At 66.9% G+C, this 112982-nt stretch carries 105 protein-coding genes, 2 pseudogenes and 2 riboswitches (2 of these 109 running past the window's edge); of the genes and pseudogenes, 55 read left to right on the top strand and 52 right to left on the bottom strand.

Features of this window, described 5'->3' with window-relative positions; all coding sequences use genetic code 11:
• The 4 genes from GVY41_RS01285 to GVY41_RS01270 all read right to left on the bottom strand — a co-directional run.
• Positions 1-6231, bottom strand: partial view of a DUF6603 domain-containing protein gene (locus tag GVY41_RS01285; RefSeq protein WP_161342597.1) — the 5' portion only. 3549 nt of this gene lie to the left of the window's left edge; only the first 6231 of its 9780 coding nucleotides appear in the window; it begins with the start codon at positions 6229-6231; the stop codon falls past the left edge of the window.
• Positions 6228-7118, bottom strand: coding sequence for a hypothetical protein (locus GVY41_RS01280; protein WP_161342596.1), 891 nt, complete (start codon positions 7116-7118; stop codon positions 6228-6230). The genes GVY41_RS01285 and GVY41_RS01280 overlap by 4 nt, the downstream gene beginning before the upstream one ends.
• An 88-nt stretch (positions 7119-7206) precedes the next feature.
• Positions 7207-7401, bottom strand: coding sequence for a hypothetical protein (locus GVY41_RS01275; RefSeq protein WP_161342594.1), 195 nt, complete (start codon positions 7399-7401; stop codon positions 7207-7209).
• 190 nt (positions 7402-7591) lie between these two features.
• Positions 7592-8323: a FadR/GntR family transcriptional regulator gene (locus GVY41_RS01270; protein ID WP_161342592.1), complete on the bottom strand. Its 732-nt coding sequence runs from the start codon at positions 8321-8323 to the stop codon at positions 7592-7594.
• 190 nt (positions 8324-8513) lie between these two features.
• Here GVY41_RS01270 and GVY41_RS01265 point away from each other — a divergent pair, with 190 nt between their 5' ends.
• The 7 genes from GVY41_RS01265 to GVY41_RS01235 all read left to right on the top strand — a co-directional run bounded on the left by GVY41_RS01265 (position 8514) and on the right by GVY41_RS01235 (position 16242).
• Entirely contained in the window at positions 8514-9713 is a 1200-nt protein-coding gene (locus GVY41_RS01265) for a mandelate racemase/muconate lactonizing enzyme family protein (RefSeq protein WP_161342590.1), read from the top strand.
• Positions 9710-10477, top strand: a complete 768-nt coding sequence (locus tag GVY41_RS01260) for an SDR family oxidoreductase (RefSeq protein WP_161342589.1) — start codon at positions 9710-9712, stop codon at positions 10475-10477. Before GVY41_RS01265 ends, GVY41_RS01260 begins: the two co-directional genes overlap by 4 nt.
• A gap of 23 nt (positions 10478-10500) precedes the next feature.
• Positions 10501-11538 (top strand): L-idonate 5-dehydrogenase, encoded by a 1038-nt coding sequence (locus tag GVY41_RS01255; protein ID WP_161342587.1) that lies wholly within the window; start codon positions 10501-10503, stop codon positions 11536-11538.
• Between the two features lie 59 nt (positions 11539-11597).
• Positions 11598-12608, top strand: a complete 1011-nt coding sequence (locus GVY41_RS01250) for a TRAP transporter substrate-binding protein (protein ID WP_161342585.1) — start codon at positions 11598-11600, stop codon at positions 12606-12608.
• Between the two features lie 60 nt (positions 12609-12668).
• A complete protein-coding gene (locus GVY41_RS01245) occupies positions 12669-13256 on the top strand; it encodes a TRAP transporter small permease subunit (RefSeq protein WP_161342583.1) in 588 nt (195 codons plus the stop codon).
• 46 nt (positions 13257-13302) lie between these two features.
• Positions 13303-14565: a TRAP transporter large permease gene (locus GVY41_RS01240; RefSeq protein ID WP_170301088.1), complete on the top strand. Its 1263-nt coding sequence runs from the start codon at positions 13303-13305 to the stop codon at positions 14563-14565.
• A gap of 246 nt (positions 14566-14811) precedes the next feature.
• Positions 14812-16242, top strand: coding sequence for an aminotransferase class V-fold PLP-dependent enzyme (locus GVY41_RS01235; RefSeq protein ID WP_161342579.1), 1431 nt, complete (start codon positions 14812-14814; stop codon positions 16240-16242).
• Positions 16243-16251: 9 nt separating this feature from the next.
• Here GVY41_RS01235 and GVY41_RS01230 read toward each other — a convergent pair whose 3' ends face one another.
• The 9 genes from GVY41_RS01230 to GVY41_RS01190 all read right to left on the bottom strand — a co-directional run bounded on the left by GVY41_RS01230 (position 16252) and on the right by GVY41_RS01190 (position 22848).
• Complete coding sequence (locus tag GVY41_RS01230; RefSeq protein WP_161342577.1) at positions 16252-16713, bottom strand: Lrp/AsnC family transcriptional regulator; 462 nt, start codon at positions 16711-16713, stop codon at positions 16252-16254.
• Between the two features lie 256 nt (positions 16714-16969).
• Positions 16970-17131, bottom strand: coding sequence for a LysR family transcriptional regulator (locus GVY41_RS20670; protein WP_414458117.1), 162 nt, complete (start codon positions 17129-17131; stop codon positions 16970-16972).
• 70 nt (positions 17132-17201) lie between these two features.
• On the bottom strand, positions 17202-17414 hold the full coding sequence (locus GVY41_RS01220) for an NnrT protein (protein WP_161342573.1): 213 nt from the start codon (positions 17412-17414) through the stop codon (positions 17202-17204).
• A complete protein-coding gene (locus GVY41_RS01215) occupies positions 17411-17599 on the bottom strand; it encodes a hypothetical protein (protein WP_161342571.1) in 189 nt (62 codons plus the stop codon). The genes GVY41_RS01220 and GVY41_RS01215 overlap by 4 nt, the downstream gene beginning before the upstream one ends.
• 1 nt (position 17600) lies before the next feature.
• Complete coding sequence (locus GVY41_RS01210; protein ID WP_161342569.1) at positions 17601-19478, bottom strand: nitric oxide reductase activation protein NorD; 1878 nt, start codon at positions 19476-19478, stop codon at positions 17601-17603.
• A 4-nt stretch (positions 19479-19482) separates the two neighbouring features.
• Complete coding sequence (locus GVY41_RS01205) at positions 19483-20289, bottom strand: CbbQ/NirQ/NorQ/GpvN family protein (protein ID WP_161342567.1); 807 nt, start codon at positions 20287-20289, stop codon at positions 19483-19485.
• Entirely contained in the window at positions 20286-21638 is a 1353-nt protein-coding gene (locus GVY41_RS01200) for a cbb3-type cytochrome c oxidase subunit I (RefSeq protein WP_161342565.1), read from the bottom strand. Before GVY41_RS01200 ends, GVY41_RS01205 begins: the two co-directional genes overlap by 4 nt.
• 10 nt (positions 21639-21648) lie before the next feature.
• A complete protein-coding gene (locus GVY41_RS01195) occupies positions 21649-22101 on the bottom strand; it encodes a c-type cytochrome (protein ID WP_161342563.1) in 453 nt (150 codons plus the stop codon).
• 432 nt (positions 22102-22533) lie between these two features.
• Entirely contained in the window at positions 22534-22848 is a 315-nt protein-coding gene (locus GVY41_RS01190; protein ID WP_161342561.1) for a DUF2218 domain-containing protein, read from the bottom strand.
• A gap of 123 nt (positions 22849-22971) precedes the next feature.
• On the opposite strand from GVY41_RS01190, the gene GVY41_RS01185 reads away from it, so the two are divergent.
• The 5 genes from GVY41_RS01185 to GVY41_RS01165 all read left to right on the top strand — a co-directional run bounded on the left by GVY41_RS01185 (position 22972) and on the right by GVY41_RS01165 (position 27057).
• Complete coding sequence (locus GVY41_RS01185; RefSeq protein ID WP_161342559.1) at positions 22972-23868, top strand: siderophore ABC transporter substrate-binding protein; 897 nt, start codon at positions 22972-22974, stop codon at positions 23866-23868.
• Positions 23869-23877: 9 nt separating this feature from the next.
• Positions 23878-24831, top strand: a complete 954-nt coding sequence (locus GVY41_RS01180) for an ABC transporter permease (RefSeq protein ID WP_373283223.1) — start codon at positions 23878-23880, stop codon at positions 24829-24831.
• Positions 24824-25765, top strand: a complete 942-nt coding sequence (locus tag GVY41_RS01175; RefSeq protein WP_161342557.1) for an iron chelate uptake ABC transporter family permease subunit — start codon at positions 24824-24826, stop codon at positions 25763-25765. Before GVY41_RS01180 ends, GVY41_RS01175 begins: the two co-directional genes overlap by 8 nt.
• Positions 25762-26517 carry an iron ABC transporter ATP-binding protein gene (locus GVY41_RS01170; protein WP_161342555.1) on the top strand — a complete coding sequence of 252 codons (756 nt, stop codon included), beginning with the start codon at positions 25762-25764 and terminating at the stop codon, positions 26515-26517. The genes GVY41_RS01175 and GVY41_RS01170 overlap by 4 nt, the downstream gene beginning before the upstream one ends.
• A 63-nt stretch (positions 26518-26580) precedes the next feature.
• Positions 26581-27057: a MarR family winged helix-turn-helix transcriptional regulator gene (locus GVY41_RS01165; RefSeq protein ID WP_229725894.1), complete on the top strand. Its 477-nt coding sequence runs from the start codon at positions 26581-26583 to the stop codon at positions 27055-27057.
• A 51-nt stretch (positions 27058-27108) separates the two neighbouring features.
• On the opposite strand, the gene GVY41_RS01160 is transcribed toward GVY41_RS01165, so the two are convergent.
• Together GVY41_RS01160 and GVY41_RS01155 are read right to left on the bottom strand one after the other, a co-directional pair.
• The gene (locus GVY41_RS01160; protein WP_161342552.1) at positions 27109-29013 is read right to left on the bottom strand and encodes a TonB-dependent receptor plug domain-containing protein; all 1905 of its coding nucleotides are present in this window, start codon (positions 29011-29013) and stop codon (positions 27109-27111) included.
• Positions 29014-29194: 181 nt separating this feature from the next.
• A complete protein-coding gene (locus GVY41_RS01155) occupies positions 29195-30145 on the bottom strand; it encodes a LysR substrate-binding domain-containing protein (protein ID WP_161342551.1) in 951 nt (316 codons plus the stop codon).
• Positions 30146-30240: 95 nt separating this feature from the next.
• On the opposite strand from GVY41_RS01155, the gene GVY41_RS01150 reads away from it, so the two are divergent.
• On the top strand, positions 30241-30561 hold the full coding sequence (locus GVY41_RS01150; protein WP_161342549.1) for a nuclear transport factor 2 family protein: 321 nt from the start codon (positions 30241-30243) through the stop codon (positions 30559-30561).
• Positions 30561-31340 (top strand): SDR family oxidoreductase, encoded by a 780-nt coding sequence (locus GVY41_RS01145; RefSeq protein ID WP_161342547.1) that lies wholly within the window; start codon positions 30561-30563, stop codon positions 31338-31340. The genes GVY41_RS01150 and GVY41_RS01145 overlap by 1 nt, the downstream gene beginning before the upstream one ends.
• Before the next feature lie 99 nt (positions 31341-31439).
• Here GVY41_RS01145 and GVY41_RS01140 read toward each other — a convergent pair whose 3' ends face one another.
• Genes GVY41_RS01140 through xylF form a run of 3 tightly spaced genes read right to left on the bottom strand, consistent with a single transcriptional unit; the run spans position 31440 to position 34491 of the window.
• Complete coding sequence (locus GVY41_RS01140; RefSeq protein WP_161342545.1) at positions 31440-32174, bottom strand: ATP-binding cassette domain-containing protein; 735 nt, start codon at positions 32172-32174, stop codon at positions 31440-31442.
• Positions 32171-33463 carry a sugar ABC transporter permease gene (locus GVY41_RS01135; protein WP_161342543.1) on the bottom strand — a complete coding sequence of 431 codons (1293 nt, stop codon included), beginning with the start codon at positions 33461-33463 and terminating at the stop codon, positions 32171-32173. Before GVY41_RS01135 ends, GVY41_RS01140 begins: the two co-directional genes overlap by 4 nt.
• An 11-nt stretch (positions 33464-33474) precedes the next feature.
• Positions 33475-34491: a D-xylose ABC transporter substrate-binding protein gene (gene xylF, locus GVY41_RS01130; RefSeq protein WP_161342541.1), complete on the bottom strand. Its 1017-nt coding sequence runs from the start codon at positions 34489-34491 to the stop codon at positions 33475-33477.
• Between the two features lie 185 nt (positions 34492-34676).
• Here xylF and GVY41_RS01125 point away from each other — a divergent pair, with 185 nt between their 5' ends.
• Entirely contained in the window at positions 34677-35927 is a 1251-nt protein-coding gene (locus tag GVY41_RS01125) for an ROK family transcriptional regulator (protein ID WP_373283225.1), read from the top strand.
• Between the two features lie 24 nt (positions 35928-35951).
• Here the strand turns inward: GVY41_RS01125 and GVY41_RS01120 are convergent, their stop codons facing one another.
• The 4 genes from GVY41_RS01120 to GVY41_RS01105 all read right to left on the bottom strand — a co-directional run bounded on the left by GVY41_RS01120 (position 35952) and on the right by GVY41_RS01105 (position 40852).
• Complete coding sequence (locus GVY41_RS01120; RefSeq protein WP_161342537.1) at positions 35952-36704, bottom strand: IclR family transcriptional regulator; 753 nt, start codon at positions 36702-36704, stop codon at positions 35952-35954.
• Between the two features lie 102 nt (positions 36705-36806).
• Positions 36807-37892 carry an extracellular solute-binding protein gene (locus tag GVY41_RS01115; RefSeq protein WP_161342535.1) on the bottom strand — a complete coding sequence of 362 codons (1086 nt, stop codon included), beginning with the start codon at positions 37890-37892 and terminating at the stop codon, positions 36807-36809.
• A gap of 33 nt (positions 37893-37925) precedes the next feature.
• Complete coding sequence (locus GVY41_RS01110) at positions 37926-39713, bottom strand: ABC transporter permease subunit (protein WP_161342533.1); 1788 nt, start codon at positions 39711-39713, stop codon at positions 37926-37928.
• A complete protein-coding gene (locus tag GVY41_RS01105) occupies positions 39710-40852 on the bottom strand; it encodes an ABC transporter ATP-binding protein (protein WP_161342531.1) in 1143 nt (380 codons plus the stop codon). The genes GVY41_RS01110 and GVY41_RS01105 overlap by 4 nt, the downstream gene beginning before the upstream one ends.
• Positions 40853-41093: 241 nt before the next feature.
• On the opposite strand from GVY41_RS01105, the gene GVY41_RS01100 reads away from it, so the two are divergent.
• From GVY41_RS01100 to GVY41_RS01050, 11 genes are read left to right on the top strand one after another with little or no spacing between them, the layout of a single operon-like run.
• The gene (locus GVY41_RS01100) at positions 41094-41894 is read left to right on the top strand and encodes a CoA transferase subunit A (protein WP_161342529.1); all 801 of its coding nucleotides are present in this window, start codon (positions 41094-41096) and stop codon (positions 41892-41894) included.
• Positions 41891-42643: a CoA-transferase gene (locus GVY41_RS01095; protein ID WP_161342527.1), complete on the top strand. Its 753-nt coding sequence runs from the start codon at positions 41891-41893 to the stop codon at positions 42641-42643. The genes GVY41_RS01100 and GVY41_RS01095 overlap by 4 nt, the downstream gene beginning before the upstream one ends.
• A gap of 14 nt (positions 42644-42657) precedes the next feature.
• A complete protein-coding gene (locus GVY41_RS01090) occupies positions 42658-43854 on the top strand; it encodes a CaiB/BaiF CoA transferase family protein (protein ID WP_161342525.1) in 1197 nt (398 codons plus the stop codon).
• A gap of 9 nt (positions 43855-43863) precedes the next feature.
• Positions 43864-44913 (top strand): 2-hydroxyacid dehydrogenase, encoded by a 1050-nt coding sequence (locus GVY41_RS01085; protein ID WP_161342523.1) that lies wholly within the window; start codon positions 43864-43866, stop codon positions 44911-44913.
• Between the two features lie 8 nt (positions 44914-44921).
• On the top strand, positions 44922-45599 hold the full coding sequence (locus tag GVY41_RS01080; protein WP_161342521.1) for a class II aldolase/adducin family protein: 678 nt from the start codon (positions 44922-44924) through the stop codon (positions 45597-45599).
• The gene (locus tag GVY41_RS01075) at positions 45599-47092 is read left to right on the top strand and encodes an FGGY family carbohydrate kinase (protein ID WP_161342519.1); all 1494 of its coding nucleotides are present in this window, start codon (positions 45599-45601) and stop codon (positions 47090-47092) included. Before GVY41_RS01080 ends, GVY41_RS01075 begins: the two co-directional genes overlap by 1 nt.
• Positions 47089-48633 (top strand): acetolactate synthase large subunit, encoded by a 1545-nt coding sequence (locus GVY41_RS01070; protein ID WP_161342517.1) that lies wholly within the window; start codon positions 47089-47091, stop codon positions 48631-48633. The genes GVY41_RS01075 and GVY41_RS01070 overlap by 4 nt, the downstream gene beginning before the upstream one ends.
• 13 nt (positions 48634-48646) lie before the next feature.
• Complete coding sequence (locus GVY41_RS01065) at positions 48647-50968, top strand: molybdopterin guanine dinucleotide-containing S/N-oxide reductase (RefSeq protein ID WP_161342515.1); 2322 nt, start codon at positions 48647-48649, stop codon at positions 50966-50968.
• The gene (locus GVY41_RS01060; protein ID WP_161342513.1) at positions 50965-51534 is read left to right on the top strand and encodes a peroxidase-related enzyme; all 570 of its coding nucleotides are present in this window, start codon (positions 50965-50967) and stop codon (positions 51532-51534) included. The genes GVY41_RS01065 and GVY41_RS01060 overlap by 4 nt, the downstream gene beginning before the upstream one ends.
• Before the next feature lie 2 nt (positions 51535-51536).
• Positions 51537-51932, top strand: a complete 396-nt coding sequence (locus tag GVY41_RS01055; protein WP_161342511.1) for a rhodanese-like domain-containing protein — start codon at positions 51537-51539, stop codon at positions 51930-51932.
• A 27-nt stretch (positions 51933-51959) separates the two neighbouring features.
• Positions 51960-53609, top strand: coding sequence for an acyl-CoA synthetase (locus GVY41_RS01050; protein ID WP_161342509.1), 1650 nt, complete (start codon positions 51960-51962; stop codon positions 53607-53609).
• Positions 53610-53644: 35 nt separating this feature from the next.
• Here GVY41_RS01050 and GVY41_RS01045 read toward each other — a convergent pair whose 3' ends face one another.
• Together GVY41_RS01045 and GVY41_RS01040 are read right to left on the bottom strand one after the other, a co-directional pair.
• Entirely contained in the window at positions 53645-54640 is a 996-nt protein-coding gene (locus GVY41_RS01045; protein WP_161342507.1) for an MDR family oxidoreductase, read from the bottom strand.
• Positions 54637-55407: a FadR/GntR family transcriptional regulator gene (locus GVY41_RS01040; RefSeq protein ID WP_161342505.1), complete on the bottom strand. Its 771-nt coding sequence runs from the start codon at positions 55405-55407 to the stop codon at positions 54637-54639. Before GVY41_RS01040 ends, GVY41_RS01045 begins: the two co-directional genes overlap by 4 nt.
• A 120-nt stretch (positions 55408-55527) precedes the next feature.
• On the opposite strand from GVY41_RS01040, the gene GVY41_RS01035 reads away from it, so the two are divergent.
• Complete coding sequence (locus GVY41_RS01035; protein ID WP_161342503.1) at positions 55528-56940, top strand: FAD-binding oxidoreductase; 1413 nt, start codon at positions 55528-55530, stop codon at positions 56938-56940.
• A 716-nt stretch (positions 56941-57656) separates the two neighbouring features.
• Here the strand turns inward: GVY41_RS01035 and GVY41_RS20465 are convergent.
• The 5 genes from GVY41_RS20465 to GVY41_RS01010 all read right to left on the bottom strand — a co-directional run bounded on the left by GVY41_RS20465 (position 57657) and on the right by GVY41_RS01010 (position 63962).
• Complete coding sequence (locus GVY41_RS20465; protein ID WP_161342501.1) at positions 57657-59759, bottom strand: methyl-accepting chemotaxis protein; 2103 nt, start codon at positions 59757-59759, stop codon at positions 57657-57659.
• Between the two features lie 181 nt (positions 59760-59940).
• Positions 59941-60510 (bottom strand): protein-tyrosine phosphatase family protein, encoded by a 570-nt coding sequence (locus tag GVY41_RS01025; RefSeq protein ID WP_161342499.1) that lies wholly within the window; start codon positions 60508-60510, stop codon positions 59941-59943.
• A gap of 58 nt (positions 60511-60568) precedes the next feature.
• A complete protein-coding gene (locus tag GVY41_RS01020) occupies positions 60569-61624 on the bottom strand; it encodes a type 2 periplasmic-binding domain-containing protein (protein ID WP_161342497.1) in 1056 nt (351 codons plus the stop codon).
• Between the two features lie 92 nt (positions 61625-61716).
• A complete protein-coding gene (locus tag GVY41_RS01015) occupies positions 61717-62802 on the bottom strand; it encodes an amino acid ABC transporter permease (RefSeq protein ID WP_161342495.1) in 1086 nt (361 codons plus the stop codon).
• The gene (locus GVY41_RS01010; RefSeq protein WP_161342493.1) at positions 62799-63962 is read right to left on the bottom strand and encodes an amino acid ABC transporter permease; all 1164 of its coding nucleotides are present in this window, start codon (positions 63960-63962) and stop codon (positions 62799-62801) included. The genes GVY41_RS01015 and GVY41_RS01010 overlap by 4 nt, the downstream gene beginning before the upstream one ends.
• A 92-nt stretch (positions 63963-64054) precedes the next feature.
• Here GVY41_RS01010 and GVY41_RS01005 point away from each other — a divergent pair, with 92 nt between their 5' ends.
• The 3 genes and pseudogenes from GVY41_RS01005 to GVY41_RS01000 all read left to right on the top strand — a co-directional run bounded on the left by GVY41_RS01005 (position 64055) and on the right by GVY41_RS01000 (position 66423).
• On the top strand, positions 64055-64678 hold the full coding sequence (locus GVY41_RS01005; RefSeq protein ID WP_161342491.1) for a GntR family transcriptional regulator: 624 nt from the start codon (positions 64055-64057) through the stop codon (positions 64676-64678).
• A 131-nt stretch (positions 64679-64809) separates the two neighbouring features.
• Positions 64810-65037, top strand: a pseudogene (locus tag GVY41_RS20665) (hypothetical protein); the annotation flags it as partial.
• A 291-nt stretch (positions 65038-65328) separates the two neighbouring features.
• Positions 65329-66423, top strand: coding sequence for a transglutaminase-like domain-containing protein (locus tag GVY41_RS01000; RefSeq protein ID WP_229725895.1), 1095 nt, complete (start codon positions 65329-65331; stop codon positions 66421-66423).
• A 161-nt stretch (positions 66424-66584) separates the two neighbouring features.
• On the opposite strand, the gene GVY41_RS00995 is transcribed toward GVY41_RS01000, so the two are convergent.
• Entirely contained in the window at positions 66585-68000 is a 1416-nt protein-coding gene (locus tag GVY41_RS00995) for a short-chain fatty acyl-CoA regulator family protein (RefSeq protein ID WP_161342487.1), read from the bottom strand.
• A 138-nt stretch (positions 68001-68138) separates the two neighbouring features.
• On the opposite strand from GVY41_RS00995, the gene GVY41_RS00990 reads away from it, so the two are divergent.
• Genes GVY41_RS00990 through prpB form a run of 4 tightly spaced genes read left to right on the top strand, consistent with a single transcriptional unit; the run spans position 68139 to position 72146 of the window.
• A complete protein-coding gene (locus GVY41_RS00990; RefSeq protein ID WP_161342485.1) occupies positions 68139-68537 on the top strand; it encodes an acyl-CoA thioesterase in 399 nt (132 codons plus the stop codon).
• A gap of 13 nt (positions 68538-68550) precedes the next feature.
• A complete protein-coding gene (locus tag GVY41_RS00985) occupies positions 68551-70062 on the top strand; it encodes an MmgE/PrpD family protein (protein WP_161342483.1) in 1512 nt (503 codons plus the stop codon).
• A gap of 10 nt (positions 70063-70072) precedes the next feature.
• On the top strand, positions 70073-71242 hold the full coding sequence (gene prpC, locus GVY41_RS00980; RefSeq protein WP_170301075.1) for a bifunctional 2-methylcitrate synthase/citrate synthase: 1170 nt from the start codon (positions 70073-70075) through the stop codon (positions 71240-71242).
• 1 nt (position 71243) lies between these two features.
• Complete coding sequence (gene prpB, locus GVY41_RS00975; RefSeq protein WP_161342481.1) at positions 71244-72146, top strand: methylisocitrate lyase; 903 nt, start codon at positions 71244-71246, stop codon at positions 72144-72146.
• Between the two features lie 71 nt (positions 72147-72217).
• Here prpB and GVY41_RS00970 read toward each other — a convergent pair whose 3' ends face one another.
• The 3 genes from GVY41_RS00970 to GVY41_RS00960 all read right to left on the bottom strand — a co-directional run bounded on the left by GVY41_RS00970 (position 72218) and on the right by GVY41_RS00960 (position 75850).
• Positions 72218-73246 carry a methionine synthase gene (locus GVY41_RS00970; protein WP_161342479.1) on the bottom strand — a complete coding sequence of 343 codons (1029 nt, stop codon included), beginning with the start codon at positions 73244-73246 and terminating at the stop codon, positions 72218-72220.
• Positions 73247-73274: 28 nt separating this feature from the next.
• On the bottom strand, positions 73275-74252 hold the full coding sequence (locus GVY41_RS00965) for a DUF1852 domain-containing protein (protein ID WP_161342477.1): 978 nt from the start codon (positions 74250-74252) through the stop codon (positions 73275-73277).
• A 126-nt stretch (positions 74253-74378) separates the two neighbouring features.
• A riboswitch (cobalamin riboswitch) is annotated at positions 74379-74577 on the bottom strand.
• A gap of 370 nt (positions 74578-74947) precedes the next feature.
• Positions 74948-75850: a LysR family transcriptional regulator gene (locus GVY41_RS00960; protein WP_163535470.1), complete on the bottom strand. Its 903-nt coding sequence runs from the start codon at positions 75848-75850 to the stop codon at positions 74948-74950.
• A gap of 113 nt (positions 75851-75963) precedes the next feature.
• Here GVY41_RS00960 and GVY41_RS00955 point away from each other — a divergent pair, with 113 nt between their 5' ends.
• From GVY41_RS00955 to GVY41_RS00945, 3 genes are read left to right on the top strand one after another with little or no spacing between them, the layout of a single operon-like run.
• Positions 75964-77043: a 4-oxalomesaconate tautomerase gene (locus GVY41_RS00955; protein WP_161342473.1), complete on the top strand. Its 1080-nt coding sequence runs from the start codon at positions 75964-75966 to the stop codon at positions 77041-77043.
• A gap of 37 nt (positions 77044-77080) precedes the next feature.
• Positions 77081-78166, top strand: a complete 1086-nt coding sequence (locus tag GVY41_RS00950) for a Bug family tripartite tricarboxylate transporter substrate binding protein (RefSeq protein ID WP_161342471.1) — start codon at positions 77081-77083, stop codon at positions 78164-78166.
• 55 nt (positions 78167-78221) lie between these two features.
• Positions 78222-80168 (top strand): tripartite tricarboxylate transporter permease, encoded by a 1947-nt coding sequence (locus GVY41_RS00945; RefSeq protein WP_161342469.1) that lies wholly within the window; start codon positions 78222-78224, stop codon positions 80166-80168.
• Positions 80169-80351: 183 nt separating this feature from the next.
• On the opposite strand, the pseudogene GVY41_RS20240 reads toward GVY41_RS00945, so the two are convergent.
• From GVY41_RS20240 to GVY41_RS00870, 15 genes and pseudogenes are all read right to left on the bottom strand, one after another.
• Positions 80352-80573: pseudogene (locus GVY41_RS20240) on the bottom strand (hypothetical protein); the annotation flags it as partial.
• A 24-nt stretch (positions 80574-80597) separates the two neighbouring features.
• On the bottom strand, positions 80598-81266 hold the full coding sequence (locus GVY41_RS00935) for a nitroreductase (protein WP_161342467.1): 669 nt from the start codon (positions 81264-81266) through the stop codon (positions 80598-80600).
• Positions 81267-82835 (bottom strand): class I adenylate-forming enzyme family protein, encoded by a 1569-nt coding sequence (locus GVY41_RS00930; RefSeq protein ID WP_161342465.1) that lies wholly within the window; start codon positions 82833-82835, stop codon positions 81267-81269. It abuts the gene before it with no gap.
• A 4-nt stretch (positions 82836-82839) separates the two neighbouring features.
• Positions 82840-84012 carry an acetyl-CoA acetyltransferase gene (locus GVY41_RS00925; RefSeq protein WP_161342463.1) on the bottom strand — a complete coding sequence of 391 codons (1173 nt, stop codon included), beginning with the start codon at positions 84010-84012 and terminating at the stop codon, positions 82840-82842.
• A 5-nt stretch (positions 84013-84017) separates the two neighbouring features.
• Positions 84018-84485: a MaoC family dehydratase gene (locus tag GVY41_RS00920; RefSeq protein ID WP_161342461.1), complete on the bottom strand. Its 468-nt coding sequence runs from the start codon at positions 84483-84485 to the stop codon at positions 84018-84020.
• Positions 84482-85765, bottom strand: a complete 1284-nt coding sequence (locus tag GVY41_RS00915) for an MFS transporter (protein ID WP_161342459.1) — start codon at positions 85763-85765, stop codon at positions 84482-84484. The genes GVY41_RS00920 and GVY41_RS00915 overlap by 4 nt, the downstream gene beginning before the upstream one ends.
• Positions 85766-85882: 117 nt before the next feature.
• The gene (locus GVY41_RS00910) at positions 85883-86926 is read right to left on the bottom strand and encodes a TRAP transporter substrate-binding protein (RefSeq protein WP_161342457.1); all 1044 of its coding nucleotides are present in this window, start codon (positions 86924-86926) and stop codon (positions 85883-85885) included.
• A 39-nt stretch (positions 86927-86965) separates the two neighbouring features.
• The gene (locus tag GVY41_RS00905) at positions 86966-88249 is read right to left on the bottom strand and encodes a TRAP transporter large permease (RefSeq protein ID WP_161342455.1); all 1284 of its coding nucleotides are present in this window, start codon (positions 88247-88249) and stop codon (positions 86966-86968) included.
• The gene (locus tag GVY41_RS00900) at positions 88246-88830 is read right to left on the bottom strand and encodes a TRAP transporter small permease (protein WP_161342453.1); all 585 of its coding nucleotides are present in this window, start codon (positions 88828-88830) and stop codon (positions 88246-88248) included. Before GVY41_RS00900 ends, GVY41_RS00905 begins: the two co-directional genes overlap by 4 nt.
• A gap of 49 nt (positions 88831-88879) precedes the next feature.
• Positions 88880-89737 (bottom strand): HpcH/HpaI aldolase/citrate lyase family protein, encoded by an 858-nt coding sequence (locus GVY41_RS00895; RefSeq protein WP_161343090.1) that lies wholly within the window; start codon positions 89735-89737, stop codon positions 88880-88882.
• On the bottom strand, positions 89737-90192 hold the full coding sequence (locus tag GVY41_RS00890; protein ID WP_161342451.1) for a MaoC family dehydratase: 456 nt from the start codon (positions 90190-90192) through the stop codon (positions 89737-89739). Before GVY41_RS00890 ends, GVY41_RS00895 begins: the two co-directional genes overlap by 1 nt.
• A 5-nt stretch (positions 90193-90197) precedes the next feature.
• The gene (locus GVY41_RS00885) at positions 90198-91370 is read right to left on the bottom strand and encodes a CaiB/BaiF CoA transferase family protein (protein WP_161342449.1); all 1173 of its coding nucleotides are present in this window, start codon (positions 91368-91370) and stop codon (positions 90198-90200) included.
• On the bottom strand, positions 91363-92634 hold the full coding sequence (locus GVY41_RS00880; protein ID WP_161342447.1) for an acetyl-CoA hydrolase/transferase family protein: 1272 nt from the start codon (positions 92632-92634) through the stop codon (positions 91363-91365). The genes GVY41_RS00885 and GVY41_RS00880 overlap by 8 nt, the downstream gene beginning before the upstream one ends.
• Positions 92635-92666: 32 nt before the next feature.
• Entirely contained in the window at positions 92667-93833 is a 1167-nt protein-coding gene (locus GVY41_RS00875) for an acyl-CoA dehydrogenase family protein (protein WP_161342445.1), read from the bottom strand.
• Between the two features lie 10 nt (positions 93834-93843).
• Positions 93844-95064: a CaiB/BaiF CoA transferase family protein gene (locus tag GVY41_RS00870; protein ID WP_161342443.1), complete on the bottom strand. Its 1221-nt coding sequence runs from the start codon at positions 95062-95064 to the stop codon at positions 93844-93846.
• Positions 95065-95259: 195 nt separating this feature from the next.
• Here GVY41_RS00870 and GVY41_RS00865 point away from each other — a divergent pair, with 195 nt between their 5' ends.
• The 8 genes from GVY41_RS00865 (at position 95260) to GVY41_RS00830 (ending at position 102594) form a co-directional block, all read left to right on the top strand.
• The gene (locus GVY41_RS00865) at positions 95260-96036 is read left to right on the top strand and encodes an IclR family transcriptional regulator (protein ID WP_161342441.1); all 777 of its coding nucleotides are present in this window, start codon (positions 95260-95262) and stop codon (positions 96034-96036) included.
• A gap of 415 nt (positions 96037-96451) precedes the next feature.
• Positions 96452-99322, top strand: coding sequence for a monovalent cation/H+ antiporter subunit A (locus tag GVY41_RS00860; RefSeq protein ID WP_161342439.1), 2871 nt, complete (start codon positions 96452-96454; stop codon positions 99320-99322).
• Between the two features lies 1 nt (position 99323).
• Entirely contained in the window at positions 99324-99686 is a 363-nt protein-coding gene (locus GVY41_RS00855) for a Na+/H+ antiporter subunit C (RefSeq protein WP_161342437.1), read from the top strand.
• A complete protein-coding gene (locus GVY41_RS00850) occupies positions 99683-101230 on the top strand; it encodes a monovalent cation/H+ antiporter subunit D (protein ID WP_161342435.1) in 1548 nt (515 codons plus the stop codon). The genes GVY41_RS00855 and GVY41_RS00850 overlap by 4 nt, the downstream gene beginning before the upstream one ends.
• Positions 101227-101718 carry a Na+/H+ antiporter subunit E gene (locus GVY41_RS00845; RefSeq protein WP_161342433.1) on the top strand — a complete coding sequence of 164 codons (492 nt, stop codon included), beginning with the start codon at positions 101227-101229 and terminating at the stop codon, positions 101716-101718. The genes GVY41_RS00850 and GVY41_RS00845 overlap by 4 nt, the downstream gene beginning before the upstream one ends.
• Entirely contained in the window at positions 101715-101984 is a 270-nt protein-coding gene (locus GVY41_RS00840; RefSeq protein WP_161342431.1) for a K+/H+ antiporter subunit F, read from the top strand. Before GVY41_RS00845 ends, GVY41_RS00840 begins: the two co-directional genes overlap by 4 nt.
• A gap of 8 nt (positions 101985-101992) precedes the next feature.
• Positions 101993-102373, top strand: a complete 381-nt coding sequence (locus tag GVY41_RS00835; RefSeq protein WP_161342429.1) for a Na+/H+ antiporter subunit G — start codon at positions 101993-101995, stop codon at positions 102371-102373.
• A 59-nt stretch (positions 102374-102432) separates the two neighbouring features.
• The gene (locus GVY41_RS00830) at positions 102433-102594 is read left to right on the top strand and encodes a hypothetical protein (protein WP_161342427.1); all 162 of its coding nucleotides are present in this window, start codon (positions 102433-102435) and stop codon (positions 102592-102594) included.
• Positions 102595-102618: 24 nt separating this feature from the next.
• Here GVY41_RS00830 and GVY41_RS00825 read toward each other — a convergent pair whose 3' ends face one another.
• The gene (locus tag GVY41_RS00825) at positions 102619-102948 is read right to left on the bottom strand and encodes an FCD domain-containing protein (protein ID WP_161342425.1); all 330 of its coding nucleotides are present in this window, start codon (positions 102946-102948) and stop codon (positions 102619-102621) included.
• A 38-nt stretch (positions 102949-102986) separates the two neighbouring features.
• Positions 102987-103184 carry a hypothetical protein gene (locus GVY41_RS00820; protein ID WP_161342424.1) on the bottom strand — a complete coding sequence of 66 codons (198 nt, stop codon included), beginning with the start codon at positions 103182-103184 and terminating at the stop codon, positions 102987-102989.
• A gap of 491 nt (positions 103185-103675) precedes the next feature.
• Positions 103676-103780: riboswitch (TPP riboswitch) on the top strand.
• 58 nt (positions 103781-103838) lie between these two features.
• On the opposite strand from GVY41_RS00820, the gene thiD reads away from it, so the two are divergent.
• The 10 genes from thiD to GVY41_RS00770 are packed head-to-tail and all read left to right on the top strand — an operon-like array spanning position 103839 to position 111207.
• Positions 103839-104642 (top strand): bifunctional hydroxymethylpyrimidine kinase/phosphomethylpyrimidine kinase, encoded by an 804-nt coding sequence (thiD, locus tag GVY41_RS00815; RefSeq protein ID WP_161342422.1) that lies wholly within the window; start codon positions 103839-103841, stop codon positions 104640-104642.
• The gene (locus GVY41_RS00810) at positions 104639-105619 is read left to right on the top strand and encodes an FAD-dependent oxidoreductase (protein ID WP_161342420.1); all 981 of its coding nucleotides are present in this window, start codon (positions 104639-104641) and stop codon (positions 105617-105619) included. Before thiD ends, GVY41_RS00810 begins: the two co-directional genes overlap by 4 nt.
• Positions 105616-105810, top strand: coding sequence for a sulfur carrier protein ThiS (gene thiS / locus GVY41_RS00805; RefSeq protein ID WP_161342418.1), 195 nt, complete (start codon positions 105616-105618; stop codon positions 105808-105810). Before GVY41_RS00810 ends, thiS begins: the two co-directional genes overlap by 4 nt.
• Positions 105811-105813: 3 nt before the next feature.
• Positions 105814-106578 carry a thiazole synthase gene (locus GVY41_RS00800; RefSeq protein WP_161342416.1) on the top strand — a complete coding sequence of 255 codons (765 nt, stop codon included), beginning with the start codon at positions 105814-105816 and terminating at the stop codon, positions 106576-106578.
• Positions 106575-107171 (top strand): thiamine phosphate synthase, encoded by a 597-nt coding sequence (locus GVY41_RS00795; RefSeq protein WP_161342414.1) that lies wholly within the window; start codon positions 106575-106577, stop codon positions 107169-107171. The genes GVY41_RS00800 and GVY41_RS00795 overlap by 4 nt, the downstream gene beginning before the upstream one ends.
• Complete coding sequence (locus tag GVY41_RS00790; protein ID WP_161342412.1) at positions 107168-108151, top strand: HesA/MoeB/ThiF family protein; 984 nt, start codon at positions 107168-107170, stop codon at positions 108149-108151. Before GVY41_RS00795 ends, GVY41_RS00790 begins: the two co-directional genes overlap by 4 nt.
• Positions 108148-109092: an ABC transporter substrate-binding protein gene (locus GVY41_RS00785; RefSeq protein WP_161342410.1), complete on the top strand. Its 945-nt coding sequence runs from the start codon at positions 108148-108150 to the stop codon at positions 109090-109092. The genes GVY41_RS00790 and GVY41_RS00785 overlap by 4 nt, the downstream gene beginning before the upstream one ends.
• Positions 109089-109763: a TenA family protein gene (locus tag GVY41_RS00780; protein ID WP_161342408.1), complete on the top strand. Its 675-nt coding sequence runs from the start codon at positions 109089-109091 to the stop codon at positions 109761-109763. Before GVY41_RS00785 ends, GVY41_RS00780 begins: the two co-directional genes overlap by 4 nt.
• Positions 109760-110467 (top strand): ABC transporter ATP-binding protein, encoded by a 708-nt coding sequence (locus GVY41_RS00775; protein WP_161342406.1) that lies wholly within the window; start codon positions 109760-109762, stop codon positions 110465-110467. Before GVY41_RS00780 ends, GVY41_RS00775 begins: the two co-directional genes overlap by 4 nt.
• Before the next feature lie 14 nt (positions 110468-110481).
• A complete protein-coding gene (locus GVY41_RS00770; RefSeq protein ID WP_161343088.1) occupies positions 110482-111207 on the top strand; it encodes an ABC transporter permease in 726 nt (241 codons plus the stop codon).
• A 484-nt stretch (positions 111208-111691) separates the two neighbouring features.
• On the opposite strand, the gene GVY41_RS00765 is transcribed toward GVY41_RS00770, so the two are convergent.
• Both GVY41_RS00765 and GVY41_RS00760 read right to left on the bottom strand, forming a co-directional pair.
• The gene (locus tag GVY41_RS00765) at positions 111692-112345 is read right to left on the bottom strand and encodes a D-lyxose/D-mannose family sugar isomerase (protein WP_161342404.1); all 654 of its coding nucleotides are present in this window, start codon (positions 112343-112345) and stop codon (positions 111692-111694) included.
• Between the two features lie 12 nt (positions 112346-112357).
• Positions 112358-112982, bottom strand: partial view of a ribulokinase gene (locus GVY41_RS00760; RefSeq protein WP_202456059.1) — the 3' end only. It continues 974 nt past the right edge of the window; only the last 625 of its 1599 coding nucleotides appear in the window; the start codon falls outside the window, past its right edge; its stop codon occupies positions 112358-112360.

Raw genomic sequence — 112982 nt, 5'->3', positions numbered from 1 at the left:
ACCGATCTCGGCCAGCTGGACCTGCGCGCCGCCCAGCATCTCGCCCGCCCCGATCCGCGCGAAGATGTGCAGCGCGATGGACCCAAGCGACAGCGGCGTTGCCAGCAGCGGTGCATTGCTGCGCCCCACCCGGATGCCGAGGCCGTTCACCGACAGCGACGGCTCGAACCCGATGGTCGCGCCCTGCACCCGCAACAGCCCGATGGCGATGCCCGCGGGCGGGCCGCCGATGATCCAGCGGCTGTCATTCTCCAGCCAGACGGCGATGTCGCCGCCGACAATCTCCAGCCGTTGCGCAAGCGTCAGGGCGAGGCCGATGGAATTGCCCGACTTCGCCAGCGAAATATTCAGCTCGCCGCCGATCGACACGCTCGGGGCCGCGGCCGCGATGTTGTCCAGCAGCTTCAGCGCGCGTTGCAGCTTGGTGTCGAAGAATTGCTGCGGTGTTTCGCCCGGGTTCGGCAGCACCCGGAAGAACTCGGGGTCGAGCCCGGCGCCCGGCACCAGAACCACGCCCTCCAACACCGCGCGCACGTCGCTGGACCCGACATCGAGGTCGAGGATCTCGACCACCGGGCCGAGGTCCATGACGAAGGAGCCGATCAGGTCGATGGCAAAGCGCATGATCCCGGCGGCGATTTCTTCGGGCGAGTTGCCGCCGAAGCCCAGATCGAAGCTCTCGGTGTCGAAGTCATAGCGCAGGGCCAGCGCGTTCGTATTGGCGGCATCGGTCGCAAGGCCGACGGAAATGAACGGATCGGCCGCCGCGCTGCCTATGTCCAGCCGGACCACGGGGCGCAGCACGATGGCATCCACAAGCGGGATCTCGGCGGGGCCGACGGTGGCCTGCAGAAGGGTCAGGCCTGTGGCGTCGAAGCGCAGCGTCGCGGCGACGCTGCGCACGAAGGGAATGGCGGCGATGGTGGCCGACACCTCCACCGCGACCGGGTTGGCAAGGAAGCCGATGGCGATGACCGAGCCGGGGGTGCCGGCATTGTTCACCTGCAGCCGCACCCCGCCCGCCGGCGTGGTGACGGCAACCCCCGCCGGCAGCGCCGGGCCAAGCCGCGCCAGCCCGCCGGCCAGCAGTTGCGGCCAGCGCGCTTGCAAGGTGCTCGCCGGGTCCGTCGCCCAGGCGGTCAACTGCGCCGCGTCGAAAGCGCCGCCCTGCCGCAGTTGCAGCGCGTCACCAATGTCGCCCAGCAAGTTGCCCGCGTCCGTCCCCGTCGCCACGATCGCATCCAGCGCCTCGGGCAGCGCCGCGACCACCCCCGCCGCCGCAAGCTGGGTCAGCCCGCCGACCTCTGGGTAGATGCCGATATCGCCGCCGGCCGCAGGGCGCAGGACCAGCGCAACGTCGCTGCCCGCCACGGTCAGATGCACGGCGCGCGTTCCCGCTGCCCCGCCCTTCAGGCCCACGAACAGGTCCAGCGCGGGCTGGACGCTGCCATCGGTGCCAAAGCGCAGGCCGAAGGCGCCGCCAAGGGCGACGTCCGCGGCGGGCAGGAACAGCGCGGGGTCGAGCGTGATCTCCAGCACCGTGCCTGCCTGCGAGCGGGCGCGCAGCGAAATCCCGGGGGCGAGGTCCCACACGCCGGGCGCGCCGGGCAGGTTGACCAAGGGCCTCAGCCCATCCAGCGCGGCGATGACTCGGGCCGACGTCACGGCGGTCGAGGAGCCAAGCGCCGTCTTGATCCACGCTCCGGGGTCGATGAACACCTGCGGCGGAACTGCCGTCACCTGACTGCCCGCGACAGTCTTCAAGAGGCCAAAGGCAGTCAGCGCGGCGTCGATCACCGGCTGCACGGCCGGGTCGGAGCCGCGAAGGCCCTCGATGATCCTCGACAGCGCGAAGGCGGCGAGGGCTGGCAGCACCGGCCGCGCCAGAAGCTCGAAGTTCGGCGCGGGCCAGATCGGCAGCGCCTCGGGCAGGTCAAGGCCCTGCGCCAGACCCGCCGGCAGGCGCAGCGTCAGCGCGAATGGGGCCAGCGTCGCTGCAAGCTGCAAACCGCCTGCTGCGCCAAGCCGCAGGGACCCGCCCGAAGCGCCCGCCGGGCGCAGCGTCGCCGCAAGCGCCCAGTCGCCGAACACCGGCTCGCCCGTTGAACCGGACAAGGCCACGGTCAGTGACCTTGAGCCCGCATCGAAGCTCAGCCCGGCATGATCCGCCGCAAATCCCGCGATCAGGTCCAGCAGCCGCTGGCGCAGGGCGGCATCGGCCAGCGCCTCTTGCAGCCGCGCCGCCGGATCGTCGAGCCAGTTCGACAGCGACAGCCCGTCAAAGCCACCGGCCGCATCCAGCACGCCCACCGCCTTCAGCGCCTCGCGGATGCGGCCAAGCGTGACATCGGCGCTCGCCTCCAGGTCCTGCATCACCACCGAGATCAGCTGGCGGATTTCCGGCGTCGTCGGCGCCGCCAGACCGTCGATGCCCAGGCCCGCATCCGGCAGGCCCGGCGACAGCACCAGCCGCGGGAAGGCGCGCCCGTGGATGCGCACGCCGTGCAGCGTCACTTCGCAGCGGTCCAGCCCCGGCTCCGTGCCGCCAAGCGACAGCCGCACCGCCACGTCGATGGAGCGCAGTTCCAGCGGCAGCGCCCGAACCGCAGCGCCCGGCCCGCCGATGAGCCAGCCGCCCTGCCGCCGGATCTCGAAGCCAGCCGCAATGCGCCGGGCAGCCCGCGCCCGGGGCAGCGGGAACCGGCCGGTGCTGTCGATGTCGCAGCCCAGCAGCTCGGCCAGCGCCTGACCTTCCACCGCAAGGCCGCCCGGTGCCGGAGCATTCCTGAGCGGCAGGTACAGCCCGAGCGACGCCGAGGTGATCTGCCGGGACGGCCGCTTGCGGGCACGCACCTGCGCATGCAGGCTCAGCCCCGCCGCGACGGTCGCCGTCAGCGCCCGGTTGACGGTGTCGCGGTCGATCACGCCGTGAACCAGATGCACTTCGAGGTCGGCGCGTCTGGCGCCCGTCCACCCCGAGGGCAGCGCAAGGCCGGCCAGATCGAAGGCCGAAGCGCCCAGACGCATCGACAACAGCCGCCGGGCGGTGGCCAGATCGGCATCGTCCGGCTCGGCCGGGTCGGGACCCGGCAGGAACTCGCCAAGGCGGCGCAGCATCTCGGCCGTCGCGGCGGCGGGCGGCGGCAGCGCGCTCAGCGGCAGGCCAACGGTCACCAGCCGGTTGTTGCCGCTACCCATTTCATGCAGCGCCAGCCAGGCCGCGTGGCCCGCGGCGGCATCGGCGATGACGGTGGCGCCCGCCAGATCCTGCAGCACGGTCTTCAGCCGCGCGACCTGTCCGCGCGTGCCATCGGGATCGCCGCTGGCCAGTTTTGCATCGGCGCGCGGCGCGAGGAGCACATGCCAGGTGCCGGGCCCCGCCAGCGGGGTAAACGCCCCCGGGTCGCGCCCGGCCTCGCGCATGTCAAGCATGCGGGCAGGGTCGATGGCGGCATCGACGGCAGCGCCCGCCGCCAGCACCGTCACCTGCACCACCATTGCCGGGGCGGCGCCAAGGAGCACTGCAAGGTCCAGCCCCGCGATCAGCCCGGCGGCAGAGCGGTTCTGGACAAGGTGCAGTACCGTGCCCGCCGGCGCGGCGGCGGGCGGCGGAACCAGCCCGTCAGTGCCTTGCCACAGCGCGGCAACGGCCATCAGCCCCTGATGCAGCGCCTCGGCCGTCAGCCCGGCACCAAAAGGTCCGCCGACATCGGGCATCTCGCTGAGGATCGCTTGTGCCAGCTCTCCGGGGCCCAGCCCTGTGGCGCCCGGCCGCCAGCCTCTCAGGCCCATCGAATGCAGCGTCTGCGGCACTGGCAGCGGGGCATCCGGCTCGCGCCAGGCGGCCAGCGCGGGCAGGCCGGACCCCGGCAAGAGGTCGATGCGCCAAGGCTCGGTGATCGTGCCGCGCCCCTCCACCACGAACGAGGCGTTCGGCCGCCCCGACAGGAACCGTGCCAGCGGTTGCAGCCGCCGCGCCACCTCTGCCTCGGGGTCGCCGATCAGATCGGCCAGCCATTCGCGGATGGCCATGCCCGCATCGTCCACCAGCGCCGACAGCGCAAGGCGGTGCCGCCTCGGCCCGCCCAACATCGGCGCCGCGGGCCGCCAGCCAAGCGCCTCGACCAGATCATCGAGCCAACGCGATTGCAGCTTGGTGGCGACGATGGCGGCCAACCGCTCCAGCGCCTCCCACTCGCGATTGCCAAGGCTGGCCAGTATCTCGTCAAAGGGCAGTGACAGGTCGGGGACCGGCAGGGGCAGGGGCACATTGTCGAACACCACCGCCGGGTTCGGGGCGGACAGCCGGATGCCGAACCCGCCATCCGGCGTCCAGAGGGCGGTGATGCCCAGATGGTCCACCTCAACCCGCACCGCGCCCTGATCGGTAACCAGCCGCCCGCCGCCACGGGCGCGGCCCAACGCCTGGACCAAAACCTCGGGCAGGAAGCTGGCACCGCCGCTGGCAAGGTCAATCGCCACGATGGCGGCGCGCACCCGCGTTTCGATCACCGTGCAGCGCTGGCCCAGCGTATCGACGCTTCGCACAAAGCCGAGCCCGAGCGTCAGCCGCCCGTCTGCGCCGCGCCAGACCGCGACGTGCAGCCCCGCAACCAGCGGCAAGAGCCACGGGGAGGCCGAGGTGCCGCTGCCGGTCACGGAGCCAGGGGTGGCGTCGCCGGTGAGCAGCTCGCGCAGTTGTGCCAGCACCGCGGTGACATCCGCAGCATGGTTCGACATCACGTCATCCCAATGCGCCCGAAGCGCGCCCAGCGGGTCGCCAAGGAAGGCGATCAGGTCGACGCGCGGGTAGCCCGCGCCCGCGCCGGGGGGCGCCCGCCAGCCCAGGGCCACCGCGATCCGGTCCGCCGCGGGGCCAAGAGTGTTCAGCACCTCTGCCAACGCATCCGTCGCCGCCTGCGCCGCCGCCGCCGCCAGCGCATCGGGGTTGGTCAGGTCGAGCCGTGCATGGGTGGTGCCAAAGACCACGGCATTTTCCAGCGCGATCACCAGCAGCGGGCGCCGCCCAGCATCAAGGCCGAAGCCGATCAGCATTGCGTCGGCGGCGACATTCGGCATCGCCAGCGCGGACAGGTCAAACCGCGCCTCCGCCCGCAGCGAGGGCACGGCAACCGCGGCCCTGGTCCCAAGGTCAATGCGCACGAGATCGGCCGTGATCCCGACTTCTGCCGCGCCCTGGCTGAAGCCGAAGGACAGCGACAGCGTCACCACCGGGCGCCCCCCGGCGCCCGGCACCGCGGCGAGGCCGATCCGCACCTGCGCCGCGCCAACGGGCAGCGTGACGCCCGAGGGGCTCGCGGCGGCGCCATTGGCCAGAAGCTCTGCCAGCGCCTGCAGCCAGGCGGTGCGGCGCGGCGCATCCCCCAGCGCCTGCGCCATCCAGTCGCCCAGGGCCGCGGCGCCCCGCTCCACCACATCGGCAATGGGGAAGGCGGGGATGTTCGGGTCACCCGCAAGGCCAAGCAGCTTGGCGAACGCCCGGATCTGCGCCCCCGCCGCCGTGCCGATCTGCGCCTGCAACAGGCCAAGGATCAGCTCGATCCCGGCATCCGCCACAGCCTCCGGATCACTGAGTGACAGCACCAGATCACGGCCCGCCGCCTCGCCCGGAAGCTGCAGGCCGCGAAGGGTCAGCCCGATCTGCGGATCACCGTCCCCCAGCGCCGTGGGCACCGACAGCAGCACACCCACCGCCTGCAATCCGGCCTCGCCGGGCGCTGCGGGGGCATCCGCTATCGTCACCTCGCTGGTCATCACGATCCGCCCGCCGGGCCGGCCCATCAGCTCTGGCGAGGGGGTCGCCGGACGCCCCTTCTTGCCGGCGCGGAACAGCGGGAACAGCAGCGACGAGGCGCTGACCGCCAGCGGTGCCGAGGTGGCGAAACGCACGCCCAGCGACAGGCGCACCTCGTCTTGCGGCGCGTCATCGACGACAAGGAAGAAGACGATGGCGGAGCCGGGCGCCAGGGGTTCCGAGAACAGCTCGATCCATTGCCGGTTCTCGGCATCGCGCTCGATCTGCCCCTCACGCAGCGTGGCGACGAAGTTCAGCAGGGCCTGCCGCTGCCCGTCTTCGGCGAGCATGTCCTTGAGGTAGTCGTCCGGGTTGGCAATCCAGTCACTGTTGAACTCCCCCGCCGCCGTGACAAGCCCGAGGGCGCGCAAGAGGCCCGACATCTCGCCGAAGTCACCGGGCGCGAAGGCGTTCATTTCGCGCTCCTGTCATAGGCAAAGCGCGCCTGCGTCTCCACCCGCAACTGCCCGCGCCGGGCGACGAGGCCGCGTGGCACCAGCCGGTCGTTGCGTTCATCCCGGCCCGAGGCGCCGGCGAGGCTGTCGGCGAGATCCAGAAGGATGCCGTAGGCGAAGGCGGTCAACGCCTCTCCCCAGACCCGTGCGATCAGCGGCTCGCCCGCGGGGCGGTCGGCGGTGGCCATGATCATCCCCGCCACCCGGGCCCCGCTGCCCACGGCAAAGGCGATTTCCATGTCCCCGCTCGCCTGGTCGCACTCTACGGGCACACAGATGCGCACAAGTCCCTCGGTCACGGCGCTGCTGACCTTGGCGGCATGGACCACAAGCTGGTTGGTGCCATCGTCCCAGACCGCGCTGGCCTCTCCCTCTGTCCGGCGCAACGCGGCAAGCTGGAGGAGCGGGCCAAGCGCGGCCGTGGACATTGGCAGCACTGCGCCCTTGCGCCCGCTGGGAACGGGCTTGGCCGGAAGGGTTTCGGGGCGTTCGGCCCGCAATTGGCCAAGGACAGATCCGATGACGAAGTCGAGCCCGTCGACGCCGCGCGGCGGATCGCCCGCCATCTTGCCGATCAGTTTTGCGATCTGCGCGGGCTCGATCTCGGCGCCCTGAAAATCGCCGGCAACAGGGATGGGGTCGTCGTTCGGGCCGCCTGGCTTGTCGGGTTTGTCGGGCTTCAGAAGGTCGTCGAGGCTGATCCCGCCAAGATTTCCGATCTCACGCAAGATCGCCTCAAGACGGCGCCTGTCGGCGGCGGTGAGGTCACGCCTGCCCCGCAGCTCGCGCAGCCGTTCCTCAAGGACGGCGGTGCGACGGGAAGGTTGCTCTGCAGGTGGGCGCACCATGAGCCAAGCCTTGAGAAAAACAAGTGGAGCTCCCCGCCAGTTTGCCGGCGGAGCATCGCTTCAAAGCGCGGCCCTCGGGGGCCCGCGTCTATCGCTTCAGGGCACCCAGCAGGATGTTTGCCAGCAGGCCGAGGACAAACCACACGGCGAGAAAGCCGACGAGCTCCAAGGAGAAGCTCCCCCATTTGAACCAGATTTGTGCGATCAGAAGGGCGAGGACGAACGGAACAAACTCGCGTTCCATCAAGCGGCGAATGCCGCTGGTCATGATGAGCGAATACAAAATACTGCCCCCCAGACGCCAAAGGGAATGAAATAAAGCAGACCTATATTTACAATCAGAGCGGTACTTCGGGCGATTCTGTCAAGGCAATCCTTGGCGCAGGCACCGGCCTTGCGGTCGGCCGGGGTCTGACCGGCTGCCGGATTTGCGACCATCGTATCGCGCGGTCACGGGATGGAGGGTCTCTGGGTCAGGTCACGCCCGCGCTGAGCAGAACGGTCATCGCCGAGTCGAAATGCTCGGCCATCATCGTCTCGGCCCGCACCGGATCCTGTACTGCAATTGCCGTGGCGATGCGCTCATGGCAGCGGATATTCTCGGTCCGGTTCGCCAGCGACCCGCGGCTGCGCCAGCCGATATGCCAGGTCTGCTCGGTGATCACCCGAAACGATCCGACCAGAATGGCGTAAAGCGAGTTTCCGGACGCCCGCGCGATGACTTCGTGGAAGTGGATGTCGAGACCCATCAGCTTGCCAGGATCTTCAAGACTGGCGAACATCTGCGCCACGGTGTCTTGCAGCATCCGCGCCTCGGCATCGCTGCGCCGTAGCGCGGCGAGGCTGGCGGTGCGCAGTTCCAGCGTGCGGCGGACATCGAGCACCTGCTGGATCGACAGCTGCTTGGTATAGACCGTGTGGTCGATGATCATGCTCAGCGCGGCGGCATCCGGCGCGGCAACTCGCGCCCGCCGGCCATTGCCGATCTCCAGGATGCGCAGGGCAGACAGGGCGCGAAACGCCTCGCGCGTCACCGCCCGTGACACGCCAAGCCGTTCGGAAATCGCGGTTTCCGACGGTAAGACATCCCCCGCCTTCAGCCCGGCATCCCGGATCAGCGCGCGGATGTCCGTGATCGCCCGCTCGACGAGGCCGGAGGGTACCGCCACACTGTCGGACGCGGATTGTATGACAGGTTCGTTCATTTTTGCCGCCAATAGCGAGTTTTCTGTTGATACGATTGTAGGGGCCGTGCTTACGTCCGGCCAGAGAAAAGTCAGACAGCCTGATTCTTCCCGGAGGAAAGCGACAAGCAAGTGACCCATGTGCCGGAACGTCATGTTTCGGCAACGGCCTTGTTTTGCCCGGGATCAGGCGAAGCGGGAAAAGCGCAGCATGAAGATCACGGCCATCAGAACCTTCCGCGCGGTAGAGTTCTCGAACGTCCTCTGGGTGCATGTCGAAACCGATGCCGGCATCACCGGGCTTGGCGAGACGTTCTATGGCGCCGGCGCCGTCGAGGCGCATATCCATGACACGCTGTCGGTGCGCCTGCTGGGCCAGAACCCGCTAAACATCGAGCTGCTGCACAGGGAAATGGTCAGCCTGCCGATGGCACAGGCCAGCACGGGGGTGGAATACCGCGCCGCCTCGGCCATCGACATCGCGCTGTGGGACCTGTTCGGCAAGGTTTGCGGCCAGCCCGTGTACCAGATGCTCGGCGGGCAGTGCTGGGACAAGATGCGCATCTACAACACCTGCGCCGGCACCCGCTACGTCCGGTCGGGCAACATCAAGCCGGTGGCAAACTGGGATCTTGGCTCGGTCGAGAGCCCCTATGAGGATCTTGACGGCTTCATGAACCGGCCTGCCGCCCTTGCCGAGGACCTGTTTGAAAACGGCATCACCGCCATGAAGATCTGGCCGTTCGATCCGCACGCCGCTGAGTTCAAGGGCCAGCATATCAGCGCCAGCGCGATGAAGATCGCGCTGAAACCCTTCGAGGAAATCCGCCGCGCCGTGGGCGACAAGATGGAAATCATGCTGGAAATGCACTCGCTGTGGAACCTGCCCACGGCGATGAAGATCGCGCGCGAGGTCGAGGCCTATCAGCCGCTGTGGTATGAAGACCCGATCAAGATGAACTCGCCGCAGGCGCTGGCGGAATTTGCCCGCTCCACCACGGTGATGACCTGCGCGTCCGAAACGCTGGGGTCGCGCTTTGCCTACAAGGAATATCTCGACCGCGACGCCGCCCATGTGGTGATGGCCGACCTGTGCTGGACCGGCGGGCTGACCGAGGGCCGCAAGATCGCCGCGATGGCCGATACCTATCACCGGCCCTTCGCGCCGCATGACTGCATCGGCCCGGTCGGCTTTGCCGCCGCCATCCATATGAGCTTCAGCCAGCCCAATACCCTGATCCAGGAATCCGTCCGGGCCTTCTACAAGGGCTGGTATCTGGAACTGGTCACCGAGATGCCGAAGATTGAGGGCGGATATGTCTATCCCACCGAGGCGCCCGGCCTCGGGCTGGAGCTGCTGCCCGCCTTTTTCGAGAGGTCCGACCTCTCCTCACGCGTTTCGGAGGTATGACCATGAAGCTGTTCGATCTGACAGGCAAAACCGCGCTTGTGACCGGCTCGTCCCGCGGGCTGGGGCGTGCCTTCGCCGAAGGACTGGCGCAGGCCGGGGCGCGAGTGGTGCTGAACGGGGTGAATGCGGCGCGGCTGGCAGAAGCCGCGGCCGAGATGCGCGCCGAGGGCCATGACGTGCTGACCGCCGCCTTCGACGTGACGGATGAACCCGCGGTCGTGGCCGCCTTCGCCGGGTTCGATGCCGATGGGATCGCCATCGACATCTTGCTGAACAACGCCGGCATCCAGTTCCGCAAACCGCTGCTGGAGCTGGAGACGGCAGACTGGCAGCGGGTGATCGACACCAACCTGACCTCGGCCTTCCTCGTGGGCCGCGAGGCGGCCAGGCGCATGGTGCCCCGCGGCGCCGGCAAGATCATCAATATCGGCTCGCTCACCTCCGAACTCGCCCGCGCCACGGTCGCGCCCTACACGGTCGCCAAGGGCGGCATCAAGATGCTGACCAAGGCGATGGCCGCCGAATGGGCCGAGCATGGCATCCAGGCCAATGCCATCGGCCCGGGCTACATGATCACCGACATGAACGAGGCGCTGATCTCGAACCCCGCCTTCGACGCCTGGGTGAAGGGGCGCACCCCCGCCCGGCGTTGGGGCCGGCCCGAAGAACTGGCGGGCACGGCGATCTTCCTTGCCTCTGCAGCGTCGGACTATGTCAACGGCCAGATCATCTATGCCGATGGCGGCATGATCTCGGTGCTCTGACAGCGGACCGGGGAGGGTCACACATGCAAGCCATCGTCATCCACGCGCCCAACGATCTGCGCCTTGACACTCGGCCCGAGGCCATGCCTCCGCAGGCGGGCGAGGTCCGGGTCAATGTCGCGCGCGGCGGGATCTGTGGGTCGGACCTGCATTACCATCACCACGGCGGCTTTGGCGCGGTGAAGCTGCGCGAGCCGATGGTACTGGGGCATGAGGTTTCGGGCGTCGTGGCCGAGGTCGGGGGCGGGGTTTCCGGCCTTGCCGCCGGTGACAAGGTCGCCATCAACCCCTCGATGCCCTGCAACGAGTGTGCCTTCTGCCGCAAGGGGATGCGCAACCACTGCACGGACATGCGTTTCAGCGGCAGCGCCATGCGGTTTCCGCATCAGCAGGGTCTGTTCCGCCAAGGCGTGACCCTGCCTGCCGCACAGCTGATCCGGCTCAGCCCCGGCACCGATCTGGGGACAGCCGCCTGCGCCGAACCTTTCGCAGTGTGCCTGCACGCGGTGCGGCAGGCGGGTGGCCTGACCGGCGCGCGCGTGCTTGTCTCGGGTTGTGGCCCCATCGGCTGCCTGACCACGCTGGCCGCGTCCCGCGCCGGCGCGCAGGAGGTGATCGCCACCGACCTGTCAGATCCGCCGCTGGACATCGCCCGCCGTCTTGGCGCGACGCGGGTGATCAATCTGGCAGGCAGCTCGCTGGACGATCTGGCGGCGGGCAAGGGCACGGTGGACGTCGTCTTCGAATGCTCGGGCAACCCCAGGGCCCTGCTCTCGGCCTTCACAGTGCTCAAGCCCGGCGGCTTGCTGGTGCTGGTGGGCCTGGGGGCGGATGCCACCCTGCCGCTCAGCCTGCTCGTCACCAAGGAGATCCGCACCATCGGCAGCTTCCGCTTCGACAGCGAATTCGCGCAGGCGGTCGATCTGATCGACCGGGGCGTGGTCGATCTTTCGCCGCTGATCACCGCCACCCTGCCGATGTCAGAGGCCATCGCGGCCTTTGAGCGCGCGGGGGATCGCAGCCGCTCCATGAAGGTGCAGATCGCGTTCGACGCCGGGTGAGTGGGGGCGCCCGGCCCAACAGTTACGTCGTCGTCTAATCAATCCAGGGAGGATTACCCATGAAACGCAACCTCGCGGCAACCGTCTGTGCCGCCGTCCTGATGGCGGGCACCGCCTCGGCCCAGGACTTCACCTTCCGCTGGCAGTCATCTGACCCAGCGGGCAACCCGAACTACATCTTCCAGCAGGGCTGGACCGAGACGGTGAAGGAAATGACCGGCGGCCGCATCGCCATCGACCTGATGCCCGTCGGCTCCATCGTCGATTACAAGGAAACGCCCGAGGCCATTGCCGCCGGCATCCTTGACGGCCATATCACCGACACCTCGTATTTCGCCGGCAAGGACCCCGCCTTCGGGCTGATCGCCAACCCGGTCGGCGCCTGGTCGGACCCGGCGCAGATGATCGACTTTGTCGAGAATGGCGGCGGCAAGGAGCTGATGAACGAGCTGATCAACCCCTACGGCCTGCAGTTCATCGGCGTCTCGACCCCGGGGCTTGAGGCCTTCGTTTCGGCCGTGCCGCTGGACAGTGTGGCCGATCTGGCCGGCGTCAAGGTCCGCAGCCCCGAAGGCATGATCGCCAACGTCTTTGCCGCCGCCGGTGCAGCGCCGGTGAACCTGCCCTCGTCCGAGGTCTACACCTCGCTCGACAAGAAGGTGATCGACGCTGCCGACTATTCGGTGTTCTCGGTCAATCAGGAGCTGGGGATGAACGACATCGCCCCGCATCCGGTCTATCCGGGGTTCCACTCGCTGCCGCTTATCGAAGTGTCGATGAACAAGGAAAAGTGGGATGCCCTGCCCGCCGATCTGCAAGAGGCGATGATCGCCTCGGTGAAGGTGTTCCAGCAGACCCAGATCACCACACTCAAGGAACGCGACCTGGAAGCCGTGGAAGCGGCCAAGGCCTCTGGGACCGTCACCGTGCACAACTGGTCGGATGAAGAGCGTACCAAGTTCCGCACCATCGCCCGCGCCGAATGGGAGAAGGTCGCGGCAGGGTCCGAGATGGCGGGCAAGGTCTTCACGGCGCTGAACGCCTACCTGACCGAAAAGGGCATGCTGTAAACGGCTCTGCGGGCGCGGCCTTCGGGCCCGCCCGTCTTTCGACACTGGGAGGACGATTAGATGGCGCTGCACCCCGACCCCGATCCCGGGAGCCCGGTCATTTTGCCGACAACGGAACTGCCCGGCCCGCTTGCCGAAGCCGGGTGGCTGGGGCGGCAGGTGGACAGGCTGGGTTACATCTTCGCCGCGGGCATCGTGATCGCCGCACTCGTGCTGCTGCTGGAGGTCTTCCTGCGCTATATCTTCAACAGCCCCACCCGGTGGGCGCATGAGACGACGACGTTCCTGTGCGGGATCGCCTTCATCTTCGGCGGGCTCTACTGCGCCTCGCGCAACTCTCATATCCGCGTCGTGCTGATCTACGACTCGCTCTCGCCCTACTGGCGGCGGGTGATGGACGTGCTGATCTCCATCGTCTCGTGCATTGCATCGCTGGCCTTCACCTATGCCGCCGTGCTGATGGTGCGCAACGCCACCTTCGCCCCCAGCGGCGCGTTCCGGCTGGAACGGAGCGGGTCTGCCTGGAACCCGCCGACCCCCGCCCTGGTGAAGACCTTCCTGCTGGTGGTGATGATCCTGCTGGCGCTGCAATACCTCGTGCTGGCCTGGAACCACTTCCGCCGTCTGAAAGGGGATCGCCGTGGCTGAGCTTTTCGATCTGTCCGCCCTCGGCATCGGCCCCGGCACCGCAGTCATGTTCGGCCTGATGGTCCTGCTGCTGCTGACCGGGATGCCGCTGGCCTTCGTGACGCTGCTGGTCGCGCTGATCTTCGCGCTTGGCTGGTTCGGGCCGATGGCCATCCCCCTGATCACCAGCCGGATCTACACCTTCGTCGAAAGCTTCATCTTCGTCTCGGTGCCGATGTTCGTGCTGATGGCGGCGATCCTCGACCGGTCCGGCATCGCGCGCGACCTTTTCGATGCGATGAAGCTGATCGGCGGCCGGCTACGCGGCGGGGTCGCGGTGCAGACCATCTTCGTCGCCGTGATCCTTGCCGCCATGAGCGGGATCATCGGCGGCGAGATCGTGCTGCTTGGCCTGCTCGCGCTGCCACAGATGCTGCGGCAGGGCTATGACCGGGCGCTGTCCATCGGCGTCGTCTGCGCCGGCGGCTCGCTCGGGGCGATGGTGCCGCCCTCCATCGTGCTGATCATGTACGGCCTCACCGCCAACGTCTCGATCGGCGACCTGTTCACCGCCGCCTTCATGCCGGGCTTCATGCTGGCGATGTTCTATGTCGCCTACATCCTGATCCGGGTGAACCTCAATCCGTCCCTGGCCCCTGCCCCGGATACCGTCCCCGTGCCGAATGTCGAGAAGGCCAAGCTCCTCAAGGGGCTGATCATGCCGCTGCTGGTGGTGTTCGTCGTCCTCGGCTCGATCTATGGCGGCATCGCCTCGGTCACCGAGGCGTCGGCGGTCGGCGTCGGCGGCGTGCTGCTGGCGACCATCCTGCGCGGAGAGTTCACCTATGCGCTGCTGCGCGACTCGGCGCTGCAGACGCTGGCGACCGTGGGCATGATCGTGTGGATCGGCATCGGCGCCACCGCGCTGGTCGGCGTCTACAACCTGATGGGCGGCATCCGCTTCATCACTGCGCTGATGACCGGCATCTCGGACAATCCCACCGTGATCGTGCTGGTGATGATGGTGATCCTCTTCGTGCTGGGGGCCTTCCTCGACTGGGTCGGTATCGCGTTGCTGACCATGCCGATCTTCGTTCCGATCATCGTCTCGCTCGGGCTCGATCCGGTCTGGTTCGGCGTGCTGTTCTGCATGAACATGCAGATCTCGTTCCTCTCGCCCCCGTTCGGGCCAGCCGCCTTCTACCTCAAGAGCGTGGCACCGCCCGACATGTCACTGGGAGAAATCTTCCGCGCGCTGATCCCCTTCATCGGATTGCAGATCCTCGCGGTTGCCTTGCTGATCATGTTCCCGGGGATCACTGGACGCTAGGCGATCTTGACCAATGGCGGGGCAAATGGCTGCTGCGCCGCTCAGCCCCTGATCTTGCGCCCCCGCCGCCGCTGCGTTGCTGCTGGAGAGTCATGTTAACGAACATGTCGGTTGTGAGAGAAAATTTCGCTGTCCCGGGGAAATATTGGAACGCAATGACACGCGACCGCCGAATGTCGGCTACAGAAGGCGACCATTTTGCGCCACGCTTTCCGTAGTCTGCCGCCATACCCCAGGAGCAGTCGCATGACCGAACATCCCACCCTTCCCCTGCTGTCAGCCTTCCGCGAGTCACTTCCCAAAGGGCGCGAACTTGCCGAGGGCATCGTGGGAAAGGCGGCTGAAATCGACGGCCCATTCGGGCGCAAGACAATGGTCTATGCCGACTACGTGGCCTCGGGACGCGCGCATATGGCGATCGAGCGGTTCGTTCTTGAAAAGGTGCTGCCCTACTACGCCAACAGCCACACCGAAGCCTCGCATTGCGGAAGCTTCATGACCCGGCTGCGCAACGCCGCGCGCGCCACCATCGCCGCCCATTGCGGGGCCGATGCGCACCACGCCGTCATCTTCACCGGGTCCGGCGCGACCGCGGGGCTGAACCGCCTTGTGAGCCTGCTGGGCGCCGACCGGGGCCGGGTCAAGGTGATCCTCGGCCCCTACGAACATCATTCGAACATCCTGCCCTGGCGGGAGAGCGGGGCCGAGGTCGTGACCTTGCCCGAAGCGGCGACCGGCGGACCGGATCTGGACAGGCTGGATGATGCGCTGGCCGACGTGGGGGATTTCGACCGGATCATCTGCGCGTTCTCGGCGGCCTCCAACGTGACAGGCATCATCGCCGATGTCGAAGGCCTGACCCGCCGGGTCAAGGCCGCGGGCGCCCGCATCGTCTGGGACTACGCCGGGGGCGGCCCCTATCTGCCGATGCAGATGACCCCTGCCCCGGGTGCCGAGATCGACGCCCTCGTGTTCTCGCCGCACAAATTCGTGGGCGGGCCGGGGGCTTCAGGCGTGCTGGTGTTGCGCCGCGATGCCGTCGTGTCCGGCCGGCCAACCTGGGTCGGCGGCGGCACCGTCCGCTTCGTCTCGGCCGAGACCCACGACTATAGCGGCCAACTCGAGCATCGCGAGGAAGCCGGCACGCCAAATATCGTAGGCGACATCCGCGCCTGCCTTTGCGTGATCCTGAAGGAAGAAATCGGGGCCGCCCACATGGCCGGGCGCAACCGTAGCCTCGCCGCCCGCGCGCTGGCCGCGTTGCAAGCGGCGCCTGGGATCGAGGTGCTTGGCCTCACGGTGCCCGAGCGGTTGCCGATCCTGTCCTTCCGCATCCGCCACCCCGACGGCGGCTTCGTGCATCAGCAGCTGACGACCCGGCTGCTGAGCGACCGCTACGGCATCCAGGCGCGCGGCGGCTGCGCCTGTGCGGGGCCCTATGTGCTCCGACTGCTGGGGCTGGACGGTATTGCGGCGCAGTTGCGGGACGACATCCTCAGCGGCAAGGAGCTGGAGAAGCCGGGTTTCGTCCGGCTCAACCTGTCGGTGCTGATGAGCGACGCCGAGGTTGACTACATCCTGGGCAGCGTGCGAGCCCTGTCGGAGGAGGCGCACGGCTTTGCGTCTTTCTACGACGTGGACAGCGCGCGGGCGATTTTCACGCCGAAGGCTGCCTGAGGGCGCGCTTCAGGCGTAGTCGAGCGGCAGTTCGGTTGACGACCGGATCGTCTCCATTGCGAACATCGACGAGATGTCGTGGATATCCAGCTTCGAGATCAGGCGCTTGTAGACCCGGTCATAGGTCGCGATGTCGGGCACGACGGCGCGCAGCATGTAATCGATCTCGCCGGCGAGGCGGAACACATCGACAATCTCGGGGATCTCGCCCACGGCACGGACAAAGGCCTGCGACCACTCTTCGGTGTGCTGATTGGTGCGGATCGCCATGAAGACCGAAACGCCAACGTTCAGCTTGGTCTCGTCCAGCAGCGCCACGCGTTTCTTGATGTAGCCCTGCTCTTGCAACTTGCGGATCCGCCGCCAGCAGGGCGTCGCACTCAGCCCGACCTCGTCCGCGATCTCCGACACCGACTGGTCGGTATTGCGCTGCAGGAGCATGAGGATCTTGCGGTCGAATGGGTCAAGCATGGGTGTCCTGACGGTTGGATCGAGGATACTGCGCTCAGCGGGCAGTGTGAGTATATTTTATCACGCTCACGCGGCAATGCGAGAGATTTCATGCGCAGCGGGGCAGATTCCGCGTGGCATGTTCCAAGGCTTCGGTCCATGGGAACGGCGGTGGGTGCCCCTGCAAGCCCCTCAGGTCGACCCGAGAGGAAGGGGATTGCGGGGGCGCAGGGACCCGTGGAGCAGCGGAAACCTATCCTCGCCTCCAGATCGCAGATCAGCCGGATGACGGCGGGCTGACATGCAGGGCTCGCGCCGCCTCGGTGATCGTGCGGTGTCGCATGACTGTGCGAAAGGCCGTGAGTTGCTTGGATCCATCACTTTTCCGAACGGGTCGACCGGTGCCGCGCTCTTCGCATCGACCCAAACCCTGCCCCATCGTCCAGCAGAATGTCATGTGAAAGGGATGGTGCCACTGGGAAACTGCGGCGGCGGAAGGCACGCCGTCGTCACCCGTCGGCTTTTTGCATCAGCCGACGGATATGGCCGGCGAAAGCCCATGTGGCAGGGATGCCGAGCACCAACCCGCCCAGGACGGACTGCACCGGCGTCAGGACCGGCCAGCCAAGCCAGCTGCCGATCAGCGAGGCGAAGAACAGATTGACCGCCATGGCCCCGGCCCCGAACGGATAGAGGATAAGGGTCAGGCGCATCCGGGTCATCTGCGGCTGATCAACCATTGCACGCCGATCAGAGCCATCAGCAGCAACACCGAGGCGGCGAAATAGCTGATCTCCGCCTGGGCGGTCTGCGGCTCGGGGATCGGGCGCTGGAAGGCCTCGGCAAAGGCTGTGGCCGGAGAGAGGGTGGCGGCAAGGATGGCGGCAAGGCAGAGGGGAAGGCGCATGTCAGGTCTCCTGTGTCAGCGAACGGTAGATGTCAGGCAGGGCACGGCCCAGCCGGGCGGGATCGGGCAGCAGGGTGAACCCGGCGCGGCCGAAGATGCGGGCGAACCAGTCCTGCCCGTCGGCATCGACGATGACTGCGTGGACCGCCTGCCCCGCGCGCCGCGCCTCACGCACCGCCATATGGCTGTCTTCGATGCCGTGGACGCCCTCGTAGTGGTCAAGATCGTTGGGCTTGCCATCGGTCAGCACCAGCAGCAGCTTGCGCGCCGAGGGCTCGGTAGCAAGCTGGGCCGAGGCATGGCGGATCGCCGCCCCCAGCCTTGTATAGTGCCCCGGATGCAGGCCGCCGATGCGGGCGGTCACCTCGGGCGTCACCCGTCCCTCGAAGCCCTTGCAGCGGGTCAGGAACACCCGGTCGCGGCGCAGCGACGAGAACCCCCAGATCGCCAGCCGGTCGCCTGCGGCATCAATGCCGCCCGCCAGCGCCGCCAGCGCCTCGCGCATGGTGTCGATGATGCTGCGGGTGCCCACCACGGATTCGGTGGAGCGCGAGCAGTCCATCAGGATCGCCACCGACAGATCGCGTTCCACCTGCCGCAGGTCGCGGAAGATGCGGTCGCTGGCCTGCCCGCTGGCGCGCAGGGTGACGCGCGCGGCGATCAGCGCGTCAAGGTCCAGCTCTGCCCCGTCCACCTGCCGCGGCATCAGGATACGGCGGGGGTGCAGCGCCTGGAACTGCTGGCGCACCCGGGCCATCAGCCGCGGGTCGGGGGCGAAGCTCTCGCCGGGGCTCGCCTCTGCCTCCAGCACGCGGGTGTGGTCCGGCATATAGGCGCGGGCACGGTGGTTCCATTCGGGATAGGTGAAGCGGTCCGACAGCCGTTCATGGTCGGCATCTTGCGGCGCAAGGTCGAGATGCAGGCGCAGCCGGGTGGCGGCGCGTTTGTGGTGACGGGTCAGGGCGATGTGGTCCTGATCCTCGGCCGCCTTCTGGGCGTTTTGCAGATCGTCATCATCGGTGGCGCGGTTCAGCCCCATGCTCTCGACCCAGGACAGGATCGATTCAAAGCGGTGCATGATGAAGCTGTCGGTGCGGTTGGCCTGCTCGTTCTCCTCGCGCATCGCCTGCTTGCGGGTGGCAGAGGCAAGGCCGGGCGGCGCGCTGATCGCATCGCCATCGGGTGCGGCGCTGGCCCCGGCGCCGGCAGCATCGAGCCGCAGCCAGATCGGCAGCGGCGCCAGCGGGGCATAGCCGCGGGGGGCGGGGGCGGCGTCCTGCAGGGGCGGGGTGTCTCCCGCCAGCACGGCGCGGGCAAGATCAGCCACCCGGCGTTCGGCGGGGGAGGCGGCGGCAAGCGGCGCGGCGGCCAGATGCGCGCAGAACGCGGCATGGGGCGCGCGCAGCCCGGGGCAGAGCAGCAGCACCCGGGCGGTCGCGCGGTGCATCGCCGCCAGATGCGCAAGGTCGGCGGCCAAGGGGTCGGCAGGCGCGGCATCAGGCTCTGCCAGCGCCGCGAGGGCGGCCAGCCACAGATAGGCGGCGCGGTTCAGCTCCACCGTCGGGAACGCCTCCATCACCGGCGGCATGCGCAGGCTGCTCCCATCAAAGCGGGCAACATGCTCGAGCACCCGCGCCTCGGCCAGATGGGCGCCAAGCCCGCGGCGGTGGCGCGAGGCGGTGGCGGGGCTGGCCGCAACCTCGACCCCCGGCGCACCGCCAAGCGCGCGGAACAGCAGGGTGACGCTGGGGCGCAGGGCCTCCAGCGTCACCGCGCTGCCCTCATGCCCCGTCACCGGGGCCAGTCGCAGGGCGAGCCCGTGCCAGAGGTTGCCGACGGTTTCCTCGGGCTCCATCAGGTCCATCGGGTGCAGGGCCATGGCGCTAGCCGTAGACGCTGGCGATAAGGTCGCGCAGCGCCTGCGCCACGTCGGGCTCATCGGTCAGCGGCTCCACCACGGCGGCCTGCAAGGCACGCTCCAGCGGCATCCCCGCGGCGATCAGGCTGGCGGCATAGATCAGCAGGCGGGTGGAGACGCCCTCCTCCAGATCCATCCCCGACAGCGCGCGGATCATCCCCGCCAGCCGCACCAGCGGGGCAACCCGCGCGGCATCCAGCCCGCTTTCGCGCGCCACCACCGCCACCTCGGTCGCCGGATCGGGAAAGCCGAAGGTGATCGACAGGAACCGTTGCCGGGTCGAGGGTTTCAGGCGTTTGAGAATGTTCTGGTAGCCGGGGTTGTAGCTGGCCACCAGCATGAAGCCCGGCGGGGCCACCAGCTCTTCGCCGGTGCGGTCGATCATCAGGGTGCGGCGGTTGTCGGTCAGCGGGTGCAGCACCACCGTCACGTCCTTGCGCGCCTCGATCACCTCGTCAAGGTAGCAGATCGCCCCTTCCCGCACGGCGCGGGTCAGCGGGCCATCCACCCATTCAGTCTCGCCGCCGCGCAGCAGGTAGCGGCCGATCAGGTCGGCGGCGGACAGATCGTCATGGCAGGCGACGGTGTAGAGCGGGCGGCCAAGCCGCGCCGCCATATGCTCCACGAACCGCGTCTTGCCGCAGCCGGTCGGCCCCTTCAGAAGAAGGGGAAGACCTTTGGCATGGGCCGCCTCGAACAGTGCGCATTCCTGCGCAACGGGGCGGTAATAGGGCGCCGTGCGGTCGGCGCGGTCCGGGGCGAGCGCGTTCATGCGGTCTCTCCCTCGGCCTTGGGCATGGTGTTGGGGGTGATGATCTCACGCCGCACCACGACCTGGCTGTAGATGAACAGGACAGCCCCCAGCGCCACGCAGACGCCAGCGCCAAGGCGCATCATGTAGAACAGGGCCAACTGGTCCTGCACATCCATGTAATAGTCGCCGACGATGCGCTGCATATGGGTCTGGATCGTGCCGGCGAAGGTCAGCACGAAGGTCATGAACGCCATGCCCCCGGTCATCAGCCAGAACGACACCATGTTCAGCACCTGATTGTAGGGGGCGCGGCCGCGCAGCAGCGGCATCGCATAGGTGATGATCGCAAGGTTCATCGCCACATAGGCGCCATAGAAGGCAAGGTGCCCGTGCGCGGCGGTGATCTGGGTGCCGTGGGTGTAAAAGTTGACGCCGTGGAAGGTGTGCAGGAAGCCCCAGACGCCCGCCCCGAAGAACGCCACCGTCGCCGAGCCAAGCGCCCAGAGCAGCGCCGCCTTGTTGGGATGGTTGCGGCGGCCCTTCCAGACCATGATGAAGGCGAAGGACATCATCGCGAAGAACGGCACCACCTCGAAGGCCGAGAAGATGGATCCCGTCCACTGCCAGTAGGCGGGCAGGCCGATCCAGTAGAAATGGTGGCCGGTGCCAAGGATGCCGGAGAAGAGCGCCGTGGCGACGATGACGTAGAGCCATTTTTCCACCACCTCGCGGTCCACCCCCGTCAGCTTCAGCATCAGGAAGGCCAGGATCGCGGCCATCACCAGCTCCCACGTGCCCTCGACCCAGAGGTGGATGACGAACCACCAGTACATCTTGTCGAGGCTCAGGTTGTCGGGGTTGATGAAGGCGAAGATCCACAGCAGCGACAGCAGCCAAAGGCCGGTCAGCAGCACGCCGGTGATCGCAGTCTTGCGCCCCGCCAGCACGGTCATCGAAATGTTCAGCAAGAAGATCACCGCCGCCACGAGGATGCCGAACTTGACCCAGAGCGGTTGTTCCAGAAACTCGCGCCCGCCATGGATGCCGACGAGGTAGCCGCCGACGGCCCCCAGCGTGCCGACGACGAGGATGATCAGCTGCAGATAGGCCAGCTTGACCGACCAGATCTCACATTCCGCTTCCTCGGGGACAAGGAAATAGGCGGCCCCGAAAAACCCCAGCAGCAGCCAGACGATCAGCGCATTGGTGTGGATCATGCGGATGATGTTGAAGGGCAGCAGTTCCGAGAGGGTATTGGGCCAGACATAGACCCAGCCGGCCAGCAGCCCGCCGAGGACCTGGATGCCGAACAGCCCCATCGCCACGAGGAAATAGGCGTAGGCGACCTTTTGCGATTGGTATTTCATGTGCTCTCTCCTAGCCCGCATCCGTCGGCGGCCAGCCTTGGGTATCGGTCTGATCGGCCCAGCGCAGGAACTCTGCCAGACCGCGCATCTCTTCGGGGGTGATCTCGAAGAACGGCATCTGGCGCCGGCCTTCGATGCCGCTGGGTTGGGCGGCCATCCAGCCATCCATCGTCTCGAAGGCGGCTTCGGGGTCGTCCAGCACGCCCCAGCGGGTCATCACATTGCCAAGCTCGGGCGCGAAATAGGCCCCCTCGCCGTGCAGGGTGTGGCAGTTGATGCAGCTATGCCGCTCCCAGACATGTTTGCCGAGGATCACCTCGGGCGACAGCGGCATCCCGGCAGTGGAGACGTTCACCACGTAGCGGTGGGAATGGATCGTCATGATCACGAACACGACGATGAAGAACAGCGAGCCGCCGTAGAAGATGTTCCTGGCCCGTGACTTCGTGAGGATCTCTGACATGGCGTCGTCCTGGCGATTGTTGCGGATCGGGCCGGTCTAACCCGACGCGCTCTGCGCGACGTTGTGCCAGCGCAACGACCCGGCGCCTTGGTGCGGCGAGGGTGCAGCGCGTTTGACCCGCCCAAGGCGAAGGCTCAGGATCGACGATCCCGACCTGCGGCTGCGACGGCTATTGGAGTCATGTCGATGACTGGACGGGCGGTGAAGTCACCGCGCCGCAGCCGCGAAAGCCGATCTTTCCATCCGGGGCACGAGCCATATGGGCCGCACCGGCGACAGGTGGCACTGCCGCGAACGGGCCATGCGGGTACCTTTGACCGCGGGAAGCATCGCGAGCGAGGACAAGCCAGCAGCCAAGGTCCTTGCCACCCTGAGCCTCGCGCCAATGCGGACCTGGGGCGGCAGTATGGGCGGACGCCCGCGAGGGGCGCGTCAGTCGGCGGGGAGCGCTTTGGCCTCTGTTTCCATCTGCCAGCTGAGGCCAAGAAAGCCTTCCCGGTGGGCAAAGGTCACCAGATGGCTGTCGATCGCAAAGCGGGTCTGGATCACGCTCTTGGGATCCTCGGCGGTGATGCGGACATGCAGCGCATCCGCATCTGCGCGCATCTCTGCCACACCGGACATCAGCGCGCTGCGGCCGGTGGTCTCGTCATGTTCGACCTCGACCTTGTGGGCGAAATGCTTGCAAAGCTGCTGCAGGTATTTCGAGGCATGGGCGGTCGGGTAGCGGGCAGTGGTCACATACATCGGCTATTCCTGACTGTTTCTACCGGAATAGTGTCTGGACCCCATTGCCGCAAGCGGATATTGATCTTCCGCCAGCATGAAGCCAGTCCCAGCCACATGCGCAAACCCTTGCAAAGGTGCGCCATGAACAGATTTTCCCTGGCCGGGCTTGTCGCCGCGGCGCTGCTGTCCTGCCTGCCCGCATCGGCCCAGACCGTCAACGTGGACACCGCGCGCGGCGCTGTGGACGTTGCCGCGCAGCCCGACACGGTGGCCGTCTTCGACATCGCCGCCCTTGACACGATCCACGCGCTTGGAATCACGCCTGCCGGCGTGCCGGACAAGCTCTATGTCCCCTATCTCTCGGACCTCGCCGGGGCCGCCGCCGCCGCCGGCACCCTGTTCGAGCCGGATCTGGAGGCGCTGGCCGCGCTTGGCCCGGAGCTGATCATTCTGGGCGGGCGGTCCTCCACCCAGGTCGAGTCGGTCTCGGGCCTTGCCCCGACCATCGACATGACCATCGGGATGGATCTGGTGGCCGACGCGCGCGCCCGGATCGGGGCTTACGGTGCCATCTTCGGGGCGGAGGACAAGGCGGGTGAGCTGCTGGCCACGCTGGATGCCAAACTTGCCGAAACGGCGGAGGCCGCCGCGGGCAAGGGCACCGCGCTGATCGTGATGGCGAACGGGCCGAAGGTGTCGGCCTATGGCGAGGGCTCGCGCTTTGGCTGGATCCACAGCGCGCTGGACCTGCCCGAGGCGCATGAGAACCTCGACCCCGAGACCCATGGCGATGCGATCTCGTTCGAGTTCATCGCCGAGGTGAACCCCGACTGGCTGATCGTGATCGACCGCGGGGCGGCCATCGGCGAGGCGGGCGGCGCGAGTGCCACGCTGGACAATGCGCTGGTGCAGGGCACCACCGCCGCGCAGAAGGGGCAGATCGTCTACCTCGACCCGGCGCCGATCTACATTGCCGGGGGCGGCTACACCTCGATGATGCAGACGCTGGACGAGCTGCTCGCAGCCTTCGCCGGCTGAGCGCGCCCGGTGCGGCTGGCCCTGATCCTTGGCGCGGCCTTGCTGCCGCTGTCGCTTGCCAGCGTCATGATCGGCGCGGCGAGCGTGGATTGGGCGCACATCGCCAGCGATCCGCAGGCCTTCCTGATCGTGACCGTCTCGCGCGTGCCGCGGACGGTGGCGGTGATCCTGACCGGGGCGGCGCTGGCCGTGGCCGGCGTGGTGATGCAACAGATCGTGCGCAACCGCTTTGTCGAGCCGGGCACGGTGGGCACCGCCGAGGGCGCGGCGCTGGGGTTGCTCGCGGTGACGGTGCTGGCCCCCGCCGCGCCGATCTGGGCCAAGATGCTGGTCGCCAGCCTTGGCGCGCTGGCGGCGACGGCGATCTTCCTGGCGCTGATCCGCCGCCTGCCCCCGCGCGAGGTGCTGCTGGTGCCGCTGGTCGGGCTGGTGCTGGCAGGGGTGCTGCAGGCCGGCGTCACCTTCATCGGCTGGCAGACCGACCTTTTGCAATATGTCGGCATCTGGCTGATGACCGGCGAGTTTTCGGGCGTGATCGCCGGGCGGTATGAGCTGCTGTGGATCGCCGCGGCCGCCGCCGCGCTGGCCTGGTTCGCCGCCGACCAGTTCGCAATTCTGGGGCTGGGGGAAGAGGCCGCGACCGGGCTGGGGCTGAACCACAGGGCGGTGATGCGGCTTGGCCTTCTGGTCGTGTCGGTGGTCACGGCGATGGTGGTGGTGTCGGTGGGGATGGTGCCCTTCGTCGGGCTGGTGGTGCCGAACATCGTGGCGCGCGTCATGGGCGACAACCTGCGCGCCTCGCTTCCCGTGGTCGCCACCGGCGGCGCCGCGCTGGTGCTGGCTTGCGATCTGCTGGCGCGGCTGGTGCGCTATCCCTACGAGGTGCCGGTGGGCACGGTTCTGGGCATCCTCGGCTCGGTGCTGTTCCTGTGGCTGCTGCACCGGGCGCCCGCCCGTGGATAGGCGGGTCGCTGCCCTCGCGCTGGTGCTGCTGGCGGCCTCGGCGGCCTATCTGCTGTGGGGCATCGGCGGCAACTGGCGCTTCGTGCTTGGCCTTCGGGCCGGCAAGCTGGCGGGGATGCTGGTGGTGGGCGCGTCCATCGGCGTGGCGACGATCCTGTTCCAGACCGTCAGCCAGAACCGCATCCTGACCCCCGCAATCATGGGATTCGACGCGCTTTACGTGCTGCTGCAGACCGCGCTGGTCGCCGCTTTGGGTGTCACCGGCTTCGCCATGCTGCCGGTGGGTACCAAGTTCGCGGCCGAGGTCGCGGTGATGGCGCTGGCGGCGATGGCGCTGTTCGGCCTGCTTCTGGGCCGCGGGGCGCAGGACGTTGCGCGGATGATCCTGACCGGGGTGATCCTTGGCATCCTCTTCCGCTCGCTGGCCGGCTTCCTCGCGCGGGTGATGGACCCCAATGCCTTTGCCATCGTGCAGGCGGAAAGCTTCGCCAGCTTCTCGCGTATCGACGGCGCGCTGCTGCCCTGGGCCGCCGGGGCTGCGGCTCTGGCGGTCCTGGCTGCCTTCCGGCTCTCCTCCCGCCTCGACGTCATGGCCCTTGGCCGCCCGGTCGCGGTGTCGCTGGGGCTGCGATATGAGGCGATGACCTTCGCCACGCTGGCGCTGGTGGCGGTGCTGGTCTCCGTGTCTACCGCGCTGGTCGGGCCGGTCACCTTCTTTGGGCTGATCGTCTCGGGCCTCGCGCATTCCCTGATCGCCAGCGCCCGCCACGCCCTGCTGCTGCCCGCCGCGGCACTGATCGGCGGGGCGATCCTCGTCATCGGCCAGCTGGTGTTCGAGCGCGTCTTGGGCCTGCAATCGGCGCTGAGCGTGGTGGTGGAGTTCGTGGGCGGGCTGTTCTTCCTCTGGCTTTTGCTGAAAGGCCGCATCCGATGATCCGTATCGACAATGTCAGCCACCGCATCGGCACCGCGCCGATCCTGCAGGGCATCGACCTGACCCTGCTGCCGAACAGCGTCACCGCACTGATCGGCCCGAACGGCGCGGGCAAATCCACCCTGCTCAACCTGATCGGCCGGCTGATCCCGCTGCAAGAGGGGCGCATCTCTGTGGACGGGCATGACGTGACGACCACCCCCTCGCGGCAGCTGGCGAAGGTGATGGCGATCCTTGGCCAGACCCACCATGCCGGCAGCCGGCTCCGGGTGCGCGAGCTGGTGGCCTTCGGCCGCTGGCCCCATCACCTCGGCCGCCCGCGCCCCGAGGATCAGGCCGCGGTAGAGGCCGCGCTGGTGCAGTTCGACCTTGCCGGGCTGGCGGAGCGGTTTCTGGATGAGGTGTCGGGCGGCCAGCGCCAGCGCGCCTTCCTCGCCATGTGCATCGCGCAAGATACCGACTGGCTGCTGCTGGACGAGCCGCTCAACAACCTCGACATGGCCCATGCCCGCGCGCTGATGGCGCGGCTGCATGGGCTGCGCAGTGCGGGGCGCGGAATTGTCGTCGTGGTGCATGAGGTGAACTATGCCGCCGCCTGGGCCGACCATGTCGTCGCGCTGAAGGGCGGGCGCGTGGTGGCGGAAGGCACGCCGCATCAGGTGCTGACGCCCGAGGTGCTTGGCCAGCTTTACGACATGGAGATCCGGGTGACGGAGCTGGACGGCCGGCCGCTGATCCTGCATCACGTCTGACGGGTTTTCATCCAGGCCGGAAACTGGCAAGTCCAAGGCACTGCCATCAAGGGACAAGCCGACGTGCCAGCCGCCCCAGACATACCCGAGCCGGTCCGGTTCGACGACGCCGACCCCGCCACCGCCTATAACCGGGTCTGGTTCAACCTGCTGCGCATCCAGCGCAGCATGGCGCCGCGGATCAGCCGCGCGCTGAAGGGCGCGGGCATCGAAGACCCGGTCTGGTATGAAATTCTGCTGGAGGTGGAGAAAGCCGGCGCCGAAGGCATCCGCATGGCAGAGCTGGAAAGTCGCCTGTTCGTGGCGCAATACGCCCTGTCGCGCCACGTGGCGCGGATCGAGGCCGCAGGCTTCGTGCGCCGCGACGGGCAGGAGGAGGGGCGGCGCGGGCGCACGCTGTTCATCACGGGAAAGGGTCTCGGCCTGCATGACAGCATCTGGCCGGCCTATGTCGAGGCGATCCAGTCGGAGCTGCGCCACCGCCTCAGCACGGACGAGGCCTATGCCCTCTGCCGGCTGCTGATCCGGCTCTATCCCTGACGCGGCAAGCGCCGCCGGGCGCGAACCCGGCGGCTCTGGCCCCTCACCCGATCAGAACCGCGCGACGGCCGACAGCGTGATGGTGCGGCCCGGCTCGCTGAGCGGCTCCACGTCGAGATAGTCGGCGCCATAGGTCGCACGGTCGGCGTAATCGACGTCGAAGAGGTTGTTCACCTCGGCGCGCAGCGTCAGCCGGTCCAGCTGCGGCGGGATGTATTCCACGAACAGGCTGACCACCTCATACCCGTCCAGCGGCAGGTCCGAGACCTTTTCGGTGTCGTCATAGTCCATAGCCAGATCGAGGCTGCCGCCGAAGGTCAGGTCGGTGCCCGCCAGCGTATGCTGGGCCTGCAGCGCAAGCACCTGTCCGATGGGCGTTCCGAAATCGAGCGCGTCATAGCTGCCCGCCGCGCCGCCGTTCACGGTGACCTCGCTGTTCGAATAGGTCAGCCGCGCAAAGCCGCCGGTCCAGCCATAGCCGACGCCGAGGTTGAAACCCTCGCTCTTGAAGTCGAAATTGTCGGTTGTGGATCGGGCATTGTCGATCTCGGTCACGAAGATCTCGCCGCCGATGGTCAGGTCGCCCCGCGTCCAGTCAAGTCCGGCGGTGACGTTCTGGGCGCGCGCAGGTTTCAGCCCGTCATAGTCCCAGCTGGGCAGGAAGGTGTAGTTGTCCTCGATCCCGATGCCGCCGAAGACGCTGGAATAGCCGGCCCGCACCTCCAGTTCGTCGGTCAGGTCATAGGCCAACGACAGGTTGCCCGACATGCCCGACACGTCATCACGGTAACCGCCGATCCCGTCGAACTCCTGCCAGTCCGCGCGCGCGCCGAAGGACAGCTTCCAGCGGTCGGTCGGCTCCAGCCGCGCCTGTGCAAACAGGCCGATGTTCTGGGCGCCTTCCTCATAGCGCTCGCCCGGGCCCTCATAGCGGCCGATGCGGTCGTAAAAGTCGATCCCGGCCACGATGGTGTCGACGCCTGACAGATTGAAGGTGTTCTGGACGGTTCCCGACCAGGCAGATGAGGTGCCCTCGCTCTCATAGGGATGCGGCACGTCGATCAGGCTTTCGGAGTAGCCAAGCACGACCTTGGGATCCCAGATCCCGTCTGCAAGGGTATTCTCGTAGCTGAACGAATAGCTGGAGCGCCCGGTGTCATAGCGGCGCAGGATCTGGTCCGGCCGCGGCGGATTGAGCCCGCCGAAGTTCGCACGCCACGGGCGCAGGGCATCGTCATCCAGCCGCTGTGCCGAGAACTCGAAGCGGTGGCCCTCGGCCGCCTCATAGGCCAGCTTCAGCAGGTAGCTTTGCAGATCGGCGGCCGATCCGAGGATGTCATCGCCGCCCCCCGTGGTGTAATCCTCGCCGGTGGCGGACTTGATGTAGCCCAGCCACTCGAACCCGCCCTGAATCCCGGCGATGGTCAGGGCGCGGGTGAAGGTCTCGCCATTATCCGCATAGCCAAGCCGGACGTTGCCGCCAAAGCTGCGACCATCCTCAAGGATGTCGGCCGCATCGACGGTTTCCATCACCACTGCGCCGGCCAGCGCGTTCGGGCCGGTATCGGCAGCGGCGACGCCCGCATCGGCGCGCACCGCCTTCAGCAGGCCCGGGTCGATGGCGTTGGCGCTGACATGGTGGAAGGCGCGGTTGTTCTGCAGCACGCCGTCGACGGTGACGGCAAGGTTCAGCATGTCGACGCCGTTGACATAGATTTTCTGCGCGATGGGGATCCCGCCCCCGACCGACACCGAGGCGACGCCCGCGAAGAGGTCCTTCAGATCGCCGATCCGCGCCCGCTCCAGTTCGGCGTCCGACACATAGACCGCCGTGGCCCGGTCGGCGGCAAAGGCCTGCTCGTCGCGCGCCTCGACCACGATGGGGTCCAGCTGGAAGGCGGTACCCTCTTGCGCGTGGGCGCCGAAGGCGGCGCCCGTCAGGGCCGCGCTGGACATCAGCAGGGAAAGGATTCTGTTTCGCCGTTGGGATTGCACCGGTTGTCTCCTTTGAAGATGAGACCCGACCGGCTGTGGAGCGCACCATGGCTGCGAGTTCTGGAATTTCCTCCGACTACGCGGGGTCGCGCGTTACATGCAAGTGCATATTGCGAGCTTTGGCTAATCTTGATTGAAATAGTCAGATCTGTGCCACAGGAGGACCAGCTCGCTCCTGGGAATGGCCTCCAGGCTGTGAGGGCCGAGCCGCCCTCTCCCGCACCATGCCAAGAAAGGCCGTGAACCCGGCCGAGGGGTTGCGCCGGCCGGGATAATAGAGGCTGAAGCCCGGCCTTGGCGGCGTCCAGTCTTCCAGCAGTCGGATCAGGCGGCCGGCGGCGATATCGTCGGCGACGTCCTGCTCGATGAAGAAGCCGATGCCGACGCCGTCCAGCACCGCCGCGCGGGCGAGGACGGCCTCGTCCAGCGTCAGGCGGCCCTTGGGGTCGAACTGGACAGGCTCGCCGTCCCGCTCGAACTGCCAGCGCAGCAGCGCGCCGTTCGGCAGGCGGCCCCGGATGCACTCCTGCACGGGAAGCTCGGCCGGGGTCAGCGGCCTTGGATGCGCCGCAAGCCATGCGGGCGCGGCGACGACAGCGAAGCGCTGCGGCTTGCCCAGGGACAGCGCGATCATGTCGCGCGGCACCAGATCGGCGGGGCGGATGCCCAGATCGAAGCCCTCGGCCACGATATCGACCAGCCGCCCTTCGGTCACCAGATCGACCTGCATCTCGGGATGACGGCGCAGGAACTCCAGCACCAGCGGCGCAATCTCGCGGCCCGCCTGCACCGAGGCGTTGATGCGCAAGAGGCCCGAAGGCGTCTCGCGCTGCGAGCGGGCGCTGTCCATGGCGGCGCGGATCTCGGCCAGCGCCGGGGCGACGCGCTGGACGAAGTCGCGCCCGGCATCCGTCAGCGAGACGCTGCGGGTGGTCCGGTTGAAGAGCCGCACGCCGAGGGAAGCCTCGAGCCGGGCGACGCTATGCGAGAGCGCGGTGGTGGACATGCTCAGGTCGAGCGCCGCCGCGCGGAACGACCCGCGGCGCGCGACGGCCAGAACCGCCTCCAGCCCTTTCAGTGCGGCCTCTTGCATTGTCCTGATCCTGTCATCTTCAGATGCCGGATTATCCCGATTATCGGTGCGGCGGTCGACCCCTATCTTCCTGGCATCAGCAGAAGGAACATCCCATGCAGCTTCCCGCCCCGATCCGGACCTATTTCACCGCCAGGGCCCCGCAGGAGGGCGAGGCGTTTGCCGCCGCCTTCGCCGCAGAGGCCATCGTCCATGACGAAGGCCAGGTCCACCGCGGCCCCGAGGAGATCCGGGCCTGGTGGCTTGCCGCCAAGGCCAAGTATCGCCACAGCGCCGAGCCGCTGGATGTGGCGAACGTCGCCGACAAAACCGTGGTCCGCGCGCGCGTCAGCGGGGACTTCCCCGGCAGCCCCGTTATCATGACCTTCACCTTCGGCCTTGCCGGGGACCGGATCACCGATCTGGAGATCGGCTGATGCCAGGGTTCCTCACATTGCAGGGCAAGCGCGCCTTGATCACCGGCGGCACGCAAGGCGCCGGCGCCGCGACCGTGGCCCTGTTCCGCGACCTTGGGGCGCAGGTGCTGACCACCGCGCGCAGGCGCCCCGAAGACATGGATGAAGCCATGTTCATCGCCGCCGACCTGACCACCCATCAGGGCTGCGAGACCGTGGCAGAGGCGGTGCGGAGCCGGCTTGTCGGCGTGGACATCATCGTCCACATGCTCGGCGGCTCTACCGCGCCAAGCGGCGGTTTCGCGGCCCTGGGCGAGGCGGAATGGCAGGCGGAGCTGAACCTCAACCTGCTGCCTGCGGTGCGACTAGACCGGGCGCTTGTGCCGGGGATGGCCCTGCAAGGATCGGGCGCGGTGATCCATGTCACCTCGATCCAGCGCCTGCTACCTCTGCCCGAGGCGACCATGGGCTATGCCGCCGCCAAGGCCGCGCTGTCGGTCTACAGCAAGGCCCTGTCCAAGGAGGTCTCGCCCAAGGGGGTGCGGGTGGTGCGGGTGGCGCCGGGCTGGATCGAGACCGAAGCCTCGCTCCGCCTGGCCGAACGGCTGGCGCAGGAGGCGGGCACCGATGTCGAGGGCGGCAAGCAGATGATCATGGACGCCCTCGGCGGAATCCCGATCGGCCGGCCTTCGAAACCGGCCGAGATCGCAAGCCTGATCGCCTTCCTCGCCTCGGACCGCGCCGCGAGCATTACCGGCACGGAATATGTGATCGACGGAGGGACGGTGCCAACAGCCTGATTCAGCGAGATCGGGGCGATCGGCACGTTGCGCGCGCCGGGCCGCCCGGGGAAGGCATCTGTGGACGCGCCTTGGGAAACCGGGCCGCCAAGCAACAGTTCACGGCTTCTTGCCGAGGATGATCATGCCAAGGATGTCATCCTCGGTCACATCAGTCACACGCTCGGTGCCGACCAGCTTGCCGTTCTTCATGACGGATACCCGGTCGCACAGATCCATCACGTCATGGATGTCGTGCGAGATCAGGAAGATGCCCAGGTTCTGCCGCTTCAGTTCAGCGATCAGCTCGCCCACCATGCGCGTCTCATGCGGGCCAAGGGCCGCCGTCGGCTCATCCATGATGAGGATCCGCGCGTTGAAATAGACCGCGCGGGCGATGGCGACCGACTGGCGCTGGCCGCCGGACAGGGCGGAGACGGGCACGTTGAACTTGTGGAAGTTCGGGTTCAGCCGCGCCATGATGCGGCGTGTCTCGGCCTCCATCCGGTCGTCATCGACAAAGCCTGCGGCGGTCACCAGCTCTCGTCCCAGAAACAGGTTCGAGGCGGCGTCGAGGTTATCGGCCAGCGCCAGCGTCTGATAGATCGTCTCGATATTCTGGGCCCGGGCGTCGCGGGGGTTGGTGATGGTGACCGGCTGCCCGTCGATCAGGATCTGCCCGCTATCCATGCGGTAGGCACCGGACAGGCACTTGACCAGCGTCGATTTCCCCGCACCGTTATGGCCCAGAAGCCCCACCACCTCGCCGGGATACAGATCGAGGCTGACATGGTCGATGGCCTTGACGCCCCCGAAGGACAGCGCGATGTCGCGCATCTCGACCAAGGGTGTCATTTCAGCGCCCCGCTGCGTTTGCGATAGAGGATGTCGATGAACACCGCCAGAACCAGCACCGAGCCGACGACGATGTTCTGGAACGGGCTTTCGACGCCCACCATCGCCATGCCCGATTGCAGCGACTGCATGATCAACGCACCAAGGATCGCGCCATAGATCGTGCCCACCCCGCCTGACAGCGCGGTGCCGCCGATCACCGCCGCCGCGATCACCCGCAGCTCATCCAGCGTGCCGATGTCATTGGCGTGGTTCGCCGCGCGGGCCGAGGCCACCACGGCCGACAGCGCGCAGAGGGCCCCCATCAGCGCGAAGATCTTGACCGTCAGCAGCTTGGTGTTGATGCCTGACAGCGCCGCCGCCTCGGGGTTGCCGCCGGTGGCAAAGACATAGCGGCCAAAGCGCGTGCGCCGCGCCACCACCGTCATCGCCACCGCAATGGCGATCAGCACGAGGACCGAGATCGGCAGCCCGTAGCCTTCGGTATACCCCTCGGGCAGGGTCTCGCCGCGGGCGGCAAAGATCCGCTCCAGCCGCGCCACGGGAACCTGATAGGCGTTGAGGATCGCCACGAAGCCCAGGATCAGCCCCGCGACGATGGCCATCATCACGCCCTCGGCCCAGAGCGGTTTGACCGCAAAGCCGTGGCCCGCCTTCTTCTGCCGCGCCGTTGCCATGAACCACAGCGACACCGCCACCGCGAGCGCGCCCACCACCCAGGATGCCGTCACCCCGATGGTGCCGTTGATCCCGCCGAACAGCTGGAAATTCGGGTCCAGCGGCCCCAGCGTCTGCCCCGAGGTCAGGTACCACGCGACATTTCGCCAGACCAGAAGCCCGCCAAGCGTCACGATGAAGGACGGGATGGTCAGGTATCCGATCAGCCACCCGTTGAACGCCCCCACCGCAGTACCGACGACCAGCCCCGCGACAATTGCCAGCGGGGCCGTCGCGGGATGACCGATGCCAAGCCCCAGCAGCTGCGGCATCACCCAGACCTGCACCAGCGCCATCACCGCTGAGCAGACCGCCAGCAGCGATCCGACCGACAGGTCAATGTGCCGGGTGACGATCACGAACACCATGCCCGTCGCCATGATCGCGACCGAGGCGGTCTGGATCGTCAGCGTGAAGATGTTGCGCGGCGTCAGGAACCGCTGCCCCGTCATCAAGTGGAAGACGAGGCAGATCGCCACGAAAGCGCCGATCATGCCCAGCAGCCTTGTGTCCAGCTGCAGGGTGCCTGTGAGCGACTTTCTCGTGGTGCCGCCGGTTGCGGTATCGGTCATCCCTTGCGCCTTCAGTTGCAGGGCGCCGGACCGCCCGTCACGCCCTGGCAGAGCGCCTCTTGCGTGATCCAGCCAGCATCGACGACCGCCGAGAGGTTGTCTTGCGTGATCGGAACCGGCGCCAGGAACTTCGAGCGTAGGACCGTGCCGGCGGGCGAGGTCCACTCAACCTGCCCCTCGACCTGCGCCTCGGCGTCAGCCGCCAGCGCGAGGGCGATCTCGGCAGCCTCGCGGCCCAGATCGCGCGAGTCCTTCCAGACCGACACCGTCTGCGTGCCCGCCGCGATGCGGTTCAGCGCCGCGTGGTCGGCATCCTGCCCCGACACCGGAATGCCCTGCATTCCCTGTGCCGTCAGCGCGGCGACGGCGCCGCCTGCCGTGCCGTCATTCGAGGCGACGACCGCGTCCACCCCGTTGTCGCTGGCGGTCAGGAACTGTTCCATGTTGCGCTGCGCGTTTGCGGGCAGCCAGCTGTCGGTATAAGCCTCGCCCACGATGGTGATGCTGCCCGCGTCGATGGCCGCCTGCAGCACTTCTTGCTGGCCGGCGCGCAGGAAATCCGCGTTGGGATCGGTGCTGCTGCCCTTGATCATCACGTAATTGCCCTCGGGCACGCGCTTGAAGACTTCGGCGGCCTGCATCCGGCCGACTTCCATATTGTCGAAGGTCAGGTAGAAGGCGCGCGCATCGTCGATCAGGCGGTCATAGGCGACGACGGGGATGCCCTCGTCGGTGGCGGCCTGAACCGCCGGGCCGATGGCGGCGCTGTCCTGCGCCAGGATGATCAGCGCATCGACACCCTGCGAGATCAGCGCCTCGACATCGGAGAGCTGCTTGGAGGAGGAGGATTGCGCATCGGCCGAGACATAGGTGGCTCCGGCCGCTTCAAGCGCCCCGCGGATCGCGGCCTCGTCGGTTTTCCAGCGTTCCTCCTGGAAGTTCGACCAGCTGACGCCGACAGTCTGGGCGAAGGCGGTTGAGGACAGGGCCGTGGTCGCGGCCACGGCAAGCAGGATCGTAGAGCGCATGAAAATTCCTCCCCAGGACAGGCCGACGACTCCCTTCGCCGACATCAAAAGAATGTCCCGCATTAGTTCAGCTGTCAAAAATAAAATCTGGCTACCGGGGCAGATTTCCCCCCATGATACAGCAAATGCGCTGCTTCGCCTTTTTGTGAACCATATTTTGTTCAGACACTAAAGTAATGAGAGTGATGTCACCCGACCTTCAACCAGCCTTGGGCTGCGGCCCGATCATCCCCCGGTTCGAGGGCCAGCGCCCCTTGCGCCAGCAGGTGTTCGAGCGCATCCGCGCCGCCGGGCGCATTCCCCGCGCCGAGCTTGCGCGAGAGCTTGACATCAGCCCGGCCTCGGTCACCGCCCTGACGGCGGACCTGATCAGCGCGGGAATGATCGAGGAAACCACCCGCGAGGCCGATGGCGCACAGGGACGCGCACGGGGGCGCCCCCGCGTGGCGCTGGCCGTGCGGCCGGACGCACATCTGGTCGTGGGGATCAAGCTGTCGGTTCACAAGCATACGGCCGTCCTGGTCGATTTTGCCGGTCGCCTGATCGCCGCGGAAACCCTGCCCCGCACCCCCGGCGCGATGGCGCCCGGCGCGCTGCTGGACGCCACGGCACGGCTGCTGGAGCGGGTCTGCGCCAAGGCCTGCGTCAGGCCCGCCGATCTCTCGGCCGTGGGCCTCGGCGTTCCGGGCTTCGTCGATGCCGAGACCGGCACCGTGTACTGGAGCCCGGTGCTGGACCGTCGCAACATCGCCCTCGCGCAAGAGGCCGAACGCAGGCTGGGCCTGCCGGTCCATGTGGACAACGATGCCAATCTGGTGACCATGGCCGAGCTGTGGTTCGGCGCGGGCCGCGCGCTGTCGCACTTTGCCGTGGTGACCATCGAGCATGGCGTGGGCATGGGCTATGTCCTCAACCACCGCATCCACCGGGGCTTTCGCGGCGTGGCGATGGAGCTTGGCCACACCAAGGTGCAGCTGGACGGGGCCCTGTGCCGCTGCGGCCAGCGCGGTTGCCTCGAGGCCTATGTCGCCGATTACGCTTTGGCCCGCGAGGCGTCGGCGGCGCTCGACTGGACCCACCATGACATGCGTTCGATCAGTGTGATGCTGGAGAGCCTGCACGACCAGGCCGAGGCGGGCAACACGGCGGCGCGGTCGATCTTCCTGCGCGCGGGTCGCTATCTCGCGCTTGGATTGGCCAATGTCGTCAACCTGTTCGACCCGGAGCTTATCATCCTTTCGGGCGAAAGGATGCGCTATGAGTATCTCTATGCCAACGAGACCTTGGCCGAGATGCCGGATTTCTGCGTTGCTACCGGCCGCCCGGCCCCCAAGGTGCAGATACAGGCCTGGGGCGATCTGCTGTGGGCCCACGGCGCTGCAGCCTTGGCACTTTCGGCCATCAGCGAGACGCTGATGAGCCCGAAGGCCGCATGACAGCGCCCTGCCCCGGGGCCGCCTTCAGCGCCGCGAATAGCCCAAGGCGACCGAAATTGCCTCGGCGGCTTCCATCACCTGCGGCGCGATCAGCTTCAACTGCTTGCGCTTGAGCCGTGAATCGGGGCCCGAGATGCCGATGGCCCCCACCAGCTCGCCCGAACGCCCTAGAATGGCGCAGGCACAAGCGGCAATGCCCTCGCGCCATTCACCATGCAGCACCAGCGCATGGCCCTGCGCGCGGGCCTGCGCGACGTCCTCGCGCAGCTCTGCCAGCGTGGTACGGGTGGTTTCGGTGTAGGAGCGCAGATGCGGGGTGAAGCGGTCCAGATAGTCGTCGGGCATATGGGACAGCATCGCCTTGCCGGTGGCGACGGTGAAGGCCGGCGCCCGAGAGCCGACGCTGGTATTGGCGCGGATGTGATGCGCGCTCTCGATCTTGTCGAGATAGATCACGTCGATGTCTTCCAGCACCGAAAGGTGGACCGTCTCGCCGGTCTGCTCGGCCAGCCGGGTCATCGCCGGGCGCGCAATCTTGATCAGGTCCATGCGGCGGATGACGTGGCTACCCAGTTCCCAGATCTTGGTCGTTAGCTCATAGGTGCTGTTCGCCGGGACCTGCCGCACATAGCCATGGGCCTGCAGGGTCTGCAGCAGGCGGTGAACGTTGCTCTTGGTCATCTCCAGCTCTGCCGCCAGATCGCTGACCCCGCGCGGCAGATCACTGAGGGCGAGGGTTTCCACAAGGCGCAGTCCCTTGACGAAGGCTTTGTCCATAGATGTCCCGATACTCACGCGGCGCGCCCGCAGCGCTCTGGCCGCCGACTATAGCGCAAAATGCGGTGGCCGCGACAGCAGCGTCGCGGCCACCCATGTGACTTATTGTGCCAGCAGCGCGTTCAGCTGTTCCTGGCCATGCTCTTCATTGGTGGTCGTGCCGCCTTCCGACATCGCCCCCCAGTAGTCCGGGCTCCACTCGATGGCGCGAGAGACGTTCGCGGGGTTGTTGGCCCAGTATGTGCTGACCGCGGGGTCCGCCGCCTCGAACACCACCGAGGACGGCAGCGCCACCGGGAAGTTGGAGGTCAGCTCGGCCGCACGCTCGGGTTCCAGTCGCCAGGACAGCAGCTTCATGGCGTTTTCGTAGTTCGGCGCGTCCTTGGGGATCGAGAAGAAGTCGTAGTAGATGAAGCCCTGGTTCCACTCCACCTCGATCGGGGCGCCGTCGAGCGCCAGTTTCGAGGTCGACCCGGTATAGGCCATGCACATGTCGGCCTCGCCATCCAGCAGCAGCTGCGGCGGCTGCGCCGAGGTGGTCCACCATTTCGAAACATGCGGCTTGATCTCGGCGATCTTGGCCAGGGCGCGGTCCATGTCGAGCGGGTAGAGCTGGTCCTTTTCCACGCCGTCGGCCATCAGCGCCGCTTCCATCACGAAGCGCGGCCAGGCCGGCAGGCAGCGCTGGCCCGGGAAGCCCTCGACATCCCAGAAGTCGGCCCAGCTTTTGGGCGCCTCTTCCTCGGAATAGACATCGGTGTTGTAGACAAGGCCGACACCGATGACCTGCAGCGCGACGCCCTTGGGCCGCTTGAGGTTGTCGGGCATCGCGGCCAGGGTCTTCTGCGCGCCTTCGGACATCATCGAATAGTCGATGTCGGCCAGGCAGCAATCGCCCAGAAGCTTCGTCTCCTGGTCGAAGATGAAGGTCAGGTCCCACTCGGTCTTGCCGGCCTCGACCTGCGCCTTGATCCGCGGGCCCGACCGCGCTTCTTGCACGGTGATGACGTCGATGCCGGTTTCCTCCTCGAAGGTATCGTACATCACCTTGCGCAGCGCCTCGCCATAGCCGCCCCCGGGATCTTGCATGATCACCTCGGTGCTTTGCGCCAGCACCGGACCGGCGCCGAGCGTGGCGGTGACGGCCAGGGCCGACACCATTCCTTTCAGTCGATCAGATCCAAGCATCGCATCTCCTCCTCTGTTTTACTTGGGTTTCAGTCAGTGTGCCGCGCGCGACCGCCCGAAGACGGGCCGCGCGAGGAAGATCCCACCGACCACCAGCACCACCTCCAGCGTCGAGACGACCGCCAGAACCGGGTTGAGCTGATAGTTGATGTCGGCCCAGAGCATCAGCGGCAGCGTCTTCATCCGCGGGCTGGACAGGAACAGCGACAGCACCAGTTCGTCGAACGAGTGCAGGAAGGCAAAGAACACCGCCGCGGCGAGGCCGGGCGCGATGGCGGGCAAGGTGACCGTGCGGAACACCGTCAGCACCGAGGCGCCATGCACCGCCGCGCTTTGCTCCAGCTGCCGGTCCACGGCTTGCAGCGAGGCCGCGACGATCACGATCACGATCGGGATGCCGCCGATGGCGTGGGCGGCGGCGAGGCCAAAATAGGTGCCCACAAGGTTCAGGTGCAGGAACAGGCTGTAGAGCGACAGGCCAAGCACCACCGGCGGCACGATCATCGGGCTGACCAGCAGCAGCATCACCGCCGATTTGTAGCGGATCTCGCTGCGCACGATGCCCACCGCCGCCGTCGCGCCAAGTGCGACCGCCATCACAGAGGACAGCGCCGCGATCCCCAGCGAATTCCAGAACGCCGCCATCCAGTTCGAATCCGAGAAGAACTTCTGGTACCATTGCAGCGACCAGCCGGGGGGCGGGAAGGTCAGGTAGCTGGCCTTGCTGAACGAGATGACGATCACCACGAGGATCGGCAGGATCAGCGTACACAGCACGAACCCTCCCAGGATCCGCACCGCCCATGTACCGGTGCTGGCGGGCAGCCGCCCCAGCAGGCGCAGGATCGGCCAGCCGGCCGCATCGGCCACCACCATCGCGGCGCTGCGCCGGGTCGGTCCCGCGGCGGCGCGCTTCGATGGTGCCGGGGTCTCCGCCACTTCGGTCAGCTTGCCGCCGCCCCAGATGAACTCGAACCCCATCAGCCGGCCGGCGACGCCGACCACGATCAGCGTGATCACCAGCAGCACCACCGCCAGCGCCTGCAGGAAACCCTCGCCGGTGATGGAATCCGCCTGCTGGGTGATGTGCATGGCGAACATCTGGTCGCCCGGACCACCCAGAAGCGTGGGGGTGATGAAGAAGCCAAGCGCGCTGACGAAGACCAGCAGGAACCCGGCACCAATGCCCGGCAGGGTCAGCGGCAGCAGCACCCGCCAGAACACCGCCAGCGGCCCGGCCCCGCTGGCCAGCGCCGCGCGGATCAGGTTCTGGTCCAGCCGCGACAGGCTGGAATAGATCGACAGCACCATCAGCGGCATCAGCACCGCCGTCATGCCCATCAGCACGCTGCCGCGGTTGAACAGCAGCGCCAGCGGCTCGTCATAGATGCCCAGCCAGATGGCGGTCTTGTTGATCGGACCGTTGCGGCCGAGCAGCACCATCCAGGCATAGGTGCGGATCAGGATGGCGATGAAGTAGGGCAGGATCACCGCCGTGGCGATCATCGCCTGCACGCTGCCCCGGCTGCGCTGGATCAGCAGCGCGGTCGGATAGCCGAACAGCGCGCACAGGCAAGCCACCGTCAGCGCGATCTTCATCGTGCGCAGCAGCGATTCCCAATAGAGCGGGACCGAGAACACCCGCGCGATGTGGCTCCACCACGGATCGGCGGCGACGCTGACCCGCGCCAGGTCGATCAGCGGCATCACGTAGATCGCCGCGAGGAACAGCACCGCCGGCACCAGCAGCAGCGCCGGGGATTTCAGCCAGGCGCCGCGGGGCCGTGGCGCGGCAGGGGCAGACAGAGGCGCGGCGGTCATGCCAGCACCCAGCAGTCTTGCGGGCCCCAGCCGACATGGATCTTGCTGCCCGGCGCGGGCAATTCGCGGGCCGCAGTGTCGGGGCAGCGGATCAGCAGCGTCTCGCCGCCCTCCATCGCCGCTTCGATGCGCAGCGTCTCGCCCATGAACAGCGCCGAAGTGACCGTCGCGGGGGCCGTTCCGGGTTGCGGGCCGTCATGCAGCGCCATCCGTTCGGGACGGATCAGCACCGTCACCTTGCCGATCGAGGGCACGTTGCGGCTGCCGGCCTGAAACACATGCCCGGCCTTGCTGCGCAGGGTGGCGGTGTCGCCGCGCCGTTCCAGCACCTCGGCCTCGATCAGATTGCTTTCGCCGACGAAGCCGGCAACGAACCGGCTTTTCGGGTGGCGGTAGATCTCCAGCGGGCGGTCCACCTGGATGATGTGGCCCTTGTCCAGCACGGCGATACGGTCGCTCATGGTCAGCGCCTCGCTCTGGTCATGGGTCACGAACAGGATCGTGCTGCCGATGGTCTGGTGCAACTCGCGCAGCTCGATCTGGATCGACTCGCGCAGCCGCCGGTCCAGCGCCGACAGCGGCTCGTCCATCAGCACGACGCGGGGGCGCATCACGATGGCCCGGGCAATCGCCACCCGCTGCTGCTGGCCGCCCGACATTTCGGACGGCGTCTTGGCTGCGTGTTCGGAAAGCCGCATCATCTCCAGCGTTTCCGCCACGCGCCGGTCCGAGGTGGCCCGGTCGAGCCCGGCCATCCGCATCGGGAACGCGACGTTCTGCGCCACGGTCATGTTGGGAAACAGCGCATAGCTTTGGAACACCATGCCAAACCCGCGCCGATGGGTGGGCACATTCGTGATCGGCTTGCCGTCGATCAGGATGTCGCCGCCGTCGATACGCTGAAAGCCTGCCAGCAGGTTCAGCAGCGTGGTCTTGCCGCTGCCGGACGGGCCCAGAAGCGTGATGAATTCGCCCGGCTCCACATCGAGGCTGATCCGGTCGGCAGCCACGAAGGCCCCGTATTTCTTGGTGACTTCGCGCATAGAGATCTGCGCGCCGATGATGTCCTGGCCGCGCCCTGCCCGGCCGGACGGCGAAGCCTCTGCACGCGGATCGCGCGAAGTCTGGGTCTGTATCATAGCATCCTCCCATGCGTTCTACATTATAGAACAGCATTCCGCATTTCATTCTCGGTTGAGTTTCGCGCTTGTCAAGAAGTTCCGCGCGCCCGGCGCCAGCGGGACCGAAAATTCTCTGTGCGCGCCCCTCGCAGCAAGCGTTGACACCCCTGCCAAGCTCTGCCTATCCTGATTTTCAGAATATTGTTCTACATTGTGGAACGCGCGAATCGTCGCCGCAAACCCGAAGGGGAGGACACTGATGCAAGCCGATCTGCGGGCCATGGCCACGCGCATCCGACCCGGAATGCGAATCGCCCTTCCGGTCGACTACGCCGGCGTGTCGATGGCCATGACCCGGCCGCTGATCGAGCATGGCGCGGGCGATCTGGATCTGCTCTGCGTGCCGACCGGCGGGCTTCAGGTCGATCAGCTGATCGGGGCCGGCCTCGTCCGCGGGGTGGAAACCAGCGCCGTGTCTCTGGGCGAGGCCGGGGGCGCGCCGCGCTTCAACCAGGCGGTGAAGGACGGCGCGATCCGCCTGCGCGACGCCACCTGCCCCGCGATCCATGCCGGGCTGATGGCGGCGCAGAAGGGCAGCCCGTTCATGCCGATGCGCGGGCTCATCGGCACCGACGTGCTGCGCCACCGGGACGACTGGCGCGTGATCGACAATCCCTTTGCGCCAGGCGGCGACCCGGTCGTGCTGATCCCGGCGATCCATCCCGATGTGGCGATCTTCCATGCCCCGATGGCCGACCGCTTCGGCAATGTCTGGATCGGGCGGCGACGCGAGCTGGCGGCGATGGCCTATGCCTCGACTGAGGCGCTGGTCACGGTGGAACGCATCGTCGAGCACAACCTTCTGGCCGATGAGATGACAGCGGCAGGCACCCTGCCCGCGCTTTATGTCACTGCCATCGCGGCCGCGCCGCGCGGGGCATGGCCTTACGGCCTGTGGGGCGAATACGGCACCGAAACCGATGAGCTGATCCGCTACGCCCGCGCCGCCCGCACCGAAGCGGGCTTTGCCGAGTACATGGCGCAAGAGGTGCCGGCATGACCGGGGTCCTGCCGCGCGAAACGCTGATCTTCACCATCGCCCGGCTGCTGGAGGGCGTGCGGCTGGTCGCGGTGGGCGCCGCCTCGCCGATCCCCGCGGCAGGGTCGATGCTGCGCCGGGCGTTGGACGAGGGGCAGCGACAGGTGCGCCTGTCGGTGCTGGGGTCGGTCGAGCACAATTTCTTCACCAACGGCTCTGCCGAACTGTTCGATAGCGCAGGTCAGGGGCGGCTCGACGCCTTCTTCCTTGGCGGCGGGCAGATAGACGGGCAGGCCAATGTCAATCTGGTCGGCGCGGGCGACTATCCGCAGTCTTCGGTGCGCTGGCCCGGCTCGTTCGGGTCCGCCTATCTGTATTTCACGGTGCCCCGCGTGATCTTGTTCCGCGAAGAGCACAGCCGGCGCGTGCTGGTCGAGAAGGTCGATTTCATCTCGGCCCCCGGCACCAGCCCCAAGGGCGTCTATCGCCCCGGCGGGCCGGTGGCGCTGCTGACCAGCAAGGGCCTGTTCACTTTTGACAAGACGCGCCCCGGCTTCACGCTGGACAGCGTCCACCCCGGCCATACCCCGGCCGAGATCGCCGAGGCGACGGGTTTTGCCTATGACGCCCCCGCCGCGACCCCCAACACACCACAGCCTGGTCCCGCCACGCTGTCGCTGCTGCGCGGCCGCGTGCTGACCGAGCTTGCCGAAACCTATCCCGCCTTCGCCGCCGACTGGCGCCGCGATCTGGCCGCGCTGGCTGCCTGAAAGGACGACGCCCCATGTTCAAACCCGGTTCTCTCGCCAATCTGAAGGTGATCGACGCCAGCCGCGTGCTGGGGGGGCCCTATGCCGGCCAGATCCTCGCCGATCACGGCGCCGATGTGATCAAGGTGGAACCCCCCGCCGGGGATGAAACCCGCGGCTGGGGCCCGCCCTTTCTCGACGGCGCAGCCAGCTACTTCCTCGGCCTCAACCGCAACAAGCGCGGCATCGCCGTTGACCTCGCCCAAGAGGCCGGGCGCGAGCTGCTGCTGGACCTGCTGGCCGATGCCGACATCTTCATCGAGAATTTCAAGACCGGCACGCTGGAGCGGTGGGGCGTGGGACAGGATGAACTCTCGCGTCGCTTTCCCCGACTGATCCACGCCCGCATCTCGGGCTTTGGTGCCGATGGGCCGATGGGCGGCCTTCCGGGCTATGACGCGGCCGTTCAGGCGCTCTGCGGCATCATGAGCGTGAATGGTGAACGGGGCGGCCAGCCGCTGCGCGTCGGCCTGCCGGTGGTGGACATGGTCACCGGCCTCAACGCCGCGCTTGGCATCATGATGGCGATCCATGAACGGGCGACCAGCGGCAAGGGCCAGTTCGTGGATACCAGCCTGTATGATTGCGGCGTGTCACTGCTGCACCCGCATCTGCCGAACTACTACCTGTCGGGGAAGGTGGCAGAGCCCTCGGGCAACGCCCATCCCAACATCTGCCCCTATGACACCTTCGCCACCGCGACCGAGCCGGTATTTCTGGCAGTCGGCAACCATCGCCAGTTCACCGTGCTGTGCGGAATGATCGGCCGCCCCGACCTTCCGGATGATCCGCGCTTCACCTCGAACAGCGAGCGTAACATCCACCGCGACGCGCTGAAGGTAGAGCTGGAGGCAGCCCTTGCCGCCTTCGACTGCGCCGACCTGTCGGACCGGCTGATCAAGGCCGGCGTACCTTGCGGCGCGGTGCGCAGCATCGATCAGGTGGTGGCCGATCCGCACACAATCCACCGCAAGATGGTGGTGGATATCGGCGCCTATCGTGGCACCGGCAGCCCGATAAAACTGTCGCGCACCCCCGCCAGCTACCGCCTTGCCCCGCCGCAATTTGCCCAGCACACCGCCGAGGTGATGGCAGAGCGCGGGCTTGATACCGACCGCTACCGCGATGTGCTGCCCGGGATGGATACGCCCGCAGCCGTGTCCGACGCCTGAGGAATGATCATGACCCAGCAGCCCCTGACCATCGGCATCATCGGCGACGGCTTCATGCAGCCGGCCTTCTTCGAAACCGCACTGAAAGCCCGCCTGCCAGACCGTGACCTGCGGTTCCGGCAGATGGAGCTGGACTGGCCGCTGCGGCTGAAATCCACCAAGCACGACCCCACCCTGCCGGTGGGAGAATTTGTCGGCCGGCCCGAGGAGTATTTCGGCTTCCTGTCCGATCTCGACATCCTCATCACCCATCTCGCCCCGATCACCGGGCCAAGCCTTGACCATGCCCCGAACCTGCGGCTGATCGCCGTGTCGCGCGGCGGGCCGGTGAATATCGAGATGGCGGCGGCGCGCGAACGCGGCATCACCGTCGTGAACACGCCCGGACGCAATGCTTCGGCCGTTGCCGAGTTTACCGTCGCCTCGCTTCTGGCCGAGACCCGCAACCTGATCCGCGGGCATCTGGCGGTGGCGAGCGGCACCTTCGGGCGCGAGTTTTACCACTACGGCAATACCGGGCCAGAGCTGTGCGAGCTGACCGTGGGCATCATCGGCTATGGCGATATCGGCACGCGGGTGGCGCGGCTGCTGCGCCCCTTCGGCTGCGAGATCCTGATCTATGACCCGTTCAAGGAGCTGACCGAGGAGGAAAAGGCCGCCGGCTTCCGCAAGGCCGAGCTGGATGACGTGATGCGGCAGGCCGATGTCGTCACCCTGCACCCCCGCGTCACCCCACAGACCAAGGGCATGATCAGCCGCGAGCGCATCGCCATGATGAAGCCGGGCGGCTATATCGTAAACACCACCCGCGGGCAGGTTCTGGACTATTCCGCGCTCTATGATGCGCTGGTGTCCGGCCATCTGAAAGGCGCGGCGCTCGATACGTTCGACCCGGAACCGCCGCCGCCCGACTGGCCGCTGCTGAAGTTGCCCAATGTCACGCTCTCGCCCCATATCGCCGGGGCCTCGCGCTATTCCGCCACCAAGGCCGCAGCCATGATCGCCGAGGACATCGCCCTGATCCTGGGCGGCAAGGCCCCGCTTTATCCCTGCACATGAGGTTTGCCATGACCGATGAAGACCGCGCCCTGCGCACCGAACTGCTGGAAGCCTGCCGCAGCATGAACCGGCTGGGCATCAACAAGGGAACCGCCGGCAATATCAGCGTCCGCCACGGCGACGGCTTCCTGATCTCGCCGACCGGCATCCCCTATGACAAGCTGATGCCCGAACATGTGGTGGCGATGAACTGGGACGCGACCTTTGCCGGCGACGTGCTGCCCTCGTCGGAATGGCGCTTTCACCGCGACATCCTGCGCGCCCGGCCCGATCTGAACGCCGTGGTCCATACCCATTCGACCCAGGCCACCAGCGTGTCGATCCTCGGCCATGACATCCCGGCGGTCCACTATTCCATTGCCGCCGCGGGCGGGCCCAGCATCCGCTGCGCGCCCTATGAGATCTTCGGCTCGCAAGAGCTGGCCGACCGGGTGGTCACCGCGCTGGAAGGGCGCCGCGCCTGCCTGATGGCGCATCATGGGGTCATCGCGGCGCATGTCTCCATCGCGCGGGCGCTGGCGCTGGCGGTCACGGTCGAGGAGCTGGCGACGCAATACCTGCTGTGCCTGCCGCTCGGCACACCGCCGGTGCTGTCCGAGGCCCAGATCGCGGATGTGCTTGTCAAGTTCAAGACCTATGGCCAGCAGACGCCCGAGGTTCAGGAAGGCCTGCGTCAGGCCTCGTGATGGACCAGGTTCTGCTCTGCCTCGATTCAGGGACCACGGCGGTCAAGGCGGCGGCCTTCGACGGCCAGGGCCGCATGGTCGCCAGTGCCGAGTGCCCGAACGGCGCCCTGCGGCGCGAGGGTGCGCGGGTCGAGCAGGACATGGTCGTGACGCGGGCCGAGGCCTTCGCGGTGCTGCGGGACTGCGTGGCGCAGTTGTCGGCTCCAGTTGCGGGGCTGGTCCTCACCGGGCAGGGCGACGGGCTGTGGCCGGTGGATGCCGCGGGGCAGCCCGTGGGCCGGGCGCTGACCTGGCTGGATGGGCGGGCGCGCGGGCTGGTGACAGAGCTTGCCCCGGCGCTGGACGCGGTGCAGGCGATCACCGGCTCGCGCCCCACCGCCGCCTCGGCCAGCCTGCAACTGCTGTGGCTTCAGCGGAATGAGCCTGACCGCTTTGCCCGCATCGCCCACGCGCTGCGGCTGAAGGAATGGCTGTTCCTGTCGCTGACCGGCCGCATTGCCGGTGAGCCGACTGCTGCCCTGCCCGTCTGGGGCCGGTGGCGGGACGGGCAGATGTCGGCCGGCGTCGAACAGGCGCTTGGCCTGACCCGCGGTCTGGCGCTGCTGCCCGAATTTCAGCCGGTCGGCAGCTGCCGCGCGGGCCTTGCCGCCGATATCGGGCTGCCTCGCGGCCTGCCGGTGCTGTTGGGCCCGGGCGATGTGCAATCCACGCTGATCGGCCTTGGCCTCGGCAGTCGCGCCGGGGTGACGCGGGCCTCGATCTTCGGCACCAGTTCGATCCACGCCTGCCTGCACCTTGACCCCGCCGCCATGGCCGCGCCGCCGCCCGGGGCGATGGTGCAGCAATTCGCGCTTGGTTCCGGCTGGCTGTGCTTTCACCCCAGCTTCAACGGCGCCACGCTGCTGCAGCATGTCGCCCGGCAGTTCAGTGACCTGCCCGCCTCCGCCCCGCCCTGCTATTCGGGCCTGATCCTGCACCCGTTCTTCGAGCCTGGGGGCGAGCGCTCCCCCTGGACCGACCCGCACGCCACCGGCGCGGTGCTCGGCCTCACCGCCGCCACCACGCCGGGCGAGATTGCCTGGGCGGGGCGCGAGGCGCTGGCCTTTGTTGCGCGCCACAGCCACGCCCTGCTGGGCTCTGGGCCCGGCGCGCTGTCGCTTGGCGGCGGGCTGGCGGGCGACCGGCATTTTGCTGAGTTCCTCGCCGCCGCGACCGGGTATGAGGTGCAGCTGAGCCCCGGCGGCCATGCGGGGTTGCGCGGGCTGGCCGCCATCGGCGCGCGGTTCTTGCTGGGCGAAGAGCTTGACACCATCGCCGCCCGCTGGATTGGTGCCCAGGCCGAGACGGTCGGGCCCCAGCCCGCCGAGATCACCCGCTACGCGACGCAGAAATACGGCGTCTTCGCCGCGCTGGTCGAGGCGATGCGCCCCCACTGGCCCGCGCTTGCCGATCTGCGGTCCGAAGCCGAAACCCTTTCCCGGAGAGCAGTATGAACGGCGCCGACCTTCTTTGCGAAACCCTGCTGGCCAATGGCATCGACACCTGCTTTGCCAATCCCGGCACGTCTGAAATGCACTTCGTGGCCGCGCTGGACCGCCAGCCGCGGATGCGCTGCGTGCTTGGCCTCTTCGAGGGCGTGGTGACCGGCGCCGCCGATGGCTATGCGCGCATGGCCGAAAAGCCAGCGGTCACGCTGCTGCATACCGGGCCGGGGCTGGCGAACGGGCTGGCGAACCTGCACAACGCCCGCCGCGCCCGCACGCCGATGGTCAATGTCGTCGGCGACCATGCCACCTATCACCTTGTCCACGATGCACCGCTGACGTCCGACATCGACTCGCTGGCCCGGCCGATGTCACATTGGGTCGGCCGCGCGGTGGCTGCCGACACCGTGGGCGTCAGCACCGAGGAAGCGATCCGCGCCGCGCATACCGGCGCGGGCGGCATCTCCACGCTGATCCTGCCCGCCGATACCGCCTGGACCGAGACGGAGTTTACCCCGCCGGTGGCGATCACGCTCCCGGCGCCCTCCGCACCCGATGCGGCGCAGGTCCGGCAGGCGGCAGCCTTGCTGCGCAACGGCCGCGCGACCACCATCCTTGTCACCGGCATGGCCCTGCGCGCAGCCCAGATGGAGATGCTGGACCGCATTGCCCAGAAAACCGGCGCGCGGCTACTGGCCCAGCAGGCCAACGGACGGATGCAGCGCGGCGCGGGCCGGGTGGCGCTGGACCGGGTGCCCTATGTGATCGATCAGGCGCTGGCCTGCTTTGCCGCAACCGAGCAGGTGATCCTGATCGGCGCCAAGGCCCCCGTCGGCTTTTTCGCCTACCCCGGCAAGCCCGGCTCGATGCTGCCCGAAGGCTGCACGGTGCTGGAACTTGCCAGCCCCGACCACGACCTGCCCGCCGCCATCGAGGCGCTGGCGGCCGAGGTCGGCATGGCCCCCGCGCCACGGCTGGCCCCGCGGCACCGGCCGGACCTGCCGACGGGCAAGCTGACGCCAGATGCCATCGCCATCGCCTTGGCCGGCGTCCTGCCCGAAGGCGCTATCATCTGCGACGAGTCCGTCACCTCGGGCCGTGATTTCTTCCGCACGACCTATGGCGCGGCGCCGCATGACTTCCTGCAACTGACCGGCGGCGCCATCGGTGATGGCATCCCGATGGCCACCGGCGCCGCCGTGGCCTGCCCGGACCGCAAGGTCATCGGTCTGCAGGCCGATGGCAGCGGCATGTACACGGTTCAGGGCCTGTGGACGCAGGCCCGCGAAAGGTTGGACGTGCTGACCATCGTCTTTGCCAATCGCCGCTACCAGATCCTGCATGGCGAGCTGCTGAATGTCGGTGCCGGGCCTGCGGGCGAGAATGCCAGCCGGATGCTGGACCTCGACAACCCCGCCATCGACTGGGTGCAGATGGCGGGTGCCATGGGGGTCGAGGCCGCGCGGGCGGCTACGGTCGAGGGTTTCCGCGACCTGCTGCACACCGCTCTGGCCCGCAAGGGGCCGTTCCTGATCGAAGCCGTCATCTGAGGGGATGCCAGACATGATCCGCCGGGTTCCGCATTGCAGCCATTGGGGCGCCTATACCTTGCTGGTCGAGGACGGCCGCATCGTCGGCGTCGAGCCCTTCGCCCATGACCCCGCACCCTCGCCCGTCATCCAATCCGTCACCGACTGGGCCAAGCCGGAACGCCGCATCCTGCGCCCGATGGTGCGCGAGGGTTGGCTGGCATCGCGCGAGGGCAGCGACCGGCGCGGCCGCGGAAGTGAACGCTTCGTCCCGGTCAGCTGGGACCAGGCGACCGACCTGATCGCCGGCGAGATCCGCCGCGTGTCGCGCGATCATGGCAATGCCTCGATCTTTGCCGGCAGTTATGGCTGGACCAGCTGTGGGCGCTTCCACCACGCCTCCACCCTGCTGAAGCGGATGATGAACCTTGCCGGCGGCTATACCGGCCATGTCGATACCTATTCCATCGCCGCCGGCCCGGTGATCCTGCGTCACACGCTGGGGGACGAACGCGCCTGCGGCGGGCAGTCCAACACGCTCGACACCATCGCCGAGCATAGCGAGACGCTGCTGGTCTTCGGCGCCATGAGCCCCCGCACCGCGCAAAGCGAGGCGGGCGGGATCGGCGCGCATTACCTTGAGGGCTACCTGCGCAGGATTGCAGAGCGCGGGGTGAAGGTCATCCACGTCTCGCCCTACCGCGAGGATCTGCCGGACTGGACCGGCGCCGAATGGTGGCCGATCCGGCCCAACACCGACACTGCGCTGATGCTGGGGCTGGCCGGGGAGATCGTTCTGGCCGGCCGGCACGACGCCGGATTCCTTGAGCGCTGCACCAGCGGATCGGATCAGCTGCTGGCCTATCTGCGCGGCGAGGATGACGGGCAGGCCAAGACCGCCGACTGGGCCGCAGCGATCACCGGGATCGACGCGCAGACCATCCGTGATCTGGCGCGGCGCCTCACCGACACCCGCAGCATGATCACCGCCAGCTGGGCCCTGCAGCGCGCCCATCATGGCGAGCAGCCGTTCTGGGCCGCCATTGCCCTTGCGTCCATCACCGGCCAGATCGGCCTGCCGGGGGGCGGCATGGGCTTTGGCTATGGCTCGCTTGGCGGGGTCGGCGCCCCCTTCGTCACCGGCAAGTCGCCCGCAATGTCGCAAGGTGCGAGGCCGATCGACAGCTTCATCCCGGTGGCGCGGATCAGCGACATGCTGCTGACCCCCGGCGGCGCCTACAGCTATGAAGGGCAGGACCGCACCTATCCGGACATCCGCCTGGTCTATTGGGCGGGGGGAAACCCCTTCCATCACCATCAGGACCTGAACCGGCTGTCGGAAGCCTGGACCCGGCCCGAGACGATCATCGTGCAGGACCCGATGTTCACCGCGACAGCGCGGCGGGCCGATATCGTGCTGCCCGCCTCCACCTCGCTGGAGCGGAACGACCTGTCGGGGAACAAGCGGTCGGACTTCATCCTTGCCATGGCCAAGGCCATCGAACCTCTGGGCGAGGCGCGGTCCGATTTCGACATCTTCAACGCCATCGCCGAGAAACTGGGCGTCGCCCCCGCTTTCAACGAGGGCCGCGACGAGATGGGCTGGATCCGCCACCTCTACACCGAAAGCCGGGATTTCGCGGCGCAGCGGCTTGGGCATGAGATGCCGGATTTCGACACCTTCTGGGCGCAAGGCTACGCCGCCTGTCCCGTGCAGCGCAGCCATACCTATCTGGCGCCCTATCGCGCCGACCCCGCGGCCCACCCGCTCAACACCGAAAGCGGGCGGATCGTTCTGGGCAGCGACACGCTGGCGCGGCTTGGCTATGCCGATTGCCGCGCGCATCCGGCCTGGATCGAGCCTGCCGAATGGCTGGGCGGCGCGGCGGAGGACGAGCTGCACCTGATCTCGCACCAGCCGAACGGGCGACTCCACAGCCAGTTGGAGACGGCCGAAGCGAGCCTCGCCGACAAGCGCGGCGGGCGCGAGCAGGTGCGGCTGAGCCCGGCCGATGCTGCGCGCCGCGGCATTGCGGATGGGGCCACGGTGCGGCTGTGGAACACGCGCGGCGCCTGCCTTGCCACCGCCTGCGTGACGGGTGCCGTGGCGCCGGGTGTGGCGATCCTGCCGACCGGGGCGTGGTTCACGCCCGGGACGGCCGGCGGGCCAGAGCTGTCGGGCAACCCCAATGTGCTGACGCTGGACATCGGCACCTCGGCCTTCGGGCAGGGCTGCTCGGCCCATACCTGCCTTGTGCGCATCGAACCTTTCGAGGGCGCGGCGCCCGACCCGGCCCAGACCTATCAACACGAACTGGCAGACATCCTGTCCGCCCCTGGAGGAGACCTCACATGACCGCACCGGCCATCAGCCGCTTTCCCGTCCCCGCGCTGGAGGACATGCCCGAGGATATCCGTACCCGCATCCTCGCCGTGCAGGAGAAGTCGGGCTTCGTGCCCAACGTGTTCCTGACACTGGCGCATCGGCCCGACGAATTCCGCGCCTTCTTTGCCTATCACGACGCACTGATGGACAAGCCGGGCAACCTGACCAAGGCCGAGCGCGAGATGATCGTGGTGGCGACCTCGAACGCCAACCAGTGCCAGTATTGCGTGGTAGCCCATGGCGCGATCCTGCGCATCCGCGCCAAGAACCCGCTGATCGCCGATCAGGTGGCGATCAACTACCGCAAGGCCGACCTGACACCGCGGCAGATGGCGATGATCGACTTCGGCATGAAGGTGTCGGCCCGCGCCTATGAGGTGGGCGATGACGATGTGGCGCTGCTGAAATCCCACGGGTTCACCGAGGAGGATATCTGGGACATCGCCGCGATCTCGGCATTCTTCGGCATGTCGAACCGGCTGGCGAATGTCACCAGCATGCGGCCGAACGACGAATTCTATGCACTGGGGCGCTGAGAATGGCCAAGGGATGCAAGGACATGCTGGCCGAAGCTGATGCAGTTGTGCAATCGGTCACGGGGGACGAGATGGCAGAACGGCTGGACGATGAGGGCGTCGTCTTCGTCGACATCCGCGACCCGCGGGAGTTGGAGCGCGAAGGGCTGATCCCAGGCGCCTTCCACGCCCCGCGCGGGATGCTGGAATTCTGGATCGACCCGGAAAGCCCCTATCACAAGCCCCGCTTCGCCGAGCCGAAGACCTTCGTGTTCTATTGCGCCTCGGGCTGGCGGTCGCTGCTGGCGGCGCGCGCCGCACAAGAGATGGGTCTCGATGCCCGGTCCATGCTCGGCGGGTTTGGCGAGTGGAAGAAATCCGGCAAGCCGGTCGCGTCCCGGGAAAAGCACAGCAGTTGACAGGCCAAGCGCCGACGGAGAGCCCCCTTGGACAAATACGAAGACGGACTTGGCCGCCGCGCCGCGAACCATCAGCCGATGACGCCGGTGTCCTATCTGGAACGGGCGACGCGGACCTATCCGGACCACGCGGCGGTGATCCACGGGCGCATCCGCACCAGCTATGCCGATCTGTGGCAGGACTGCCGCCGCCTCGCCTCGGCGCTGGTCGGGCAGGGCGTCGGGCGCGGCGATACCGTCACGGTGATGCTGTCCAACACGCCGCCGATGGTGCAGGCCCATTACGGCGTGCCGATGGCCAATGGCGCGGTGCTGCACTCGCTGAACACCCGCACCGATGCCGCGACCATCGCCTTTCAGCTGGAGCATGCCGAAACCCGGGTGCTGATCGTGGACCGCGAGTTTTCGGGCGTGATCGCGCAGGCGCTGGCGCTGGCGCAGGTGCGCCCGCTGGTCATCGACTTCGACGACAGCGAATACCCGAACGATGCGCCGCACCCCAAGGGCGACCGCATCGGAACGCTGGACTATGCCGAGTTCCTTGCCAGCGGCGACCCGGAGTTTCCGGGCGCACTGCCGCTCGATGAATGGGATGCCATCGCGCTCAACTACACCTCGGGCACCACCGGCAATCCCAAGGGCGTGGTCTGCCACCATCGCGGCGCTGCGCTGATGGCGCTGAACAACACGATCCACGGCGAACTTGGCAAGCATCCGGTATATCTGTGGACGCTGCCGATGTTCCATTGCAATGGCTGGAGCTTCAGCTGGTCGGTCGCGGTGCAGGCGGGCACCCATATCTGCCTGCGATGGGTGCGGGCCGAGGCGATCTATGCCGCCATCGCCGATCACGGGGTCACGCATCTGTGCGGCGCGCCCATCGTCATGTCGACGCTGCTGAACGCGCCAGCGGCGGCCAAGCGCGCACTGCCCCACAAGGTGACCTTCAACACCGCCGCCGCCCCGCCGCCCGAGGCGGTGCTGCAGGCGATGAAGGAGCAGGGCTTCCATGTGAACCACCTCTACGGCCTGACCGAAACCTATGGGCCGACGGTGGGCAATGAATGGCATAGCGCCTGGGATGCGCTGCCGCCCGCCGATCAGGCCGCCCACAAGGCCCGGCAGGGGATCCGCTATCTGTCGCTGTCCGATCTGGCGGTGCTGGACCCAGAGACGCTGGACCCGGTTCCGGCCGATGGCGAGACACTTGGCGAGGTGATGTTCCGCGGCAATCTGGTGATGAAGGGCTACCTGAAGAACCCCAAGGCCACCGACGAGGCCTTTGCTGGCGGGTGGTTCCATTCCGGCGATCTGGGGGTGATGCATCCCGATGGCTATGTGCAGCTGAAGGACCGATCCAAGGACATCATCATCTCGGGCGGCGAGAACATCTCGTCCATCGAGGTGGAGGATGCGATCTACCGCCACCCCGATGTGGCACTGTGCGCCGTGGTGGCGATGCCGGATGAAAAGTGGGGCGAGCGGCCCTGTGCCTTCGTCGAATTGCGCCCGGGGCGCGCCCCGACCGAGGCTGCGATCATCGCGCATTGTCGGGCAACCATCGCGCCCTACAAATGCCCGGCGCGGGTGGTGTTCACCGATCTGCCCAAGACCTCGACCGGCAAGATCCAGAAATTTGTGCTGCGGGCCCGCGCCGCCGAGGTTGAGGCCGGGTAAGGCAAGCGCCGGGGCTTCCCCCGGCGCGGCACTTGTCAGGCGTTCACGTCGATCACCACCCGGCCGCGGATGCGGCCTGCCACGATGTCGGCCGCCAGCTCGGGCAGCGCCGACAGCGGCTCTGTCCGCGCGATGCTGGCCAGATGCGCCGTGTCCAGCCGCCGGGCCAGCAGATCCCAGGCCCGGTCGCGCCTGGCCTGCGGCGCCATCACGCTATCCACCCCCAGCAGCGCCACGCTGCGCAGGATATGCGGCGCCACCGTGGCGGGCAGGTCCATCCCGCCAGCCAGACCGCAGGCCGCGACCGCCCCGCCATAGACCGTCTGAGCCAGAACATTGGCCAGCGTGGTGGACCCGACCGAATCCACCGCCCCGCCCCAGCGTTCCTTCTGCAAGGCACCGCCCTTTTCGGCCAGCGCCGCGCGTTCCACGAAGTTCGTGGCGCCCAGACCGGCCAGATAGTCCTGCGTCTCGGGCCGGCCGGTCGCCGCAGTCACGCGGTAGCCCCCCGCCGACAGCAGCGCGATAGCAGTGGAACCGACGCCGCCCGCGGCCCCGGTCACCAGCACCTCGGCCCCGCCCGGCGTGATCGTGCCCCAGTCCTCCAGCGCCAGCACGCACAGCGCGGCGGTATAGCCCGCCGTGCCCACCGCCATCGCCTGTTCCATGCTGAACGCACCCGGCAGCCGCGCCAGCCAGTGCGGTTTCAGCCGCTGGAACCGGCTGTAGCCGCCCCATTCGGTTTCCGACAGGCCCCAGCCGTTGACGATGACCTTGTCGCCCGGCGCCCAGTCGGGCGAGCGGCTTTCGACGACAGTCCCGGCAAGGTCGATCCCCGCCACCATCGGCAGCCGCCGCGCGATGCGGCCCTTGCCGCTGACGGCCAGCCCGTCCTTGTAGTTGACAGTGGAATAGGCGACCTCGACCAGCACCTCATGGTCGGGCAGGTCTGCCAGCGTCAACTGGCGGAACTCGGCCCTCGGCTTGCCCTCATGGTCCACCATCATCAGCGCGCGAAACGTATCGGTCATTCAGTCTCTCCTCCCTCAGCGGCGCCCGCCACCGCGCGGGAAGCCCGCCGGTCCAGCGCCTGATTAAGCACCGCGCGCATCCCTTCCAGATGCCCGCGAATCTCCGATGCGGCGCGATCTGCATCGCGGGCGGCAATCGCCTCGACCACCCGCGCATGGCTGGCCACACTGCGGCGGCGCTCATGCTCGCGGTAGATCAGCATGTTGGTCACCGGGATGAAGCTTTCGATCACCGTGTGCATCATCAGCCGCAGCGGCGCGTTGCCCGACGCGGTGACGATGGCCCGGTGAAAGCGCACGTCCGAGGCGCAGAAGGCCTCATCGGTCAGGCCCTCATCACGCTGGATGGCGATCTCGGCCTCCAGCCGGGCAAGGTCATCCTCGCTGCGGTTCGCCGCTGCCAGCCTGCAGCAGATCGCCTCGGTCTCGATCCGGGCGGTGACGATCTCGTCCACGCCGAAGGTGCCCACGCCCACCAGCAGCGTCGAAGCCTCGGCGATGGCGCGGCCCGCGGCGTCCAGATCGGGGCGGTTGACGAAGGTGCCGCCAGTCGGGCCGCGGCGCGAGCGGATCAGGTTCTGCGCCGCCAGCACCTTCAGCGCCTCGCGCACCGTGGGCCGGGAAATGCCGAAGCGGCGCGACAGCTCATCCTCGCCAGGCAGCCGCTCATCGACCTGCAGGCGTCCCTCCAGAATGGCGGCGCGGATCTGGTCGGCGACCTGCTTGGACAGGCCGGTGCGGACGATTTCATCATAGTGCAGCGCCATCGGCATCCCCTTCCAGAGCTTGCGGCCAGTCTAGCAGCAATTCTGCAAACGAAAAAGGTTTGACAAATAAAAGAATACCCACATCCTCACGCCTGAGAGCGAATGGAGGAGCGAGGTCAGATGACGGACCAGCAACCAATCCCTGCGGCAGGCGCCGAGCCTGCCCTGCTGGACCGCCTTGCCCGCGCCCTGCCCCCGGCTGCGCTGCTGACCGGCGATGCCATCGGGCCGCGCTATCAGGAAGACCGGCGCGACCGGTTTTCCGCCGCGCCCCGTTTCGTGCTGCGCCCGGAAACCACGGCCGAGGTCGCGGCGGCGCTGTCGGCCTGCAATGACTTCGGCCAGCCTTTGGTCGTGCAGGGCGGGCGCACCGGCCTGTCGGGCGGGCACCGGATCATTGCAGGCGAGGCGGTGCTGTCGCTGGAGCGGCTGACGTCCCTTGGCGCGGTCAGCCCGGAAAGCGCAACCATCACGGCGCAGGCCGGCGTGCCGCTGCAACTGGTGCAAGAGGCAGCCAGCCGCGCCGGCCTGATGTTCGGCGTCGATATCGGAGCGCGCGGCAGCGCCACCATCGGCGGCAACATCGCCACCAACGCGGGCGGCATCCGGGTGATGCGCTATGGCATGTTCCGCGCGCAGGTGGCGGGGCTGGAGGCGGTTCTGGCCGATGGCACCGTGCTGAACACGATGAAAGAGGTCGAGAAGGACAATGCCGGGCCCGACCTGGGCCAGCTGTTCATCGGCAGCGAAGGCATTCTGGGCGTGGTGACCTGCGCGCGGCTACGGCTGCACCCCGCCCCCGCGATCATGGCAAACGCTTTCCTCGCGCTGCCGTCCACCGATGCTGCACTGGTCCTGCTGCAACGGCTGCGCAGCGCCTTGGGGGGCATGCTGTCGGCGTTCGAGATCATGCTGCCCGAAGCCTATCACGGCGTGTGCCGCTTCCTGCGGATGACCCCGCCGCTGGCGACCGAGGCGCCGGTCTATGTATTGGCCGAGATTCAGGCCGGCCCGCTGGCACCGCAGGCCGAGGACATGTTCGCCGCGACGCTGATGGCGGCCGTCGAGGCAGGCGACGTGCTGGACGCCATCGTCTCGCAGTCCTCGCGTGAGTTTCAGGTGCTGTGGGACATGCGCGATGGCTGCGCCGAGTTTGTGCGGACGCTGGACCACATCGCCAGCGGCGATATCAGCGTGCCGGTGGCGCGCATCCCCGCCTTCCTGCGCGAAAGCCAGGCGGCGCTGCGCGAGATCGATCCGGATACGGCCTTCCTTGCCTTCGGCCACATGGGCGACGGCAACCTGCACTATGTCTTCTGCACGCCGCAAAAGGCCGAGGCGATGGACCGGCTGCTGCGGATGGTGACGGCCTATGGCGGGTCGATTTCCGCCGAGCACGGGATCGGCGTCGACAAGAAATCCTGGCTGCACCTGTCGCGCAGCCCCGCGGAAATCGCCACGTTGCGCGCCCTGAAAGCTGCGCTGGACCCGCACGGGATCCTCAACCCTGGCCGGATCTTCGACCCGCTGTAGGCGCTCGTCCGGTCAGGGCAGTTCCGCCAGAACGCTCTGGGTCCGCATTGTCAGCGCCCGGGATCGCCTTGATCCGCCTCCGGTGTGGGCGTGGCCGGGATTGGCCCCCCGCGTCGGCCCGGTTTCGACCACGCGACCGCGATGCATCATGATCGGCCGATCCCGGATCGTGTGGCGACGCGGCGGTCGTCCTGGAGCTTGGGCCAGTTGCGGACAGCCAGGTTCGAACAGTTCAACATAGATCACGCGATCAAGCCAAGACCCGCCTCGCCGACTGGGCAGCGCAGGATTGCACCCTGTGCCGATCTCGCAGAACATTTTGGCAAATCTTGCCCAGCGCCAGTTGCGCGCCCCGCGCGGCAATCTGCGGCTTTTTCCGGCGCTGTCATCCGCCACCGCTTCGCCAGTTCCGCCGCTTCCGGACAGATGCATGACCGCACGTCGCCCGACCTGCAAATCTGGAACCTGCCACAGCGTAGCCGCCCTGCTGGTCAGCGGTGGTGCGTCGGAGAAACTGGTACATTGCTGCGCCACAGTAAGGTGCAGGCTACTCGTGTGATGGACTCGCCGCCGCGCGTCGGCGTCGGCCCTGTGGCCTGCCCGCTGCACCAGTGGCCGCGACGGGGAAGCATGATGACGCGCAAGAGCCAGCCGATTGTTCGGGTTGGCCCCCGTCAATTGAACAGTTCGCCACGGGACTCATCAACCTGGTTGGTTCAACTCACTGCGCGAATCCGCATCTTGCTGGCCCGTTCCATTCCAGATGCAGGCTGCGCAGCGCTTTGACCGGGCGATGCTGTGCGGAACAAAGAGGTGCTCTGCGCGAGTTCAACAGCCTCACGGGTAAGATTGGCCGTCGCCGCATTGGTTTCTTCAAACATGGCGGCATTTTGCTGGGTAACCTGATCCAGCTGGTTTACCGCCAGGTTGATTTCGGCAAGTCCTGTCGCCTGCTCACGCGAGGAGGTCGCGATTTCGGCGACCCGAAGATGGATTTGCGAAACCGCTGCGTCGATCAGTTCCAACGCCTGCCCCGCCTGTCCGACCAAGCCGACACCGCGAGTGACCTGACTGGACGAAGCTGCAATCAGCTCGGCAATCTCACGAGCGGCTTCGGAAGAGCGTTGCGCAAGTGCGCGCACCTCGGACGCAACCACTGCAAAACCGCGCCCCGCGTCCCCGGCCCGCGCCGCCTCAACGCCGGCATTCAGCGCCAGAAGATTGGTCTGGAAGGCAATCTCGTCGATCACACTGGTGATTTTGGAAATCTTGCTGGAACTCTCGGCAATCTCATTCATCGCCTTCACGGCATCCCTTACGACCACACCGCTTTTTTCTGCACTCTGCTTGGCATCGGCCACCATCTTGCTGGCCATGGCGCTCAGCTCTGATGCGGAGCGCACCGATGCAGTCAACTCGTCTATCGCCGCCGCGGTTTCTTCCAGCGTTGCCGCCTGTTGTTCGGTCCGGCGACTCAGGTCATCAGATGCCTGGCTGATTTCCGCAGTCTCGTTCTGGATCGTGGCAGCATGCTCTACTACACCTGACATCACCGAACGCAACTGCTCGCTTGCCATGTTGAAATTCTGCCGCAGGCTATCGAACTCATCAGCCAATGCTGTTGCAATCTGCGCGGTCAGATTGCCTCCGGCCAGCTCGGACAACGCAAGTTGCATTGCGTCAATTGCTTTTTTCCGTGGCGTCGAATCCGTGGCGTACTTGACCACCTTGAACGGCCGTCCCTCGCTGTCGAGGATCGGATTGTAGCTCGCCTGGATCCACACCTCGCGGCCGTTCTTGCCCAAGCGCCTGAATTCCCCAGACTGAAATTCTCCCCGCCGCAGTTTTTGCCAGAGGGAACGGTAGGCCTCAGAATTCCCGAAGTCGGGCTCTACAAAAATAGCATGTCGCTGCCCGAGAATCTCGTCGATCGAGTATCCCATCGTGGCGCAGAAGTTCTCGTTTGCCGCAAGGATCTTGCCTTCCAGATCGAATTCAATAATCGCCTGCACTTTGGAGATCGCCGCCATCTGCCCGGCATTTTCCGCTGCGCGATTCTTCTCCTCGGTCATGTCCGAAGCGTATTTGACGACCTTATAGGCCTTGCCGGAGGCATCGAGGATCGGACTGTAACTGGCCTGAAGCCAGCGGGTCGCACCGCTCTTGTCAATGCGTTTGAATTCACCCGCTTTGTACTTGCCTTGCCTGAGGTCCTCCCAGAATGTGCGGTAGGCCGATGTGCCAACGGCCTCCTTGTGCATGAACAGGCTGTGATGCTGCCCCGAGATCTCTGCGAGAGAGTATCCCATCACCTTCAGAAAGTTCTCGTTAGCAGTTAGAATATTGCCTTGTAGATCGAACTCGATCACTGCGTTCGACCTGGAGATTGCGTCGAGCCGGCCGGCGGCATCGGCGGCCTTTTCCTTCGCCGCGGTGACATCGATGGCAAATTTGACCACCTTCACAGGCTTGCCATCCGCGTCGAAGATGGGGTTGTAAGAGGCTTCGAGCCAGATCCGCTTTCCATTCTTGCCGACTCGCGAGAAGGTTTCGGCAATGGTCTCGCCACCGGCCAGCTTTTTCCAGAACCTCTCATATTCCGAACTGCTGGCTAAATCGGGTGGCATGAAGATGCGATGCGCCTGCCCCTGAATCTCCTCGCGTTTATATCCGACGACCGAAAGGAAGTTGTCATTGGCATCCAGAATGGTTCCGTCCAGGTCGAACCATATCATTCCCTGGGCACGAGTCAGCGCTGCGACCAGATAATGATTGTCATCATGTGCGCGTGGGGCGCGGCGTGAAAAGGCGCGGAACATCTACATCTCCTCAACGGGGTACAAGGTTCTCCTAGAGATGACTTGCGAATATTCTCTTAACTTCTGTGAGGTACCCGTTCCGAAAACCCCTCGACAGCCGACGCGAACAAACCTCGGCTTCGCAGCGCGCAACCACCATCACCTACCGGAACTGCTCTGCGCGGTGTGACGCCCCTGCTGCCTAACCGGCCGTCCGCAACTGCCGCGCATGGTGCTCGACCCACCGGTATTGCTGCTCGTTTTCCACGGTCTCCGCAAACTGGCCACGCAGCATCGACACCGCTTCGGCGGGTGTCTTGCCGGCCTCCACCAGATGCATTGCGGCAACCAGCCCGCTGCGGCCCGCGCCGTGATGGCAACACATGCCGACGGCATGCTCCGCGGCGAAGACCTGCACAAAGACGGGCCGGAGCCGGCGCCAGCCCCGCAGGAAGGCCGTGCCCGGAACCCCGTAATCCTCGATCGGCAGGGCAAGGCATCGCAGGGCCCTGGCCTTCGCGGCCTGCCGCAACAGAGCCATGGCTTCCGCCGGCAGCTCATCGGCCCGTGCATGGACCAGCAGCAGTTGCATCCCAGCCGCTGCCGCCTCGGTCAGGGTCGCATCGAGCAGGTCCGGATTGATCCAGGATTGGCCGCGCAGATCGGTATCGAGGCCGGGAAAGCCCATGGTGATGACGCGGCCGCCGCCGGGGCGCGCGCAGATGGTGCGCACCGAGCTGAAGGCGCCGTCGTCGGAGTGGTCTTCGGGCATTGCATGTCCTTGGCTGGACTGCGCGCCCCCCGTGCCGGGGCGCGCAGGAAGGGGGCGATCAGCGGATCGGGTAGGGATACATCAGGCCGCCATCTGCGACATGGGCGTTGAGCGTGCTGGCGCGGTCGAGGCCGAAGGGCGTCGCAGCGCCGAGGTGCCGGTCGAAGACCTCGCCATAGGAGCCGACCTGCTTGACCACCTGATAGGCCCAGTCCTGCGGCAGGCCCAGCTTGGCGGCCATGTCGGTGGTGGCAGAGTCGGTGCCGAACAGCCGCTGCAGATCGGCCGGTTGCTGGGCAAGATCGGCGACGATGGCATCGACATTGGCCGAGGTGACACCGTGGACATCGGCGGTCAGCATCACCTGGAAGGCCCAGAACAGCGACGCCTCGAAGGCCTGGTCGGGGCGGGCAACCAGCGTCAGCGGCTCGGCCGAGATCACTTCGGGCAGGATCACGTAATCGCCGGGGACCGGCGCCAGCTGGCGGTCGGCGGTCAGCGCGGTCACGTCCGAGGCATAGACATCGCATTTGCCGCTGAAGAACGCCTCCAGCCGCGCGGTCTTGTCCGCGATGTTCTCGACCCGGTAGGTCATGCCCTGCGCCGCGAACCAGTCGGCGATGTTCAGAAGCGTGGTCGAGCCGTCCTCGGCGCAGATGGCGGCCTTGTCCAGCTCGGCCGCGCTGGTGACGCCAAGCGCGCCTGGAACCATGAAGCCCTGGCCGTCGAAGAAGGTGGTCACGACGAAGGCCATGCCCTCATCGGCATCGCGGGTGCCGGTGCGGGTGATCGAGCGCGACCCCATATGCGCTTCGCCGGCGACGATGGTCTTCATCGAGTCGGAAAACCCAACGCCGCGGATATCGGCCTTGGCGGCATCCCCAAGGATGGCGGCAGCGGCCATGCGGCAGAAATCGGCATTGAAGCCCTGGAACACGCCTTGGCTGTCGGGCACGGAAAAGCCCGGCGCGGTGGCGCTGACAAGGCAGATCAGGCTGTCCTTGGCCTTGATGTCATCCATCACCGGGCCAGCAAGGGCAGGTGCGGCGGCAAGGGCGAGGCCAAGTGCCAGGGGAGTGGCGGTCAGCGACATGAGGATCTTGGAGGTGGTCATGAGAATCTCCTGCGGAAGGGGGGCATCACCGGATGCTCGACATGTATACAGGTATATTTCTTCAGTTTCATGACAATTCTGAGTTTGCGGGTCTACCGGCTGCGCGCGCTTTGCTGGCGATGCAGGTCTCGGCCGACCCAGGACAGAAAGGCGCAGGACAGCAGGAACCACATTCCGACGAAGGCATAGGCCTCCAGCGCGAAGGCGCCCCATCCCGGCTCGCTGAAGGCCATGCGCGCGGTCGAGGTCAGGTCATGGATCCCCAGCACCACCACCAGCGAGGTATCCTTGTAGGCACCGATCACCGAGTTGACCAAGGCCGGCAGGCTGCGCAACAGCGCCTGCGGCAACAACACCAGCCGCATCGACTGCCCCCAGGACAACCCCAGCGACGCGGCCGCCTCGGTCTGGCTGGCGGGCAGCGACTGCAGCCCGCCCCGCACATCCTCGGCGAAATAGGCGGCGTGAAAGAAGACCAGCGCGATCAGCGTCGCCATCACCGGGCTGATCCGCGTGCCGGGCGGCAGGGTCAGCGGCAGCACGAACACGCCGACGAACAGCACCGTGACCATGGGAACGCCGCGCATCGCCTCGATATAGACCACCGCCGCCCGGCGCAGCACCGGCCAGCGGGTCTGATGGCGCAGCACCGCCAGCGCCACCCCCAGCGGAAAGGCCAGCGCGATGGCGATGACCGACAGGATCAGCAGCACCGGCATCCCGTTCCAGCGCGACATGTCCACGGGCGGCAGCCCCGCCCATCCGCCGCCCATCAGCGCGAAGGCCAGCGGGATCACCAGCCCCCAGAGCGCCAGCAGCCAGCGCGGCCCGAGCCCGCCAAGCCGGCCCGTGATGCGCAGCCCCACCGCGCCCGACAGCGCAAGCAGCAGCACCGAGACCAGCGCCGGGCGCCAATGTTCGGCATGGGGATAGGTGCCGAACAGCATGAAGCGGCTCTTTTCCAGATAGAACCGCCAGCAGGCTCCGGCGGCATCCGCGCAGGCTTCCATTGGCCGCAGCGGAGAGACGGCAGAGACAAGCGCCCAGTCCAGCAGCGCAGAGGCCAGCCAGATTGCCAGCGCCACGCTGCCCGCCGACACCAGCGCGGTGACCGGCGTGCCAGCCCATTGCCGCAAAAGATCGCGGCGCTGTGCGGGGGGCGGGGATGCGGGGATCATGTCGCGCTCCTTGCACCGCGGGCGCGCAGCACCGCGTTCAGCCGGTTCATCGCCGAAGAGGCCAGCAGGCTGAGCCCCAGATACAGCGCCATGGTGATCAGCATCATCTCCAGCGGGCGGAAGGTCTGGTTGATGATGGTGCCGCTGACCGACATCAGGTCGGAATAGCCCACGACGATGGCGACGGAGGTGTTCTTGATCAGGTTCACATATTGGTTGATCATCGGCGGGATGACGATCCGCAGCACCTGCGGCAGCACCACGAAGCGCGTCACATGGCGAGGGGACAGCCCCAGCGCCCGCGCCGCCTCCACCTGCCCCCTCGGCACCGCAAGGATGCCGCCGCGCACCACCTCGGCGATCTGCGCGCCGTGGTAGAGGCCAAGGGTCAGCAGCACCACCAGGAACTGCACCGAAAGCCGCGCGCCGCCGGCGAAATCGAACCGCTCGAAGGTGGGGAGCGTCGGCACCAGCGGCACCCCGGCCAGCAGCGCAAAGGCCAGAGGCAAGCCCAGCAGCAGGGCCAGCGCCACAGGCAGCACCGGAGTTTCCCGCCCCGTCTCCCATTTGATACGGCGCGCCCGCCGCGCCCAGAAGATCGCGGCCAGCGCCCCTGCGCCAAGCGGCAGCAGCAGCCAGAGCTGCGCCGGATCGGGCAGGATCATCGGCATGTAGACCGAGCGGTTCGACAGGTGGAACGGCCCCAGCGACAGCGCCTCGCGCACCGGGGGCAGGCCGCGCACCGCCAGCACGTAGAACAACAGCAGAACGAGGATCTTCGGCAGATTGCGGAACAGCTCGACATACAGCAGCGCCACCATCCGCCCCGCGGGGCTGGGGGTCACGCTGACCAGCCCCATCAGCACGCCGACCACCGTCGCCATCACCAGCCCGGCCAGCGCCAGCAGCACCGTGTTCAGCAGCCCGGCCAGAATGGCCCGCGCATAGCTGTCTTTCGCCGCGTAGGGGATCAGGCTTTCGCTGAGGTCGAACCCGGCGGTCTGCGCCAGAAACCCGAAGCCGGGGGTGACGCCCGCGCCTTGCATGTTCAGCCAGATATTCGCCCCCAGCACGGCGAGCGCCAGCAAGATCAGGGCCACGACGCCGGTCCCCAGCCAGTCAGGCGGTTTGCGGGCCGCGGGGCGCGGTGAGTGTTGCATCGACAGGCTCCGTCGGATATCTTGCCCTGCACACGTGTATACAGGTGATGCAACAGATTTGTGGCACACCCTCACCCAAGGTCAAGACAGCCATGCCGCTTAGCGACGCCAAGCCCCGCGCAGACGATATCGCAGATGCCATCCGCGCCCGGATCTGCCTGCAGCCGGTGACGGACCAGACCATGCTGCTGGAAGGGACCCTCGCCGCCGAGTTCGGCGTTTCGCGCACGCCGGTGCGGCAGGCCCTGCAACGGCTGGCCTATGAGGGGCTGATCGAGGTGCGCACCGGCGTCGGATCCTTTGCCAATGCGCTCGACCCCGCGGCGCGCGGGCTGCATCTTGCCGTGCATTGCGGGCTGTTGCGGCTGGTGGGCACCTTGCCTGACGCGCCGGTCCCGCGCGACATCGCGCGCCGGCTGGAGGGGCTTTCGCGCCAGGCACAGCACCCGGACCCGATGGACGCAGCCGCGGTGTTCGAGCTCTTCTCGGAGCTGAACGCGAACCTCTCGCGGCTGATCCCCGATCCGGTGATCGCCGATGCCCATCTGATCAGCGGCTGGCGCGTGCTGCGCTGGTTCCTGACCGACCTTCGCCATGACGGGGCCGATACGCCCCAAACGGTCATCAGCCTCTGCCGTGTGGGCGAGGCAGAGGCCGGCAATGGCCGGGCGGCCCTGTTCGCGGCAGCCGCGGCGCTGTTCAAACCCCAAGGCTAGCCCCGGCAGGCTGACGCCCGAACGCCGCTGACGGATCGGCCCGAGCTCGCCCTTCGACTTTGCGCGTGGCCCGAAAGACTGACCGTTCTCCGGACCTTGTGGCAGCAGGAGGACGATAGGCGTCCGGGGGGATGCTGGAGCTTTCCGCTGACGCCCACCCCCAGATCGTGTTCAACTATCTCGACGATCCCACCGAGGCGGGCGAGATGCTGGACGGACTGGCCCGGACCCGCGACATGGTTCGGCAGGCGCCTTTGGCGGCGATGCGCGGCGAGATATCGCCGGGGCCCGACGTGCGGTCGCGCGCCGAGGCGCTGGCCGGGATGCGTAGCGTCGGCAACACCGACCATCACCCGGTCGGGACCTGCCGTCAGAACCGACATGACCTGGCAGAAGCGAAGCACTCAGCACCACTGCCCGTTTGCGAGCAGTGCATTGACAGCAGGCCTAGGACTGGGGCCTGCAGAAGGCGAGCGCGTCAACGGCTACCGCGCAGTGCGGGCCTCCACCCCATCAGTCTGGGCAACAAATACCATCGCGACCGCCTGCGATCTTCGCCCCGCCATGGCCCCGCTATTGATCACTGTTGCCGGACCGCCTATCCGTGCCCCAGCCCGTCCAACCGGACGGTCAGCGATAAGGGAAAAGCCATGAACCTCAGCAGACGCACCGTGTTGCAGATCGGCGGCTCGGCGGCCCTTGCAATCGCTGCACCCCGGATCGCCAGTGCCAGCTTTTCACCCATGCCCGCCGGCTGGCGCAACTTCAGGGTCGTGACCCGCGTCGAGATCACACGCGCCGGCGCGGAGACGCAGCTTTGGGTTCCGGTGCCCGCCGTCACCGAGGCAGGCTGGATGCGGGCCGGCGACAGCCGGTGGACGACCAACGCGGCGCAGGCTTCGATCGAAACCGACGGCGCAGGCGCCCGTTTTGTCCACGCCATCTGGCCCGCGGGGGCCGGATCTGCGGTGCTGGAAGTCACCTCCTTCGCCTCGGCGCAGGACCGGGCGGTGAACCTGACCGTTCCTGGCGCTGTTCCGCCACTTTCGGCCGCCGACCGGACGCAATTCACCTCGGCCACCGACCTGATCCCGCTCGACGGGATCGTCCGGGAGACGGCCGAGATGATCGTTGCCGGCGCCGAGGGAGACCTCGAGATGGCCCGCCGCATCTATGACTGGGTGGTGGACAGCACAGAGCGCAACCCCGAGACACGGGGTTGTGGACTGGGGGACATCGCCTCGATGCTGACGATGGGCGATCTTACCGGCAAATGCGCCGACCTGAACACACTCTTTGTCGGCCTTGCCCGGGCTGTCGGCCTGCCGGCGCGCGACGTCTATGGCCTGAGGGTCGCGCCCTCGGCCTTTGGCTACAAGAGCCTCGGCGCGGGATCTTCCGATGTCACCAAGGCACAGCATTGCCGCGCCGAGGTCTATCTTGAGGGTTTCGGCTGGGTCCCCGCCGACCCGGCCGATGTCCGCAAGGTCGTGCTGGAAGAGCCGCCGAAGACCCTTACCCTGCAGGACGCCGCGGTTCAGGATGTGCGCCGCGCCCTGTTCGGGGCCTGGGAAGGCAACTGGATCGGCTACAATTTCGCCCATGATGTGGCCCTGCCCGGCGCTGCCGAAGGTCCGTTGCCGTTCCTGATGTACCCCGTGGCAGAAGTCGGCGGCGTCCGTCTGGACGAACTTGCGCCGGACAGCTTCCAGTATTCCATCACCGCGTCAGAGATCACGGGCTGACTCGGACGGGCGTGGCGGTGCGCCCAAAGGCATGCTGGCGCACCTGCCAAAAAGATAGCGCCGCCGGCAAAGGCGGTGCCTCTGGCCCCGCTGCAATCCGCTTCGCCCTGGACAAGTTCACTACTGCAGACGCTGGGAATATGTCACGGCGAACATAAGGGTCACTCCATCGACCGGGTTCCTTCTGCGGCCTGGGGAACAGGCGCCGAATAGGGCGCAAAGCGCGCCTCGCAGGGGTTTGCGGGCAGCGGTCGCCCAACCATCGGAAAGGCGCGCTGTGGGCAGGATGCTCGCTCGCAGACCTTGCAGCCCGGTCCGATCTTTGTGGCCATCGCAGGGTTTGAAAGGTCCAACCCGCGCGCATAAACCAGTCGGCTCGCCTGGACGAGGTCGCAGCCGAGGGCGATCGCGAACGTCTTCACCGGCGCGTCGAACCCGCCTTGCCCGGTCCGCACCATGCGCGCTATCCACAAGTAGCTGCGCCCGTCGGGCATCTGGGCGATCTGGCGGACGATTTCTCCGGGCTTGGCAAAGGCAGCGTAGACATTCCACAGGGGGCAGGACCCGCCGATCCGGCTGAAATGGAAATCGGTTGCCGATTGGCGCTTCGAGATGTTCCCCGCGCGGTCCACCCGTATGAAGAAGAAGGGAACGCCCCGTGCGTCCGGCCGCTGCAGGGTGGACAGGCGGTGACAGGTGGTCTCGAAGCCTACACCGAAGCGCCGGGCAATGAGATCGATGTCATAGCGGGCAGACTCGGCCGCGGCGAGGAAGGCGCGATAGGGCAGGATCAGCGCCCCGGCAAAGTAGTTCGCCAGCCCGATCTGCAACAGGGTCCGCGCATCGGCCCCGAGTTTCGGGTCATCGGACAGACGGGCAATGGTCTCGCCCTGTTCCAGAAAGGCCAGCTGGGTCGCAATCTGGAACGCGGTCTGGCCCGGGTCAAGGTGGATGGCCAGATGCAGGATGCGCCCAGCCGGGTCATAGCGGCGCAGCGCTTCGCCCGAGCTTTGCGCGATACGGATCCCATGCCGCCCGGCCAGCCGATCGACCAGCGCCGCCGCCATCCGGCCCGGCGGCAGCGTATTGCCGATGGCCTCGGCCGCCATGTCCAGGTCCGCCACATGATTGCGCCGCTCGTAGAACCAGTCGCGGACGGCTTCGAAGGCAGCAGGGGAGTGACCCGGGGCTTCGGTCACCTGCCCTGCGAACAGATCGGCGCGCTCTGTTGTTTCGCGCAGACGGGCCTGCATGGCCACGATTGACCGTGCCACCTCCGGCATGTTGGCAGCCAGCTCGCGCAGTTCGGCCAGCGAGATGCCCGCGCCCTGATCGGCCAGTGCGGCCCGCAGGTCGGTGATCAGTCTCGCCTCGCCCTCGTCCGAGAAGAGCTGCACATCGAGGCCAAAGACCGCATTCAGCTTCAGAAGCACCGGCACGGTCAGCGGCCGCGCATTCTGTTCGATCTGGTTCAGATAGCTGGGGCTGATCTCCAGCGCGCGCGCCAGGGCTGCCTGGGTCAGGCCCCGTTCCTCACGCAGGCGCCGCAACCGGACACCGAGATAGGTTTTGCTCATCTTCGCAACCTTCGCAATTCGCACGCCAATAGCTCGCAGATCATCGCATTTTCAGTAGTTTACCCATGTATCCGGCTTGTGTGAAGACAGCATTGCCAATCTTGCGAAGTCCCGACACCCCCGCAGAAAGCCAAGCCGATGCCCGCCAAGACCGTGTCCGAGACCGTGTTCGAGACCCGAATGATCGAGATGATCTTTCCCGAACAGGCGAACCATTACGGGACGCTGTTCGGCGGCCATGCGTTGGCATTGATGGCCAAGGCGGCCTTCGTTGCGGCCACACGCCACGCTGGCACTTCGGTGGTCATGGCGCGGTCCGAGCGGGTGGATTTTCGCACGCCGATCAAGGTGGGAGAAATGCTGGACCTCGTGGCCCGCGTCAGCCGCACCGGCCGGTCTTCGATGACGGTCGAGGTTCAGGGCACTGCCCGCAGCATAGGGGGCGCACGCGAGCGGGTCGCCTTGTCGGGTGCGTTCGAGATGGTCGCCGTCGATGCCGAGGGGTGCCCCCGGCCGGTTGGTGCTGAAGTTTCATGAAAAGGGAAGAGACATGATCGCTCATGAAGTGCGTACCTATAAGTCCGCCGAACATTTGCCGCGCGAGCAGCAGCTCGCCTGGAAGATCGCCGAAGTCGCTGCCGACCCCGTCGCCGTGATGCCGGACGTGACAGAGATGATCATCAACCGGATCATCGACAATGCCGCCGTTGCAGCCGCCTCGGTCGCGCGGCGCCCCGTCGCCTCGGCCAGGGCGCAGGCGCTGTGCCATCCGATGCAGCCGGGCGCGACAGTGTTCGGGATGACGCCCGGCACCCGTGTCTCGCCGGAATGGGCAGCCTGGGCCAACGGCACCGCGGTGCGGGAGCTTGACTTCCACGACACGTTCCTCGCCGCCGACTACTCGCACCCGGGCGATAACATCCCACCGATCCTTGCGGTTGCCCAACATGTCGGCAAATCCGGCATGGATCTGATCCGCGGACTCGCGACCGGCTATGAGATTCAGGTGGACCTGGTGCGCGGTATTTGCCTGCATGAGCACAAGATCGACCACATTGCCCATCTTGGGCCGTCTGCCGCCGCCGGGATCGGCACGCTTCTGAACCTGCCCACGGAAACGATCTATCAGGCGGTGCAGCAGGCCCTGCATGTCACCACCACCACCCGCCAGTCGCGCAAGGGCGAGATCTCGTCCTGGAAGGCCTTCGCCCCCGCCTTCGCCGGCAAGATGGCGATCGAGGCGGTGGACCGCGTGATGCGCGGCGAGGGCGCGCCGAGCCCGGCATGGGAAGGCGAGGATGGCTTCATCGCCTGGCTGCTCTCGGGTCCGAACGCCCGCTATCAGGTGCCGCTGCCCGGCCCGGGCGAGGCCAAGCGCGCGATCCTCGACACCTATACCAAGGAGCATTCGGCCGAGTATCAGAGCCAGGCGCTGATCGACCTTGCCCGCCGCATGGGCCCGCAGATCGGGGATCTGTCCCGGATCGAGAGCATCGTGATCCACACCAGCCACCACACGCATCACGTGATCGGCACCGGCGCCAATGATCCGCAGAAGATGGACCCGAAGGCCAGCCGCGAAACGCTTGACCACTCGATCATGTATATCTTCGCGGTCGCGCTGGAAGATGGCGGCTGGCACCACGAGAAAAGCTACGCGGCAGACCGGGCGAACCGCCCCGAGACCGTGGCGCTGTGGCACAAGATCTCGACCACCGAGGATTCGGAATGGACGCGGCGCTACCATGCGCAGGATCCGAAGACCAAGGCCTTCGGGGGCCGTGTCGAGGTGAAGCTGAAGGGCGGCCGGATCATCACCGATGAACTGGCACTGGCCGACGCGCATCCGGGCGGCGCGCGCCCCTTCGTCCGCGAGAATTACGTCAACAAGTTCCTGACGCTGTCGGACGGCATCATCGCCAGCGCCGAACAGACCCGCTTTGTACAGGCGGCCGAGGCACTGGCAACGCTCAAAGCCGGCGATCTTGCAGCACTGAACTTCACTGTCGGCGCGGATCGCCTTGGCGCGGCCCGCCCGAGTGGCATTTTCGACTGGACATGAGGAGGCAACGATGAGCGGCATTGTCGTGAGACCCAAGAAGTCCGTCGCGCTCTCGGGCGTGGTGGCGGGAAATACCGCGTTGTGCTCGGTGGGCCAGTCGGGGAACGATCTGCACTATCGGGGCTATGACATCCTCGATCTGGCGGGGTCCTGCACGTTCGAGGAGGTCGCTCATCTTCTGGTGCATGGCTCCCTGCCGACCGCACCGGAACTGCGCGTCTACCAGGCCAAGCTGAAGGCGCTCCGGGGGCTTCCCAAGGCGGTGCGCGAGACGCTGGAGGCCATCCCTGCCGCCGCCCATCCGATGGATGTGCTGCGCTCGGGCGTGTCGGCGCTTGGCTGTGTGCTGCCCGAGGCGCACGATCACAACATCCCCGGCGCGCGGGATATCGTCGACCGGCTGATGGCGGCGCAAGGCTCGATGCTGCTCTACTGGCACCACTTCGCGCAGAACGGCCGGCGGATCGAGGTCGAGACCGAAGATGACACCATCGCGGGCCACTTCTTGCATCTGCTGCACGGGATCGCGCCGAGCGCAGCTGAAGTCCGGGCCATGCAGACGACGCTGAACCTTTATGCCGAACACGAGTTCAACGCCTCGACCTTCACCGCGCGCACCATCGCGGGGACCGGATCGGATATGTATTCCGCCATTGCCGGCGCGATCGGCGCGCTGCGGGGGCCCAAACATGGCGGCGCCAATGAAATCGCGTTCGAAATCCAGAAACGCTATGAAAGCCACGACGAGGCGGAAGCTGATATCCGCGCCCGGATGGCGCGCAAGGAGGTCATCATCGGCTTCGGCCATCCGGTCTACACCATCGCAGATCCGCGCAACGTGGTCATCAAACGGGTGGCGAAGCAGCTGTCGGATGCCGCCGGCACCACGCGGATGTTCGACATCGCCGAGCGGATCGAGGCGGTGATGATGGAGGAAAAGCGCATGTTTCCGAACCTGGACTGGTATTCCGCCGTCTCCTACCACCTGCTGGGCGTCCCGACTGCCATGTTCACACCGATCTTCGTGATCTCGCGCACTTCCGGATGGGGTGCCCATGTGATCGAGCAGCGACAGGACAACAGGATCATCCGCCCCTCGGCGCATTACATCGGCCCCGACAACCGCGCCTTTACCCCTATTGAGGAGCGCGGCCTGCTGGTCCCGCCTTCGGAGGCCTGACATGCCCTATCTGATCGCATCCGACCTGCCCCGCGCCGCGGCAGGCGAACGCTTCCGCGCCGCGCTTTCGCGGCCGGGCATCCTGCGCCTGCCCGGCGTCCATAACGGACAGGCGGCCCTGCAGGCCAAGGCCGCGGGCTTCGACGCGCTCTACCTGTCCGGCGCGGCGATGACCGCCTCGATGGGCCTGCCCGATCTGGGGATCATCACGGTGGATGAGGTTGCCTTCTTCATCCGCCAGATCGCGCGCGCCTCTGGCCTGCCGTTGCTGGTCGACGGCGACACGGGATATGGCGAGGCGCTGAACGTCATGCATATGGTGCGCAGCTTCGAGGAGGCCGGCGCTGGCGCGGTTCACCTGGAGGATCAGCTTCTGCCCAAGAAATGCGGCCATCTGAACGACAAGAAGCTCGCTGGCGCCCGGGACATGGCGGCCAAGGTCGCCGCAGCCGCCCGCGCCCGCCGCGATCTGGTGATTATCGCCCGCACCGATGCCGCCGCCTCCGAAGGCATTGATGGCGCCGTCGCCCGCGCGAAGCTCTATGTCGAGGCCGGGGCCGATGCGATCTTCCCCGAGGCGCTGACATCCGTCGAGATGTTCAGGGAGGTCCGGGCCCGGCTGCCCGGCGTGAAGCTGCTGGCCAACATGACCGAGTTCGGCCGCACGCCGGCACTGACGGCGCAAGAGTTTCAGGATCTCGGCTATGACATGGTGATCTGGCCGGTCTCGTCGCTCAGGGTGGCCAACAAGGCGCAGGCGAAGCTTTACGCCGCGCTGGCCCGCGATGGGGCCAGCACCGCCATGATCCCCGAGATGCAGACCCGGACCGAACTATACGACATCATCGGTCTGAATGCCTTCGAGGCGCTGGACGAGAGCATCGCGCTCTCCGTCGCGCCCTGACCCGCTGCCCCGCCCCGAAGGCAAGGCGGGGCCGTGGCCGTGGCCGGACGGGACGGCGCAGCTTGGCCCCGTCAGGCCGAAAGCTCGCGGCGCACGATCTCGGCGCCGGCGCTCAGCGCGCTCAGCTTGCCCCGCGCCACGTCCCGCGACAGCGGTGCCATGCCGCAATTGGTGCAGGGATAGAGCTTGTCGGCATCCACGAACTGCAGCGCCTGCCGCAGGACGACCGCGACTTCCTCGGGCGTCTCGATGGCGTCGGTCGCCACGTCGATTGCCCCGACCATGACCTTCTTGCCGCGCAACAGCTCGATCAGGTCCATGGGGACACGGGAGTGCTGGCACTCCAGCGAGATCATGTCGATCGTCGATGTCCGCAGCCTCGGGAAGACCTGTTCGTATTGCCGCCATTCTGCGCCGAGGGTCTGTTTCCAGTCCGTGTTGGCCTTGATGCCGTAGCCGTAGCAGATGTGGACCGCGGTCTCGCATTTCAGGCCCTCGGCCGCCTTCTCCAGGGCCGCGATGCCCCAATCGTTTACCTCGTCGAAAAAGACGTTGAAGGCCGGCTCGTCGAACTGGATGATGTCGACGCCCGCGGCCTCGAGCTCGTGGGCCTCTTCGTTGAGGATCCGGGCGAATTCCCAGGCCAGCTTCTCGCGGCTTTTGTAATGGGCGTCGTAGAGCGTATCGATCATGGTCATGGGGCCGGGCAGCGCCCATTTGATCGGGCGATCGGTCTGCGCGCGCAGAAATTTCGCATCCTCGACGAACACCGGCTTCTGGCGCGAGACCGCGCCGACCACTGTCGGAACGCTGGCGTCATAGCGGTCGCGGATCCGCACGGTCTCGCGCTTCTCGAAATCGACGCCGTCCAGATGCTCGATGAAGGTGGTCACGAAATGCTGGCGGGTCTGCTCGCCGTCGCTGACGATGTCGATGCCTGCCTGCACCTGGTCGTTCAGCGCCACGCGCAGGGCATCTTGCTTGCCTTCGATCAGCGCCTCGCCCTGCAGCTTCCAGGGTGACCAAAGGGTTTTCGGCTCGGCAAGCCATGAGGGCTTGGGGAGGCTTCCGGCGGTCGCGGTGGGCAGAAGTTTGTTCATGGTCTTGTAACCTTTCAGGGGCGGAGGGTCAGGCGGCGTGCCGGGCTGACCATTGCGTGAGGATATGCCCGTAGGGCTTGATGAGGTTCTCTTCGACGAATTTTCCCTGTTCGACAGCCAGCTGGCTGCGTTCCTCCCGATCATAGACGATCCGGGTCAGGGAATAATCCCGATGATTCAGGCTGGGCCGGAAACAGGCCCCGGCGGGGGAATTGGCGTTGTAGATCTCGGGGCGGTAGATGCGCTGGAAGCTTTCCATGACGCTGATTGTGCCGATCAGCTCAAGGGGCACGTAATCGTTGAGCAGGTCGCCCGCGCAGTAGAAGGCCAGCGGGGCGGTGCTGGCCGGGGGCATGAAATGGCGCGCCCGCAGACCCATCTTGCCGAAATAGCGGTCGGTCGCCGACAAGGCGTCCTGCCGGTATTCGACGCCCAGAACGGGATGCCGGTTTTCGGTCCGCTGATAGGTCCGGCTGCTCGAGACGCTGAGGCAGATGACGGGCGGTTTTACGAAGGTCTGCCGGTAGGCCGGCGAATTCAGGAAACACTTGAAAAGATCTCCATGCAGCTGCCCGAAATCCTCGGGCGCGCTGCCCCCGGCCCCGCCCCCGGTGTGCTGCGGCAGCAGGATGCTGAAATCGTAATCCCGCACATAGGACGAGAAGTTGTTCCCCGCGATGCCCGGGGTCCGCCGGCCCGTCTGGCGGTCGAGGATGGTCGGCTTCAGGATCTCGATCAACGGGAAGGACCGGCCGTCCTCGCCGATGCGGATCTCGGCCGAGACGATGTCCAGCTCCACCGCATAGCGATCGCCGCCCGGATTGTCCCATTGCGCCAGCGCGTTGAAGCGGTTGTCGATCATCGTGAAAGCGTCGCGCAGGTTGTCGCGGCGGCTGTCGCCCCGGGCGAGATTAGCGAAATTGGTCGTGGCCCGCGTGCCGTCCGAGGGGCGATAGCTCTCGTCGAAGCGGAGGGTCTTGATGGTATAGCTCGGGTCTTCTCTCATCCTGACATGCCTTCTGAGCGGCCTGGAAGGACAGGCCGTGAAATCCGGACAACCCCGTGACGGATGTCACGAGGCGGCGATGTCACCTTGCGGATGGGCCGCCACCGACACGCCCACCGCGGCCGGAACAGGTGATCGATCGAGGCAGGTTTCCTGACTTGCGGATAAGCGCCTCGCCCGGCCTTCCCGGCGCAGGACTGCGCCAGTGGCATGTCGGACAGGCTCTCCGCCTACAGTTGCGGGGGCAGCTCCGGAATTGGCCTCGGCCTTACCGGATTCCCTTTTACCCGGGGCTTTCCCCGGCACCTTGATCTGGCAGCAGACTCCGCCGAGCGCGCGCCCAAGTCAACACATCCCGCGTGTCGGAATTCTCATGTAGATCATGAGGAGGAGGCGTTGATTGGCGATGGGGTGGCTGCTGTTCCGAAGCCTAATCTTGGGCGGATCGGTATCGGGATGTAGATGTCGGCAATGGCCACCGAGAGAGGTGATGCTGCTGCCAACGGCAGCCGGATTTTGCTGCGGGCGCTCGAGCGTCAGCTTTGGGTAGTGCGCCCCGCAGCATGCGAGCCTGTCGACCGTCAGCTTCGGGGGATAAGCCGAATTGCGCCGCTGCGGCAGGGAAGCTCCAGAATTGGCAAAAACGTTCCTTCGATCGGGTGTGACATGTGAAGAGACGCGCGTGCGGATGGCCCCTATGGCTCACCGCCCGACCGCCATCGGCTGAGCAGCATTTCATAGAACTGTTCCGCTGCCGGTGATCTTCGCGAACCGGGCACCCGGACCACGCCAACGGTCCGCGTCACGTGCGGCGAGGTTAGGGGGACAGTGGCAATCACATGATGCGGCCCGGCGGGCAGGGCCATGCGCGGCAGCGCCGCGACCCCCAGTCCCGCCTCGACCAGGCCAAGCGAAGTGGACAGGTGCTGGACCTCGAAGAAGGACCGGGGCCGGACATTCGCCTTGGCAAGCGCCAGATCCATGATCAGACGGTTGCCGCTGGACCGGCCGACCGTCACGAAGCGGTGGTCCGCCAACTCCTCCCAGCTGACCGAGGCGCGGTGCGCCAGCGGATGGTCTCGCCGGCAGGCCAGCAGGAACGGCTCCTCGATCAGCGGATCGAAGGCCACGTCAGGGTCATCCGCACCCAGCAGCGTGATGCCAAAGTCGACCTCGCGGTTCAGGACGCTTTGCAGCACTTCGTTCGCGCCCGCGTCCAGGATGCGAAAGCGGATCGCGGGAAACTCGGCAGTGAAAGCAGCGATGACATCGGGCAGAAAGTAATAGGCCGCCGTCGGGATGCAGGCGATGCTGACCAGCCCCGAGCGCCGCTCTGCAATTTCGCGGACCGACATCAGCGAAGTCTCAAGGTCGTCCAGCAGCCTGCGTGCGCGGGGCAGGAAATCACGCCCCACGGCCGTCAGCGATACGCGGCGTGTCGTCCGCTCCAGCAGGGGAACGCCCAAGGTCGCCTCCAGCTTCTGGATGCGGCGGGTCAGGGCAGGTTGCGACAGGTGGATGGTTTCCGCGGCCGCACGAAAGCTCTGCATCTCGGCAGTGGCGACAAAGGCGCGCAAGTCTTCCAGATCGATACTCATGCGCCCAACGTAACAATCATTCAGTTCATTGCATTTCACACATTCCCGCGCGTCTGGCAAGTCTGGGCCAACCGAAGGGCTGCGGCCCCTGGCAGTCCGAGAAGGCCAAGACCATGCAAAGAATTCCCTGCGTCCTGATGCGAGGCGGCACGTCGCGCGGCCCGTTCTTCCTGTCCGGTGACCTGCCGGCGGAGCGTGCGGCGCGGGATGCTGTTCTGATCTCGGCAATGGGGTCGGGGCATCCGTTGCAGATCGACGGGATCGGCGGTGGCAACCCCCTGACCAGCAAGGTCGCCATTGTCGGGCGCAGCACGCGGCCCGATGTGGATGTCGATTACCTGTTCGCGCAGGTGAATGTTGACCGCGCCCTGGTCGATACCGCGCCCAATTGCGGCAACATGCTGGCGGCAGTCGGACCCTTTGCCATCGAGCAGGGCTTGGTTCCCGCCACCGATCCCGAGACGCGGCTGACGATCTTCAACGTCAACACCGGCAAGCGGATCCAGTCCATTGTTCAGACCCCCGGCGGCGTGGTCAGTTACGAAGGCAATACCGCGATTGCCGGCGTTCCCGGCACTGCAGCCGCCGTCCGCATGGCGTTTCTGGATGCGGCAGGGTCGAAGACCGGCAAGCTGCTGCCCACAGGCAACGGCGCCGAAATCATCGAAGGGGTCGAAGTCTCCCTGTTCGACATGGCCGTCGCAGCGATGTTGGTGGATGCTGCCAGTCTTGGAAAGACGGGCCAGGAGGCCCCCGCAGATCTGGACGGAGACCGGACTTTCATGCAGCAGCTAGAGACGTTGCGCATGGAGGCGGGGCGCCGGATGGGGCTGGGGGATGTCTCGCAGATGGTCATTCCCAAGCCGATCCTGCTTGGCCCACCTTCGGGTACCGCGACGATCACGGCGCGTTATTTCATGCCGCATTCATGTCATGCCGCTGTCGCCATCACCGGCGCGGTCTGCATTGCCTCTGCCTGCTGCACGCCCGGCACCATCGCACACCGTCTTGCGCGATTGCCCGAACCGCAAGCCGATGGACGCCGCCGGCTGATCATCGAGCACCCCTCGGGTCAGACCCCGGTCGAGATCGAACAGGACCCTGAAACCGGCATCGTCACCCGCGCCATGGTCGTCCGCACCGCCCGGCGCTTGTTCGACGGCTTTGTCCATGTGCGCGATCAGGTCGTCTGATCGCGTAGACTTTCGTATCATTGAGGAGGAGACCCAGATGAAACTGTTTACCACCCCCCTTCGGGCCGCATTGCTGAGTGCCGCTGCGGCCTTGACCCTTCCGCAAGCCCTTTTGGCTCAGGATTTTTCCGGCGAGACCATCGAGTGGACCATTCCCTTCGGCGTGGGAGGCGGCACCGACGTCTGGGCGCGCTTCTTCGCCCCTCAGCTGTCGCAGGCCCTGCCGGGACAGCCGAATGTCGTGGTGCTGAACGTGCCCGGCGGCGGCTCGATCACCGGCGCGAACCAGTTTGCGAACCGCGCCACCAGCGATGGCCTGTCGATCCTGGGCACCTCTGCCTCGACGCAGTATCCCGCCATTCTGGGCGATCCGCGCGTCCGCTATGACTATGCCGACTGGACGGCCATCCTGGCATCGCCCACCGGCGGCGTTGTCTATGCCGATCCGAAATACGGCGTTACCGGACCCGAGGGGCTGGAAACCCTGAAGGCGGAAGAGATCCGGTTTGCCAGCCAAGGCGCGACCGCACTGGAAATGCCGGTTCTTCTTGCCCTGAAGATGATGGGCCTGAACATCCGCCCCGTTTTCGGCATGGAAAGCCGCGGCGCGGGTCGGTTGGCATTCGAGCGCGGCGAGGCGGGGATCGATTTCCAGACCAGCTCGGCCTACCTCAACAGCGTGGTTCCGCTGGTTGACAGCGGCAAGGCCGTGCCGCTGTTCTCGATGGGCGTGGTCGATGCCGACGGCAATGTGAGCCGCGACCCCTCGTTCCCGGACCTGCCGACCTTTGTCGAATTCTTCACCGAAGCCACCGGCGCGCCGCCCGAGGGCGAGTCGTTCGAGGCGTGGAAGGCCCTGATGATCGCGGGCTATTCGCTGCAGAAGATGGTGGTTCTGCCCAAGGACACTCCCGCCGAGGTGATCGCAAGCTATACCGAGGCTGCACGCCAGATCGTCGAGGCCCCCGATTTCCGAGAGCGGGCGGGCGAAGAGATCGGGGTCTATGACCAGCTGGTCGGGGAAGAGGCAGATGCCGCCCTGAAGGTCGCGCTGACCGTCGATCCGGCCATCCGGGAATTTCTGACGACCTGGCTCTCCGAGGATTACGGCGTCCGGTTCTGAGCAGATGGCGGGGCCTCGAGGCCCCGCCGCACCGCATGTGGGGGAGGAAACCACGATGTTCGATATTGCCCTTTCGGCGCTCGGTCAGGTCATGTCCACAGGCCACCTGACCTTTCTGGTCCTTGGCGTTCTGGTGGGCCTGATCGTGGGCATCCTGCCCGGTCTGGGCGGCATTGCCGGAATGTCGATCCTGCTGCCGTTCCTGTATGGCATGGAGCCCGCCGCAGCCCTTGGGATGCTGATCGGCATGGTCGCGGTGATCCCCACTGGAGACACGTTCACCTCGGTCATGATGGGGATCCCGGGATCCAGCGCCAGTCAGGCGACGGTGCTTGACGGCTTCCCCATGGCCAAGCGCGGCGAGGCGGCGCGAGCGCTGTCGGCGGCCTTCACCAGCTCGCTTCTGGGCGGGCTGATCGGCGCGCTGGTCCTGTCGATCGCCATCGTGATGGCCCGCCCGCTGGTCTTGTCCTTCTCGTCGGCCGAGTTGTTCATGCTGACCCTGTTCGGCCTGTCCATGGTTGCGGTCCTGTCAGGTCGCAGCCTGACCAAGGGCGTCGCCGCTGCGGGGCTTGGTCTGGTCATCGGCGCCATCGGCACCGCGCCTGCGACCGGCGAGGCGCGCATGACCCTGGGCATCGACTACCTGTATGACGGCGTGCCGCTGGTCGTCGTCGCGATGGGACTGTTCGCCATTCCCGAAATCATCGACTTGCTGAAACGCGGCACTGCCATCTCGAACAGCACCCCCTTGGGCGGTGGCTGGATGCGGGGCGTGCGCGACGTGCTGGGCCATCCGTGGCTGGTGGCGCGCTGCGCCAGTCTGGGCTGCGTGATCGGGGCGCTGCCCGGTCTGGGCGGGGCGGTCGTGGACTGGATTGCCTACAGCCATGTCGTGCAGACCAGCAAGGACCGCAGCCAGTTCGGCAAGGGCGACGTGCGCGGCGTCATCGCGCCGGAAAGCGCCAACAATGCCTGTCAGGGTGGAGCCCTGATCCCGACGCTTCTGTTCGGCGTGCCCGGATCCGGGTCCATGGCGGTGTTTCTGGGCGGCATGGTGCTGTTGGGCATCCAACCCGGTGTGACCATGGTCGAGACGCGCCTGGACCTGACCTATACGATCGTCTGGTCGCTGGCCCTGGCCAACGTCGTCGGCGCCGCGCTCTGCGTGCTGATGGCCCGTCAGGTCGCGCGCTTGACGCAGGTGCCCTTCGTCTACCTGGCCCCGTTCATGGTGATGATTGCCATGTTCGCGGCATTCCAGGCCTCGCGGTCGATGGCGGATCTGGTCGCACTGATCGTCATGGGCGCGGTCGGCATCTACATGCGTCGCTTTGGTTGGCCACGCCCTGCGCTGCTCATCGGGTTCGTCCTGGCGCCAGGGGCAGAGGGCTATCTGTATCAGGCCGTGCAGTTCTACGGCATGGACTGGCTGATGCGTCCCGGTGTCATCATCATCGGCATCATCACCGTCGTGTCGGTCTTTCTGGGCCTGCGCTATGGGGCCGAAGTCTCGAGCGAAGGCGCCAGCGACGAGGCGGACCAACAGACCCGAGGACGCCAGATGGCCTTCGCCGGAGTTCTGGTCGCCGCCGCGGCGTTCTGTCTGGTGGAGAGTATCGGCCTCAGCTTTCTCGGCATGGTGTTCCCGCTGACCATCGGCATCCTCGCGCTGGCAGGGGCCCTGGGCGTGGTGTTCAGCATCCGCCGCGGCCAAGTCGCCGAGATCCATGATGACGATGCAACCGGCGCAGTCGCGGGGGCCTGGTCTGGACGCGAATTGTATCTGGCGGTCTTTGCAGCATTGGTCGGACTGGTCTGGCTGATCGGTTTTGTGCCGGCCATGGCGCTGTTCTTTCCAGCCTTCCTGATCATCGCGGGAAAGGCCCGACCGCTGAATGCTGGGCTTCTGACGATGGGGGCGGTTGCCTTCATCAGCGGCATCACCTGGGCCATGACCCTGCGCCTGCCGGAGGGGCTCATTCCGCCTCTGCTGTTCTGAGGTCGGTGTTGCGCCCTGTGGCGCATGGCAGCCTACTCTCTTGGTTGCCATGCCGCTCTGGCTTCCTGCTTTGCCGGCGACAATGCCTGTCGGTGCAGTGCGGCCGTTCTTCCGCAGCGTAGCGAATGGGGGAATGTCGTGCACAAGCGTCGCTGGACGCAGCGCTGTGGCAGATGACTCACGCTATTCGAGGTCTGCGGACTTCGACACGGCCAAATGCCGCAGGGTTGTCTCGACATCGCCCAGAAGATCGGCCCAAGCGCCCTCATCATCAATGCCATTGATGCGCATGAGGAAAAGGCCCTCGACCGCCAGAATGGCCACGCGCGCGCCCGGAGCGTCGGGCGTTGATCCGGACAGGCGCGCGAAGACCCCATGGTACCAGTCGCGGGTCTCCCGCAGATTCGCCGGATCTTCCCGATAGCTGACCTATATCCCGCGGAAGGTGGCGAACTCGTCCAGTGGCGCCCGGGTGCTTTGCAGTCCATTGACCGGGGCGTCCGGGTCGCGGTGACCGATAGCGACACCGCAAAACAGCATGTGCCCGGGCGCGGGTGCGACTGCGGCATCCACCTCGGGGTGATACCGGGCCCAGGCCTCTTGAAAGCAGCAATCAAGACCGGCCTCGCGCAGCAGCAGGGCCAGTGTTGCCAGATACATGCCCAGATCGGACCATTGCGCCGCGCCCATGTCTCGGTCGACATAGCAAAACATACCGACCGGGGCACCGAAGAACGCATAGTTGTTCGCCAGCCAGGCCAGCCGCGCGGACTTGTCTTCATAGGCGATGCCCATGCAATCATACATCTGCTTGCCGATCTCGAAGCGCCGGCTTCGGTAGGGCTCCTTGAGACTTGGCGGATAGATCGGGAACTCGGTCTCCCCCGGCCCTGCTTCGGCCAGCCGCAGCTTCATCCGGGACAGGAAGTCCCGCAGCGGATCCCCGGCAAGAACATGGACGACCCAGGGTTGCAGATTGCCGCCCGAGGCGGCCCGCGCGGCCTCGGCGACGATCCGGCGCAGCAGCGCGCCATCGACGGGTGTATCGAGAAATGCACGGACGGACATGCGGCTTGCGACCGCGTCTGAGACCTTCATCTAAACCCTTTCATCATCATTCACGCCGCTGGCCAAACCGGCCGGCTGGCCGTCTGCAAGCTGCGCGCGAAGGCTGGTCTTAAGCACCTTGCCATAACTGTTCTTGGGCAGCTCGAGCACGAACACATAGCGCTTGGGCTTCTTGAACGACGCGATCTGCGCCTTGCACCAGTCATCGAGGTCCGCCGTCGCAAGATCCTCGCCAGTCTGCACGATGAAGGCCACCACCTCCTCGCCCCATTCCGGATGGGGCTGGCCGATCACCGAGGCCTCGAACACCTGCGGATGGGTCAGCAGCGCCTCCTCGACCTCGCGCGGGTAGATGTTGGTGCCGCCCGAGATGATGACGTCCTTGCTGCGGTCGGTCAGGGTCAGGAAGCCATCCGCATCGAACCGGCCAAGATCGCCGGTCTTCAGCCAGCCATCCACCACCGCGGCCGCCGTCGCCTCGGGGTTGCGCCAATAGCCGGCCATGACGGTATCGCCACGGACGACCACCTCGCCAACCTCGCCGGTCGCCGCCTCCTGCATCTGCGCATCCACCACCCGAACCTCGACGCAGGACTGCGCGATCCCGACAGAGGCGCGGCGGCTGGCGGCGTTCGGGTGATCGTCTGCGCCGACCATGGCGCGGCTCATCGCGGTGATGGTCATCGGGCTTTCGCCCTGACCGTAGATCTGGGCGAACTTGGGGCCCAGCACCCGCAGGGCCTCTTCCAGATCGGCGGTATACATCGGCCCGCCGCCATAGATGATGGTGCGGATCCCCTCGCCAGAAAAGCCGGCCCGCGCAGCATGGCTGACCAGCCGCTTCACCATTGTCGGCGCGGCGAAGAACACGAGGTTACCCAGAGCCTCACCCAATGCCTGGATCTCGGTGGGATCGAAGCCGCGGGACTCGGGGATCACATGGCAGGCACCGGCGCGGACGAACTGGAAGTTGTAGAGCCCGGCCCCGTGCGACATCGGCGCGGCATAGAGCGAGTGGTCCTGCGGCAGGACCGGGTCCACATCGAGCGCATAGGTCGTCGCCATCATCCGCAGGTTGTGGTGGGTCAGGATCACGCCCTTGGGCCGGCCCGTGGTGCCCGAGGTGTAGAACAGCCACGCAAGGGCACCGTCCTCTGCCGGGACGGGCGGCCGATAGCTGTCGGGCTGCGCGCAGGCGACGGCCTGCACCAGCTCCGCCCCGTTGATCGCGATCTCGTGGCACGGGCTTGGCAGGTCGTCGGAAAAGACTGCGCCGGTGCCTGTAAGGACCAGCTTGGCCTCGGCATTTCGCAAGATCCAGTCAGCCTCGCGCGGGTGAAGCTTGTGGTTGATCGGCACCACGGCGGCCCCGATCCAGAGGACGCCATATAGTATCTCGAGATATTCCGGGCAGTTCCTGGTGAAGATGGCGACACGGTCGCCCTTGCCGATGCCGTGCCGCGCGCCCAGCCACCTGCCGATGGCCGAGCTGCGAAACGCGAATTCGGCATAGGTGGCGTGCAACTGCGTGCCGGATCGGAGGGCAGGAGCCCCGGGCCGCACTAAGCCGGTCTGATGAAGCCAGTTGGCAAGGTTCATCGGCTCAAGCTCTCTGTGTTTCCAGGATCGACACGTAGTTGGCCACCGCGGATCCGCCCATGTTGAAGACCATCCCTATCCTGGCACCAGCTTTTTGCATCCCGCCGGCTTGCCCGGTCAATTGCCGGTAGGCGACCGCATGCATCGAAACGCCCGTCGCGCCGACCGGATGCCCCTTGGCCTTGAGTCCGCCCGACAGATTCACCGGCAGCGCCCCGTCCCGGTAGACAGTGCCCTCTTCCAGCGCCCGGGCGCCCTCGCCCTTCGGCGTCAGCCCCATCGCCTCATAGGTCAGCAGCTCGGCAATGGTGAAGCAATCATGCACTTCGGCAAACTGCAGGTCGCCAATCGTGACCCCGGCCTCGTCATAGGCCATGCGGAACGCCCGCTCTGGTCCTTCAAAGGCCAGAAAATCCCGCGAGGACATCGGGAGGAAATCACTGACATGCACGGCGGCGCGGAAGCGGGCGACCCTGGCGAAGCTGGCGGCATTCTCCTCGGTAGTCAGGATCACCGCGGCGGCGCCGTCGGTCACCAGCGAACAATCGGTCAGGCGCAGCGGCGGCGCGATTTCGGGGTTCTTGTTGGTGACCTGGCTCGTCTCTTCGAAGGTGAACCGCCGCTGCATATGCGCCAGCGGGTTGAGCATGGCGTTGTCGTGGTTCTTGACCGCGATCCGCGCCATGGCGTCCAGCGGGCTGACGTAGCGGTCGGTATAGTGCCCCGCGGCAAGGCCGAAGACCTGCGGAAAGCTGAGGCCGCGCTCGGCCTCGTCGTTCTGGTAGCCCGCCCCCGCCAGCGCCGTCGTCACATCTTCCGTGGTGCGATGGGTCATCTTTTCGGCGCCCACCACCAGCACGGTCCGGGCCTTGCCGGCCTTCAGCGTGTTGATCCCGGCATGGATCGCCGCCGACCCCGAGGCGCAGGCATTCTCTGCGCGCATCGCCGGAGTGAAACGCATCTCGGGATAGGCCTGCAGGATCAGCGACGAGGCGAACCCGTCCGACACGAGGCCAGAGTTGAAATGCCCCAAGAACACCGCGTCGATATCGCCGGGCGCGATGCCGGCCTCTTCGACTGCCTCCCGCGTGACCTCGACAATCAGCTGTTCAAGGCTTTGATCCCGCCTGCCGAACCTGCTGTGGCCCGACCCGACGATGCAGATGGTCCCGGTCATGCCGCCTATGCCTCGCTCTGGCCGCGCCCAGCCATCAGGCGCAGCGGTGTGTAGGTGATGACGCATTCGCCGCGCTGGTTGACGATGCGGTTGCGCGTGCGCACCAGTCCGCGGTTGTCCTTCCTGGCGGCGCGGACCTCGATCACCTCGATCTCGACATGGATGGTGTCGCCCTGCATCACCGGCCCTTCGACATTCAGCTCCATATGCAGGAAGGCCAGCCCCGTGCCCTGCGCCGTCGCGTTCAGCGTCAGGCCCTCCGCCAGCGCATAGACCAGCGCCGCCGGGGCCGGGCGTCCGGCAATCGCCGAATGCGCAGCGCGGTATTCCGCATCGAGGAACAGCGATTCCAGCATCCCCACAGCGGATACGAAATTGACGATGTCGGTCTCTGTCACCGTGCGCCCGAAGGTGCGGAAACTGTCGCCGACCGTCAGCTCGTCCCAGTGAAAGCCTTCGCCAAGAAGTTTCATGGAGTCTCTCCTCTCATTTTGCCGTCGGCGGGCCAAGGCAGTGGCCCCGGATCGCGCAAACGCTTGGAATACCAGAATGGCGACACCGCGCCGATCACGCTTGCCGCCGAGAACAGGAAGGCGGCGCGATAATCGCCCGTCAGGTCGTGCAGGAAGCCGGTGATCCACGCCCCAAGCGCCGAGCCAAAGGACATGGTCATGAAGATCGCGCCAAAGATCGCGCCCACCTGACCGCGGGCGAAGATCCGGGCGGACAGGGTCGAGATCACCGGGCCGCGCGCGCCCTGGCTGACCCCGAAGGCCAGCACATAGACCAGCACCAGACCGGCGGCAGGCAGATACGAGAAACTCAGCAGCGCAAGGATCCCGACCAGCGTTGCGGCAAAGGACAGCGTGACGGTGAAGCGGAACCCCTTGCGGGCTGCCAGCCAGCCCGATGTCAGGACGCCGACGATGGACAGCATCCCCGAGGCCCCGAAGGCGAAGGCCGCCTCGAGCGGAGGATAGCCCTCGTCCACGAGGAAGGTGACCGTCTGCACGACCACGCTGTAAGTGGAACAAGCGGTGAAGAAGAAGCACTGCACCAGCAGCCAGAATTCGGGGGTGCGCATGGCCGAGGCGATGGTCCAGCCCCTCTCGGATACCGCCGAAGCGGGCGGCGCAACAGAGCCGACGGCGTCAGGCGGCAATTGCCCGCGCGCCGCCATCAGCGCCGGATCCCCGCGCGCGATCCGTCCCCAGGGCAGGATCAGCAGCACCGGCAGCAGCGCCACCAAGGCAAGCGACAGCGTCCGGTAGGCCGCGCGCCAACCGTCCGCATCGATCAGCCCCTGCGCCAGCGGCACGATCACCAGGATGCCGGAGCCGAACCCGGCATAGGCAAAGGCGATGGCGAGGCTCAGCTTGCGGTCGAACCAGCGCCCGATCAGCGCCGCGGCCGGCACGATGCCAAGACAGGCCGCCGCGATGCCCCCGCATACGCCGTGGAACACATAGATCTGCCACAGCGCAGTCGTCGTCGAGGCAGCGCCCATGCCTCCCGCCAGAACCGCCAGACCAATGCCGTAGGTCCAGCGCGGCCCCCATCGGTCCAGTAAGGTGCCGGCGACGGGCGACATCAGGCCCGCGACAACCAGATAAGCGGAATAAACGCCGGTCAGGGTCGAGCGGCTCCAGGCAAACTCGGCCTCCAGCGGCAGAATGAACACCATGTAGGTGTCGATGACCCCGCGCGCGACGAAGTTGAACAGGAAGCCGGTCGCCACGACGATCCCCGCCATGACAGCAACCGAACGGCCGGGCAACGCTTCACCGTGGGAATTCTGTGTCAAGACGAGCCCGTTCGCTGCAAGGGACGTCGCCCGGCCGGCGGCCGGACGACGGGGGGGAAAAGCGCCTTACTGGGTCGCGCCGGCCTGCTGGTCCAGCGCCTCGCGGAAGGCGGTCAGGATCTCGGTGCCCGCAAGGCCGCGGCCATCAAGATCCGCGGCCCATTGTTCGCCGATGCCGGCAAGGTCAGCCTCGATCTTCTCCTTGTCGGCCTCGGGCAGCGATACGAAGGTCACGCCCTCGTCGACCATCTTCTGCTTGTCCTCGAGGTCCAGATCCTCGGCGATAGCGCAGGCCGAGGGGATGGCTTCCTCTGCCGCGTCGGTCATCGCCTTCTGAACCTCTGGCGACAGCTGCTGCCAGCGCTGTTCACTGATCACATAGCTTGCCACGAACGAGCCGAAGTTGATGTCCTGCGTCCCCCATTTCAGCTCAGGGGCGAGGCCATAGGGCAAGGCGCTGGAATGCGGGAACAGCACGCCGTCGATGGTGCCACGCGACAGCGCCTCGCGGGTTTCGGGCGCGGGGATCGCGATGGGCGTGGCGCCGATCAGCTCGACCGCGATCTCCTTGGTGCCGCCGGTCGCGCGCAGCTTCATGCCGCGGAAGCTGTCGGCGCCGGTGATCTCCTTGCTGGCCGTCATCACCTGATAGGGCGGGAGCACCATCACGAACAGCATCCGCACGCCCTGCGGCGCAAACTCCGCCTGATCGAGGGGGCCGCCGGGCTTGGCGATGCTCCAGAAGGCGCCGGTCCCGTGGCAGGCTTGGGTGAACGCCTCGGGCAGTTCGCCCACGCCCGCAAGCGGCAGCTTGTCGGCCAGATAGGACACGCCGGCATAGCCGATATCGACCACGCCGGTCTGGGCCAGAGACATCAGGTCCTTCGATTTCCCCATCTGCTCGGCCGGGTAGTACTCGAACTCGATCTCGCCGTTTGTCAGTTCGGTGACCCGGTCCATCCAGACCTTGGTCAGGTTCTCGGCGATGTAATGGCCGACCGGAAAGCTGTCGGCGACGCGCAGGGTTTCGGCCGATGCGGCCCCCGATGTCAGGGCCGCAACGCTGCAAAGCGCGGCCGCGGCGAAAGGCGTGTTCAGATGACGTCCCATTCTACTTCTCCCTAAGTTGGTTGGTGCGGTGCGGTATCGTCACATCGTCGAGGGCAGCCACAGGACAAGGGCCGGAAATGCCAGCAACAAGGCGATGACGATCAGGTGCGCGAAGACATGGGGCATGACCCCGCGGAACAACTCTCCAAGCGGTCTTCGCGTATATCGGGCCACGACGAACACGTTCATGCCCATCGGCGGCGTGACCATGCCAACCTCGGCCGTGACGACGACCATGACCCCGAACCACACGGGGTCGTAGCCAAGCTGCATCACGACTGGCAGCATCACCGGCACGGTCAGGATCAGGATGGCGATCTGGTCCATGAAGAAGCCAAGGATCAGGTAGCCGATCAGGATGATGACCATGATCATCGTCGCCGACATCTGAAGCGCGCCGATCCATGCGCTCAGGTCGTTGGTGACGCGTGACAAGGTCAGGAAATAGCCGAAGACATGCGCGCCAAGGATGATGAACAGGATCATGCAGCTGGTCTGCGCGGTGGACCGCAGCGCATGCCAGAACCCCGCCACCGTCAGCTTGCGCGACCACAGGGCGATGAGCATGGCCACGAAGGCGCCAAGCCCTGCTGCCTCGGTGGGAGTCGCCAGCCCCGAGTAGATCGACCCGCTGACGGCCATGAGCAGAACCAGCATCGGCCCGACTTTCTGCAGCGAGGCGAGCTTTTCCCGCATCGGATAGGCACGCCCGGTCGGCGCGGCGGAAGGGTCGATCTGCAGGATGACGACCACCGTCAGGACAATCGCCAGCGTCACGATCAGCCCGGGGATGACGCCGCCGATCAGCAGGTCGCCGATCGCCACATCGGCAATGATGCCATAGAGGATCAGCGCGATCGACGGCGGGATCAGCATCGCCAGCGTGCCAGAGATGGCCACGACGCCGCCCGCCAGCTTGGGATCATAGCCCTCGCGCAGCATCGCCGGCATCGAGGTGGAGGCAAGCGTCGCGGCTGCGGCCGTCGAAGAGCCCGAGATTGCGCCAAACCCGGCCCCCGCGAACGCCGTGGCAATCGCCAGCCCGCCGCGCAGCCGCCCGACCCAGATGCTGGCAGAACGGAACAGGTCATTGGCGACGCCCGAGATGATGACGAACTCGGCCATCAGGATGAACATCGGGATGGTGATGATCTCGTAGCTGTTGGCGGTGGACAGCGGAGAGGTCCTCAAGATGCCGGTCAGGAACTGCATCCCGCCCAGCATGTAGAGGCCCGATGCGCCCGAGATTGCCATCGACAGGGCGACGGGCAGCCCGACGACCAGAAAGAAGGTGAGGATCAGAAGGACGATCAGGACGGTCATTCGCCATGCTCCGTTTCGCTGGGGCCCGTGTTGGGGGGCGGCGGCATGTTGGCGATCTCGCGTCCAGTGACGAACGAGGCGGCATGGGCGACGGTCCGCAGGGTGCAGCGCAGCGTGATCAACGCCGATCCGACACAGAGCATGAAATAGGACGGCCAGGTCGGCCAGGGCACGGTGGCACTGATCAGGTTGTTCGCCGAAAAGGCGGCCGATGTCCGATACCACGCCTGCCAGGCGATCATCGCCAGCAACGCGGAGGACAGGGCGTAGCCCACTGCCAGCGAGGCATGGGTGAACCGGCGCGGCAGCGCATGGGCGAAGATGTCGATGGAGATGTGGCCGTGCTGGTGCAGCGTGTCCGACAGCGCGAAGAAGAAGACGCAGACCATCAGATAGGTGCCGATCAGGTCATAGCTCCACCCCAGCGGGCTTCGCAGCACATAGCGCATGGTGACGTCGGTAACGACGACCACCATTATGATCGCCAGCGCGATCCCGGACAGGAAGACGAGTGCGGTTTCAGCGCGCGCGAGAGCCGCAGAGATGCCCGTATCGGGCCTGTCTGTCGTGAAATTCTGCATCTGTTCCGGGCCTCCCCTCCCATTCCGTCCGTCCTCGCCGCCTGTGGCGTCAGCGTCGAAGCGCCGCGAGGATCTTCTGCGCCGCACGTTCATGCGGCTTGTCGATCATTTTGCCGTCTATGGTCACGACGCCGGCCTGCGGATCCTCCTGAAACGCCGCAACCACCCGTTCGGCCCAGGCCGCTTCGGCCCCGGTGGGCGTGAAGGCGCGGTTGACGATGTCGACATGGCTGGGATGGATCACCGCCTTGGCGCCAAAACCATCGCGCCGCGCCGCCCGCGCCTCTGCCTCGACCAGCTCAAGATCCTTGATGCGCGTGCTGACCGTGTCGATTGCCAGGATCCCGGCCGCCGCCGCGCCCATCAGGCACAGGTTGCGCGCCAGCACGAAGGGGCCGGTAAAGACGCCGTCCACATTATTCTCGGTCGCGCCAAGCGAGGCCGCAAGATCCTCGCCGCCCCAGATGAGGCCCAGCAGGCGCGGGCTTGCGCCCTGATAGCTGCCCAGACCGAAGATCGACTGCGCCGTCTCGGTCGCAACCCCGATGATCCGCGTTGCTCCGGCCGCGTGGCCGGCTGCCGCCTCGAACGCATCCAGATAATGCGCAAGCTGCGCGACATCGGCGGCACCCGAGCATTTGGGCAGCACGATGCCATCGGGCCGCTGCGGCATGACTGCTGCCAGATCGCCGAGGGTGCGCCCGCTGTCGAGGGCGTTGACCCGCACATAGAGCGCCTGCGCGCTGCGCTCTGCCGACAGCATCTCTTGCGTGATCCCGCGCGCCGCATCCTTCTGGGCGGCGGCAACGGAATCCTCAAGGTCCAGGATCAGCGCGTCGGCGGCACCCTCACGGGCGCGGGTGAACTTGCGGGCGCTGTCGCCGGGAACGAACAGAAGGGACCGCATCATCCGTCCTTCCGCTTCCACATCATCGCGGTGCGGCGGCAGTGGGCCACCAGATCGCCATGCTGGTTGAAGCAGCTATGCTCGAACTCCACGATCCCGACATCGGGGCGCGAGCGACTCTCGCGGGCTGCAACTACCCGCGTCTCGCTGCGCAGCGTGTCGCCGTGGAAGACGGGCTTGGGGAACTGCACGTCAGTCATGCCTAGATTGCCGACGGTGGTGCCCATCGTCGTGTCCTGAACCGACATGCCGATCATGATCGCCAGCGTCATCAACGAGTTGAACAGGCGCTGCCCCCATTCGGTGCCTTCCGAGAAATGGGCATCGATGTGCAGCGGCTGCGGGTTCATCGTCATCAGGCTGAACGTCGTGTTGTCCGCTTCGCTCACCGTGCGCGTCAGCGGATGGCGGAAGTGCCGGTCCACGGTGAGGTCCTCGAAATACTGGCCTGCCATCTGTGCTACTCCTGCTGCCGCGGCGCGCGCGCGGCGCCGGTTTCGATCAACTCTGCGATCCGCCCGGGGTCGATGCCCCAGTCCTCCAGGGCCGCAGCGCCCTCGGTCCCGGGCCGCTCCTCGGGTGCGGCGGGCAAGGGCGCGGGCGTCTTGTCAAAGCGCGGGGCGGGCGCCGGCTGCACGATGCCGCCGATGTCGACATGCGTGCCGCGCGCTGCGTTATGCGGGTGGTGCGGAGCCTCCAGCGGGGTCAGCACCGGGGTGACGCAGGCATCGCTGCCGTCGAACAGGGCGCACCAGTCGTCTCGGCTGCGTTCCGATATGCGGGCCGCGATCAGGCGCCGGGCCTCGGGCCAGGCGGACCGGTCGTCAAGATCGGGGAAGCCCCCCGCATCGAAGCCCAGGGTCGCCAGAAACGCCGCGCGAAACTTCGGCTCGATGGGGGCCACCGACAGGTAGGCGCCATCGGCGCAGGCATAGACGTCGTAATAGGGCGCGCCGCCGTCCAGAATGTTGGTGCCGCGGGGGCCGTTGTGCAGGCCCGCGGCGCGCAGCCCGGCCATCGCCGTGCCCAGCAGGGCCACGCCGTCCACCATCGCCGCATCCACCACCTGACCTTCGCCGCCGCGCTGGACATTGACCAGCGCCGCAAGCAGCCCTGCGACCAGCATCAGGCTGCCGCCCGCATAGTCGGCGACAAGGTTCAGCGGCGGCACTGGCGCCTCGCCCTCGCGGCCGATCATGTCAAGAATGCCGCTCAGCCCGAGATAGTTGAGGTCATGGCCCGGGATTTGCGCCAGCGGCCCGGCCTGGCCCCAGCCGGTCAGCCGGCCGTAGACAAGCCGCGGGTTGCGCGCGTGGCAGGCGTCCGGGCCAAGCCCCAGCCGCTCCATCACGCCGGGGCGGAAGCCTTCGATCAGCGCATCGGCGCCCGCCACAAGGTCCAGCGCGCAGGCGACGGCCTCGGGGCGCTTCAGATCGAGGATCACCGACCGGCGCCCCCGCGCGACCAGATCGAACCGCGCGGCCCGGACGATGCCGTTGCCGGACGGCGTTGGCCGGTCGATGCGGATCACCTCTGCCCCGAGGTCGGCAAGCATCATCGCGGTGAAGGGTGCCGGGCCGATCCCCACCATCTCGACAACCTTGATCCCCTGAAGCGGTCCACCCTCAGCCATGACGAGCCCGCCCCTCATCGTGCCAGTAGCGCGACAGGTCTTCGCGGGCCTGCGGAGCGGCGATGTCGATCATGCGCCGGGCACGCTCCTCCAGCGGGCAGCCCGCCAATTCGGCGACGCCCCATTCCGTCACGACCGTATCGGCGTCGCTGCGCGCGATGGTGACCTGCGACACCCGCGGCACAATGCGCGAGACAGCGCCGCCCCGGGCAGTGGACGGCAGGGCGACGATGGCGCGCCCGCCCCGCGAGCCCTGCGCGCCACGGGTGAAATCGACCTGCCCGCCGGTGCCGCCGACGCGGCGCCCGCCGGCGGATTCGGCGTTGATCTGGCCGGTCAGATCGACCTCGACCGCCGAGTTGATGGCGTGAAAGCGCGACAGCCGGGTGATGTTGGCGGCGGCATGGGTGTAGGCGGCAGGCCGCGCCTCAATCGCCCGATCCTGCCGGACATGGTCCAGAATCTCCACTCCGCCAAAGATGACACCCGTAACCGAAAGGCCGGCGTCGCTCTCCTTGGCCGCGTTGGTCAGCGCGCCGGACTGGATCAGCGCGGCGATGGCATCTGTCAGCGTGCCGGAATGCAAGCCCAGATCGCGGTGGCCCTTCAGCGCCCGCGCGATGGTATCGGGCAGGCGGCCGATGCCAAGCTGCAGCACCGCACGGTCCGGCACCAGCCCCGCGACATGCGCCGCGATGGCGCGGTCTTCGGCCGTTGGCGCGCCACCGGCGGGCGCCATCGGCGCGCCTGCCGCCGTGACCGTCACATGCACCGGCACATCGTCTGGCCACAGCGTGCCGGGCAGGTGGGGCGTGTAGGGATTGATCTCGGCGCAGACCACGCGGGCACGGCGGGCTGCGTCGATCAGGTGCAAGTCACCCATGCCCAGAAAGACCCGGCCCTGGTCGTCGGGCGGCGAGAGTTGCACGAACACCACGTCGCAAGGCACGCGCCCGTCCACGATGCGCCCGATGAATTGCGAATAGTGCAGCGGCAGGACCGTCAGTGCTGCCTCTGGCAGCTGCGCCGCGGTTCCGAGCGCGCCGCAGCTTTCATACATCAGCCCGCGTTCCGCCCCACCAAGCGGGCCAAGCGAGGCACCGATGATCGCTGTGAGCCGCAACCGCTCGGCGGCGGCCTCGGCCAGCAGGCGCATCAGCACCGCAGGCTCGCCCGACCCCTGGCCGACAAGGATCCGGTCCCCGTCCCGCAGCCAGCGGACGAGGTGAGCGGATGTGGCAGTGGCCGGGTCCGGCAGTTCCATCAAGAAGCCTCCTCCCAAAGGCTGTCACGCGGTCAGTAGGATTTCGGCAATCCAAGGACCCGTTCGGCCAGATAGGACAGGCACAGCTGCGGGCTGATCGGGGCGATGCGCGGGATGAAAGCCTCGCGCAGATAGCGCTCGACATGGTATTCCTTGGCATAGCCAAAGCCGCCATGCGCCATCACCGCCGTCTCGCAGGCCGTGAAACCTGCCTCGCCGGCCAGATACTTCGCCGCGTTCGCTGCCGCGCCGCAGGGCAGCCCGCGGTCATAGCGCGAGGCCGCGGCCAGCACCATCATCCACGCCGCCTCCAGCTCTGCCCAGCATTTGGCAAGCGGATGCTGGATGCCCTGGTTCTGGCCGATGGGGCGGTTGAAGACGATCCGTTCCTTGGCATAGTCCGCCGCGCGGGTGATGGCGAGCATGCCAAGCCCGACGGCCTCGGCGGCGATCAGCACGCGTTCGGGGTTCATCCCGTGCAGGATGTATTCGAAGCCGCGCCCCTCCTCGCCGATCAGATCGGCTTCGGGGATTTCGAAGTCGCCAAAGAACAACTCGTTGGAATCGACGCATTTGCGGCCCATCTTCTCGATCTCCTGCACCCGGATCCGGCTGCGGTCGAAATGGGTATAGAACAGGCTCAGGCCGCGGGCCGGCTTGTCGACCTCGTCGATCGGCGTGGTGCGCGCCAGCAGCAGGATGCGGTCAGCCTCCTGCGCGGTCGAGATCCACACCTTCTGACCATTGACGACATAGCGGTCGCCGGTCTTGACGGCCCGCAGCTTCAGCTGCGTGGTGTTGAGCCCGGTGCTGGGTTCGGTGACGGCAAAGCAGGCCTTCTCGCGCCCTTCGGCCATCGGGCGCATCATGCGGGCCTTCTGCTCTTCGGTGCCGAAAATGGCGACCGGGTTCAGTCCGAAGATGTTGATATGCACGGCGGACGCCCCGCTCATTCCCGCGCCGGATTCGGCGATGGCGCGCATCACCAGTGCGGCCTCGGTGATGCCGAGCCCAGCCCCGCCATAGGCCTCGGGCGTGCAGACGCCAAGCCAGCCGTCCCGTGCCAAAGCGTCGTAGAAATCGTGCGGAAACCCACCCTCGCGGTCGCGCGTCAGCCAGTAACTGTCGTCGAAGCGCGCGCAAACTGCGGCAACGGCATCGCGGATGGCTTCCTGTTCCTGAGTAAGCTCAAAGTCCATCGGTCTCTCCCTAAACCCTGACGGCAGCAGGCGGCACGGCCGCTTCCGGCGTCTGCGCTGCACTGAGTGCGGCGATCTCTGCCTCTGAAAACCCGGCCTCGCGGAGGATTTCGGCGGCATGTTCCCCCTGACGCGGGGCCAGCCGGTCCGGCACCGCCGGCGTCCGCGACCACTGCGCCGGAACGTCCATCTGCCGGATCGTGCCTTCGCTCGGATGCTCGACCATGTGGAAGAAGTTGGTCGCCACCAGATGCGGATCGGTCAGCACGCCCTGAAAATCATACATCGGCATCGCCGGGACATCGGCAGCGCCCAGAAGCTCCATCCACTCGGCGGTCGTGCGGGTCAGGAAGACCTCTGCAAGCTCGCCATACACCTCGTTGATATGGGCCATGCGTGAGGTGAAATCGCGGTAGCGGGGGTCGGTCTGCGGCACGTCGGGCCGGCCGATGGCGGCAAAGAACCGACGCCAGTGCCCGTCATTGTAGATCAGCGCACAGATATGCCCGTCCTTGGTCTGGTAGGGACGGCGATCCACCGACAGCTGGCGCACATAGCCGCCGTTATCCAGCGGCGGCTCGAAGGTCAGCCCACCCATGTGGTCCCCCATCACGAAGGAGACCATGGTCTCGAACATCGGCACGTCCAGTCGCTGCCCCTGCCCGCTGCTGTTGCGCTCGACCACCGAGGCGAGGATGGCGCTGCAGGCCACCAGTCCGACGACGCGGTCGGCGACGGCCGTGGGCACGTAGCGCGGCTTGCCCTCGTTCACCCGCGAGAACAGGTAGGGAAGGGTGGAGGCGCCCTGGATCAGATCGTCATAGGCCGGCCGGTCGGCATAGGGACCGCTTTGGGAGTAGCCGAACATGCCTGCGTAGATGATCCGCGGGTTGGCCTTGGCGACCTCTTCATAGGACAGGCCAAGCCGCGCCATCGCCTTGGGACGCACGTTGTAGACGAGGATATCCGCCCCTTCACACAGCCGCAGCAGCGCATCCCGGCATTCGGGCCGCTTCAGGTCCAGCGTGATCGAGCGCTTGGATCGGTTGGCGTTCAGGAACAGCGGCCCCATGCTGGCATGACGGCCGGGCCCGATCTGGCGCACAAGGTCCCCCTCTGGCGCCTCGACCTTGATCACATCGGCGCCGAAGTCGCCCAGCATCTGGGTCGCGTAGGGCCCCATGAGAACCGAAGACATGTCGATGATGCGCAAGCCCGATAGGGGACCCATGACGCCTCCTTCAGCGTGGGCCCCGTCTCCGTCACATCGAAGGCGCCCATATTGTCCATATATAGAGATATTCAATCCCTACTGATGTACATACTTGCCGAATCCGGCCGCGAGTCAACCACAGAGTCAGAAGGGTCTCGCTTTTGCCGGGTAATTGTTCATATATATGGATCTGGACGCAGAGGAGTGGTGATCATGCTGGTCAAACAAGCCGCCAACGTTCTGGAACTGCTGGAATATTTCGCGCGCGAACAAAAAACCGCGAGCCTTGCGGATCTCTGCGCGCATTTCGGCTGGCCCAGATCCAGCACCTTCAACCTGATCCAGACCTTGGTGGAGCGCGGCTTCCTCTACGAACCCAAGGCGCGCGGCGGCTTCTATCCGACCGGCCGCTGGCTGGCGCTTGCGCAGGAGATTGCCAGCGCCGAACCCTTGCCCAAGGCGGCGCTCGCGCTGCTTCGGGACCTTGCCGAAACCACCGGCGAGACGATCTGGATCGCGGCGCCGAGCGGCCAACATGCGGTCTTGCTGTCGGTGATCCAGTCTGCGCAGGCGGTGCGCTACACAGCGGAACCCGGGAAGCGGGTGCCGATCCATGGCACCGCCTCGGGACAGGCAATCATGAGCCAGATGAGCCCGGCGCAGACCGCCGCGATCTTGCGGAAGGCGGTGTTCGAACGCTTCGGCCCCGGCACCCCGATGAGCGTCGAAGAGGTAGAGCAAAGCATCGCGGAATCGCTGCGGCGCGGGTCATTCCGCAGCGCTTCGGCCTTCAGCCGCGATCTTGGCGGCATCTCTGTCCCGCTTGTTCTTGGCGGACGGCTCTTCTCGGTCACCGTTGCAGGCCCGCTGTTCCGCATCGAAAGCCGCATGGAAGATACCGCCATCGAAATCCACAGGGCCATCGCCCGCCAGCTTGGCGACGAGTATCTTCGCAAGAATGTACCCAATCTTCACCGACTTCTGGAGTGATGCCTGAGGCGCGTCCCCAGACGCAGGATGCCGTCCGAGCTTGGAAACCTGGGCTGAACCATGCAGACCTGATACCCCGTCCGCCAATGCTGGCATTCGGTTGGCCCGGTTTCCCCTCACAACAAGCCGCGATTCCTGCTGACCGGGCTGATGAAGTGCGGCTGCTGTGGCGACCTCGGCGACCTCGGCGACCTTGACCGCCAAACCCGCGATGAACGCCGATTTCCCGCTGACTGGACCAGACACGTTGAGCCATGACGATGTCTCCGCAATCTTCATTGCGACAATTGGCGGGCCGGCGGGCCATGTCGTGCTCGACCCGGCCCGGATTGCGCGTCTAGCCGGTTTCCATCGCCTCCAACTTGCCCTATCTTACCGTGACTTAGAACCAAGAACCAACAGGCGGGGACCATCAATGTCGCGCGAGGGCGTGTTTCTTCTTGTCATGTCCGCGCTGCCGTTTCTCGGTGCGCTGATCCCCGGGCTGATGATCCGTGCAGGTCGCACGGCCTGCGCCACCTTTGCGGCGGTGCCGACGGCGCTGGCCCTGACGATGCTGCTGATTCTGGCACCTTCGGTCATGCAAGGAGAGGTGATCCGGGTCGAGCTTGACTGGCTCCCGCAGCTGGGGCTTTCGGTGTCGTTCTTTCTCGACGGTCTGGGGCTTCTCTTCGCCGGCATGATCCTCGGCGTCGGGCTTCTGGTCACGCTCTATGCGCGGTTCTACCTGTCGAGCGACGACCCGATGGGTCAGTTCTACACCTATCTCCTGCTGTTCCAGGGCGCGATGCTGGGCATCGTGCTGTCCGACAACATCCTGCTTCTGCTGATTTTCTGGGAGCTGACCTCGCTGTCGTCGTTCCTGCTGATCGGGTACTGGAAGCACCTGCCCGAGGGCCGTCAGGGCGCGCGCATGGCGCTGGCGGTCACAGGCGGGGGCGGATTGGCGATGATCGGGGGAATGCTCATCCTCGGCAATATCGCAGGCAGCTACAACCTGACCGATATCCTGACCCAGGGCGATGCGATCCGGGCCTCCGAGTGGTATCTTCCCGCGCTGATCCTGATCCTGCTGGGCGCGTTTACCAAGTCGGCGCAGTTCCCGTTCCACTTCTGGCTTCCCCATGCGATGGCCGCGCCCACCCCGGTCTCGGCCTACCTGCACTCGGCGACGATGGTGAAGGCGGGCGTGTTCCTGCTGGCGCGGATGTGGCCGGTGCTGGCCGGCACCGATGCCTGGTTCTACATCGTGGCGACGACCGGGCTGATCACGATGGTGCTTGGCGCGCTGATCGCGCTGTTCAAGAATGACCTGAAGGCCCTGCTGGCCTATTCGACGGTCAGTCACCTGGGGCTGCTGACGATGCTGCTGGGGTTCGGGACCAAGTTCGCGGCGATTGTCGCGGTGTTCCACATCATCAACCACCTGACCTTCAAGGCCGCGCTGTTCATGACCGCCGGCATCGTCGATCACGCGGTGCATAGCCGTGACATCAAGCGTCTGGGCGGGCTCCGGCATCTGATGCCCATCACCTTCGTCATCGGCACCGTCGCGGCGCTGTCGATGGCCGGCATCCCGCTGTTCAACGGCTTCCTGTCCAAGGAGATGATGCTGGACGAGGCGGCCCGTACCGGCTGGGCGGGCAGCGCCTGGGTGGTGCCGGCTCTGGCTACCCTCGGCGCGTTGCTGTCGGTGGCCTATTCTTTCCGGTTCATCATGCATGTCTTCTTCGGCCCGGTGCGCGACGACTACCCCGCCGAGCCGCATGACCCGCCCTTCGGCCTCTGGGCCGCGCCGGCCCTGCTTGTGGTCGGGGTCGTCCTGATCGGTCTCGTTCCGGCACTGGTCGTGGGTCCGCTGGTCGCGGTCGCGGGCGGCGCAGTGATCGGCGGCGGCGAGTTGCCCTACTATTCGCTGAAGATCTGGCACGGGGTCACGCCGGCGCTCTTCATGTCGGCTGCCGCGGTCCTCGGCGGCCTGCTTCTGCTGTGGCGCCACGCACCGCTCGACAGGGTCTGGCTCGCCGCACCGCGCCCGGAGGCCAAGGTGATCTTCGACCGGCTGATCGCGGCTGCCGTTTCCCTGGCACGGCGGATCACGGACAGGGCCCATGACGGCGCCATGAGCCGCTATCTGGCGATCTTCGTGGTGGCTACGGTCGCGCTCGGTGCGGTCGCCTGGACCGGCGGCGGGACACCCCCGCCGACTCGCGGGCTGCAGCCGGTCCCGCTGGTGGTCGCGATTGGCTGGGCGCTGCTGCTGGTGGCTGCGGTCTCGGTCGTCGTGACACATCGGTCGCGGTTTCTGGCGCTGGTGCTGATCTCGATCATCGGGCTGATGATCTCGGCCGGTTTTGTCTACCTCTCGGCGCCTGACCTTGCCCTGACGCAGATCGCGGTCGAGACGGTGACGATCATGCTTCTGCTGCTGGCGCTGCATTTCCTGCCCAAGACGACCCCGATCGAAAGCGGCTGGTTCCGCCGGATCCGCGACGGCATGATCGCCGCGGCCGCGGGCGGCGGCGTCGGTGCGCTGGCCTATGTCTTCCTGCTCAGGGATGTCGACACGATCTCGGGCTACCATCTGGAAAATTCCTACGTGGGCGGCGGCGGAACCAATGTCGTCAACGTCATCCTCGTCGATTTCCGCGGCTACGACACCTATGGCGAGATCATCGTTCTGGCCATTGCCGGCCTTGTCATCTTTGCCGCGATCGAGGCCCTGCTGAGCGGTCCCGCGGCGGCCCGCATCCGCAATACCAACTATACGCAGGACCGGTCCCGCGACCGTCACCCGCTGATGATGGTCGTCGCCACCCGCGTGATGATGCCGATAGCGATCATGGTCGGGGTCTACATCTTCCTGCGCGGCCACAACCAGCCCGGCGGAGGTTTCGTGGCCGGTCTGGTGATCTCGATTGCCCTGCTGATGCAATACATGGCCTCGGGCTTCGCCTGGGCGCAGGCGCGCCAGAGGATCGGGTACCACACCATGATCGGCTGGGGCGTGCTGATCGCGGGTCTGACCGGCGCGGCGGCCTGGCTTGCGGGCCGGCCCTTCTTGACCAGCGCATTCGGCTATGTCCATCTGCCGCCGATCGAGGAGTTCGAGCTGGCAACCGCCATGGCATTCGACCTTGGCGTGTTCCTTGCCGTGCTGGGGGCCGTGATGCTGATGCTCTACAGCCTGTCGCGGATCGCGCGCTATGCCGGCGAAACCCAGAATGCCGACCCCATGGACTTCGATCCAAGCGAGCGAAAGACAGACCCGAAGGAGGGCGTGTGAGATGGAGATCGTGGTCGCAAGCTCGGTGGCGGTGCTGACGGCAGGGGGTGTTTACCTGATCCTGCGTCTGCGCACCTTCCCCGTTATCCTGGGGCTTGCCCTCCTGTCATATGCGGTGAACATCTTCCTGTTCGCCTCGGGACGGCTCGCATCCGGCCTGCCGCCGGTCCTGTCAAGATACGGTGACGCCACCTACACCGATCCCCTGCCACAGGCGCTGGTGCTGACGGCAATCGTCATCTCGTTCGGGATGACGGCCGTGCTGGTCATCGTCGCGCTTGGCGCCTTCCTGGAATCCGGCAGCGACCGGATCGACATCGCCCCGCCCGAGGACGATGCCGCACCCCAGGAGAGCCACCGATGAACCACTGGATTATTGCGCCGGTGATCCTGCCGGCGCTGCTGGCGCCGCTGATCGCCTTCGTCATGCGCCACGATCTGACTTTGGCGCGCACCACGTCTCTGGCAGGGGCGGTGGCCATTGTCGCCATAGCCGTCGGCCTTACGGTGGCCTCGGGCAGCGGGGAGACGCAGGTCTACTACCTTGGCAACTGGCCGGCGCCCTTCGGCATCGTGCTCGTCCTCGACCGGCTCTCGGCCCTGATGGTGCTGCTGACCAGCGTTCTTGCCCTGATCGTGCTGGTTCACGCCGTCGCCACCGGCTGGGACGCCCGCGGAAGGCATTTCCATGCCTTGTTCCAGTTCCAGATCATGGGCATCTGCGGTGCCTTCCTGACCGGAGACATCTTCAACCTGTTCGTCTTCTTCGAGGTGCTGCTGATCGCCTCCTACGGCCTGATGATCCACGGCGGCGGGCGCGAGCGCATGCAGGCGGGCGTGCAGTACATCGTCATGAACCTGGCCGGATCCACCCTGTTCCTCTTCGGGCTCGGCGTCCTCTATGCCAGCACCGGAACGCTGAACATCGCCGATCTCGCGCTCAAGCTGCGCGAAATCCCGATCGAGGACGCCGCACTGGTCCGGGTCGCCGCGATGCTGCTGATGATCGTCTTCGCGCTCAAGGCGGCGCTGTTCCCGCTGCAGTTCTGGCTGCCGGGCACCTACGCCAACGCGCCCGCCCCGGTAGCCGCGTTGTTCGCCATCATGACCAAGGTCGGGGCCTATGCGATCATCCGGGTGCATACCCTGGCCTTCGGGCCGGATATCGAGGCGACCGGGCCGCTTGCCGCGACATGGCTGTTCCCGGCCGCCATCGTCACCATCGTGATCGGGGCATTGGGGGTTCTGGGCGCGCGCGCTCTGCTGCCGCTGATCGCCTTCTCGGTACTGGGATCGATGGGGACGTTGATGGTCGCCGTTGCAAGCTTCACCCCCGAGGCGACCCTCGCCGCCCTCTATTACCTCGTCCATTCGACCTTCGCCGGGGCCGCGCTGTTCCTCGTGGCCGACCTGCTGCTGTCGCGCCGCAAGGACCAGACGCTGATCCCGCTGCCGGCGACCGTCCAGAACGGGCTCTTCGCCGGGCTTTTCTTCGCTGCTGCAATCGGCATGGCGGGCATGCCCCCGCTCAGCGGCTTCCTGGGTAAACTGCTGATCCTCGACGCGCTGCGCGATCCCGGCCAGATGCCCTGGGCCTGGGGCGCGGTGCTTGCCGGCTCGTTGGTCACCATCGTCGGTTTTGCCCGCGCCGGCAGCCAGCTCTTCTGGGAATCGACCAGTATCCCGGTCGCGGCTCCGACAGGACCGGGTCACGGGCCAGTCACGCCCGTCCGGGCCGCTTCGGCGTTCGAGATCGCGCCGACCCTGACCGCGCTGGCGGTGCTCGCAGCGCTATCGGTCTTCGCCGGACCGGTATCGGCCTTCCTGGCTCAGACCTCCGAGCAGGTTTTCGATCGTGACGGCTATATCGGGGCCGTGCTTGGAACCGAGGCGGAGGACCAGCCATGATCGCACGTCTTGTTCCCCACCCGATCCTCAGCGCCACCCTGACCCTGGTCTGGCTCGGCCTCGTAAACAAGGTCACGCTTGGCAACCTCCTGCTCGGCAGCGTGCTTGGTCTTGCCATTCCGATGCTGACGGCAGCCTACTGGCCAAACCGGCCCAAGCTGCGCAAACCCCTGGTCGCCGTCAGGTATATCGGGATGGTCCTGTGGGATATCGTCATCGCCAACGTCGAGGTCGCGATGATCATCCTGTTCAAGAAACGGGACGAAGTCCACTCGCAATGGATCGTAGTCCCGCTTGATCTGACCTCGCCCGAGGCTATCACCTGGCTTGCCGGCACGATCACCCTGACCCCCGGGACCGTCTCGGCAACGCTGTCGGCCGATGCAAGCAGTATCCTGGTGCACTGCCTGCATACCGATGATCCGGGCGGCGTGCGCGATACGATCAAGGCCCGCTACGAAGCCCCGCTGAAGGAGATTTTCCCATGATCGCCATCGCCCTCTGGTTCGCCTTCGCCTGCTTCGGGCTTGGCCTGCTGATGACCGCCTGGCGGATGGTGGTGGGCCCCGATGCTGCCGACCGGATCCTCGCGCTCGACACCATGGTGATCAACGTCATCGCGCTGTTCATGGTCTACGGCATCCTCCGCGGCACCACGATCTACTATGAGGCCGCAATGCTGGTCGCCATGGTCGGCTTCGTCTCGACGGTCGCCTACTGCCGCTTCGTGTTGCGCGGCGACATCATCGAATAGGACCCAGAATGACTGTCATCGCAGAGATCCTCGTGTCGTTCTTTCTTGTCGTCGGCGGCATCTTCGGGCTCGTTGGCTCGTTGGGGCTGCTCAAGCTGCGCACGACAATGCAACGCCTGCATTCTCCCACCAAGGCGACGACACTCGGTGTGGGCGGCGTGCTGATAGCCTCGATGCTCTACTTCCTTCTGGTCGGCGGCATGCTCTCGTTCCACGAGCTCCTGATCACGCTCTTCCTTTTTCTGACGGCACCGATCACCGCGCATTTCATAGCCAAGACCTACATGGTCATGAACCTGAAACCGACCGACCTGCCGGAAACTGGGCGAGGCCCTGGCTGGGCCATCTACGATGACGCGCCGGAATCGGAGACGGACGACAGGACCTGAGCCGACGGAACGGAGTGTGGAGGCGGGTCAGGGCTGATTTGGATCGGGCATGGCCGCCCGTGGACACCGGCGTCAGAACCACCAGCGTCTCGGCCTCGGATCTCGGCGACGAGGTGCTTGGCAACTATCAGGGCGGCACCATCCGCATCGGGAACCGCGAGGTTTCAACATTCGTCTCTCCGGTATCCGTCGATCTGGCTGCGCTGGAAACAGCTGGCTGATCGTTCGAAGGCGGCCGCAGCCGATCACTCGGCGGCGGTCGCGTCTCCCGGCAGATGCACGACATTGCGGGCGCAAGCCCAAGGATATGCGCCCGCATCGGCCCGGTTCGCCTCTGCCGGATCGCCCGCCCTAACAGCCTCCACGATGCGGCGATGTTCGGCAACCCGGCGCGAGATGACGACCAGCTTGCCACCTTCCGGGGCAGTCTGCGTCCTTTGCGGACGCTCGCGGCGGGCACAGGCGCCGCACACAATTTCCCGCAGATCCATCAGCACCGAGTTTCCGCAGGTCTCTGCAATGATCCCGTGGACCTCTTCGTCCAGCCGGTCAAGCTGCGAGCTGTTGCCGTGCAAGCGCCCCGTCCATCGCCTCGACAAGGCCGACAAGACGGTCAAGCCTGGTCTATCCCCGCGACCGCCAGTTGTGCCGCCCAGCCTTCAAGGAAATACCGCGCTTGCAGGACTTCCGCTGCCGCATAGCGCCGCGCGCGCCCTTGCGCCCGGTCGACGGAAGGCCAATCGGATTGCGGCTTGATGAAAACGCCGCGCATCCGCGCGAGCGTGGATTTTCCGCAGCCGGATTCGCCCACCAAGAGGCACCTGAGTGCAGACGCATCCCCTCGGTCAGTGCCTGCCGATCATGTAGACCGGTTGAGCGACGACATCGGGTCCTGGAAGATGAAGCCTATGCGCCGTCCCAGCACCTCTCGTGACAGGCGCGCCGCCGGGGAGATCGGCAAGGTCGATCTCGCCCGGCCGCATGCGGGCTGCGCTGCAGTGGGGGGATCTGGGTTGACCGCCATCACAGCCCGAACAGTGCCAAGCCTGGGATCACCACCAGCCAGGGGTTGAACACCATGGGATCTTCCGTCTCACCCACCATGCTATCGTCCTGCTTGCAATGCAATCGCCTCGCGACGCCCTGCGGCGCAAGAATACTTGCGATTTGAACGGCGCGAACGTCGCCGACTGGTTGATGAAGTCAGCCGAGCATGGTCGCCGCCGGATCAACTGCTCGGAATATCGGGCCGGGATGGCGCTGGTCCTTGCCGGTGAGCCGATTCCACCCTAGCATTTGCGAACATACTCGTTGGGGTGCCCCGGGCGACCGGGGCTGAGAGGCAGCAGCCAACCCATCGAACCTGATCCGGTTAATACCGGCGGAGGGAACGGGTAGCTTGGTTACGCATGGCAGTTCTGTGCCTGCAAGCCCCCTCCCATTCCGTCGGTCGAAGGGAGGCGACATGACGGCAATCGCATTGACCATCGCGGGGTCCGACAGCGGCGGCGGGGCCGGCATTCAGGCCGATCTCAAGACCTTTTCGGCGCTTGGCTGCTATGGCGCCTCTGTGCTGACCGCGATCACCGCGCAGAACACCCGCGCGGTGACGGCAGTTCTGGCGCTGTCCCCTGCCATCGTGCGGGCCCAGATCGCTGCGGTTCTGGACGATCTGGCGGTGGCGTCCGTCAAGATCGGGATGCTGGGCGACCCGTCCGTGATCCGCGCCGTGGCCGAGGGGCTGCGCGGGCGCGGGCTGCCGGTGGTGCTCGATCCGGTGATGGTGGCGAAATCCGGCGACCGGCTGCTGGCGGTAGACGCGATTGCCGCGCTGCGCGAGGAGCTGTTGCCGCTGGCCACGGTGCTGACCCCGAACCTGCCCGAGGCGGCAGACCTGCTGGGCACGGCCCCTGCCGCGGGCCTTGCGGCCCGCGAGGCGCAGGGCCGGGCGCTGCTGGCGCTTGGTCCCGCGTGGGTGCTGATGAAGGGCGGCCATGCCGAGGGCCCCATCTGCACCGACCTGCTGCTGGGGCCCGAGCGGCATCGCCTGACCGCCCCCCGCATCGCCACGCGCAACACCCACGGCACCGGCTGCACGCTGTCGGCGGCCATCGCGGCCGGGCTGGCGCAGGGCCGGACGGTGCCGCAGGCGGTGATCCTGGCGCATGGCTACCTGCAGGCGGCCCTTGCCGCGGCCGATGGGCTGAAGGTCGGCTCCGGTCACGGCCCGGTACATCACTTCCACGCGTTCTGGGGGACCACGGCATGACCCTTCGCATCCTTGGCGCCGGGGTGATGGGCCTTGCCCTTGCCACCGAACTGACTGCGCGGGGCCACGCGGTCGAGCTGGTCGATCCGGCCCCCGCCCCCGGCCCTCATGCCTGTTCCTGGTGGGCGGGCGGGATGCTCGCCCCGTTCTGCGAGGCGGAGACCGGCGGCGAGATCGTCGCGCGTCACGGCCAGCCCGCCCTCGACTGGTGGGACCAGCACACCGGCCTGACCCACCGAGCCGGCACGCTGGTCCTGACCCTTGCGCGCGACAGTGGCGAGCGGCTGCGCTTTGCCCGTCGGACCACAGGGCACCGGACGCTGGACGCCGACGGTATCGCCGCGCTGGAGCCCGATCTCGCGGGGCGCTTTGCCTCGGGCCTGTTCTATGAGGCCGAGGCGCATCTGTCGCCGCGCGCCGCGCTGGCCGAACTGCGCGCCCGGCTGCTGGCGCAGGGCGTGGCCTTCCACACCGCCCCGCCCGCGACCCAGCCCGATCTGGTGATCGACGCCCGCGGGCTCGCGGCGCGCGACCAGCTGGCCGACCTGCGCGGCGTGCGCGGCGAGATGCTGGTGCTGCGTTGTCCGGGCATCACCCTGTCACGGCCGGTCCGGCTGCTGCATCCGCGCATCCCGCTTTATATCGTGCCGCGCGGCGACGGGGTGTTCATGCTGGGCGCCACGATGATCGAAAGCGACCGCCGCGGCGCCGTCACCGTGCGGTCCGTGCTGGAGCTGCTGTCGGCCGCCTATGCGCTGCACCCGGCCTTTGGCGAGGCCGAAGTGCTGGAAACCGGCGCCGATGCCCGCCCCGCCTTCCCCGGCAACCTGCCCGCGCTGCGGCGGCGCGGGGGCACGCTTTATGCCAATGGGCTCTATCGCCACGGCTTCCTGCTGTCGCCAGCCGTTGCCGCGATGGCGGCGGATCATCTGGAAACCGGCACCATCCCCGACTTCATGGACGAGGCACCGACATGACCATCACCCTCAACGGCGCGCCGCTGCAGACCGGCGCTACTACGCTTGCCGATCTGCTGCACGAGGCCGGCTTTGGCCCCAAGGTCGCCACCGCCCGCAACGGCGCCTTCGTGCCCGCTGGCCTGCGCGCCAGCACCCCGATCACCGAGGGCGACCGCATCGAGGTTCTCGCCCCCATGCAAGGAGGTTGACCCATGCCGGTCTTCTACGGAACCGAGGTTGCAAGCGCGCTGATGCTGGGCACCGCGCAATATCCCTCCCCCGCCGTGCTGGCCGAGGCGTTCCGCGCCTCGGGCGCCGGGATCGCCACGGTCAGCCTGCGGCGCGAACAGGGCGGCGGGCAGGATTTCTGGTCGCTGATCCAGGGGCTTGGCACCCGCCTCCTGCCCAACACGGCCGGCTGCCACAGCGTCAAGGAGGCGGTGACGACCGCCCATATGGCGCGCGAGCTGTTCGGCACCCCCTGGATCAAGCTGGAGGTGATCGGCCATACCGACACGCTGCAGCCCGATGTGGTCGGGCTGGTCGAGGCGGCGCGGATCCTGACCGAGGACGGATTTCAGGTCTTTCCCTATTGCACCGAGGATCTGGGCATCTGCGGCCGGCTTCGGGACGCGGGCTGCGAGGTGCTGATGCCTTGGGGCGCGCCGATAGGGTCGGGCATGGGGCTCAACAACCCCTACGGGCTGCGCAGCCTGAGGGCGCATTTCGCCGATGTGCCGCTGGTGGTGGATGCCGGGATCGGCCTGCCCTCGCACGCGGCGCAGGCGATGGAGATGGGGTATGACGCCGTCCTGCTGAACACCGCCGTTGCCCGCGCCGGCGATCCTGCCGGCATGGCCCGGGCCATGGCGCTGGCGGTTCAGGCCGGGCGCGCGGCCTTCCTGGCCGACCCGATGGCGCCGCGCGACATGGCGGCCCCCTCGACCCCCGTGCTGGGAAAGGCGTTCCTGACATGACCCTGCCGCGCTTCTACCCGATCTTCGACAGTGCCGACTGGCTGGCGCGGATGCTGCCGCTTGGCGTGAAGCTGGTGCAGTTGCGGGTGAAGGACCGCCCGTTGCCCGAAGTGCGGGCCGAGATCTGCCGCGCCCGCGATCTGTGCCGCGCGGCGGGCGCGGCGCTGGTGGTGAACGATCACTGGCAGCTGGCCATCGAGGCGGGTTGCGACTGGGTGCATCTGGGGCAGGAGGATCTGGACACCGCCAACCTGCCCGCCATCCGCGCGGCGGGGCTGCGGCTTGGCGTCTCCACTCATGACGAGGCGGAACTGGGCCGCGCTCTGGCGCTTCGGCCTGACTACATCGCCTTGGGTCCGGTCTGGCCGACGATCCTGAAGCAGATGAAGTGGCACCAGCAAGGGGTCGAGAAGCTGACGGACTGGAAGGCCCGCATCGGCGCCATCCCCCTGATCGCCATCGGCGGGCTGACGCCGGAGCGGGCAGCGCTGGCCTTTGCCGCCGGGGCCGATGTGGTGTCGGTGGTGACCGACATCACCCTGAACCCGGACCCCGAGACGCGGGTGCGCCGCTGGCTGGAGGTGACGGCATGAGCCGCTATTCCCGCCAGACGATCCTGCCCGAGGTCGGCGCCGCGGGGCAGGCGCGCATCGCCGCTGCCCATGTGCTGGTCGTCGGCGCGGGCGGGCTTGGCGTGCCGGTGCTGCAATATCTGGCGGGGGCGGGCGTCGGGCGGATCGCGCTGGTCGATCCCGACCCGGTGGAGGAGACGAACCTGCACCGCCAGCCGATCTACGGGCCGCATCTTGGCCAGCCCAAGGCCGAGGCGGCGGCGGCCTTTGCGCGTGGGCTGAACCCTGAGGTCACGGTCACGCCGCGGGTGGAATGGCTCACCCCGACCAATGCGCCGGGGCTGGTGGCGGGCGCCGATCTGGTGCTGGATTGCGCCGACAGTTTCGCGGTCAGCTACACCCTGTCCGACACCTGCCTGCGCGCCGGCAAGCCGCTGATCTCGGCCTCGGTCCTGGGGCTTGCGGGCTATGTCGGCGGGTTTTGCGGCGGGGCGCCCTCGCTGCGGGCGGTGTTTCCGGACCTGCCGGACAGCCTTGCCACCTGTGCCACGGCCGGGGTGCTGGGGCCGGTGGTGGGGATGTTCGGCACGTTGCAGGCGCAGATGGCGCTGGCGGTGCTGATCGGGCTGACGCCCTCGCCGCTGGGGCAGCTGGTCCGGCATGACATGGCGGGGTTCCGCAGCTCCTCCTTCCGCTTCGACGGCGCACCAGAGCCCAAGGAGGCGCCGCACAGGTTTGTCGCCAAGGCTGATCTGCGCCCCGGCGATTTCATCGTCGACCTGCGCGGCGCCGACGAGGCGCCGGTGCCCGCCGCCCCCCATGCGCAGCGCTTGGCCGTGGAGGCGTTCGGCCCCGACGGCCCCTGCCCCGCCCCCGGCCAGCGCGCCGTCTTCGCCTGCCGCACCGGCCTGCGCGCCTGGCGCGCGGCGGACCGGCTGCGCCCCCACTGGCCGGGCGAGATCGCCCTGCTGGCTGACATCCCCACTGGAGAGATCCCATGAAACACCCCATCGCCGCCCTGCTTGCCACGCTGGCCCTTGCTGTGCCCGCCCATGCGCAGGACAAGCTGACCCTGATCCTCGACTGGTATGTGAACCCCGATCACGCCCCGATCATCCTGGCGCAAGAGCTGGGGTTCTTCGCCGATCAGGGGCTGGAGGTTGAGGTGATTGCCCCCGCCGATCCGTCCGAACCGCCCAAGCTGGTGGCGGCGGGCCGCGCCGACCTCGCCGTCAGCTATCAGCCGCAGCTGCACTTGCAGGTGCATGAAGGGCTGCCGCTGGTGCGCGTCGGCACGCTGGTGGCAACGCCGCTCAACTGCCTGATGGTCACGGCGGGCGGGCCGGTGCAGACGCTTGCCGATCTGAAGGGGCGCAAGGTCGGCTATTCGGTGTCGGGAGTGGAAGAGGCGGTGATGGCGGCGATGCTGCGGTCGGTGGACCTCGGCCTCGGCGATGTCGAGATGATCAACGTCAACTGGTCGCTGACCCCCGCGCTGATGACCGGGCAGGTCGATGCGGTGATCGGCGCCTTCCGCAACTTCGAGCTGACGCAGATGCGGCTGGCTGGCACCGAGGGGCGCTGCTTCTTCCCCGAGGAAGCCGGACTTCCCAGCTATGACGAGCTGATCTTCGTGGCCAATTCCGAAACGCTGGACCGGGCGCTTGTCGGCCGGTTCATGGCGGCGATCGAGAAGGGAACGGAGTATATGATCAACCACCCGGATGCGGCCTTTGCCGCCTTCTCGGCCACCTCGCCGGACCTGGCGGGCGAGTTGAACACCCAGGCCTGGGCCGACACGATGCCCCGCTTCGCCCACAGCCCCGCCGCGCTGGACCATGGCCGCTATGCTCGGTTCGAGGCGTTCCTGCACGAGGCGGGGTTGATCGATAGCATCCTGCCGGTCTCGCAACTGGCAGTGGACCCCGGGGCGGTGGAATGACGCCCGATTACGGCCGCAGCTTTGCCCTGTGGCGCGGCGACTGCGCGGGGCCCTGGGCGGTCTACACGCGCCACGCCTTTGTCGAAGGGCTGAAGGACGGCACGCTGCCGCCCGAGGCCTATCTGGCCTACCTGCGGCAGGATTACCTGTTCCTGATCCACTTCGCGCGCGCCTGGTCGCTGGCCGTGGTCAAGGCCGGATCGCTGGCCGAAATGCAGGCCGCCAGCGTCACCGTCCACGCGCTGCTGAATGTGGAAATGGCGCTGCATGTCGGCCACTGCGCAGCAGCCGGCATTGGCCTCGCAGAGTTGCAGGCGACAGAGGAAGCGCCCGAAACGCTCGCCTATACCCGCTATGTGCTCGAGGCCGGCTATTCGGGCGATTTCCTTGATCTGCTGGCGGCGCTGGCGCCTTGCGTGCTTGGCTATGGCGAGATCGGCGCGAGGCTGCTGGCCGAGGCGGGCGAGACCCCCTATCGCGGCTGGATCGAGACCTATGGCGGCCCCGGCTATCAGCAGCTGTGCCATGAGACCGGCGCGCTGATCGACAGGGCGGTGGCGGATCGGCTGGGGCCTGCGCCCGAAACGCTGCCCTGCTGGCAGGGCCTCACCGCGCGCTTTGCCACCGCGACGCGGCTGGAGGCAGCGTTCTGGGCGGTGGGCCGGGCATGACCGCGGCCGTCACCGTCACCGGGCAGGTGCGGATCGACAGGCGGGCGCTGTTCCCGCCGATCCGGCTGCAGCTTGCACCCGGCCTGTGGACGGTGCTTCTGGGGCCGTCGGGTGTGGGCAAATCCACGCTGCTGCGCCTGATCGCCGGCCTGCCGATCGGCGGTGTGTTCGCGGGGCGCGTAGAGAACCGCCAGCCCATCGCGCTGATGGCGCAGGATCCCGGGCTGCTGCCCTGGCTGACGGTGCGGCAGAACGCGGCGCTTGGGGCGCGTCTGCGCGGCGAGCGGGCGGATGCGGCGCGACTGGCCGCGATCTTGCAGCGCACCGGCCTGTCGGACCATGCGGGCAAGCTCCCTGCCGCGCTGTCGGGCGGACAGCGGCAGCGGGTGGCTCTGGCGCGGACGCTGATGGAGGATCGCCCGGTGGTGCTGCTGGACGAGCCCTTCGCGGCGCTGGATGCAAGGACGCGGATGGCGATGCAGGATCTGGCGGCGGGGGTGCTGGCCGGGCGCAGCGTGCTGATGGTGACCCATGACCCGGCCGAGGCGGCGCGGCTGGCGGACCGGATCTACCTGCTGACCGAGGAGGGCCTGACCGAGCACGCCGTCCCGGCCACAAGCCCGCCGCGCCAGCACGCCGACCCGGGCGCCTTTGCCTGCCAGACGGCGCTGCTGGCCCGGCTGATCGAAGGCGCGCCAAGGTGAAGGCGCGCGCGGCCCTGGCGCCGCTTGCCATAGGTGTCGCGGGGATTGTGCTGTGGCAGGCGCTGGTGGTGGCGACCGGCCTGCCGCCCTTCCTGCTGCCTGGGCCACGGGCGGTGGCCGAGGCGCTGCTGACGCATCACGAGGTGCTGGCCCGCGCGGCGCTGCGCACATCGACCGAGATCGTGGCCGGCTTCATCCTCGGCGCCGGGGCGGGCAGCCTGTTGGCGCTGCTGATGGCGGCCAGCCCGCGCGTGGCGACGGCACTGCGCCCGGCCCTGCTGGTGTCGCAGATGATCCCGATCTTTGCACTGGCGCCGATCCTGACGCTGTGGCTGGGCTATGGCATGGCTCCCAAGATCGTGGTGTCGGCGCTGATCTGCTTCTTTCCCGTCGCCTCGGCGTTCTTCGACGGGCTGGAGAGGACATCGACCGCGCATCTGGATCTGGCGCGGACGATGGGTGCGAATGGCTGGCGGGAAATGTGGCACCTGCGCATTCCGATGGCGCTGCCGATGCTGGGCAGCGGGCTGAAGCTGGCGGCCGTCTATGCCCCCGTCGGGGCGGTGATCGGCGAATGGGTTGGCGGGTCCGAGGGGCTGGGGGCAGTGATGATCCACGCCAACGGCCGGATGTGGATCGACCTGAGCTTTGCCGCGCTCGCGCTGGTGACGGTGATTGCGCTGGCCTTCCACGCAGCGGTGGGCTGGGGGGTCAGGCGATGGCTTGCCCGGTTTGGATGAGTGGCCGACGCAAGGTGCGGCGCTTACGCGGGCGCCGAAGCGGTGATCGCACTGCTCAACGAGCACATCTTCTCAAGAGTGGATGTGGAAACCTACGGGATGGCGGACTGACTCATCCCGCGTAATCCAGGCGCCCCACCCGAGACTTTCTGGGTGGGGCCACGAAGCGGACCAGAAACAGGTCGGGCACCGAGCGAATGCGATGAGAAGCGTTCCCGGCCCACTGTCCGGAAGGGCGGGGAATCTGTTCTTGCGCCGGTACATTCTTCGCAGCGATCCAAGGCATTGCGAGCGCGTGCGAAGCGCGTCGGAGTCGATCTATAACACAATCATCCAACCGGGCGCCCTCGGCCCGCCCCGGCATCCGGCAGATCGCGCAGGTTTTTCATGCCGAAGGCGGCGAGGACCCGCTCGGCGCAGGCTGCGCCGCATTGCGGGCCGCGCTCGTCGGCTGATCAGCTCCTGCTTGACCTGCCGCCGTGCGTTATCGCGACTCGTTCCACAAAAGCCGGTGCGCGGGTTCGTCTTCGTCAATGCTCGCAAAACGGCCGATCGGTTCGCGGAAGTAATTGTCGGTCAGGTCGTCATTGGACTGGCTGACCTCGGCGACGAAGACATCTCCCCTGCCCTCCTCGCCCCAGAAGCTGTGCTGCAGGCCGCGCGGAATCGTGACGCTCTGTCCCGGCCGAAGCCGGACCGGGGCGGAATAGGGGTCTGCAACCTCGCGGCCATCGACCATGACCGGGGCGCTGTCGAAACTGCCCTCAGGGCTGAAGGCCACCATCAGGTTGCCGCCGCCGCGCACGATGATGTCCTCGAGCTTGACCTTGTGGGCGTGGAAGGGGGTGACCTGACCCTCGGCGACGAACAGCAGCTTTTCCGCATAGGGCAGGCTTGACACATCGCCCTGTCGCCCGTTGCGTACGCAAAACAATGTCAGCCCCTGCCGCGCGAAATCGCCAAGGCCGAAATCCGTCACGTCCCATCCCAGCTGCCGCTCGTGCAGATAGGCGGCCAAATCCGGCTCGCGCGCATGGTCCTTGGGCGTCCAGTTGGCCCAATCGGGCAGGTGCCAGCCATGGCGCTCAAGCACCGCCTCGGCGCTGCGGATCGCGGTGTTGATGCGGGACCGTTCCATTCTGCTCTCTCCTTAGTGCGCAAGCTGGCCAAGCCGGAACTGGCGCAGCCGGGGCAATACGTCGCCCAGATCGCAAGGCGCGCCCTGGCCGAAGCCCAGATAGAGCTTGCTGAACAGTCCGAACAGCGCCTCGTAGGGCGCCCGTGTGCCCGCATTGGGCCGAAACACCTCGGTCGGCGGGCAAAGCGCGGCCTGGGCCGCGGCGACATCGGGGAAATGCCCGGCAGCCAGCGCGGCGAAGATGCAGGCGCCGACACCGACGGGGGATCGGGCGGGGACATGCAGCTCGACCGACAGCACATCGGCATAGATCTGGTTCAGCGCGGGGTTCTTCTGCGGGATGCCGCCCGCGTTGATGACGCGCAAGAACGGGGCGCCGCCGCCCATCCGGTCCAGGATCAGCCGGACATGCATCGCCATGCCCTCGATGGCGGCATGCAACTCGTCCGCAGCGGTATGGGCGAGGTCCCATCCCAGGGTGATGCCGCCCAGATCCGGGCGCGTCAGGATCGTCCGGTCGCCGTTGTCCCAGACCAGCCGCATCAGCCCGGTGCTGCCCGGCCCCATCGCGCCGAGGCCTTGGGCGAGGGTCGCAACATCGGTGCCTGCGCGGCGGGCAATCGCCTCAAAGATATCA

Source organism: Frigidibacter albus (assembly GCF_009908165.1).
Taxonomy (GTDB): Bacteria; Pseudomonadota; Alphaproteobacteria; order Rhodobacterales; family Rhodobacteraceae; genus Frigidibacter; species Frigidibacter albus.
Note: the sequence above shows the minus strand (reverse complement) of the source record. Positions and strands in the feature narration are given on the sequence as shown.

Excerpts from the sequence above, each read along its gene's own strand:
- GVY41_RS01060 (WP_161342513.1), top strand. The coding sequence starts at position 50,965 with ATGACCGCACCGGCCATCAGCCGCTTTCCCGTCCCCGCGCTGGAGGAC.
- GVY41_RS01125 (WP_373283225.1), top strand. The coding sequence starts at position 34,677 with ATGTCACCCGACCTTCAACCAGCCTTGGGCTGCGGCCCGATCATCCCC.
- GVY41_RS01140 (WP_161342545.1), bottom strand. The coding sequence starts at position 32,174 with ATGACACCCTTGGTCGAGATGCGCGACATCGCGCTGTCCTTCGGGGGC.
- GVY41_RS00935 (WP_161342467.1), bottom strand. The coding sequence starts at position 81,266 with ATGAAGGTCTCAGACGCGGTCGCAAGCCGCATGTCCGTCCGTGCATTT.
- GVY41_RS01195 (WP_161342563.1), bottom strand. The coding sequence starts at position 22,101 with ATGTCAGAGATCCTCACGAAGTCACGGGCCAGGAACATCTTCTACGGC.
- GVY41_RS01145 (WP_161342547.1), top strand. The coding sequence starts at position 30,561 with ATGCCAGGGTTCCTCACATTGCAGGGCAAGCGCGCCTTGATCACCGGC.
- GVY41_RS00960 (WP_163535470.1), bottom strand. The coding sequence starts at position 75,850 with ATGAGTATCGATCTGGAAGACTTGCGCGCCTTTGTCGCCACTGCCGAG.
- GVY41_RS00990 (WP_161342485.1), top strand. The coding sequence starts at position 68,139 with ATGCCCGCCAAGACCGTGTCCGAGACCGTGTTCGAGACCCGAATGATC.
- GVY41_RS01235 (WP_161342579.1), top strand. The coding sequence starts at position 14,812 with ATGACCGAACATCCCACCCTTCCCCTGCTGTCAGCCTTCCGCGAGTCA.
- GVY41_RS01245 (WP_161342583.1), top strand. The coding sequence starts at position 12,669 with ATGGCGCTGCACCCCGACCCCGATCCCGGGAGCCCGGTCATTTTGCCG.
- GVY41_RS00910 (WP_161342457.1), bottom strand. The coding sequence starts at position 86,926 with ATGGGACGTCATCTGAACACGCCTTTCGCCGCGGCCGCGCTTTGCAGC.
- GVY41_RS01205 (WP_161342567.1), bottom strand. The coding sequence starts at position 20,289 with ATGAACGCGCTCGCCCCGGACCGCGCCGACCGCACGGCGCCCTATTAC.
- GVY41_RS00925 (WP_161342463.1), bottom strand. The coding sequence starts at position 84,012 with ATGACCGGGACCATCTGCATCGTCGGGTCGGGCCACAGCAGGTTCGGC.
- GVY41_RS01115 (WP_161342535.1), bottom strand. The coding sequence starts at position 37,892 with ATGCTTGGATCTGATCGACTGAAAGGAATGGTGTCGGCCCTGGCCGTC.
- GVY41_RS00905 (WP_161342455.1), bottom strand. The coding sequence starts at position 88,249 with ATGACCGTCCTGATCGTCCTTCTGATCCTCACCTTCTTTCTGGTCGTC.
- GVY41_RS00765 (WP_161342404.1), bottom strand. The coding sequence starts at position 112,345 with ATGGAACGGTCCCGCATCAACACCGCGATCCGCAGCGCCGAGGCGGTG.
- GVY41_RS00865 (WP_161342441.1), top strand. The coding sequence starts at position 95,260 with ATGCTGGTCAAACAAGCCGCCAACGTTCTGGAACTGCTGGAATATTTC.
- GVY41_RS01120 (WP_161342537.1), bottom strand. The coding sequence starts at position 36,704 with ATGGACAAAGCCTTCGTCAAGGGACTGCGCCTTGTGGAAACCCTCGCC.
- xylF (WP_161342541.1), bottom strand. The coding sequence starts at position 34,491 with ATGCGCTCTACGATCCTGCTTGCCGTGGCCGCGACCACGGCCCTGTCC.
- GVY41_RS00800 (WP_161342416.1), top strand. The coding sequence starts at position 105,814 with ATGCCGGTCTTCTACGGAACCGAGGTTGCAAGCGCGCTGATGCTGGGC.
- GVY41_RS00985 (WP_161342483.1), top strand. The coding sequence starts at position 68,551 with ATGATCGCTCATGAAGTGCGTACCTATAAGTCCGCCGAACATTTGCCG.
- GVY41_RS00785 (WP_161342410.1), top strand. The coding sequence starts at position 108,148 with ATGAAACACCCCATCGCCGCCCTGCTTGCCACGCTGGCCCTTGCTGTG.
- GVY41_RS00780 (WP_161342408.1), top strand. The coding sequence starts at position 109,089 with ATGACGCCCGATTACGGCCGCAGCTTTGCCCTGTGGCGCGGCGACTGC.
- GVY41_RS01255 (WP_161342587.1), top strand. The coding sequence starts at position 10,501 with ATGCAAGCCATCGTCATCCACGCGCCCAACGATCTGCGCCTTGACACT.
- GVY41_RS01100 (WP_161342529.1), top strand. The coding sequence starts at position 41,094 with ATGCAAGCCGATCTGCGGGCCATGGCCACGCGCATCCGACCCGGAATG.
- GVY41_RS01215 (WP_161342571.1), bottom strand. The coding sequence starts at position 17,599 with ATGCGCCTTCCCCTCTGCCTTGCCGCCATCCTTGCCGCCACCCTCTCT.
- GVY41_RS00995 (WP_161342487.1), bottom strand. The coding sequence starts at position 68,000 with ATGAGCAAAACCTATCTCGGTGTCCGGTTGCGGCGCCTGCGTGAGGAA.
- GVY41_RS00855 (WP_161342437.1), top strand. The coding sequence starts at position 99,324 with ATGGAGATCGTGGTCGCAAGCTCGGTGGCGGTGCTGACGGCAGGGGGT.
- GVY41_RS01065 (WP_161342515.1), top strand. The coding sequence starts at position 48,647 with ATGATCCGCCGGGTTCCGCATTGCAGCCATTGGGGCGCCTATACCTTG.
- GVY41_RS00920 (WP_161342461.1), bottom strand. The coding sequence starts at position 84,485 with ATGAAACTTCTTGGCGAAGGCTTTCACTGGGACGAGCTGACGGTCGGC.
- GVY41_RS01000 (WP_229725895.1), top strand. The coding sequence starts at position 65,329 with ATGAACCTCAGCAGACGCACCGTGTTGCAGATCGGCGGCTCGGCGGCC.
- GVY41_RS00895 (WP_161343090.1), bottom strand. The coding sequence starts at position 89,737 with ATGCGGTCCCTTCTGTTCGTTCCCGGCGACAGCGCCCGCAAGTTCACC.
- GVY41_RS01040 (WP_161342505.1), bottom strand. The coding sequence starts at position 55,407 with ATGGCGCTGCACTATGATGAAATCGTCCGCACCGGCCTGTCCAAGCAG.
- GVY41_RS20465 (WP_161342501.1), bottom strand. The coding sequence starts at position 59,759 with ATGTTCCGCGCCTTTTCACGCCGCGCCCCACGCGCACATGATGACAAT.
- GVY41_RS00915 (WP_161342459.1), bottom strand. The coding sequence starts at position 85,765 with ATGGCGGGGATCGTCGTGGCGACCGGCTTCCTGTTCAACTTCGTCGCG.
- GVY41_RS01190 (WP_161342561.1), bottom strand. The coding sequence starts at position 22,848 with ATGTATGTGACCACTGCCCGCTACCCGACCGCCCATGCCTCGAAATAC.
- GVY41_RS01150 (WP_161342549.1), top strand. The coding sequence starts at position 30,241 with ATGCAGCTTCCCGCCCCGATCCGGACCTATTTCACCGCCAGGGCCCCG.
- GVY41_RS01280 (WP_161342596.1), bottom strand. The coding sequence starts at position 7,118 with ATGGTGCGCCCACCTGCAGAGCAACCTTCCCGTCGCACCGCCGTCCTT.
- GVY41_RS01240 (WP_170301088.1), top strand. The coding sequence starts at position 13,303 with ATGTTCGGCCTGATGGTCCTGCTGCTGCTGACCGGGATGCCGCTGGCC.
- GVY41_RS01155 (WP_161342551.1), bottom strand. The coding sequence starts at position 30,145 with ATGCAAGAGGCCGCACTGAAAGGGCTGGAGGCGGTTCTGGCCGTCGCG.
- GVY41_RS00900 (WP_161342453.1), bottom strand. The coding sequence starts at position 88,830 with ATGCAGAATTTCACGACAGACAGGCCCGATACGGGCATCTCTGCGGCT.
- GVY41_RS01185 (WP_161342559.1), top strand. The coding sequence starts at position 22,972 with ATGAACAGATTTTCCCTGGCCGGGCTTGTCGCCGCGGCGCTGCTGTCC.
- GVY41_RS00880 (WP_161342447.1), bottom strand. The coding sequence starts at position 92,634 with ATGGAACTGCCGGACCCGGCCACTGCCACATCCGCTCACCTCGTCCGC.
- GVY41_RS00930 (WP_161342465.1), bottom strand. The coding sequence starts at position 82,835 with ATGAACCTTGCCAACTGGCTTCATCAGACCGGCTTAGTGCGGCCCGGG.
- GVY41_RS01105 (WP_161342531.1), bottom strand. The coding sequence starts at position 40,852 with ATGATACAGACCCAGACTTCGCGCGATCCGCGTGCAGAGGCTTCGCCG.
- GVY41_RS01210 (WP_161342569.1), bottom strand. The coding sequence starts at position 19,478 with ATGGCCCTGCACCCGATGGACCTGATGGAGCCCGAGGAAACCGTCGGC.
- prpC (WP_170301075.1), top strand. The coding sequence starts at position 70,073 with ATGAGCGGCATTGTCGTGAGACCCAAGAAGTCCGTCGCGCTCTCGGGC.
- GVY41_RS00885 (WP_161342449.1), bottom strand. The coding sequence starts at position 91,370 with ATGGCTGAGGGTGGACCGCTTCAGGGGATCAAGGTTGTCGAGATGGTG.
- GVY41_RS00950 (WP_161342471.1), top strand. The coding sequence starts at position 77,081 with ATGAAACTGTTTACCACCCCCCTTCGGGCCGCATTGCTGAGTGCCGCT.
- GVY41_RS01170 (WP_161342555.1), top strand. The coding sequence starts at position 25,762 with ATGATCCGTATCGACAATGTCAGCCACCGCATCGGCACCGCGCCGATC.
- GVY41_RS20670 (WP_414458117.1), bottom strand. The coding sequence starts at position 17,131 with ATGGGGCAGGGTTTGGGTCGATGCGAAGAGCGCGGCACCGGTCGACCC.
- GVY41_RS01090 (WP_161342525.1), top strand. The coding sequence starts at position 42,658 with ATGTTCAAACCCGGTTCTCTCGCCAATCTGAAGGTGATCGACGCCAGC.
- GVY41_RS01110 (WP_161342533.1), bottom strand. The coding sequence starts at position 39,713 with ATGACCGCCGCGCCTCTGTCTGCCCCTGCCGCGCCACGGCCCCGCGGC.
- GVY41_RS00945 (WP_161342469.1), top strand. The coding sequence starts at position 78,222 with ATGTTCGATATTGCCCTTTCGGCGCTCGGTCAGGTCATGTCCACAGGC.
- GVY41_RS01070 (WP_161342517.1), top strand. The coding sequence starts at position 47,089 with ATGAACGGCGCCGACCTTCTTTGCGAAACCCTGCTGGCCAATGGCATC.
- GVY41_RS00860 (WP_161342439.1), top strand. The coding sequence starts at position 96,452 with ATGTCGCGCGAGGGCGTGTTTCTTCTTGTCATGTCCGCGCTGCCGTTT.
- GVY41_RS01260 (WP_161342589.1), top strand. The coding sequence starts at position 9,710 with ATGACCATGAAGCTGTTCGATCTGACAGGCAAAACCGCGCTTGTGACC.
- GVY41_RS01035 (WP_161342503.1), top strand. The coding sequence starts at position 55,528 with ATGACGGACCAGCAACCAATCCCTGCGGCAGGCGCCGAGCCTGCCCTG.
- GVY41_RS00890 (WP_161342451.1), bottom strand. The coding sequence starts at position 90,192 with ATGGCAGGCCAGTATTTCGAGGACCTCACCGTGGACCGGCACTTCCGC.
- GVY41_RS01005 (WP_161342491.1), top strand. The coding sequence starts at position 64,055 with ATGCCGCTTAGCGACGCCAAGCCCCGCGCAGACGATATCGCAGATGCC.
- GVY41_RS00845 (WP_161342433.1), top strand. The coding sequence starts at position 101,227 with ATGATCGCACGTCTTGTTCCCCACCCGATCCTCAGCGCCACCCTGACC.
- GVY41_RS00795 (WP_161342414.1), top strand. The coding sequence starts at position 106,575 with ATGACCCTGCCGCGCTTCTACCCGATCTTCGACAGTGCCGACTGGCTG.
- GVY41_RS00955 (WP_161342473.1), top strand. The coding sequence starts at position 75,964 with ATGCAAAGAATTCCCTGCGTCCTGATGCGAGGCGGCACGTCGCGCGGC.
- GVY41_RS01080 (WP_161342521.1), top strand. The coding sequence starts at position 44,922 with ATGACCGATGAAGACCGCGCCCTGCGCACCGAACTGCTGGAAGCCTGC.
- GVY41_RS00970 (WP_161342479.1), bottom strand. The coding sequence starts at position 73,246 with ATGAACAAACTTCTGCCCACCGCGACCGCCGGAAGCCTCCCCAAGCCC.
- GVY41_RS01075 (WP_161342519.1), top strand. The coding sequence starts at position 45,599 with ATGGACCAGGTTCTGCTCTGCCTCGATTCAGGGACCACGGCGGTCAAG.
- GVY41_RS01010 (WP_161342493.1), bottom strand. The coding sequence starts at position 63,962 with ATGCAACACTCACCGCGCCCCGCGGCCCGCAAACCGCCTGACTGGCTG.
- GVY41_RS01015 (WP_161342495.1), bottom strand. The coding sequence starts at position 62,802 with ATGATCCCCGCATCCCCGCCCCCCGCACAGCGCCGCGATCTTTTGCGG.
- GVY41_RS01135 (WP_161342543.1), bottom strand. The coding sequence starts at position 33,463 with ATGACCGATACCGCAACCGGCGGCACCACGAGAAAGTCGCTCACAGGC.
- GVY41_RS01270 (WP_161342592.1), bottom strand. The coding sequence starts at position 8,323 with ATGAACGAACCTGTCATACAATCCGCGTCCGACAGTGTGGCGGTACCC.
- GVY41_RS00790 (WP_161342412.1), top strand. The coding sequence starts at position 107,168 with ATGAGCCGCTATTCCCGCCAGACGATCCTGCCCGAGGTCGGCGCCGCG.
- GVY41_RS01230 (WP_161342577.1), bottom strand. The coding sequence starts at position 16,713 with ATGCTTGACCCATTCGACCGCAAGATCCTCATGCTCCTGCAGCGCAAT.
- GVY41_RS01085 (WP_161342523.1), top strand. The coding sequence starts at position 43,864 with ATGACCCAGCAGCCCCTGACCATCGGCATCATCGGCGACGGCTTCATG.
- GVY41_RS01045 (WP_161342507.1), bottom strand. The coding sequence starts at position 54,640 with ATGACCGATACGTTTCGCGCGCTGATGATGGTGGACCATGAGGGCAAG.
- GVY41_RS01265 (WP_161342590.1), top strand. The coding sequence starts at position 8,514 with ATGAAGATCACGGCCATCAGAACCTTCCGCGCGGTAGAGTTCTCGAAC.
- GVY41_RS00870 (WP_161342443.1), bottom strand. The coding sequence starts at position 95,064 with ATGGGTCCCCTATCGGGCTTGCGCATCATCGACATGTCTTCGGTTCTC.
- GVY41_RS01250 (WP_161342585.1), top strand. The coding sequence starts at position 11,598 with ATGAAACGCAACCTCGCGGCAACCGTCTGTGCCGCCGTCCTGATGGCG.
- GVY41_RS01200 (WP_161342565.1), bottom strand. The coding sequence starts at position 21,638 with ATGAAATACCAATCGCAAAAGGTCGCCTACGCCTATTTCCTCGTGGCG.
- GVY41_RS00875 (WP_161342445.1), bottom strand. The coding sequence starts at position 93,833 with ATGGACTTTGAGCTTACTCAGGAACAGGAAGCCATCCGCGATGCCGTT.
- GVY41_RS01220 (WP_161342573.1), bottom strand. The coding sequence starts at position 17,414 with ATGACCCGGATGCGCCTGACCCTTATCCTCTATCCGTTCGGGGCCGGG.
- GVY41_RS00840 (WP_161342431.1), top strand. The coding sequence starts at position 101,715 with ATGATCGCCATCGCCCTCTGGTTCGCCTTCGCCTGCTTCGGGCTTGGC.
- GVY41_RS01025 (WP_161342499.1), bottom strand. The coding sequence starts at position 60,510 with ATGCCCGAAGACCACTCCGACGACGGCGCCTTCAGCTCGGTGCGCACC.
- GVY41_RS00835 (WP_161342429.1), top strand. The coding sequence starts at position 101,993 with ATGACTGTCATCGCAGAGATCCTCGTGTCGTTCTTTCTTGTCGTCGGC.
- GVY41_RS01020 (WP_161342497.1), bottom strand. The coding sequence starts at position 61,624 with ATGACCACCTCCAAGATCCTCATGTCGCTGACCGCCACTCCCCTGGCA.
- thiS (WP_161342418.1), top strand. The coding sequence starts at position 105,616 with ATGACCATCACCCTCAACGGCGCGCCGCTGCAGACCGGCGCTACTACG.
- GVY41_RS00965 (WP_161342477.1), bottom strand. The coding sequence starts at position 74,252 with ATGAGAGAAGACCCGAGCTATACCATCAAGACCCTCCGCTTCGACGAG.
- GVY41_RS01055 (WP_161342511.1), top strand. The coding sequence starts at position 51,537 with ATGGCCAAGGGATGCAAGGACATGCTGGCCGAAGCTGATGCAGTTGTG.
- GVY41_RS01160 (WP_161342552.1), bottom strand. The coding sequence starts at position 29,013 with ATGTCCAGCGCGGCCCTGACGGGCGCCGCCTTCGGCGCCCACGCGCAA.
- prpB (WP_161342481.1), top strand. The coding sequence starts at position 71,244 with ATGCCCTATCTGATCGCATCCGACCTGCCCCGCGCCGCGGCAGGCGAA.
- thiD (WP_161342422.1), top strand. The coding sequence starts at position 103,839 with ATGACGGCAATCGCATTGACCATCGCGGGGTCCGACAGCGGCGGCGGG.
- GVY41_RS00850 (WP_161342435.1), top strand. The coding sequence starts at position 99,683 with ATGAACCACTGGATTATTGCGCCGGTGATCCTGCCGGCGCTGCTGGCG.
- GVY41_RS00775 (WP_161342406.1), top strand. The coding sequence starts at position 109,760 with ATGACCGCGGCCGTCACCGTCACCGGGCAGGTGCGGATCGACAGGCGG.
- GVY41_RS01095 (WP_161342527.1), top strand. The coding sequence starts at position 41,891 with ATGACCGGGGTCCTGCCGCGCGAAACGCTGATCTTCACCATCGCCCGG.
- GVY41_RS00810 (WP_161342420.1), top strand. The coding sequence starts at position 104,639 with ATGACCCTTCGCATCCTTGGCGCCGGGGTGATGGGCCTTGCCCTTGCC.